The sequence below is a fragment of the Xanthomonas sp. NCPPB 2922 genome (genome assembly GCF_041520885.1).
GTDB lineage: Bacteria > Pseudomonadota > Gammaproteobacteria > Xanthomonadales > Xanthomonadaceae > Xanthomonas > Xanthomonas campestris.
On the sequence record NZ_JBGOFY010000014.1, the window covers coordinates 1 to 115343 of the forward strand.

The 115343-nt window shown below is 65.9% G+C and carries 90 protein-coding genes, 2 other RNA genes and 2 pseudogenes (1 of these 94 running past the window's edge); 23 read left to right on the forward strand and 71 right to left on the reverse strand.

The genetic code is table 11. From position 1 onward, the window contains the following. Positions 1-249, reverse strand: a 249-nt coding sequence (locus ACD584_RS15170; protein ID WP_372357307.1) for a GTP-binding protein, incomplete at its 3' end; no start/stop codon positions are given. A gap of 145 nt (positions 250-394) precedes the next feature. On the opposite strand from ACD584_RS15170, the gene ACD584_RS15175 reads away from it, so the two are divergent. From ACD584_RS15175 to betA, 7 genes are all read left to right on the forward strand, one after another. Further along, a complete protein-coding gene (locus ACD584_RS15175; protein ID WP_012437398.1) occupies positions 395-1192 on the forward strand; it encodes a c-type cytochrome in 798 nt (265 codons plus the stop codon). Positions 1193-1296: 104 nt separating this feature from the next. Next, positions 1297-1947 carry a thiol:disulfide interchange protein DsbA/DsbL gene (locus ACD584_RS15180; protein WP_011038497.1) on the forward strand — a complete coding sequence of 217 codons (651 nt, stop codon included), beginning with the start codon at positions 1297-1299 and terminating at the stop codon, positions 1945-1947. Positions 1948-2040: 93 nt separating this feature from the next. Beyond that, positions 2041-2862, forward strand: coding sequence for a thiol:disulfide interchange protein DsbA/DsbL (locus ACD584_RS15185; protein ID WP_011038498.1), 822 nt, complete (start codon positions 2041-2043; stop codon positions 2860-2862). A gap of 49 nt (positions 2863-2911) precedes the next feature. Next, complete coding sequence (locus ACD584_RS15190) at positions 2912-3649, forward strand: endonuclease/exonuclease/phosphatase family protein (RefSeq protein WP_011038499.1); 738 nt, start codon at positions 2912-2914, stop codon at positions 3647-3649. A 124-nt stretch (positions 3650-3773) separates the two neighbouring features. Next, a complete protein-coding gene (gene betT, locus ACD584_RS15195; RefSeq protein WP_076037178.1) occupies positions 3774-5753 on the forward strand; it encodes a choline BCCT transporter BetT in 1980 nt (659 codons plus the stop codon). Positions 5754-5793: 40 nt separating this feature from the next. Beyond that, the gene (gene betB / locus ACD584_RS15200; protein WP_076037179.1) at positions 5794-7266 is read left to right on the forward strand and encodes a betaine-aldehyde dehydrogenase; all 1473 of its coding nucleotides are present in this window, start codon (positions 5794-5796) and stop codon (positions 7264-7266) included. Between the two features lie 90 nt (positions 7267-7356). Next, positions 7357-9027 (forward strand): choline dehydrogenase, encoded by a 1671-nt coding sequence (gene betA, locus ACD584_RS15205; protein WP_076037180.1) that lies wholly within the window; start codon positions 7357-7359, stop codon positions 9025-9027. 741 nt (positions 9028-9768) lie between these two features. Here the strand turns inward: betA and ACD584_RS15210 are convergent. Further along, entirely contained in the window at positions 9769-12648 is a 2880-nt protein-coding gene (locus ACD584_RS15210) for a TonB-dependent siderophore receptor (RefSeq protein ID WP_076037181.1), read from the reverse strand. A 263-nt stretch (positions 12649-12911) separates the two neighbouring features. Here ACD584_RS15210 and ACD584_RS15215 point away from each other — a divergent pair, with 263 nt between their 5' ends. Both ACD584_RS15215 and ACD584_RS15220 read left to right on the forward strand, forming a co-directional pair. After that, positions 12912-14882 carry a transglycosylase SLT domain-containing protein gene (locus ACD584_RS15215; protein WP_175611682.1) on the forward strand — a complete coding sequence of 657 codons (1971 nt, stop codon included), beginning with the start codon at positions 12912-12914 and terminating at the stop codon, positions 14880-14882. A 70-nt stretch (positions 14883-14952) separates the two neighbouring features. Further along, a complete protein-coding gene (locus ACD584_RS15220; RefSeq protein ID WP_043922211.1) occupies positions 14953-16185 on the forward strand; it encodes a multifunctional CCA addition/repair protein in 1233 nt (410 codons plus the stop codon). A gap of 115 nt (positions 16186-16300) precedes the next feature. Here ACD584_RS15220 and ACD584_RS15225 read toward each other — a convergent pair whose 3' ends face one another. From ACD584_RS15225 to ACD584_RS15325, 21 genes and pseudogenes are all read right to left on the reverse strand, one after another. Further along, a complete protein-coding gene (locus ACD584_RS15225) occupies positions 16301-18997 on the reverse strand; it encodes a TonB-dependent receptor (protein WP_267130798.1) in 2697 nt (898 codons plus the stop codon). A gap of 647 nt (positions 18998-19644) precedes the next feature. After that, positions 19645-20976, reverse strand: a complete 1332-nt coding sequence (locus ACD584_RS15230; RefSeq protein ID WP_116923760.1) for a S41 family peptidase — start codon at positions 20974-20976, stop codon at positions 19645-19647. Between the two features lie 349 nt (positions 20977-21325). After that, positions 21326-22480, reverse strand: coding sequence for an N-acetylglucosamine-6-phosphate deacetylase (gene nagA / locus ACD584_RS15235; RefSeq protein ID WP_076037184.1), 1155 nt, complete (start codon positions 22478-22480; stop codon positions 21326-21328). 2 nt (positions 22481-22482) lie between these two features. Further along, positions 22483-23511, reverse strand: coding sequence for an SIS domain-containing protein (locus ACD584_RS15240; RefSeq protein ID WP_070689693.1), 1029 nt, complete (start codon positions 23509-23511; stop codon positions 22483-22485). Positions 23512-23517: 6 nt separating this feature from the next. Beyond that, on the reverse strand, positions 23518-24585 hold the full coding sequence (locus ACD584_RS15245; protein WP_076037185.1) for a LacI family DNA-binding transcriptional regulator: 1068 nt from the start codon (positions 24583-24585) through the stop codon (positions 23518-23520). Between the two features lie 40 nt (positions 24586-24625). Next, a pseudogene (locus tag ACD584_RS15250) lies at positions 24626-25903 on the reverse strand (sugar MFS transporter). Positions 25904-25948: 45 nt separating this feature from the next. Next, positions 25949-26671, reverse strand: a complete 723-nt coding sequence (locus ACD584_RS15255) for a GntR family transcriptional regulator (protein ID WP_175611869.1) — start codon at positions 26669-26671, stop codon at positions 25949-25951. A gap of 365 nt (positions 26672-27036) precedes the next feature. After that, a complete protein-coding gene (gene gspN / locus ACD584_RS15260) occupies positions 27037-27753 on the reverse strand; it encodes a type II secretion system protein N (protein WP_076037187.1) in 717 nt (238 codons plus the stop codon). After that, positions 27750-28202 carry a type II secretion system protein GspM gene (gspM, locus tag ACD584_RS15265; protein ID WP_076037188.1) on the reverse strand — a complete coding sequence of 151 codons (453 nt, stop codon included), beginning with the start codon at positions 28200-28202 and terminating at the stop codon, positions 27750-27752. Before gspM ends, gspN begins: the two co-directional genes overlap by 4 nt. Continuing rightward, positions 28199-29266 (reverse strand): type II secretion system protein GspL, encoded by a 1068-nt coding sequence (gspL, locus tag ACD584_RS15270; protein WP_076037189.1) that lies wholly within the window; start codon positions 29264-29266, stop codon positions 28199-28201. Before gspL ends, gspM begins: the two co-directional genes overlap by 4 nt. Continuing rightward, complete coding sequence (gene gspK, locus ACD584_RS15275; RefSeq protein ID WP_076037190.1) at positions 29263-30255, reverse strand: type II secretion system minor pseudopilin GspK; 993 nt, start codon at positions 30253-30255, stop codon at positions 29263-29265. The genes gspL and gspK overlap by 4 nt, the downstream gene beginning before the upstream one ends. After that, entirely contained in the window at positions 30252-30851 is a 600-nt protein-coding gene (gene gspJ, locus ACD584_RS15280) for a type II secretion system minor pseudopilin GspJ (RefSeq protein WP_014508972.1), read from the reverse strand. Before gspJ ends, gspK begins: the two co-directional genes overlap by 4 nt. After that, entirely contained in the window at positions 30851-31222 is a 372-nt protein-coding gene (gspI, locus tag ACD584_RS15285; RefSeq protein ID WP_076037191.1) for a type II secretion system minor pseudopilin GspI, read from the reverse strand. The genes gspJ and gspI overlap by 1 nt, the downstream gene beginning before the upstream one ends. Continuing rightward, entirely contained in the window at positions 31206-31679 is a 474-nt protein-coding gene (locus ACD584_RS15290) for a GspH/FimT family pseudopilin (RefSeq protein ID WP_043922212.1), read from the reverse strand. The genes gspI and ACD584_RS15290 overlap by 17 nt, the downstream gene beginning before the upstream one ends. 60 nt (positions 31680-31739) lie before the next feature. After that, positions 31740-32204 carry a type II secretion system major pseudopilin GspG gene (gspG, locus tag ACD584_RS15295; protein WP_011038520.1) on the reverse strand — a complete coding sequence of 155 codons (465 nt, stop codon included), beginning with the start codon at positions 32202-32204 and terminating at the stop codon, positions 31740-31742. Positions 32205-32230: 26 nt separating this feature from the next. After that, positions 32231-33427: a type II secretion system inner membrane protein GspF gene (gene gspF / locus ACD584_RS15300; protein WP_076037192.1), complete on the reverse strand. Its 1197-nt coding sequence runs from the start codon at positions 33425-33427 to the stop codon at positions 32231-32233. After that, positions 33414-34913, reverse strand: a complete 1500-nt coding sequence (gspE, locus tag ACD584_RS15305) for a type II secretion system ATPase GspE (RefSeq protein ID WP_076037904.1) — start codon at positions 34911-34913, stop codon at positions 33414-33416. The genes gspF and gspE overlap by 14 nt, the downstream gene beginning before the upstream one ends. A 4-nt stretch (positions 34914-34917) precedes the next feature. Continuing rightward, complete coding sequence (gene gspD, locus ACD584_RS15310; protein WP_076037193.1) at positions 34918-36990, reverse strand: type II secretion system secretin GspD; 2073 nt, start codon at positions 36988-36990, stop codon at positions 34918-34920. Next, a complete protein-coding gene (locus ACD584_RS15315) occupies positions 36987-37802 on the reverse strand; it encodes a type II secretion system protein N (protein WP_175611683.1) in 816 nt (271 codons plus the stop codon). Before ACD584_RS15315 ends, gspD begins: the two co-directional genes overlap by 4 nt. 158 nt (positions 37803-37960) lie before the next feature. Further along, complete coding sequence (locus tag ACD584_RS15320) at positions 37961-40618, reverse strand: TonB-dependent receptor domain-containing protein (RefSeq protein WP_076037195.1); 2658 nt, start codon at positions 40616-40618, stop codon at positions 37961-37963. 79 nt (positions 40619-40697) lie between these two features. Next, the gene (locus tag ACD584_RS15325; protein ID WP_175611684.1) at positions 40698-42176 is read right to left on the reverse strand and encodes a hypothetical protein; all 1479 of its coding nucleotides are present in this window, start codon (positions 42174-42176) and stop codon (positions 40698-40700) included. Between the two features lie 186 nt (positions 42177-42362). Here ACD584_RS15325 and ACD584_RS15330 point away from each other — a divergent pair, with 186 nt between their 5' ends. Beyond that, on the forward strand, positions 42363-43223 hold the full coding sequence (locus tag ACD584_RS15330) for a 2OG-Fe(II) oxygenase (protein WP_076037197.1): 861 nt from the start codon (positions 42363-42365) through the stop codon (positions 43221-43223). 44 nt (positions 43224-43267) lie between these two features. Here the strand turns inward: ACD584_RS15330 and ACD584_RS15335 are convergent, their stop codons facing one another. Together ACD584_RS15335 and ACD584_RS15340 are read right to left on the reverse strand one after the other, a co-directional pair. Then, complete coding sequence (locus ACD584_RS15335; RefSeq protein ID WP_016944396.1) at positions 43268-43672, reverse strand: membrane protein; 405 nt, start codon at positions 43670-43672, stop codon at positions 43268-43270. After that, positions 43669-44922, reverse strand: coding sequence for a class I SAM-dependent methyltransferase (locus ACD584_RS15340; protein WP_014508984.1), 1254 nt, complete (start codon positions 44920-44922; stop codon positions 43669-43671). Before ACD584_RS15340 ends, ACD584_RS15335 begins: the two co-directional genes overlap by 4 nt. Here ACD584_RS15340 and ACD584_RS15345 point away from each other — a divergent pair. Next, entirely contained in the window at positions 44921-45658 is a 738-nt protein-coding gene (locus ACD584_RS15345) for a pteridine reductase (RefSeq protein WP_014508985.1), read from the forward strand. The genes ACD584_RS15340 and ACD584_RS15345 overlap by 2 nt on opposite strands. 6 nt (positions 45659-45664) lie before the next feature. Here ACD584_RS15345 and folK read toward each other — a convergent pair whose 3' ends face one another. The 5 genes from folK to ACD584_RS15370 form a co-directional block, all read right to left on the reverse strand. Continuing rightward, complete coding sequence (gene folK, locus ACD584_RS15350) at positions 45665-46171, reverse strand: 2-amino-4-hydroxy-6-hydroxymethyldihydropteridine diphosphokinase (protein WP_011038531.1); 507 nt, start codon at positions 46169-46171, stop codon at positions 45665-45667. Between the two features lie 92 nt (positions 46172-46263). Further along, entirely contained in the window at positions 46264-47766 is a 1503-nt protein-coding gene (locus ACD584_RS15355) for a hybrid sensor histidine kinase/response regulator (protein WP_070689663.1), read from the reverse strand. A 3-nt stretch (positions 47767-47769) separates the two neighbouring features. Further along, positions 47770-48210: a response regulator gene (locus ACD584_RS15360; RefSeq protein WP_011038533.1), complete on the reverse strand. Its 441-nt coding sequence runs from the start codon at positions 48208-48210 to the stop codon at positions 47770-47772. After that, on the reverse strand, positions 48207-50018 hold the full coding sequence (locus tag ACD584_RS15365) for a CHASE3 domain-containing protein (RefSeq protein WP_076037198.1): 1812 nt from the start codon (positions 50016-50018) through the stop codon (positions 48207-48209). Before ACD584_RS15365 ends, ACD584_RS15360 begins: the two co-directional genes overlap by 4 nt. 539 nt (positions 50019-50557) lie before the next feature. Beyond that, entirely contained in the window at positions 50558-50929 is a 372-nt protein-coding gene (locus ACD584_RS15370; protein WP_014508988.1) for a BON domain-containing protein, read from the reverse strand. Positions 50930-51078: 149 nt separating this feature from the next. Between ACD584_RS15370 and ACD584_RS15375 the strand changes: the two genes are divergently transcribed. After that, complete coding sequence (locus ACD584_RS15375; protein ID WP_076037199.1) at positions 51079-52137, forward strand: oxidoreductase; 1059 nt, start codon at positions 51079-51081, stop codon at positions 52135-52137. A 121-nt stretch (positions 52138-52258) separates the two neighbouring features. On the opposite strand, the gene gnd is transcribed toward ACD584_RS15375, so the two are convergent. The 8 genes from gnd to ACD584_RS15415 form a co-directional block, all read right to left on the reverse strand. Beyond that, positions 52259-53200: a phosphogluconate dehydrogenase (NAD(+)-dependent, decarboxylating) gene (gnd, locus tag ACD584_RS15380; RefSeq protein ID WP_076037200.1), complete on the reverse strand. Its 942-nt coding sequence runs from the start codon at positions 53198-53200 to the stop codon at positions 52259-52261. Positions 53201-53222: 22 nt separating this feature from the next. Next, positions 53223-54596, reverse strand: coding sequence for a hypothetical protein (locus tag ACD584_RS15385; RefSeq protein ID WP_076037201.1), 1374 nt, complete (start codon positions 54594-54596; stop codon positions 53223-53225). An 83-nt stretch (positions 54597-54679) separates the two neighbouring features. Next, the gene (locus ACD584_RS15390; protein WP_070689656.1) at positions 54680-55057 is read right to left on the reverse strand and encodes a glycine zipper 2TM domain-containing protein; all 378 of its coding nucleotides are present in this window, start codon (positions 55055-55057) and stop codon (positions 54680-54682) included. A 125-nt stretch (positions 55058-55182) separates the two neighbouring features. Further along, positions 55183-55944 (reverse strand): DUF2242 domain-containing protein, encoded by a 762-nt coding sequence (locus tag ACD584_RS15395; RefSeq protein ID WP_175611685.1) that lies wholly within the window; start codon positions 55942-55944, stop codon positions 55183-55185. Positions 55945-56018: 74 nt separating this feature from the next. Further along, positions 56019-57083: a DNA methyltransferase gene (locus tag ACD584_RS15400; RefSeq protein ID WP_076037203.1), complete on the reverse strand. Its 1065-nt coding sequence runs from the start codon at positions 57081-57083 to the stop codon at positions 56019-56021. After that, the gene (locus tag ACD584_RS15405) at positions 57076-58221 is read right to left on the reverse strand and encodes a hypothetical protein (protein ID WP_228437974.1); all 1146 of its coding nucleotides are present in this window, start codon (positions 58219-58221) and stop codon (positions 57076-57078) included. Before ACD584_RS15405 ends, ACD584_RS15400 begins: the two co-directional genes overlap by 8 nt. After that, positions 58199-59605 (reverse strand): nicotinate phosphoribosyltransferase, encoded by a 1407-nt coding sequence (locus tag ACD584_RS15410; protein WP_070689650.1) that lies wholly within the window; start codon positions 59603-59605, stop codon positions 58199-58201. The genes ACD584_RS15405 and ACD584_RS15410 overlap by 23 nt, the downstream gene beginning before the upstream one ends. A 59-nt stretch (positions 59606-59664) precedes the next feature. Next, entirely contained in the window at positions 59665-60720 is a 1056-nt protein-coding gene (locus tag ACD584_RS15415) for a bifunctional nicotinamide-nucleotide adenylyltransferase/Nudix hydroxylase (RefSeq protein ID WP_076037205.1), read from the reverse strand. 181 nt (positions 60721-60901) lie between these two features. Between ACD584_RS15415 and ACD584_RS15420 the strand changes: the two genes are divergently transcribed. Next, the gene (locus ACD584_RS15420; RefSeq protein ID WP_076037206.1) at positions 60902-61768 is read left to right on the forward strand and encodes an endonuclease/exonuclease/phosphatase family protein; all 867 of its coding nucleotides are present in this window, start codon (positions 60902-60904) and stop codon (positions 61766-61768) included. A gap of 78 nt (positions 61769-61846) precedes the next feature. Here the strand turns inward: ACD584_RS15420 and ACD584_RS15425 are convergent, their stop codons facing one another. Then, entirely contained in the window at positions 61847-62752 is a 906-nt protein-coding gene (locus ACD584_RS15425) for a LysR family transcriptional regulator (protein ID WP_076037207.1), read from the reverse strand. A gap of 88 nt (positions 62753-62840) precedes the next feature. On the opposite strand from ACD584_RS15425, the gene ACD584_RS15430 reads away from it, so the two are divergent. Next, complete coding sequence (locus ACD584_RS15430; RefSeq protein WP_076037208.1) at positions 62841-63584, forward strand: sulfite exporter TauE/SafE family protein; 744 nt, start codon at positions 62841-62843, stop codon at positions 63582-63584. 109 nt (positions 63585-63693) lie between these two features. On the opposite strand, the gene ACD584_RS15435 is transcribed toward ACD584_RS15430, so the two are convergent. The 4 genes from ACD584_RS15435 to ACD584_RS15450 all read right to left on the reverse strand — a co-directional run bounded on the left by ACD584_RS15435 (position 63694) and on the right by ACD584_RS15450 (position 68093). Next, positions 63694-65877: a carboxy terminal-processing peptidase gene (locus ACD584_RS15435; protein WP_076037209.1), complete on the reverse strand. Its 2184-nt coding sequence runs from the start codon at positions 65875-65877 to the stop codon at positions 63694-63696. A 223-nt stretch (positions 65878-66100) separates the two neighbouring features. Continuing rightward, positions 66101-67114 carry a lipoyl synthase gene (lipA, locus tag ACD584_RS15440; RefSeq protein WP_076037210.1) on the reverse strand — a complete coding sequence of 338 codons (1014 nt, stop codon included), beginning with the start codon at positions 67112-67114 and terminating at the stop codon, positions 66101-66103. Between the two features lie 14 nt (positions 67115-67128). Then, entirely contained in the window at positions 67129-67827 is a 699-nt protein-coding gene (gene lipB / locus ACD584_RS15445; protein WP_076037211.1) for a lipoyl(octanoyl) transferase LipB, read from the reverse strand. Next, positions 67815-68093, reverse strand: a complete 279-nt coding sequence (locus tag ACD584_RS15450) for a YbeD family protein (protein ID WP_016944387.1) — start codon at positions 68091-68093, stop codon at positions 67815-67817. The genes lipB and ACD584_RS15450 overlap by 13 nt, the downstream gene beginning before the upstream one ends. 243 nt (positions 68094-68336) lie before the next feature. On the opposite strand from ACD584_RS15450, the gene ACD584_RS15455 reads away from it, so the two are divergent. After that, a complete protein-coding gene (locus ACD584_RS15455) occupies positions 68337-69398 on the forward strand; it encodes a lipid A deacylase LpxR family protein (protein ID WP_070689634.1) in 1062 nt (353 codons plus the stop codon). 122 nt (positions 69399-69520) lie between these two features. Here ACD584_RS15455 and ACD584_RS15460 read toward each other — a convergent pair whose 3' ends face one another. The 15 genes from ACD584_RS15460 to ACD584_RS15530 all read right to left on the reverse strand — a co-directional run bounded on the left by ACD584_RS15460 (position 69521) and on the right by ACD584_RS15530 (position 89080). Beyond that, positions 69521-70732, reverse strand: coding sequence for a D-alanyl-D-alanine carboxypeptidase family protein (locus ACD584_RS15460; protein ID WP_076037212.1), 1212 nt, complete (start codon positions 70730-70732; stop codon positions 69521-69523). 128 nt (positions 70733-70860) lie between these two features. Beyond that, positions 70861-72207 (reverse strand): septal ring lytic transglycosylase RlpA family protein, encoded by a 1347-nt coding sequence (locus ACD584_RS15465; protein ID WP_076037213.1) that lies wholly within the window; start codon positions 72205-72207, stop codon positions 70861-70863. Next, the gene (gene mltB, locus ACD584_RS15470) at positions 72204-73343 is read right to left on the reverse strand and encodes a lytic murein transglycosylase B (protein WP_076037214.1); all 1140 of its coding nucleotides are present in this window, start codon (positions 73341-73343) and stop codon (positions 72204-72206) included. Before mltB ends, ACD584_RS15465 begins: the two co-directional genes overlap by 4 nt. Positions 73344-73698: 355 nt before the next feature. Beyond that, complete coding sequence (locus tag ACD584_RS15475; RefSeq protein ID WP_076037215.1) at positions 73699-75099, reverse strand: glycoside hydrolase family 28 protein; 1401 nt, start codon at positions 75097-75099, stop codon at positions 73699-73701. A gap of 357 nt (positions 75100-75456) precedes the next feature. Then, on the reverse strand, positions 75457-79305 hold the full coding sequence (locus tag ACD584_RS15480) for a zeta toxin family protein (RefSeq protein WP_076037216.1): 3849 nt from the start codon (positions 79303-79305) through the stop codon (positions 75457-75459). Next, positions 79302-79946, reverse strand: a complete 645-nt coding sequence (locus ACD584_RS15485; protein ID WP_011269504.1) for a hypothetical protein — start codon at positions 79944-79946, stop codon at positions 79302-79304. The genes ACD584_RS15480 and ACD584_RS15485 overlap by 4 nt, the downstream gene beginning before the upstream one ends. A 122-nt stretch (positions 79947-80068) precedes the next feature. Beyond that, the gene (locus tag ACD584_RS15490; protein WP_076037217.1) at positions 80069-80491 is read right to left on the reverse strand and encodes a hypothetical protein; all 423 of its coding nucleotides are present in this window, start codon (positions 80489-80491) and stop codon (positions 80069-80071) included. A gap of 87 nt (positions 80492-80578) precedes the next feature. After that, positions 80579-82261 (reverse strand): type IV secretory system conjugative DNA transfer family protein, encoded by a 1683-nt coding sequence (locus ACD584_RS15495; RefSeq protein WP_372357308.1) that lies wholly within the window; start codon positions 82259-82261, stop codon positions 80579-80581. Between the two features lie 169 nt (positions 82262-82430). Next, a non-coding RNA gene (locus ACD584_RS15500) (sX9 sRNA) lies at positions 82431-82505 on the reverse strand. Between the two features lie 170 nt (positions 82506-82675). Next, positions 82676-83794, reverse strand: coding sequence for a rod shape-determining protein RodA (gene rodA / locus ACD584_RS15505; RefSeq protein ID WP_011038563.1), 1119 nt, complete (start codon positions 83792-83794; stop codon positions 82676-82678). Continuing rightward, positions 83791-85851 carry a penicillin-binding protein 2 gene (gene mrdA, locus ACD584_RS15510; RefSeq protein ID WP_070689628.1) on the reverse strand — a complete coding sequence of 687 codons (2061 nt, stop codon included), beginning with the start codon at positions 85849-85851 and terminating at the stop codon, positions 83791-83793. The genes rodA and mrdA overlap by 4 nt, the downstream gene beginning before the upstream one ends. Positions 85852-85854: 3 nt before the next feature. After that, positions 85855-86340: a rod shape-determining protein MreD gene (mreD, locus tag ACD584_RS15515; RefSeq protein ID WP_012437354.1), complete on the reverse strand. Its 486-nt coding sequence runs from the start codon at positions 86338-86340 to the stop codon at positions 85855-85857. Further along, on the reverse strand, positions 86337-87728 hold the full coding sequence (gene mreC / locus ACD584_RS15520; protein ID WP_274340403.1) for a rod shape-determining protein MreC: 1392 nt from the start codon (positions 87726-87728) through the stop codon (positions 86337-86339). The genes mreD and mreC overlap by 4 nt, the downstream gene beginning before the upstream one ends. Before the next feature lie 79 nt (positions 87729-87807). Continuing rightward, positions 87808-87883, reverse strand: a non-coding RNA gene (locus tag ACD584_RS15525) — sX9 sRNA. Between the two features lie 150 nt (positions 87884-88033). Next, positions 88034-89080 carry a rod shape-determining protein gene (locus tag ACD584_RS15530; protein WP_003482734.1) on the reverse strand — a complete coding sequence of 349 codons (1047 nt, stop codon included), beginning with the start codon at positions 89078-89080 and terminating at the stop codon, positions 88034-88036. Between the two features lie 276 nt (positions 89081-89356). Here ACD584_RS15530 and ACD584_RS15535 point away from each other — a divergent pair, with 276 nt between their 5' ends. Beyond that, positions 89357-90289, forward strand: a complete 933-nt coding sequence (locus tag ACD584_RS15535) for a carbohydrate kinase family protein (RefSeq protein WP_076037219.1) — start codon at positions 89357-89359, stop codon at positions 90287-90289. Between the two features lie 671 nt (positions 90290-90960). Further along, positions 90961-92934: a sigma-54-dependent Fis family transcriptional regulator gene (locus ACD584_RS15540; RefSeq protein ID WP_175611687.1), complete on the forward strand. Its 1974-nt coding sequence runs from the start codon at positions 90961-90963 to the stop codon at positions 92932-92934. Between the two features lie 558 nt (positions 92935-93492). Here ACD584_RS15540 and ACD584_RS15545 read toward each other — a convergent pair. Genes ACD584_RS15545 through ACD584_RS15570 form a run of 6 tightly spaced genes read right to left on the reverse strand, consistent with a single transcriptional unit; the run spans position 93493 to position 102508 of the window. Then, entirely contained in the window at positions 93493-95877 is a 2385-nt protein-coding gene (locus ACD584_RS15545; RefSeq protein WP_076037221.1) for a TonB-dependent receptor, read from the reverse strand. Between the two features lie 10 nt (positions 95878-95887). Next, the gene (locus ACD584_RS15550; protein WP_076037222.1) at positions 95888-96994 is read right to left on the reverse strand and encodes an S-(hydroxymethyl)glutathione dehydrogenase/class III alcohol dehydrogenase; all 1107 of its coding nucleotides are present in this window, start codon (positions 96992-96994) and stop codon (positions 95888-95890) included. Positions 96995-97028: 34 nt separating this feature from the next. Further along, entirely contained in the window at positions 97029-98075 is a 1047-nt protein-coding gene (locus tag ACD584_RS15555) for a beta-propeller fold lactonase family protein (protein WP_076037223.1), read from the reverse strand. After that, positions 98072-98713: a c-type cytochrome gene (locus ACD584_RS15560; RefSeq protein WP_042597427.1), complete on the reverse strand. Its 642-nt coding sequence runs from the start codon at positions 98711-98713 to the stop codon at positions 98072-98074. The genes ACD584_RS15555 and ACD584_RS15560 overlap by 4 nt, the downstream gene beginning before the upstream one ends. A 25-nt stretch (positions 98714-98738) precedes the next feature. Then, the gene (locus ACD584_RS15565) at positions 98739-100493 is read right to left on the reverse strand and encodes a quinoprotein dehydrogenase-associated putative ABC transporter substrate-binding protein (RefSeq protein WP_076037225.1); all 1755 of its coding nucleotides are present in this window, start codon (positions 100491-100493) and stop codon (positions 98739-98741) included. Then, positions 100490-102508: a methanol/ethanol family PQQ-dependent dehydrogenase gene (locus ACD584_RS15570; protein ID WP_012437345.1), complete on the reverse strand. Its 2019-nt coding sequence runs from the start codon at positions 102506-102508 to the stop codon at positions 100490-100492. The genes ACD584_RS15565 and ACD584_RS15570 overlap by 4 nt, the downstream gene beginning before the upstream one ends. A 443-nt stretch (positions 102509-102951) precedes the next feature. Here ACD584_RS15570 and ACD584_RS15575 point away from each other — a divergent pair. Continuing rightward, positions 102952-103208: pseudogene (locus ACD584_RS15575) on the forward strand (hypothetical protein); the annotation flags it as partial. Between the two features lie 124 nt (positions 103209-103332). Here the strand turns inward: ACD584_RS15575 and ACD584_RS15580 are convergent. From ACD584_RS15580 to ubiE, 5 genes are all read right to left on the reverse strand, one after another. Then, positions 103333-103956 (reverse strand): HAD family hydrolase, encoded by a 624-nt coding sequence (locus ACD584_RS15580; RefSeq protein WP_175611688.1) that lies wholly within the window; start codon positions 103954-103956, stop codon positions 103333-103335. Between the two features lie 3 nt (positions 103957-103959). After that, complete coding sequence (locus tag ACD584_RS15585; RefSeq protein ID WP_076037227.1) at positions 103960-104679, reverse strand: hypothetical protein; 720 nt, start codon at positions 104677-104679, stop codon at positions 103960-103962. Between the two features lie 661 nt (positions 104680-105340). After that, complete coding sequence (locus ACD584_RS15590) at positions 105341-107290, reverse strand: M1 family metallopeptidase (RefSeq protein WP_175611871.1); 1950 nt, start codon at positions 107288-107290, stop codon at positions 105341-105343. 74 nt (positions 107291-107364) lie between these two features. Then, positions 107365-108255, reverse strand: coding sequence for a GGDEF domain-containing protein (locus ACD584_RS15595; RefSeq protein ID WP_161962046.1), 891 nt, complete (start codon positions 108253-108255; stop codon positions 107365-107367). A gap of 190 nt (positions 108256-108445) precedes the next feature. Beyond that, on the reverse strand, positions 108446-109207 hold the full coding sequence (gene ubiE, locus ACD584_RS15600; RefSeq protein WP_076037230.1) for a bifunctional demethylmenaquinone methyltransferase/2-methoxy-6-polyprenyl-1,4-benzoquinol methylase UbiE: 762 nt from the start codon (positions 109205-109207) through the stop codon (positions 108446-108448). A gap of 87 nt (positions 109208-109294) precedes the next feature. Between ubiE and ACD584_RS15605 the strand changes: the two genes are divergently transcribed. The 5 genes from ACD584_RS15605 (at position 109295) to ACD584_RS15625 (ending at position 113528) form a co-directional block, all read left to right on the forward strand. Further along, positions 109295-110944 (forward strand): MFS transporter, encoded by a 1650-nt coding sequence (locus tag ACD584_RS15605; RefSeq protein ID WP_076037907.1) that lies wholly within the window; start codon positions 109295-109297, stop codon positions 110942-110944. Then, positions 110941-112032 carry an HlyD family secretion protein gene (locus ACD584_RS15610; RefSeq protein ID WP_011038583.1) on the forward strand — a complete coding sequence of 364 codons (1092 nt, stop codon included), beginning with the start codon at positions 110941-110943 and terminating at the stop codon, positions 112030-112032. The genes ACD584_RS15605 and ACD584_RS15610 overlap by 4 nt, the downstream gene beginning before the upstream one ends. Before the next feature lie 25 nt (positions 112033-112057). Next, a complete protein-coding gene (locus ACD584_RS15615; RefSeq protein ID WP_076037231.1) occupies positions 112058-112558 on the forward strand; it encodes a GNAT family N-acetyltransferase in 501 nt (166 codons plus the stop codon). Beyond that, the gene (locus ACD584_RS15620; protein ID WP_012437334.1) at positions 112555-113010 is read left to right on the forward strand and encodes a nucleoside deaminase; all 456 of its coding nucleotides are present in this window, start codon (positions 112555-112557) and stop codon (positions 113008-113010) included. Before ACD584_RS15615 ends, ACD584_RS15620 begins: the two co-directional genes overlap by 4 nt. A gap of 218 nt (positions 113011-113228) precedes the next feature. Beyond that, positions 113229-113528, forward strand: a complete 300-nt coding sequence (locus ACD584_RS15625; RefSeq protein ID WP_076037232.1) for a hypothetical protein — start codon at positions 113229-113231, stop codon at positions 113526-113528. Between the two features lie 255 nt (positions 113529-113783). Here the strand turns inward: ACD584_RS15625 and hslU are convergent, their stop codons facing one another. Further along, positions 113784-115148: an ATP-dependent protease ATPase subunit HslU gene (hslU, locus tag ACD584_RS15630; protein WP_014509032.1), complete on the reverse strand. Its 1365-nt coding sequence runs from the start codon at positions 115146-115148 to the stop codon at positions 113784-113786. A 99-nt stretch (positions 115149-115247) separates the two neighbouring features. Beyond that, on the reverse strand, positions 115248-115343 hold the 3' end of the coding sequence (gene hslV, locus ACD584_RS15635; protein ID WP_011038588.1) for an ATP-dependent protease subunit HslV. It continues 456 nt past the right edge of the window; 96 of the gene's 552 nt are visible here — the last part of the coding sequence; its start codon lies beyond the right edge, outside the window; the stop codon is at positions 115248-115250.

Consider the following 115343-nt stretch of genomic DNA (forward strand, 5'->3'; position numbering starts at 1 on the left):
ATAGCCGTAGCCGGGCAGATCCACCAGATAGCGCTCGGGCTGGATCTGGAAGAACACCAGCTGCTGGGTGCGGCCGGGCGTCTTGGACACGCGGGCCAGGGAATTTTGACGGGTCAACGCATTGAGCGCGCTGGATTTTCCGGCGTTGGAGCGGCCGGCGAAGGCGACCTCGTAGCCGCCATCGTCGGGCAATTGCCGGGCGTTATGGGCGGACAGGTGGTAGCGGGCTTGTTCGATAAGGAGCGACATCCCCCTAGGATCGCACGTTCGGCGGCCCAGGCGATTTTGCTGCACTGTTCGTTGACCCTGGCGCGAAGGCGTGTCGATAATCGGGAACGCCTGCCACAGCCAGCACCTCACGCGCGCGGGCCGGGTCCATACGGAGCTTTAGCTGATGCGCCATGCTCGTGTGCTTGTCCTTGCCGCCATTGCCGTGCCGGTCGTTGCCGCGGTGGCGTTTGCCCAGTCGGCGGTCACGCCGATCCCCGATCCGCCGCCCATCCGCGTTGCGCCGCTGGAGGTCGACCTGTCCAAGACCACCTGGGGCGATGCCAAGGCCGGCCAGGCCAAGGCCGCTGCCTGCGCGGCCTGCCATGGGCCAGACGGCAACCCGGCGGTGCCGATGTACCCGCGCATCGCCGGCCAGACCGAGCGCTACGTGGCGCACCAGGTGGCGCTGATTGCCAGCGGCGAGCGCAATACCGGCATGTCGGCGGTGATGGTGCCCTTCGTCAAGGACCTCACCGCGCAGGACATGCGCGATCTGGGCGCCTACTTCGCCACGCAGAAATCCGCCGCCGGCGTCGCCGACGATGCGGTGATCAGCGAGGGCCCCTACCAGGGCATGAAGTTCTACGAGGCCGGCGAGAAGCTCTACCGCGGCGGCGACATCGCCCGCGGCGTGCCGGCCTGCATGGCCTGCCATGGGCCCTCCGGCAGCGGCAACCCGGGGCCGGCCTACCCGCGCCTGGGCGGCCAGCACGCCGAGTACGTGGCGCGCCGCCTCAAGGAATACCAGGCCGGCACCACCCAGGAGCGCAATCCGGCGCTGTTCAATATCATGGCGCAGGTGGCCAAGCCGCTGAGCGAGCAGGAGATCCAGGCGCTGGCCAGCTATCTGCAAGGCCTGCACGACCGCGCCGACGATGCCGCGGCCGCGCAACTGCCCGCCGGGACGCCCGCACGCTCATGAGGTGAGTGCCGCGGCGGCCCATCCGCTTCGCAACGCCGGTCTTCGGGCCGGCGTTGTCGTTTCACCGCGTCGTATCACTGCAATCCATCCCCCTCGGAGCCCGCATGAACCTGTTTTCCCGTCTGTCGCTGCTGTTGTTGATCCTGCTGCCGCTGGCCGCCTGTGCCGCGGACAAGAAGGCCCCGCCGGTGGAAGGCGAGGACTATGTGCTGATCGACGGCGGCCAGCCGTATGCGCCCCTGGCGGGCAAGGTCGAAGTGGCGGAAGTGTTCGGCTACACCTGCCCGCACTGCGCCCACTTCGAGCCGACGCTGGAAGCGTGGACCGCCAAGCAGCCGGCCTATGTGCGGGTCACGCCGGTACCGGCGGCCTTTGGCGGCTTCTGGGATGCGTTCGCGCGTGCCTACTTCGCCGCCGACACGCTGGGCGTGGCCAAGCGCAGCCACCGCGCCATGTTCGACGCCATCCACGAAAAGCACACCGTGCCCACCCAGAACGTGGCCCCGGAAGAGCTGGCGGCCTTCTACGTCGCCTACGGCGTGCCGCAGCAACGTTTCATCGACACGCTCAAGAGCGCGGCGGTGGAAGACAAGGTCAAGGCCGCGCGCGAATTTGCAACGCGCGCCAAGATCCCCGGCACGCCGGCCCTGGTGGTCAACGGGCGCTATCTGATCACCGCGCGTGACTACACCGACATGCTGCGCGTGGCCGATTATCTGATTGCCCGCGAGCACGCCGCGCCGGCCGCGCGCTGAGCCGCATAACCGCCATCACGCACGGCCCGTGGCATCATGCGCCCCGCGGCCGCTGCGGCCTCCCCTTCCGCCCCACGCTGGAGATCCAATCCGATGAAGACCCGCTTCGCCCTGACGCTGATGGCGCTGCTGCCGATCCTGGTCGCCTGCAAGGCCCAGGACGGTTCGTCCGACACCGCCCCGGCGCCTGCCCCGGCTGCCGAGACCGCCACGGCGCCTGCGGCCACCCCGGCCACTGATGCCGCTGCCCCGCCTGCCGTGGGCGAGAGCGCCAACGCGCCGGCCACCGACACCGCCGCTGCGCCGCCAGCGCCGGCACCGCGTGCGCCGAACGGCCCCGAGCCGGTCGCCGGCACCGATTACCTGGATATCGAAGGTGGCCAGCCGTACCAGCAGGCCGCCGGCAAGATCGAAGTGGCGGAAGTGTTCGGCTACGTCTGCCCGGCCTGCAACGCGTTCCAGCCGCTGATCGGGCCGTGGAAAGCCGGCCTGCCGTCGGATGTGCATTTCGTCTACGTGCCGGCGATGTTCGGCGGCCCGTGGGATGACTACGCGCGCGCCTTCTACGCCGCAGAAACGCTGGGCGTGCAGGAAAAGACCCACGACGCGCTGTACAAGGCGATCCACGTCGACCAGAGCCTGAAGGGCGAGCGCGGCAAGGATTCGGTGCAGGACATCGCCGGTTTCTATGCCAAGTACGGTGTGGATTCGAAGACCTTCATCGACACCATGAGCAGCTTCGGCGTGTCGGCCAAGACCAACCGCGCCAAGCAGTTCGCCACCCGCAGCAAGATCACCGGCACCCCGTCGCTGATCGTCAACGGCAAGTACCTGGTCAAGGGCCAGAGCTTCCCGGACATGCTGCGCATCGCCGATCACCTGATCGCGCGCGAACGCGCCACGCTGGCCAAGTGACCCGAGCGATCGCCACGTCGTGAACGCTTCGGACTCGCGCACCCTGCGGGTGCTGACCGCCAATATCCAGGCCGGCTCCAGCACCCGCCGCTACAGTGACTACGTGACCCGCAGCTGGTCGCATGCGCTGCCGCTGGGCAGCAAGCGCACCAGCCTGGACAGCATCGCCAAGCTGGCCGGCGAGCGCGACATCGTGGGTCTGCAGGAAAGCGACCCCGGCAGCCTGCGCTCGGGCTTCACCAATCAGACCCACTACCTGGCCGAGCGCGCCGGCTTCAACTACTGGAGCCACCAGCCCAACCGCCGCATGGGCGGGGTGGCGTCCAGCGCCAACGGCCTGCTCAGCAAGCTGGAACCGCTGGAAGTTCAGGACCATGCCCTGCCCGGCCGCATCGGTGGGCGCGGCATCCTGCTGGCCAAGTTCGGGCAAGGCCGCGAAGGCCTGGCGGTGGCCGTCGCGCATCTGTCGCTGGGCGCCAACTCGCGCATGGCGCAGCTGGCCTTCATCGCCGAATTATTGTCCGACCATCCGAATGTGATGCTGATGGGCGACTTCAATTGCGTTGCCGATCGGCCGGAAATGCAGGCCTTGTATCGGCACACCCGGCTGCAACCGCCAAGCTGCGTGGTGCACACGTTCCCGAGCTGGCGCCCCGACCGTGCGATCGATCACATTCTGGTCAGCGACAGTCTGGTGATCGAACACACCGAAGCGATTCCTGCAGCGTTCTCCGACCACCTTGCAGTGGGCATGGATCTGCGCGTTCCGCTGCAATTGCTGCGTTAAACCCGCAGTAGAACGCCAGCGCCAGGTTGCGCTGGCGACCTCAACCGATGACGTGCTCTAGACACCGCTTGTGGCATAACACAGGCGGTTTTTTCGTTGGAGCACGCCACGTGACGCACCGCGCATGAATGTGTCCGAGCCGCAGCTCGCACCGGTACGCACCCTTCGGCCGGTGTTCGTGTTGGCGGCGACGGTGGTGTGTACGTTCGCGCTGCTGGTGGCGCTGTTCCCCCTCGATGCCGGGCGCATCTTGCTGGATGCGCAGACCTGGGCCTCACGCAATGTGGGCTGGTACTACCTGCTGGCAATGACGCTGTATCTGGTGTTCGTGTTGGGTGTGGCGCTGTCCAGCTACGGCAACATCAAGCTTGGCGCCGATCACGACGAGCCGGAATTCAGCTATCTCTCCTGGGCCGGCATGTTGTTCGCCGCCGGTATCAGCATCACGCTGTTCTTCTTCTGTGTTTCCGAACCGCTCACGCACTATCTGCAGCCACCGCAAGGCGGCACCGGCAACGGCGAGGCGTCCGCACGCCAGGCCATGCAGCTGCTGTTCCTGCACTGGGGTCTGCACGGCTGGGGCGTTTTCGCGTTGGCGGCGATGGCGCTGGCGTATTTCGCATTTCGCCACAATCTGCCGCTGGCCTTGCGCTCGGCGTTGTATCCGTTGATCGGCAAACGCATCAACGGGCCAATCGGCTATACCGTCGATGCGCTGGGCATCGTCGCCACGGTGTTCGGCCTGGGCGCAGACATGGGCTTTGGCGTGCTGCATCTCAACGCCGGCCTGGCCACCTTGTTCAACGTGCCGCACACGCATTGGGTGCAGGTGGCGTTGATCGTCGCCATGATGGGTGCGGCCATCCTGGTGGCGGTGTCCGGCGTCGAAAAAGGCGTGCGCTGGATGTCGGACATCAACATGCTGCTGGCGATCGCGCTGCTGTTGTTCATGCTGTTCGCAGGCCCCACGCACTATCTGCTCACTGCCTTGATGCAGAACCTGGGCGACTACCTGGGCAGCGTGGTCGGCAAGAGTTTCGACGTGTACGCCTATGGCGGCCGGCCTGACTGGCTCGGCAACTGGACGGTGTTCTATTGGGCGTGGTGGATTGGCTGGGCGCCCTTCGTGGGGCTTTTCATTGCACGCATCTCGCGTGGCCGCACCATCCGCGAATTCGTGCTGGGCGTGTTGTTGATCCCGTTGGGATTCACGCTGGCCTGGCTGTCGATCTTCGGCAACAGCGCGCTCGATCAATTGCTGCACCACGGGCAGGCCGCCTGGGCGCAGCAAGCCATCGACGCGCCGCAAACGGTGCTGTATTCGCTGCTGCAGGATTATCCGTGGAGCCGCGTGGTCATCACGATCACGGTGGCGATCAGCTTCGTGTTCTTCGTCACCTCGGCCGACTCGGGCACGGTGGTGTTGTCCACGTTGTCCTCGCATGGTGGCGAGCCGCATGACGACGGCCCACGCTGGCTGCGTGTGTTCTGGGGCGTGCTCACGGCCGTGGTTACCGCGGGCTTGCTGCTGGCCGGCAGCATGGACGCGCTGAAATCCGCAGTGGTGCTGGCGTCGCTGCCCTTCTCGGCCGTGTTGCTGCTGATGGCGTGGGGATTGTCGCGCGCGCTCAGCGAGGAATCGCAGCGCAAGCGTGCGCAGCTCTACAGCCCCAGCCCGCTGATCGGGCAATCGCGCGATCACCGCGGCTGGCGTCAGCGCCTGGGCCAGGCGATGCATTTTGCCGCGCGCGATGAGGTCTATCGCTTCATGCACGAACAGGTTCGCCCGGCGATCGAAGCGGTGGCCGCGCAGCTGCAGGACGAAGGCTGGCAGGTCAGCAGCCGGCTCGACGACGCCGACATGGAGATCAGCGTGGACCATGGCGAACAACAAGGCTTCCGTTACCAGGTGGTGATGCGCGGCTACCTCACCCCGTCGTTCGCCGCGCAGCGCCTGCGCAACCAGCGCTATTACCGCGCCGAGGTGTATCTGTTCGAAGGCAGCCAGGACTACGACCTGGTCGGCTACAGCCGAGAACAAATCATCAACGACATCATCGATCAATACGAGCGTCACCTGCAGTTCCTGCATCTCACCCGCTGAGGTGTCGTCGCTGCGGCGAGCGTCCCACAGGAGGTTTGTCATGCCACGTTTCCCCGACCAGCTGCTGTACATCGGCGGCCGCTATGTTCCCGCCCGCGGCGGCCACACGTTCGAGGTGGTGAACCCGGCCACCGGTGAAGTCCTTGCCAACGTCCACAACGCCGGCGCCGACGATCTGGATGCAGCCGTGGACAGCGCCAAGGCCGGCCAACGGCGCTGGGCCGCACTCACGGTGGTGGAGCGCTCACGCATCCTGCTGCGTGCCGTCGCGCTACTGCGCGAGCGCAACGACGCCCTGGCGGAGCTGGAAACGCTCAACACCGGCAAGCCGCTGAGCGAAACGCGCAGCGTCGACATCGTCACCGGTGCCGACGTGCTGGAGTACTACGCCGGCGTGGCGCAGGCGCTGCAGGGCGTGCAGGTGCCATTGCGCGAAGGCAGTTTCTTCTACACGCGGCACGAACCGCTTGGTGTGGTGGGTGCTATCGGCGCGTGGAATTACCCGATCCAGATCGCGCTCTGGAAAGCCGCACCGGCCCTGGCCGCCGGCAACGCGATGATCTTCAAGCCCAGCGAGGTGACGCCGCTCACCGCGCTCAAGCTGGCTGAAATTTTCACCGAAGCCGGCCTGCCGGATGGCGTGTTCAACGTGCTGCCCGGCGACGGCGCCAGCGTGGGCCATGCACTCACCGAGCATCCGGAGATCGAAAAGATCAGCTTCACCGGAGGCACCGCAACCGGCCGCAAGGTGATGGCCAGCGCCTCCAGCTCGTCGTTGAAGGACGTGACCATGGAACTGGGCGGCAAGTCGCCACTGATTGTCTGCGCAGATGCCGACCTGGACCTGGCGGCCGACATCGCGATGATGGCCAACTTCTACAGCTCCGGACAGGTGTGCACCAACGGCACGCGCGTCTTCGTGCCGCGTGCACTGCGCACTGCATTCGAAGCGCGCCTGCTGGCACGCGTGCAACGCATCCATATCGGCGACCCGCTCGATGAGCGCACCACGTTCGGGCCGATGGTCAGTGCCGCGCACATGCAGCGCGTGCTGGAACACATCGAGCAAGGCAAGGCCGAAGGGGCGCGCCTGCTGTTCGGTGGCGAGCGGCTGCGCGATGGTGCACTGGCGCAGGGCTGCTACGTGGCGCCGACCATCTTCAGCGATTGCACCGACGTGATGACCATCGTGCGCGAAGAGATCTTCGGGCCGGTGCTGAGCCTGCTCACCTACGACGACGAAGACGAGGCAATCACACGCGCCAACGCCACCAGCTATGGGCTGGCGGCGGGTGTGGTGACACCGGATCTGTCACGCGCGCATCGGCTGATCCATCGCCTGGAGGCCGGCATCTGCTGGATCAACACTTGGGGCGAATCGCCGGCGCCGATGCCGGTGGGCGGCTATAAGCAATCGGGTGTGGGCCGCGAGAACGGCCTGGCCACGCTGCAGGCCTACACACGCACCAAGTCTGTCCAGGTCGAACTGGAACGCTACGCGTCGGTGTTCTAGGCGCGGCTCATAGCGCGCGTACTGCTGTTCAGACGAGCGCAGACGCGTGCCGATCCGCACGCCTTACCGACCACGCATCAGGAGATCACCATGCAACGCGAATACGACTACATCATCATTGGCGCAGGCTCGGCCGGCAACGTACTGGCCGCGCGCCTCACCGAAGACCCGGGTGTCAGTGTGCTGCTGCTGGAAGCCGGCGGGCCGGATTACCGGCTGGATTTCCGCACCCAGATGCCCGCCGCATTGGCGTTTCCGTTGCAGGGTCGCCGCTACAACTGGGCCTATGAGACAGAGCCGGAACCGCACATGGACAACCGGCGCATGGAGTGCGGGCGCGGCAAGGGGCTGGGTGGTTCATCGCTGATCAACGGCATGTGCTACATCCGCGGCAACGCACTGGATTTCGATCACTGGGCCAAGCGCCCGGGGCTGGAAGACTGGAGCTACCGCGATGTGTTGCCGTACTTCCGCAAGGCAGAAACGCGCGACATCGGCGCCAACGATTACCACGGCGGCGAAGGCCCGGTGAGCGTGGCCACGCCGAAGAACGACAACAACGTGCTGTTCCAGGCGATGGTCGATGCCGGCGTGCAGGCGGGTTACCCGCGCACCGACGACCTCAACGGCTATCAGCAGGAAGGCTTCGGGCCGATGGACCGCACCGTGACGCCGCAAGGGCGGCGTGCCAGCACCGCACGCGGCTATCTGGACATGGCCAAGCCGCGCGACAGCCTGCACATCGTCACCCATGCCACCACCGACCGCATCCTGTTTGCCGGCAAGCGCGCGGTCGGCGTGCATTACCTGGTGGGCAACAGCAGCGAGGGCATCGATGCGCACGCGCGCCGCGAAGTGCTGGTCTGTGCGGGCGCGATTGCCTCGCCGCAGTTGCTGCAACGCTCAGGCGTGGGTGCGCCGGACCTGTTGCGCGCGCTCGACGTGCAACTGGTGCACGACCTGCCCGGCGTGGGGCAGAACCTGCAGGACCACCTGGAGGTGTACATGCAATATGCATGCACCAAGCCGGTGTCGTTGTACCCGGCACTGCAGTGGTGGAATCAGCCTGCCATTGGCGCCGAGTGGTTGTTTGCGGGCACCGGCACCGGGGCCAGCAACCAGTTCGAGGCCGGCGGTTTCATTCGCACCCGCGAAGAGTTCGACTGGCCCAATATCCAGTACCACTTCCTGCCGGTGGCGATCAATTACAACGGCAGCAACGCGGTAAAAGAGCATGGCTTCCAGGCCCATGTGGGCTCTATGCGTACGCCCAGCCGCGGCCGCGTGCATGCCAAGTCGCGCGACCCGCGCCAGCATCCGTCGATCCTGTTCAACTACCAATCCACCGACCAGGACTGGCAGGAATTTCGCGACGCAATCCGCATCACCCGCGAGATCATCGCCCAGCCCGCACTCGACCCTTACCGTGGGCGCGAGATCAGCCCCAGCGCAGACTGCAAGACCGACGCCGAGCTGGACGCGTTCGTGCGCGCATGCGCCGAAACCGCGTATCACCCCTCGTGCTCGTGTGCGATGGGCACCGACGACATGGCGGTGGTGGATGGGCAAGGCCGCGTCCACGGCATGGAGGGGTTGCGCGTGATCGATGCCTCGATCATGCCGCGCATCATCACCGGCAACCTCAACGCCACCACCATCATGATCGCCGAGAAGATCGCCGACCGGATGCGCGGGCGTGCACCGCTGCCGCGCAGCACCGCCGACTATTACGTGGCGGGTGATGCACCTGTGCGCCGGTGATGTGTGATCGACCGAGTGCATGGTTTGAAACTTCTTTCCAAGCGAGCTGTCGGCCGACTTGCGTTTGATCTAGATAGCCAAGCGCAGCGCCCTCACCGCTCGCGTGACACGCGGGACGTCCTTTCATAAAGGCTTTGTGCGGCATCTGTCCCGCCGCGGTTCGGCAGGCGGCGAAGACATCGCATGTAGCACGTGAGGTGTTTTGAAAATCCACGCAAACCAGCCAACTCGCCTGGTCCTTGCGTGCCCGCCGTCGCGGGACCTTTGGCGGCATGGATGCCGCCAAAGAGCCTACAGGGACGTACTTGCGGCGTGTCCTGCGATGGCGGGCGCGCAAGGGCCCTGCATGCGCTACACGTGCCTGTGGCCTTACTGCACAACGCCGTTGATCGCCGCATTGATCCCTGACAGACAGCGCTGAGCGACCAGCAATTGGATCTCAGGCACCGACTCGCAGTGGGAAAACACCAGCGATGCCAGCCTGACGCGCAACGCCAGCAGCTCGAGCGCGCGATACCCTCACCGCCCCCGGGACACGCCGTGAATCCAAACAGATAAGGACCCTTGGCGGCATCCATGCCGCCAAGGGTCCCGGACGCAGTGAGGGCACCGCGCCATCCGTCCTGGTCGCTGACTGATACAAGTGCAACGCCGATGCGCGGTGCGTCACTGCACATCTGCATTGCAAGCAGAGTGCTGCCCGCCGCATGCATCAAGCGCGGCAGGCAGCCGTCCTGCCAACTAGAACTTCAGGTCCGCGCGCACGTACCAGAAGCGGCCGCCGGGGATGTCATAGGTGGACGCGTCATAGCCGTTGAGTGAGCACGACAGGCAGATCGGTGGATCCTTGTCGAACACGTTGTTCAAGCCGGCGGTCAGTTGCAGGCCCTTCAACCAGTCGAAGCGGTAGCCCACCTGCGCATCGTGATAGGTGATGGCATCCAGTTGATTGGTGCCCTCTGCCGGCGTCGAGCACACTGCAAATTCCACTGCGTCGCCGCACTGTTCGGTGAGCTTGGAAATGTGGCGCGCGGTCCACGATGCGGTCCAGTTGCCCAGCGACCAGTCCAGCACCGCGTTGCTGGTCCACTCGGGAATCGCACTATCCACCACTTCGATGCCCGGCCCCTGCGGCTGCCGCTGCCCGGCGGCGCCCAGCGCCTCGTAACGGCCCACGAAGGTGTTCTGCCAGGACAGCTTGAAGCGGCCCAACGCGGTTTCCGGCAAGGTCCAGAACAGGTCCACGTCCCAGCCATCGGTCTTGATCGAGCCCAGGTTGGTCAGGCGATTGTTGAACGCATTGATGCCGCCGGTGGACGCGCGGCCGATGCCGTCGCAGTACAGCGCGTCCAGCGTATCCACGCACAGATCGAGCTGGGTCTGCGCGTTGATCGCCTGGATCGCGCCATCCACATGGTGACGGTAGAAGGTCACCTCGAGATCAAGCCGGTCGGACCAACTTGCGTTGCTGCCAAAGCCCGGGCTGAACACGAAGCCGGCGCTGAAGCTACGCGAGCGCTCCGGCTCCAGCTGCTCGTTGCCGCCGGTGGTCACCGAAATCTGCTGGTTGGCCTGCTGGTAGTTCAGCGGCACCCCCAGCGTTGCGCAGTTGGCGGCGCTGCCACGCGGCGCGGTCCCGCCCAGGCCGATGGAACACGGGTCGGACAACTGCAGATCCGCACGCGCCGCCGAACCGAACAACTCGCCGATGGTCGGCGCGCGGAAGCCTTCCGCATAACTGGTGCGCAGCACGAACTCGTCGCTCACCTGCCAACGCAGGCCGTACTTGGGCGTGAACTCGCCGCCGAACGTGGAGTAATCCGAATAGCGGCCCGCAATGTTCAGATCGAGTTTGTCGCCCAACGTGGAGTTGGCAAAGATCGGGATGTTGAGTTCGAGATAGGCCTCATTGACGTCGTAGCTGCCGGAAGTGGGCAACGACGGCACGCCGTTGTAGCGGCCGGCCACGGTGAGCGGGTCAGGCTGATACGAGCCTTCGTATTTGCGGTACTCGTAGCCAGTGGCAAAGCTCACCGCACCGCCGGGCAACTGGAACAGCTCGCTGCTCAGGTTGGCGGTGAACAGGCTCAGCTCGTTCTGGCTGCGGTCGCGCACCACGGGCTGGATCCAGCGCAACATCTCCGGCGTGATGCTGCCGGCGCCGCTGAAGATATCCAGTGGCACGCAGCCGGCCACCGCCGCGCAGGCGGCCGGGTCGCCGAGCCCCAGGTTGATGTTGAACAGGTTGTAGCTGCCGTAGTTGGTCTGCTCGGCCTTGTTCTTGCTGTACATGCCGTTGACGTCCCAGAACCAGGTCCGCGACGCGCCTTCGAAGGTGCCGACCAGGCCAGTGCCGAAATACTGCGTGTCCACCTGTTGCTCATACCGCCGCGGGCCGCCTTCCACCGGGCGCCGCCCGATCTGGATCAGGTTGGTGGCCGAGTTCAGATCAAAGCCAAACGGGTTGAACGGGTTGAGCGCGGAAATCACGATGTTGTCGGCCAGCGGATTGCCGGTGCCGGCATCGGGGCCGAGGAAGATCGGCTCGGGCGCGGCCTGGTTGGTGGATTCGCGCCGGTTGCCCAACGCCTTGACGTACCACTGCACGTCGTCGTTGAAGTAATAGCGGAACTGCGCGAACACGCCCTTGCGCTCGGACGGCGTCAGCAGCAGGTTCTGCTCGGCGAAGTTGTAGCGGTCGGCGGTGCCGAAGCAATGGTAATCATCGCTGCGCGTGCAGCCACCACTGCCGTCGTATTGCGGCGTGCCCACGCCCGCGTTGGGGGTGAGGTTCTGACGCACGCCGGTGTTCGGGTCGACGAACTGGAAGCGCCCATCAGGCGTGGCCGAACTGGCAAAGGTCAGCCCGGTGCCGGGAATGGGGAAGCGTGCCTGGGCACGGTCGCGCGCATAGATCGGATCCTGCTTGACGTAGCTGGCGCCCAGAAACAGGCTGAAATCCTCGCCACTGGTGCCCCAGGCCAGGTCCATGCCCTGGTTGGTGCCATCGCCCTTGCCGTATTGCCCGTAATTGAGCGTGACCTGCGCGCCGTCGAACGTGCGCCGCGTAATGATGTTGACCACACCGGCGATCGCATCCGAGCCGTACAGCGACGAGGCGCCGTCTTCGAGCACTTCGATGCGCTCCACGATCGCCAGCGGAATGGTGTTGAGGTCCGTCGACGAGCCCACGCCCGAGGCGGAGGATTCATTGACCCAACGGATGCCATCCACCAGCACCAGCACGCGCTTGGAACCAAGATGGCGTAAATCCACCTGCGCCGAGCCGGCACCCACGCCGCTGCCGTCGGGTGGAAAGCCGAAGTTGCCGGACGAATTGAACTTGGCATTGAGCGCCGAGCCGGAGGCAGTGAGCTCCTGCAACACCTCGCCGATCGAGGTGAGCCCGGTGCGCTCGATATCGGCGCGGTTGAGCGTCTGGATCGGCACCTGGCCCTGCAATTCGGCCGTCTTGATGCGGGTGCCGGTGACTTGCACGCTGTCGAGCGTGCGCGTACTCGGGGCGGGTTCGGGCTGCTGCGCCCAGGCCAGCGAAGGGATCAGACACAACGACAACTGCACGGCCAGGCACGACCGACGGGAGCCACTCAGACGCTTCATCCTTTCTCTCTCCAGAAGGATTTCAGGAAATGTCACCGCACGCCCCCGTGCCCTGCGGTCCATGCCGACTTTTAAACGAAACCTTAACGCACCGCAACCTGGCAACGCAGCACTGCCTCCGTCATCGCATCGGCACGCTTGCTTCGTGCTCCTTAAGAGGCGAGTGCCAGCCCCACCTATACAGCGCGCGACAGGCGCACATGCGCGGCGCCACCGCGCCACATTCACTCAAGTGCTCAGCCACGCTTCGGTATAGTCGCGCGATGACTTATTCCCCACGTTTCGCCGCTGTTTTCGCCGGCCTGCTTTGCCTTGGCAGCACTGCGCTGCATGCCCAATCGCTCGATCCGCAATTGACCGCCATGCGCGATGCCATCGCCGCCGCCGAGCGTGGCCAGGCCGACGCCGGCCAGCTCACCGCCCTGCGCCGGCATCCGCTGTACGGCTGGCTGGAATACGCCGCGCTCAAGCGCAACATTGACAGCGTCTCCACCTCGCAGGCGCAGGGCTTTCTGCAGCGGTATGCGGGCCAGCCGGTGGCTGAGAGCTTCCGCGGCGCCTGGTTGCCGGCCGTGGCGCGGCGTCAGGACTGGACCACGCTGCTGGCCAACTGGAAGCCCACCGACAACCTGGGCCTGCGCTGTGCGCAGCTGAGCGCGCGCCAGGCCACCGGCAAGGCGGATGCGCAGTGGAGCCGCGATGCCTTGACGCTGTGGCGCACCGGCAAGGGCCTGCCCGATGCCTGCGACGCGGTGGTTGCCGGGCTGGAGTCGCGCGGCGAGCTCACCCCGGCCTTGCGCTGGGAGCGCGTGGAAGCCGCTGCCGACGCGCAGCAGCCTGCGGTGATGCGCACAGCCGCACGCGGGCTGCCGGCGGCCGATCTGGCCCTGGCCACCGACTACGCGGCGTTCCTGGACAAGGTGCATCCGCGTGCGGCGAGCTGGCCCAGGACCGAGCGCAGCCGCAACATCGCCGTGGACGGCCTGGCCAAGCTGGCCAAGAGCGACCCGGACGCGGCCGAACAGCAACTGCCTGCACTGGCCGCCGCGCTGGGCTTCAGCGAGGCGCAGCGTGGGCAGGTGCTGTACCAGATTGCGTTGTGGACCGTGGCCTCGTATCTGCCCGATTCGGCGCGCCGGCTCAATGCAGTGCCCGATGCGTCCTATGACGAACGCCTGCACGAATGGCGCGCGCGTGAGGCGATGTCGCGTGGCGATTGGCCGGCGGCGCTGGCCGCCATCCGCAAGATGCCGGCTACCCAGCGCAGTGATTCGCGCTGGCAATATTTTGAAGCGCGGCTGGCCGAAAAGACCGGCGCCGCCGCCGCGGCACAGCCGCTGTATCGCGCGGCCGCGCAGTCGCCCACCTTCCACGGCTTCCTGGCTGCCGATCGCCTGCAGCAGCCCTACCGGCTGTGCCCGTGGGAGCCCAAGGACAGCCCGCAGGCCAAGGCCGCGGTGGCACGCGACCCGGCATTGGTGCGCGCCATCGCGCTGTTCCAGATCGACCGCCCCGGCTGGGCCGTGGCCGAATGGAACGATGCCGCCAGCCGCTTCGACGACACCCAACGCCGCCTCGCGGTGGAGGTCGCCAGCGACAACGGGTGGTTCGACCGCGCGGTGTTCGCACTCGGCAAGCAGCCCGACGAACAGCGCCTGTACGCGCTGCGCTTTCCGCTGCACCACGACGACAGCATCCGCCGAGAAGCAGCCAAGAATGCGATCGATCCGGCATGGGTGGCCGCGGAGATTCGCGCAGAAAGCATCTTCAACCCACGCGCGCGCTCGCCGGCCAATGCAATGGGCCTGATGCAGGTGTTGCCGGGCACCGGCGCGGCGGTGGCCAAGGGTATTGCCCTGCCCAACTACGGCGGCGCCGCCAGCCTGTACGAGCCAGACACCAACATCGCGATCGGCACGGCTTACCTGCGCCAGCTACTCAACAGCTACGGCCTGCCCTACGTCACCATCGCCGCCTACAACGCCGGCCCTGGGCCGACCGGGCGCTGGCAGGCGCAACGGCCCGGCTTTGATCCGGATTTCTGGATCGAGACCATCAGCTACAAGGAAACGCGTGAGTACGTTGCGCGCGTGCTGGCCTTCAGCGTGATCTACGATTGGCGCCTCAACGGCGATGCATTGCCGTTGAGCGACCGGTTGATGGGCCGGCTGGTGGACAAGCGCACGCGCCCGGTGTGTTCGCCGGGCCCGGCGGCCAACGCCGCACAGGACTGACGCAGCCCGCGCAGTGCCGCGCGCGCTTGCCGTGCGTGGCAGTGCGCAGGGCATCGGGCATCATGTGCGCATGAAGATCTATCTTGTGGGCGGCGCAGTCCGCGATGCCTTGCTCGGCCAGCCAGCCGGCGACCGCGACTGGGTGGTGGTCGGCGCCGACCAGGCGCAGATGCAGGCGCTGGGCTACAAGCCGGTGGGCAAGGATTTCCCCGTATTCCTGCACCCGCGCAGTGGCGAGGAATACGCGCTGGCACGCACCGAGCGCAAATCCGGGCGTGGCTACCGTGGTTTTGTGGTGGACGCCGATCCGTCGGTGACGCTGGAGGAAGACCTGCTCCGCCGCGACTTCACCATCAATGCGATTGCACGCGACGAAGCCAGCGGCGAGGTGTTCGACCCGTATGGCGGCGTACGCGATCTGCAGCAACGCGTGTTGCGGCATGTGGGCCCGGCGTTTGTGGAAGACCCGGTGCGCGTGCTGCGTGCGGCGCGCTTCATGGCACGGTTGGCGCCGCTGGGGTTTGGCATTGCGCCGGAAACCGCCGCGCTGATGCGCGAGATGGCCGATAGCGGCGAACTGGACAGCCTGGTGCCCGAACGCGTGTGGCAGGAGCTGCGCCGCGTGCTGGCCAGTGCGCAGCCTTCCGCGTTCCTGCGCACCTTGCACGACACCGGCGCGCTGCGCGCCATCCTGCCCGAGCTCGATGCGTTGTACGGCGTACCGCAGCGTGCCGAGTTCCATCCGGAAGTGGATACCGGCGTGCACCAGGAGATGGTCAGCGACATGGCCGCAAGGCTTGCGCCCGGCGATGCGCTGGTGGGATTTGCAGCGCTCACCCATGACCTGGGCAAGGCGCTGACCCCGCCGGAGCAATGGCCGCGCCATGTGATGCATGAGCAGCGCGGCGTGGCCCCGTTGCAGGCGCTGTGCGAGCGGCTGAAAGTGCCGCAGGACTATCGCCAGCTTGCGGTCACCGCCTGCCGCGAACATCTCAACGTGCATCGCTTGCCCGAACTGCGCGACCGCACCGTGCATGAGCTGCTGGTGCGGTGCGACGGCTTCCGTCGGCCGGAGCGCATCGCCCAACTGGCGCTGGTCTGTGAGGCGGACAAGCGCGGCCGGTTGGGCAGCGAAGAAGCCGCATACCCGCAAGGGCCGGAACTGCAGCGTGTGCACGCCGCGGCGCTGGCGATCAATGCGCGTGATCTTGCGGCAGACGGTTTGCAGGGCCCGCAGATTGGCGAGGCATTGGCCAGTGCGCGCATCGCCGCCATTGCACAGGCGCGCAGCTTGCGTCAGTAAGCGCGGGATCGACGCGCGGTGTGGGCGCCGCGCGGCCACACGGCAGGCCAAGCCCTATCGGTAACACTCACCTGGCGAACGCCCGCATGCAGCCGGCGTTCGCCAGGTGGTACAGCTACAGCTTGAAGTTGAGGCTCAGCATGAAGGAGCGGCCGTTCTTGTACAGGTAGTACGGCTGGTTCTTGTTGCCGATGTAGCTGAAGTAGGTTTCGTCTAGCAGGTTGGTGGCTTCCAACGCCACGCGCAGCCGCTCGGTGGCCTGATAGCCCACCGACGCATCCACCTGGGTAAACGCATCGGTCATCTGCTGCCCGTTGAGCCGCCCGATCTGGGTGAAGTATTCCGAACGCCAGCCCAGGTTGACGCGTGCACTCCACTTGCCCTGCTCGTAGTACGGGCTGATGTTGTACGCATTGCGCGAGTTGTACGGCAGGCTGTAGTCGCCATCGGTGTTGGAATCGGAATAGGTGTAGTTGGCCACCACGCCGAAGCCATTGCCGAAGTTGTGCTGCAGATTGACCGCCACACCGCGCACCTTGGCATCGCCGGCATTGGTCGGTACCGAGGTCTGGTAGGTGCTGGAGCCGCCGGTGGCATTGTTGAAGAACACCCGGTCCTGCACGGTGGTGAGGATGTAGTTGGAGATGTCACGCGAGAAGAATTCGCCGCTGAGCACGCTGCTGTCGGTGAAATACCACTCCAGCGATGCGCCCAGGTTGGTCGACTCGTACGGGCTCAAGCCGGGGTTGCCGGTGGAGGCGGTCAGCGTGGTGTCGTCGGTCGCCACGTACGGGGTCATGTTGGTATAGCGCGGCCGCGCGATGACCTTGGAGGCGGCAAAGCGCATGATCAGATCGTCGCGCAGGTCGTAGGCGATGTTGAACGCCGGCAGCCACTTGCCATAACTGCTCAGGAAATTCACCGGCGTATAGCCGCCGCCCGGTGCGTAGCTATAGCCATCGGTGGAGTCGCGCGTATGCACATAGCGCACGCCGATGTTGCCGCGATAACGCTCACCGGAGAAATTGCCCTGCAGGAACCAGGCGCGGTTCTGTTCTTCGATGCTGTAGTTGCCCGCATAGCTGATCGGCAAGCCTTCATCGCCTTCGAGCCCGCCGATGTACTGGCTGATGGCGCCACTGTTGATCGTTGACCAGCGCTGCATGTCGGCACTGGTCGATAGCCCGTCCAGATAGCCGGAGGGCGTGGTGCCCGGCGAGAACGCGGCCAGCGTGCTGCCATCGTTCGGGTTCCAGGTACGGCTGTACGAGGACTGCCCGGTGGCGTGATTGGTGAGCTTGATGCCGGTAAGAATCTGCGTGAACGGGCCCCACTCCACCGCATGGTCGAAGTCCAGCTGCAGGTAGCGTTCCTTGTCGTACTGCGGGCTATGGCTGGCCGAAGCGTTGTTGAGCTGCATCGCCGCCGCATTGGTGGGGTCGGTGCTGTAGTCCATCGCGGTGCTGCGCCCGTCGATGTTGTAGCTATAGCCGGCCAGGTTGCGAAACTGGATGCCGTAGATGCGCTCGGCGCCGCCTTGCGAGCTGGTGTAGCCCACCTGGCTGGAGGCGTTCCAGCCATCGCCATGCCAGTCGGCGCGCAGATGGATGCTGCCGGTACTGACCTCGCTGTTGCGCAGGTAACCGTCCAGGAACGTGGTGGATTGGTCGCCGAAGGTGCCGGAGGTGGCAATGCCGTTTTCGAACCCCAGCGCTTGCGCATCGCCAGGCGTAGAGCCCCAGTAGCCGTAGCGGCTCTGGTTGTAGTTGTCGAAGCTTTCCTTGACGTACAGGCCGGTCAGGTTGAGCTCGAAGTCTGCATCCGGCTTCCACTGCAGTGCGGCACTGACGCCATCGCGCTTACGCGTCTGCTGAAACAAGGCGGTGTTGATCGAGGTGGGAAACACCCCGGTATTGTTGCCGACCACGGCAGCGGGAAAGCCGGCGCCTGCCACATCGTCGTAACCGAAGATCTCCACACCATCACGGCGCAGCACGCGTTGCGAATGCATCACCGAGGTGAGCACGCCGAGCGTTTCATCCTGGTTTTTCCAGCTATACAACGCGGAGGCATTGGGCTTGCCTTCTTCGGAACGATCGTTGTACCCGTAGCTCACGGTGCCGGTGAGCGTGTTGCGCTCCAGCTCCAGCGGCTTGCGCGTGTGCACGATCACGGTGCCACCGATCGAGCCTTCATCGATGCGCGCTTCCGGCGTCTTGTAGACCTCCATCAGGCCCACCACCTCCGGTGCCAGCGTGCTGTAGTTGAACGAGCGGCTGTCCGGGTCGTTGGGGTCGCCGCCCCAGCTGGTGGAGGCAATGGTTTGGCCATTGAGCAACACGCGGTTGAGCGCCGGGTCGGTACCGAGGATGCTGACTTTTTCGCCTTCGCCGAACTGGCGGTCCACGGTGATGCCGGAGAGCCGCGACAGCGACTCGGCGACGTTGGTGTCGGGGAATTTGCCGATGTCTTCGGCGCTGATCGCGTCGACGATGGCATCGGCATTGCGCTTGACGTTGAGCGCCTTGCCCAGGCTGGCCTGGTACCCGACAACCTTGACTTCGTCCAACGTGGACACCGAGGGATTGGTGGGCGCGGCGTCCTGCGCAACTGCAAGGGATGGCGGCTGTGCCGGCGCTGCTGCGGGCTGTTGCTGCGCAAAAGTCGGAAGCGCCAGCGCGCCACTCACTGTTACGCCACCGATCAACAAAGCGCGGACCGCTGCGCTCAGTGGCACGCGCCGTGGTGGTTGCCGGTGCGCGGCGGTGCAGGTTGATTCGACTGACCATTGGAACGATCGGGGAAACAGCATTGCGTTGACCTCGTGGCTGATACGTCAGGCCGCAACCGATGGGCTGCGCTGAAGCGCGCTGCGCGCGCCGTGCTGCACTCCGTCCCCTGCGCCGGCGTGCAACGGTGATCCGTGCGGTGTGTGCGCAACGGATCGAGATGCCGGGCCAAGGCATGGCCAGCGGCGGTGATGTGCTGGTGCGGAACGAAGCTCCTGTTCGCTGACAACGTTATCAGCGAAGGTGCCTTCCGATAGCGGTACTGTCAACTTTTCGCCAGAACCCCCTTGTTTTATGCGGAATACGCTGTCCTAGGCGTCGATAATGGAACGACAGCGTGACCAGGATCGCATTCCAGCAAACAGCCCATGCAGACCACTGCGCCGGCGACCTCGCCCAGCAAGGCTGCGCAACGAGATGTTGCATTGCAGAGTGTCGTGCTGGGGCCTATTGCATAAGTGGCACCATGCGACGCTGCAATGCGCGTGATCGCAGCTGGTGGCGTTGGCGTGACGCGCGATGCAGGCGACGCGTGCCGTTGGACGATGCGCCTGCCTGTTTCAGGTCTGCCTCATGCCATCGTTCGCCCACAGCGTAATCAGAGCGATGCTTCCGTTGCCGGTAGTCGCGTCGCGTTGACCCAACGCAATCCGCGCACGCCTTGCGTGCATCACTGCGCCAGTGCGCACCGCTGCATTCGCAGCCATTGCGCCGCCGCATCGATGGCATCGGCCTGCGGGTCCAGTACCACGTCAGGTTGCAAGGCGCCATCCAGACGCTGTGCATTGCGGTCCTGCATCGCACTGCTGGCAACCGCAAGCACGCCACCACCGGGCAGATCGACCGTGCGATTGCTGGTGGTCTGCCCCGCACTCGGCTGGCCGAAGCTGCGCGTTGCCGGACGGCCACGGAACGCGATGGCGACCATTTCGCCCGCGCTTGCCGTGTTTGGCCCGATCAGCACGGCCACCGGGCGATCGGTTTGCGCTGCGCGCACGCCGGACATCGGCGGCGCGGCTCTCGCTCGCCACGGCGTCTGCTCGCCATCTGCGTTGACGAAGTAGCCGAGCACGTGATCACCCAGCAACGGCTGCAAGCCGTTGAGCATCGGCCACATGGTGCCCCCGCTGTTCTGCCGCAGATCGATGATCCAGCCGCAGCGTGCCTGCGATGCCATGCCATCCAGCGCGGCGCTCAGCGCGCGTTGATAGTCGCCCCTGACATCACTGGACGAGGTCATCAGGCCGGGCACCGCGACATAGCCCACATCGGGCTGCAGCAGCTGTGCCTGCACTGTGGCGTGCGCGGCACGCGCCTCCATATCGCGCAGGGTGCTAGGCCGTAACAGTGCGCTATGGCCGTCATCGAGCTCGGCAATCAGCGCCTCGATGGCCGCATAGGCGTCGGCTTTGCGCATGCTGGCGGCCTGGGTGCGCAACTGTGGCTCGCGGGTGGCCCAATCGATGCGGCTGCGCTGTAACGCGTGCTCCCTGATCGCAGGAATCGCAACGTCGAGAATCGCCGCTGCAGACGCAGCATCCACGACAGGTTGGGCCATCAGCCTTAGGCCAGTAACTTCGACGGCGCCATCGCCAGCCAGCACGACACCAATTGCCAGTTGATTTGCCTGCTCAGGAATCTGCATCGCGATACCACGGCGTGCCTGAGCGCTGCCACTTACCCGCTCGGCTTGCGAGGTTTCGAATGCCACGACCTTGCCCTGCGCATCGACTGCGCGCATCCACAGGTTTGCACCCGGGACGGCGCTGAAGGTGTGCAGAAGACCATCCAAGGCCAGCGACTGACCACGCAGCGGGACGGCATCGAGTTGCACGGCGGCCGCACCGAACGCGGCCGTGCGCTTGGTGCGTGCGGTCAGACGTAGCCGTGCGCCCTCGGCCGATTGCACATCGCCCTGCGCAGCATCCAACTGGTAATCCGTGCCGCCGGCAACCAGTTGCCAGTTGGCCGCAGCCGCAATTGCATGCGCGCCAAGCAGCAAACACCCCCACCAGCCACCATCGCATCCGTGCGTGTCTCATCGGCACTGCCTTGTCCTGGAGTTGATCGCGACTCTAGCAGCCACGACGTGCCACTGTGGATGGCAGCGCTGCATGCGTGGCGGCGGCGATTCAGCGCTACAGGCAATGGCACAGCAACCGTTCCGGACCGTGCATGGCAGGCATGCCGCGCCGTTGTCGCGACGGCAGATGCCCACTGCTCAACCTTCCGGCGAGCACTGCCCCTTGAACGTCAACACCGTACCGAGGCACGCAACCGGTGACTGCGATCCGCAGGCACGGCACATCGACGGCGCTACACGTCAGCGAGCGCAACCATGCTGCACAACGTCAGTCGCGCTGCCCCGCCACCCAGGTGCCCAGCACGTGCACGTCTGCATCCACCAGCACCAGGTCGGCCTGGTAACCCGGTGCGATGCGGCCCAGGCGCTCGCCCAGGCCGATGCACTGCGCCGGATAGGTGGACGCCATGCGCGCGGCTTCGGCCAGGTCCACGCCCAACCATTGCACGCTGTTGCGCACCGCGGTGGCCATGTCCAGCGCGGAGCCGGCGAGCGCACCGGCGGCGTTGCGTACCACGCCATCGATGGCGGTGATGGTTTCGCCGTACAGGTCGAAGCTGGGGCTGTCGGCACCGACCATCGGCATGGCGTCGGTGACCAGCAGCAGCTTGCCGCGCGGCTTGGCGGCCAGCGCCACGCGCAGGCTGGCCGGATGCACATGCACGCCGTCCACGATGACGCCGCACCACACCGCGGGATCTTCCAGTGCGGCGCCCACGGCGTTGGGCTCGCGCCCGGCCAGTGGCGACATCGCGTTGTACAGATGGGTGAAGCCGCTGACGCCGGCGGCAATGCCGTCGCGCGCCTGTTCGTAGGTCGCGGAGGTATGGCCGGCAAACACAACTGCACCACCGGCGACAAAGGCGCGGATGTCGTCCAGCGGCACGCGCTCGGGCGCGAGCGTGATCAGGGTGACGCCGTTGTCCAGCGAGGTGTCCACCGCGATCTCGTGCGCGTCGGGCACGCGGAACTTCTGTGCGTCGTGGGTGCCTTTGCGCGCCGGGCTCAGGTACGGGCCTTCCAGATGAATCCCGAGCACGCCCGGCACGCCCTGTGCGATCGCCTGGCGCGTGGCGGCGATGGCCTCGGCCATCACCTCGGCGGTGTCGCTGATCAGCGTGGGCAACATGCCGGTGGTGCCGTAGCGGCGATGCGCTGCGGCGATCGTCGCCAGCGCCTGCGGCGTGCAGGCGTTGTTGAACAATACCCCGCCGCCGCCGTTGACCTGGATGTCGATGAAGCCGGGCAGCAGGGTAGCCCCGCCCAGATCCACGCGCGTGCCGGCCTGCGCCACGCGCGCATCGTCGGCCGCGACAACGGCCTGGATCTGCGCGCCGTCCAGCAGCACGGCCAGGCCGTCCTGCAGGCCGTCATCGGTGAGCACGCGTGCATTGCAGAGCGCTTGAATCGGGGAAGCATCCATGTTCAAACCGTTTCCGTGACCTTGTTCAAATGCGGCGGCAGATCGGGGTTATGCCCGCGCTGCAGGGCCAGTGCGTTGATGGCGCGGTAGAAGCTCTGCACGGTGAGCAACGGTGCGCACGCCGGGTGCGCGGCATCGGCCAGCGGCAGGTCGCCATCGGGCGCGGCAAGCCACACCTGCGCGCCACGTGCACGAAATTCTTCCGCCAGGGCGCGCGTGCCTGCACCGGTTTCATCCGGCTGCGCGAACACCAGCACCGGGAAGCCCGGGCCCACCAAGGCCATCGGGCCATGCTTGACCTCGGCCGAGCTGTAGGCCTCGGCGTGCAGGCCGCAGGTTTCCTTGAACTTCAGCGCAGCTTCCTGCGCCGCGCCCAGGCCCAGGCCACGGCCGAGCACAAACAGGTTGTGCGCCGGCTTCAGGCCGCTGGTGAGTGCGGACCAATCGGCCTGCCAGGCGCTGCGCAGCTGCTGCGGCAACTGCTGCACGGCGGCGAGCAGCCCGGGGTCGTTCTTCCACACCGCGCCCAGGTGCAGCACCGCGGCGAGCGAGGCGAGATAGCTCTTGGTCGCGGCCACGCTCTTTTCCGGGCCGGCACCGAGCGGAATCACCACCTCGGCCAGCTGCGCCAGCGGCGAATCTTCCACGTTGACCAGCGCCACCACGCGCGCACCAGCGGCCTTGGCGGCTTCGGCATTGCGCAGCAGGTCCGGGCTCTTGCCCGATTGCGAAATCACGATGTACAGCGCGCCGCGCAACTGCAGCGGCGCCACATAGACCGAGCCCACCGAGGGCGAAGCCGATGCGGTGACGATGCCGAGCTGGGTTTCGAACAGGTACTTGGCGTAGGTGGCGGCGTGATCGGAACTGCCGCGCGCGCAGGTCACCACGAACGGCGGCGGGTTCTCGCGCAGCGACTGCGCCAACGTGGCGATGGTGTCTGCATTACGCGCGAACTGTGCAGCGACCACGTCGGCGGTTTCGGCCGCCTCGCGGAACATCAAGGTGTCAGTTTCCTGGGGGAGATTCATCGGAGCTCAGGCGGATTCGGGGGAGGGGGATTTGACGGCCGGCGGTTGCGCCGGTGCAGTGGAACCGCGCACCACCAACTGCGGCACGAAGCCGCGGTTCTGCAGTTGCGCCGGTTGATCGTCGTAGGCGTCGCTGCGCAACTGGCTGATCAACAGGCGTGCGGCGTGCCGCGCGATGTCTTCGGTGGCCTGCTTGGCGGTGGTCAGCGCCGGCCACGACTGCCGCGAGAACGGGCTGTCTTCGAACCCGGCGATCGACAGCTGGTACGGCACGTTCATGCCGGTGGACTTGGCCGCGGCCAGCACGCCGGCGGCGATCTCGTCATTGCTGCCGAAGATGGCCGTGGGCGGCTCGCGCAGCGACAGTAGCCGGCGCGCACCACGAAACCCATCGTCGAAGGTGTAGTCGCCCGGAATCACCAGGTGCTTGTCCAGGCTGATGCCGTAGTCCTTCAATGCGGCTTCGTAACCGGCGTAGCGCTCGCCGCTGGAGCGGTGCTGCGGACCGCCCCATAGGAAGCCGATGCGCTGGTGCCCAAGCTGGATCAGATGCTCGGTGATTTCATAGGCGGCATCGCGGTCGTCGATGTACACGCACGGCCCATCGCCCGGGTCGGTGGTGGAGGCGATGATGCGCACGCTCTTGATGCCGCGCGCGGCCAGGCCGGCCAACAATTCGGGGCGCTCGGACATCGGCGCGGTCAGCACCACGCCGGCCAGGCGCGAGCGCTGCACCCATTCGGCCAGTTCTTCGGCCAGCAGCGGCGAAGTGGAATCGCAGGGATGGATCTGCAACCCGAACCCGGTTTCGCGGCAGGCGGCCAACACGCCGTTCTGGATGCCGATGATGTGGTACGGGTTGGGGTTGTCGTAGACCAGGCCGATCACGAACGGCGTGCCGCTGCGCAGGTTGCGCGCGGACGGATCGGGTTCGTAATCGAGATCGGCGATGGCACGCAGCACGCGCGCACGCGTGGCCTGCATCACTGACGGTTCGTTGTTGATCACGCGCGACACGGTCTTCAAGGAGACCTTGGCGCGCTCGGCGACATCTTTGATGGTGGGCCTGCGCATACTCGTGCCTTGTTCGTCTGAACGCATCATGCCGCGTCACTCATTTCGGTTGAGCCGGCAGCCCCACACGGTGGCCGCGCAGCGAATAGAACAGGATGTACAGGTAGCACGGCACCATCAGTGCGGCGAACACCACCTAGAAGTCGTAATGCTGTTTGAGAATGGCGAACAGCTGCGGAATGATCGCGCCGCCGGCAATGCCCATCACCAGCAACGCCGAACCGATCTCGGTGAACCGGCCCAGACCGCGGATGGCCAGCGGAAAGATCGCCGGCCACATCATGGCGTTGGCAAAACCGAGCGCGGCCACGAACCCCACCGACACATAGCCGTGGGTCAGCAGCGCCCCCAGCGAAAACAGTACGCCCAGCAGCGCAGACACGCTCAGGTAGCGCGCCTGCGAAATCACCCGCGGAATCAGCACCAGGCCGGCGATATAGCCCAGCAACATTGCGCCCAGCGTGTAGGAGGTGAACAGCTTGGTGCTGTCCAGCGGCAGATTGAAGCCGTGGCCGTAGGTGCCGATGGCATCGCCGGCCATCACTTCCACACCGACGTACACAAACAGACACAACACGCCCAGCCACAGATGCGGGAACTGGAAGATGCTGGACTTCTGCGCCGCGCCACCGCTGCCCGGCGTGGCATTGGCTTCGGAGGCCTTGAGTTCGGGCAGCGGCGAGAACAACACGCCCACCGCCAGCACCAGCAACACGCCGGACATCACCAGATACGGTGCATGGATCTTGGCGGCGAACGCATTGAGCAGTTGCTGCTTGGTCGCCGCATCGGCCGCGGCCACCTGCGTGGAGAGATCGCCGATGCCATGCAGCACCAGCGAGCCGATCAGGATCGGCGCCAGGATGCCGGCAATCTTGTTACAGATGCCCATCAGCGCGATGCGCCGCGCCGCACTTTCGATTGGCCCGAGAATACTGATGTATGGGTTGATCGCGGTCTGCAACAACGCCAGGCCGCTACCGATCACGAACATGCCGGCCAGTGCGCCCGGATACCAGCGTTGCGTAGCGAATTGCCCGAATGCTGCGGCGCCCAGCGCCATCACCACCAGACTCAGCGCCAGGCCTTTTTTCATGCCGGTGCGCTTGAGGATCCATGACGAGGGCAGCGCCAGGAAGAAGTACGACAGGTAGAACACCATCAGCACCAGGAACGCATTGACCTCGTTGAGGTCGAACGCCAGCCGCACGAAGGTGATCAGCGGCCCGTTGATCCAGGTGAAAAAGCCGATGATGAAAAACAGCACGCCGACGATGGCGATCGAGACAACGGGATTTGCGGGCCTGGCGGTAGTCATGGATCGGCTGGCTCTAGGTTGTCGTGCGGGGGAATGCCGTCGGCGTCAGCGGCGCAGTTCGGCGACGAAGTCGTAGAAGTCGTTGTGGCAATAGGTGTCGGTGAGTTCGATCGCGCTGCCGTCGCGGGTGTAGCCCACGCGTACCACATGCAGGATCGCCTCGCCGGTCTTCATGCGCAGGTGTTCGGCCAGCCGTGCCGGCAGATTGATCGCGCGGAAGTACTGCAGCGCACGCACCACCGGGGTGCCTTGCGCATCGAGAAAACTGTAGAGCGAATCGCCCACCTGCTCCGGGTCGGCGACCACGCGCTGCGGCAACACGGCGTGTTCGTAGGCCATGACGCGGTCATCGGCGCTGCGCAGGCGGGTGAGCGAGGCGACCGCCGCATCCGGCGACAGCCCCAGGCGCAGGATTTCCTCGCCATGCGCGGGCCGCAGGCGCCGTTCCAGCCACCTGGTGCCGGGCTCGTAGCCTTTGATGCGCAGCGTCTCACTGAAACTGGTCAAGCCGCTGAGCTGGTGCTGGATATGCGAGGTGACAAAGGTGCCGGCGCCCTGGCGACGCGAGACCAGGCCTTGCTCGACCAGCGCATCCACCGCCTGGCGCAAGGTGACCCGCGAAATCTGCAGCCGCTCGCACAGCTGGCGCTCGGCGGGCAGCGCTTCGCCGGCCTTCCAGTGGCCACCGCGGATCGCCTCGCCGAGCTTGGCGGCCAGCTGCAGGTACAGCGGTGTGGGTGCGGAGGCGTCCAGACGCAGGTCGTCCAGTCGCTTGTCCCCCTCCGCGTTGGCCTTGGCCATGGGTGTTCTCACCTGGCAGGATTCGTTAGGTCCAATATAGTACCAATCGGCGTCGGCATACCAGCCCTGTGCCCGGACGCGACGGGTAGGCCTGTCATCTGTCATGGCGCCGCGCCCAAAGAAAGGGATGGGTAGCTACGGAAGGTCAGTGAGGAGACGGGACGGTTAGCCCTTCGAGCTATGGCGTTGGCTGGCGTATCGCGGCCACTCAAGGTGAGTGGAAGCAGACCAATTCAGCCGCTGCACAGACCAGCGCGCTGTCTGGCAGGGGTGCGTCCGTCCTCCATCCCATCGGTAGAAAACGTGCAGCCGGCTACGTGGATGGCGCGCCGTTACAGCGTGCCCTGATCAACACGAAGCAGGCGGCGCTCCTGCGTTGGCACAAACCCCAGCAATTGCAGACCGAGGTGCAGGGCGGTGTCGCTGCCGGGGTCGACCTGGGTGCGCCATTGCCAGCGGCCATCGCGCTGCAGGCGCAACTCGGCGCTGAGCTGCATGCCGTCGGGCATGCCGCCATCGGGCTGCAGTGCAAGTTTCACCGCAGCGTCATTGCAGCGCGGGCTGCCGCGCAGGCGCAGCGGCAGCAGGCCGGCCGCTTCACCGGCGCTGGTTGGCACGATCTGCACGGTCACCTCCCCTGCGGCCTGTACGCAGCGGGTGGCGTCGAACACGGCCTGCACCTGCCGCAGGTCCACTGCCAGATCCAGCAAGGTGATGCCACCGGGTTGGCGCAGCAGCACGCGCCCATTGCCTTGGTCGATGCCGTGGCGCGCACCGCGCAGGGCGATGAGCGCTGCCGTGGACGTGGCGAGCCGCACGCGCTGCTCGCCGCGCACCAGCGGCCACGGCTGCAGGGCCACCTGCACATCGCCGATGGGCTGCGCCTTCCAGGTGACGCCGCGCAAGCTGCCGTTCCAGATCGAGCCTTGCGCCTCCAGCACCGCGATCGGCAGCGACTGTGCAGGCAGCACCCACCGCAACGGCAAGGTGGCAATGACAATGGCGATCAGCACACCGAGCACCAGCAACGACCAGCGCAGCAGCCTCATGGCGTGATGCCCTCGAAGCGACAGCGCACCTGCAACTGCTGCGCGTGGCGGGTGATCTGCAGTTGCGTGGGGGCTAAGCCATGCGCAGTGCGCAGGCGTTCCAGCCAAGCGAATAACGCCGGGCTGTTGACGGCATCGATCTGCAGTTCGACTGCGCCGGAGACCGCACGCGGCGCAGGGCCAATGGCAACACCAGCATCGCGTGCGGCCTGCAGGATGTCCGCCAAGGTCACCACCGCGCTGCGTTGCCGGCCCTGTGCGTCGAGCAGGGCTTGCGCGGCGGTGTCATAGCGCCCCTGCGCTGTGCTGCGCCACTGCCGCAGCGGCACGAGGATGGCGTACCACGCGATGAAGGCGGCGATTGCCGCGCCCATCACGGCCAGCATCACGCGCTCGCGCGGTGCGCGCTGTTGCCACCAACGATGGCTGCGGTGTCGCAAGGCGGTCATCGGGGTGGCTCCAATTCCAAGGGGGTCTGCAGCCTGGTCTCGACCGCCTGGCTGCTGGCCGGGCGCACCTGCCAGCCGGCGCTGCGCAAGCGTGCCAGCAATTGCTGCAATTGCGCGTCATCGTCATGCACCAGCGTTGCGCGCACTGGCTGCGCTTGCTGATACGCAAGGGTGTCGAGCTCGGCGCCGGGCACGCTATCGACCGCGGCGATCACCGCGGCGAGCTGCGCTGCGAACGCATCGGCCGACACCGGCGTTGCGCCGGTGGCTTGCACGCCCTGCACCGCCACAGCGCGGCGCTGCAACAGCTGCGCGCCGATCTCATAACGCAGTGCCTGCGCACCCAGCAACAGCAGCGGCGAGATCAGCAGCAACACGCCAAGCCATGCGAGCCTGCGCGGCGTCAGCCCGCGCCGCTGCGGCGTGGCGCGTGCGAAGGCATGCTGCCGCAATTCGATCGGTGCCTGCGCCACATGGCGGGCGAAGACGGCAATGACCTGCGCTGGATCATCCAGAGGCGGAAGCGGCGACGGATGGCCCTGTGCGTCGAGCACCAGCTGCGCGGTCTCCGGCTCCAGGCTGCAGGCCAGGCGTGCGCCACGCACCAGCCAACGCCCGTCCCACTGCACAACCGTCGGTGGCGCATCGGCGTCCACCATGGGCAGCAGCAGACATTCCGGCACCACGCTATCGGGCACGATGCTGTGCTGCGCGGCACGTTCCAGCCACTGTTGCAGGGTTGCCTGCTCCACTGCGGCCACCAGGCGCGTGCCATCGGCCTGCGCGTTGGCGGCAATCACCACATGCAGCGTGCTGACATCGCTGGCCAGATGCTCGGCCAGTTGCAGGCGCGCGGCCGCCAACGATTGTGCCGGGCTGCGCCCGGGCAGGGCCAGCCAGCGCAAGTGCACCTGCGTGCCCGGCACCACCAGCACCGTGCGCGCCGCGGGTATGAGCGGCGCAGCGCCGGCGGCATGGATGCGCACATGCCCCTGCGCATCCACATGCACGGCGGTGGCGGCTGTGCCTGCATCGGCCGGCAGCAACAGCAAGGTGGTACTCATTGATCGGAACTCCATTGGCGCGCCACCAGGCGGATCCGCCCGGCTGGCGCTTGTTGCAGCAACGCTTCCAGCATGACCTCGGCACCCGCGTAATCGACCTGGCTGTACAGCGAAAAATATTCGGTGCGCAGCACGATCTGTTCGTACATTGCATCGGGCACGGTGACCTGCAGCAATGCCGGCTGGCGGAAGAACGCCTGCACGTCGCGCCAGCCGCCGGCCGGGCGCGCGGCAATGAGGCGGCGCGCCGCGTCCAGGTCCAGCGTGCCTTCGGCGATGGCCACCAGCACGGCCGCATCGGTGGCGCGCAGCGTGTTGATGTTCACCTGCGACAGGCGACCGCTCGGCAGCGCACACACATGCGGCTGCAGGCGCGTCAGCAACGCAGGGGTGTAGCCGGCGATGGCGCGTAGTTCGCTCACGCCCGCCAGCAAGGTGTCGCCGGTGCGCAGCGGCAGCGCAGACTGCAGATATGCGGCGTCCTCTGCGCCCTGTGCGCCGGGTTGCTGGTCACTGTCGATCCAGTCCACCAAGGCGTCGGCCAGCGCATCGGCCTGCGCGGGCGCGATGCCCAGCGTGCGCAACAGGGCCACGTACTGGCGCACGCCTTCTTCGCTGCGTTGCCATTGCTCGGCCGCGCCGAACACCACGCTGTTGAGGTTGAAGCAGCTGCCGCGGTCGCGCAGGCGCAGTTGCACGCTGCCGCCCTCCAGCGGAAAGCTGAGCGGCTGGTCATCCCACCCGCCGTCCAGCGTGGTGCGCAGCGGGTCGCGCCTGGACAGGGTCTGCAGTCGCTGGCGCGCAAACGCTTCGCTGCCCAGCGCGTACCACTGCGCCTGCGTCATGGCCTCGCCGTTCCCGCTGCGGCGCAAGCCAAAGCGCAAGTCATCCAGCACCGCGACCATCAGCACGGTCATCACCGCCACCAACAGCAACACGGTGAGCAAGGCCACGCCGCGCTGCCGGCGAGCCCCCCCACGCCTGCTCATTCGCGCCCCTCCGGCACCAGGAACAATTGCCGCACGCGGCCCCAGTCCTGCATTTCCAGCTCCAGTGCCACCGCATCCGGTAGCGCCGCTACACCACCGCTCCAGCCATCGCTCCATTGCGCGCGGTAATGAAACCCCACGGTGGCCGCACGCACGCCACGCAGCAGCACCTGTGGTGCGCCGGTCACTGCACCGTCCAGCGCTGGACGTGCGCTGCGCTCGAGCCGGTCCTCCACCAGCCGGTATTCCACGTACTGCAGCGACGCACGCGGCGCCTGGTCCGGATTGCTCCAGCCGCGCCGCACGAATGCCAGCAAGGGGCCTTGTGCACCGGGTGGTGTGGCCACAAAGGCAGTCCGCGCAGGCACGCCATCACTGCCACGGGTGCGCCGCACCGCAGCCTGTTGCAGATCACTGCGTAGCAGGCCGTGCGCAATCTGGAAATCGCGCAGCTGCTGCAGCCGCGCCTGCACCGCAGCGCGCTGCTCGATGCTTTGCCGCAACACCCCCACCGCCGCTGCAGCCACCAACGCAAACACCGCCAACGCCACCAGCAGTTCGATCAAGGTGAAACCAGCGGCGCGGCGCAGGCGCATCACTCGGTACTCCGCACAACCTGCAGGCTGGCCAATTCCTGCGCCTGCCCGGCCGCGCGCACGCTGACGGCGATGCGCAGCATGCCCTGCCCGGCCGGTGTTGCCGTGCGCTTCCAGTCCCAGCCGCGCGCACCGGCTGATTCCTGCCCTGCGGCAGGTGCCGCGGCAACGGCCGCCGGTGCAAGCAGTGCTTCAATCGCCTGATTTTCCGCCACCACGGCCGCGAGCGCGCGCTCTTCCAGAATCACCGCGGTGCGCGTGCTTTCGCCGGACAGATTCAATAGCCCTACCACCGCCATGCCGAAGATCGCCAACGCGACCAGCAGTTCCAGCAGCGAGAACCCTGCCTGGGTGTCAGCGCGCCGCTGCATCGACCCGCACCGTGCCCACTGCATCCACTACCACCTGCACGCGTTGCTGGCCCTGCCCCAACGCCAGGCGCTGCGGCGTGGCGGCGCCTGTCGGGTCGAAACGCACGCTCACCTGCGTCGCACCCTCCGGCAGCTGCGTGCGCACCCCTTCCGGCCACTGCACGGGCGTAAACGGCACCTGGTCCAGCGCCACCCAGCGCTCGCGTGCCTGGCGGCGGAAGGCATAACCCCCGGCGCTGAGCACCACCTCGGTCATGCGCAGGCTCAGGATGGCCTCATCGCGCGCGTGCGACAGCGCGGTGGCCAGCGCATCGGCCTGATCGGGCAGCGTGCGCTGCGTGTCGGGCAGGGTCAGCAGCACAACGGTGCTGGCCAGCGCGGTGATCACCAGCACGGCCAGCACTTCGAGCAAGGTGAAGCCCCGTGCATTGCACGCGCACGGGAGCGCGGCGCGCATGCGTGTTTGCGGCGCACGGGAGCCACTCGATGCCAGCGCGCGCGCGGCCATCCCTGCGACTCAGCGCCAGTTGCCGATATCGGCGTTGTCGGCATCGCCGCCTTCGGCACCATCGGCGCCGAACGAATACACATCGAAGCCGCCGCTACGCCCGGGACGACGGTACTGGTAGGCGTGACCCCACGGGTCTTCCGGCAACCGGCGGATGTAACCGCCCTGGCGGTAGCGTTCCGGCCGGCTCAGGCCGCCGGGCGCGCTCAACAAGGCCTGCAGGCCCTGCTCGGTGCTGGGATAGGTGAGGTTGTCCAGGCGATAGGTTTCCAGCGCCTGCTCCAACACGGCGACGTCGGCGCGCGCCTTTTCCACCATGGCGCGGTCCTGGCTGGGCATCACGTTGATCATCACCACCGTGGCCAGCAAGCCGATGATGACGATGACCACCATCAACTCGACCAGGGTGAACCCGCGCGCCGCACGGCGCGAGGCGGTGCACGGGGAAACGCGGCGAAACGACATACGCGACATGAGACTCTCCGAATACGCGGCTGCCATCAGCCGAGTGCCAAGGTGTTGAATTGCAAAATGGGCAACAGGATGGACAACACGATCACTGCCACCACGCCGCCCAGCAGCACGATGATCAGCGGCTCCAGCAGGCTCATCGCCGCAGTGGTGAACGACTCGAATTCGCGCTCCAGATAGTCGGCGGCACGTTCCAGCATCGGCGCCAGGCGCCCGCTGTTTTCGCCGCTGGAGGCCATGTACAACAAGGTAGGTGGAAACACGCCCGCGCGCTTCATCGCCGCACCCAGGCTGCCGCCTTCACGGATGGCGGTGACCATGCTGTCGGTGGCCAGGCGCAGCGCATGGTTGTCCACGGTGCGTGCGGCGATCATCAGCCCTTCCATCAACGGCAAGCCGCTGTTGACCATGATCGCCAGGGTGCGCGCCATGCGCGCGGCATGCAGGTCGCGCAGCAAGCGCCCCAGCAGCGGGGCGCGCAGGATCGCCCGGTCGATCGCCAGCCGTACCGGCGGGCGCTTGCGCAACTGCATACCCACCACCGCCGCGATCACGCCAGCCACCAGCAGTGGAATGCCGGCATGCAGCAGAAACTGCGAGAGCGCGATGACCGCGCGCGTGAGCCACGGCAGTGCGCGGCCCATCGAATCGAACTGGTCCACAACCTTGGGCACCACAAAGGTCATCAGCACGATGACCACCACGCCGGCGGTCATTGCCAACGCTGCCGGGTACACCAGTGCGGATTGCAGCTTGCTGCGCACCTGCGCCTGGCGCTCGAGCAGGTCGGCCAGGCGCTCGAGCACCTGCGGCAAGGCCCCGGCGCTTTCGCCGGCCGCCACCATCGCGCGGTACAGCGGCGGGAAGGCAGTGCCCTGGCGCGCCATCGCATCGGACAGGCGGAAACCTTCGACAACCAATGCATGCGTCTGCCCGGTGACTGCGCGCACGCCGCGGCGCTCGGACTGGGTGCCGATGGTGCGCAGCGCTTCTTCCAGCGGTGCGGTGTCCGCCAGCGTGGCGAGCTGGCGGGTGAACAACACCAGATCCTTGCCGCTGAAGCGCGCTGCGCGCACCGTCGCGGTGGCCGCTGCCGGCTCCACCCGCAACGGCACCCATTGGCGCTGCTCCAGCAAGCTGCGCGCACTGCGCGCGCTGTCGGCGCTGATCACGCCGTGGCGATTGCGGCCGTGCAGATCCAGCACGGTGTAATCAAACTTCGCCATGCGCCTCGTCCTCCTGACGGGTGACGCGCAAGGCTTCTTCCAGCGTGGTCGCGCCTTGCAGCACGGCCGCGCGCGCGGCGTCGCTCAGCCGTGGCGCACGTACGAAGGCCGCGGCGGCCAATGCGTCTTCGTCGGCGTTGTCGCCGATCAGCCGGCGCAGCGTGTCGTCGACAGTGATGGCTTCGTAGATCCCCACGCGCCCGGCGTAGCCACTGTGGTGACAGGCCGCACAGCCGGCGGCGCTGTAGATCACCGCATCGGTCGACGTGCCCAGCATCTGCGTGGTGGCCGCATCCAGCGGCCGTGGCGTGCGGCAGTGCGTGCACAGCCGGCGCACCAGCCGCTGCGCCAGGATCAGGCGCAGGCTGGAGGCCAGCAGGAATGGTTCGATGCCCATGTCGCGCAGGCGCGTGACCGCACCCACCGCATCGTTGGTGTGCACGGTGGACAGCACCAGGTGGCCGGTGAGGCTGGCCTGCACGGCGATCTGCGCGGTTTCGGTATCGCGGATCTCGCCGATCATCACCACGTCCGGGTCCTGGCGCAGGATTGCGCGCAGGCCGGCGGCAAAGGTCATGCCCACGCGCGCATTGACCTGGGTCTGGCCAACGCCGTCGATGGCGTATTCCACCGGGTCTTCGACGGTGAGGATGTTGCGCGAACCGTCGTTGAGCAGGCTCAGCCCGGCATACAGCGTGGTGGTCTTGCCCGAGCCGGTGGGCCCGGTCACCAGCACGATGCCGTTGGGCACCTGCAGCGCACGTTGCACTGCGCCCATCACACCCGCGGGCATGCCCAACTGGGTCAGCGACAAGGTGCCCTGCTCCTTGTCCAGGATACGCAGCACCACGCGTTCGCTGCCGCGGGTGGGCAGGGTAGAGACGCGCACATCCAGCGCCTTGGCACCCATGGCCAACGACACCCGGCCATCTTGCGGGATGCGTTTTTCGGCGATATCCAGGCGCGCCATTACCTTGACGCGCGAGACCAGCAACGGCGCGATCCGCCCCGGCAAGGTGGCCGCTTCGCGCATCACCCCGTCCACGCGCAAGCGCACGCGCAGGCGCGACTCGTACGATTCCAGATGCACGTCGGACGCACCCAGGCGTGCGGCCTCGGCGATGATGCCGTTGATCAGGCGGATGATCGGCGCATCGTCCTGGCTGTCGAGCAGATCGGCGGTAGGGATGTCTTCGATCAGCGAATCCAGGCTGCCGTGCAGGTCCAGCGCTTCCACAGGCATGCCCTGCTCCAGCCCGGCATCGGCATAGATTTCCGACACGTGCCGGTCGAACACCGCCGGTTCCAACGTGCGTACCTGCAACGGCACGCCAAGCACGCGGCGCACTTCGATCAAGGCCTGCACATCACCGCCGGCGCGCAGGCCGACCTGTGCGTGCGCGGCGCTCTCGCCGCCGAGCAGCACCACGCCGTGGCGCTTGGCAAACGCGTACGACAGCGTGGCCGTGGGGGTGGTGGTCGACATGGTGTCAGCGCGTGCGCGGCGCGGCGGTGGGTGCCGGCGCCTGCGGCGCAGGCGCGATGGGCGCGGACGCCGGCAGCTGTGGCGGCTGTGCACGCAGGTAGTCGCGCACCAACGCATCCAGGGCCGCTTCCGGGTCGCCATCGGCCAGCTGCCGGTCGCGCAGGTAGTTGTAGCGTGGCGCGGTCATGCGCTGCGCATCGGCCGCGTCGCGGATGATGGTGGGGCGGATGAACACCATCAGGTTGGTCTTGTCGCGGTTGCGCGACTTGTGCCGGAACAACGCACCCAGCCCGGGCACGTCGCCCAGCAGCGGCACCTTCTCCACGGTCTGCCGGTCGTTCTGATCCAGCAAGCCGCCCAGCGCGACGATGGCACCGTTTTCCACCACCACGCGGGTTTCGATCTGGCGCTTGTTGAACACCAGCTCGGAGGACTGCGTGCTCACCGGCCCGGCAATGGCCGAGACTTCCTGTTTGATCGCCAATGTGATGCCACCGGCGGTATTGATCTGCGGGCGCACTTCCAGCTCCACGCCCACATCCTGGCGCTGGATGGTGCGGAACGGATTGTCGTTGGCCGCGCCCAGCACTTCGCCAGTGGTGATCGGCACTTCCTGGCCCACCAGGATGCGTGCCTGCTCGTTGTCCAGGGTCATGATCGACGGCGTGGACAACAGGTTGGAGCCGGTGTCGCTCTTGACCGCATCGATGATCATGCCGAACACCGCATCGTTGCTTTGCCCGGCCAGGCCGATCAGCCCGCCGCTCAATCCGAGCAGCGATTGCGCGGCCACGTTGCGCGCCTGCTCCAGTACCGAATCGTCTTCCCCGTTATTGCTGCGCGTGCCGGCGGCCGCAGCTGCCAGGGGCACGATGCCCGGCGCCGCGCCGCTGTACTGCGTGGCCAGCAACGGCACGGTGCCATTGCGCCCGGCCAGCAGCAGCTGCACGCCCAGACGCTTGGCAGCGGTGTCGGAAATCTCCACCACGATCGCTTCCACCAGCACCTGCTCGCGGTGCACATCGAGCTGGCGGATCACGTCCATCAAGGCGCGCTGGGTTTCCGGGTCGGCATTGATGATCAGGGCATTGGAACCGGGGTAGCGCACGATCACCGGGCGCTTGCCGGCGGCCGGTGCAATCACTTGCGCCTGCGCAGCGCCAGCACTCGCGGCCACATCCACGGCGGTGGGGCGCGTCTCTTGCCCGGGCTGCGCCTCGTTACCCGGGGTTTGCCCAACCAGTTGCTGCAGCACCGGCAGCAGTTGTTCGGCGCTGGCGTGCTGCAGGCGCACCACGCTGACATCGCCACGGCGCTCGGCCCGCCCATCCAGATCCAGTGCGGTGCGTACCACGCGCTGCACCAATGCCGGGTCGCCCCGCACGATCAACGAATTGCTGCTCTCCACCGGCAACACCGACAACACCGCGCTGCGCTCCCCGGCCTGGCCAAACAGCGTGGTGAGCGTGCGTGCCAGTTCCTGCGCCGAGCTGTTGCGCAGCGTCACCGTGTCGATGGCGGCGCGGTCGGTGTCGATCTGCGCCACCAGGCCACGGATGCGGCGCAGGTTGTCGGCGTAGTCGGCGATCAACAGGCTATTGCCCTGCGGCATCGCCATGATCACCCCGCCGCGTCCCACCAGCGGCTTGAGGATTTCCGCCGCGCTGCGCGCATCCACGCGCTGCAGCGTGAACACCTGGGTGGCGAAGCCGAGATTGCCGCTGGCCGCGCTGCCGGGCTGCTGCGCGGCGGTGTCGTCGGGGATGATGCGGTAGGTCGATGGCCCGCTGGAGACCGCAATCAAGCCATTCGCACGCAGTACCGCCAGCAGCATGCCCAGCAGGTCGGCTTCGGACATGGCCTGCGCACGCGCTACGTTGACCGAGCCCTGCACGCGCGTGTCGACGATGAAGGTGATGCCGGTGGCGCGCGAGACATCCTGGATGAAGGCGCGCAGGTCCACGTCCTGCATGCGCACCGCCGGTGCATCGGCGGCGTGCAGCGGCAGCATCGTCAACGGCGGCAGCGCAAGCAACAAGGTGGCGGACAACAGCCAGGGGCGACGGACGACGATCATTGCGGGCGCTTCAAGGTCATGGTGTGGGTCTGGCCGTCGCGGCGGTAGGTCAGCGTGGCGGTCTGGCCATCGCGCAGTTCGTCCTGCAGCTCGCGCAGGTGTTCGGCGTCGAGCGTGCGGCCATTGAGTTGGGTAAGCACATCGCCGGGCGCCAGGCCGGCCTGGCGCAACAGCGCATCATCGCCGCGCGGCATCACCGTGAAGCCGCCGCCATCGGCGTTGGCACGCAAGCCGGTGGTGCGCAGCAGCTGCTGCGGGTCGACCGCCGTGGTGCCGGCCGCTGCCGTACGCGCGCCGACATTGGACGCCACCGCCGCGGCTGCTGCGGGAGCGCCACTCGCCGGCAATGGTGCCGTTATTGCCGCGCTCGCCGCAGCGTGTTCGATCAACGGCAGCCGGCGCAGTGCACTGCCTGCACGCACCATCACGTGGTCGGCTGCGATCGCCTGCAGCGTCAGCCCCGGGCCCACTGCATCGCCAATGCGATACGCGCCCTGCCGGCCATCGCCGGTACTCAGGTACGCCGCTGAGTCCGCACCGCCCACACGCACGCCATGCAGCACCAGGCCGAGGTCGCCGCTGTCGGCGGGCGCGCGAAAAAACACGTCGCGCTGCAATGCAGGCAAGGGTGCAGCGGTGGTTGCGCTGCCTTGTGCGGTGCCCAGCGGGCCCAGCGGCGTCACCAGCAGCCACACCAGGCGCACGCCCTGCACGGCAAGCAGCACGAGCAACACACAGACAGCGGCAGTGCGCACGGCGCGCGCCGACATCAGGTCATTCAACGAGGGCGAAACGCGCTGCAAAGCGGACATCCGTCTCAGGATTGCGGTCGGATGACAGAATGCGGCGGAATTGTGTCAGTTCGAAGAAAGTGATGACACGCATTGCCACACACGGCCAACCCGCCAATGCAAAACGCCCGCCGTGCGAGGCAGGGCGGGCGTTTGCGTTCATCGGCACTTGGCGCAGATCAGAAGCGCGCTGTCACACTGATGTCATAGGTGATGCCCGGCTGATACTCGTACAGGTCCACGCGGTTGCCGCCGCGCGATTGATATTCCTGGTACTTGGTCTTGAGCAGATTGCGCGCGGCAAAGTTCAGCGAGAGCTTGTTGCCCGACCACACCAGCCCCTTCTTGATCACCAGATCCAGCTGCGTGCCCGGCTTGTCGATGTAGTCCGGCTGGCCCGGGCGGCCACGTGCGGAAATCCGCTCGCCCACGTAGTTGGCAATCAACGTGGCCTGGCTGTTGGTGCTTTCGCTTTCCACACCGATCTGCAGGTTGGCGATGTCGTCGGACTGCCCCTGCAGCGTGCTGCCATCGCGCACGAACAAGGTCGCCTGCACCGGTGCGGCAAACCCGAACGGCTGCACCGTGTCGCCGTCGCTGGCGCTGACCTCGGACTTGGTACGCGTGTAGTTGCCCGAGATGAACATGCGGTTGTCGCCCCACCAGTTGGCGGCGATCGGCAGGTCCAGATACTTCTTGGCTTCCAGCTCGATGCCGTACAAGGTGGCTTCCGGTGCATTGATGAAGCTCTGCACGATGCCGCCGCCGGGCGCGTCATTGACGATGGCTTCGATCGGCTTGTCGATCTGCTTGTAGAACAGGCCAGCGGTGACGTACTCGCCCGGTTCGAAGAACCACTCGTAGCGCGCATCCAGATTGACCAGTTTGCTGTCGACCAGGAACGGGTTACCGAAGAACTGGCGGTCGATGTCCGGGTCCAGATACTGCTGCGGCGCCATCTCGCGGAACTGCGGCCGCGCGATGGTCTTGGACGCACCGAAGCGCAGCTGCTGGTTCTCGGCGAAGTTCCAGGTCACCGTGGCCGAGGGCAGCGCGTAGCTGTTCTCCAACGGTGCCACGCTGTCCTGGCGTGCGCCGCTGAAGATGTCGTACGGATGCACCGCCTGGGTGGCGTCTTCATAGCGCACGCCCACCGTGGCACGCAGGGTCGGCACGATCTCGCCTTCCATCTGCAGGTAGGCGGCCTTGACCTTGAGCGTGGCGTCGTAGGCGGCCGCACCGAAGCTGCCGGTGGTCTCGCGCAGGCGCAGGAAATCGTTGCTGAGGTTGTAGTCGGAGATCAGGTAGTCCACGCGCTGGTACTGGTTGTAGAACGGCAACGGGCCGTCCAGCGCCAGGAAGCGGAACTCGCGATTCCATGCGGTGCGGTCGTTGTCCAGATACGCAAGGCCACCCTTGACGGTGAGGTCGTGCTCGATCGGCAGGCGCCAGGTCACGTCCACGCCGCCGCTGGCCACTTTATCGTCGACCTTGCTGAAACGCGTGTAGTTCTGCACGCGCGAGGCATCGTGCGCCCAGTAGCCGTCCAGCAGTTCGTAACGGATGCCGGTCTCGTACGGCACATCGCGGCTGGCGTTGGCCAGCGCAGCACGCCATTCGATCTTCAGATCGTCGTACTCGCCAAACGCATGCGTGCCGCGCAGCTGGTTGTTGATCAGCTGGCGCGCGTACCACTCGGTGTTGTCGTCGCGCACATCGAAGCCGGCCAGTTCATCGCGGCCGTCACGGCTGCGCGCCACCTTCAAGGTGTCGTGCACGTACAAGGTGGTCCAGCCGATGGTGTGGCGGCCGTATTCCCAGCCCAGGCCCAGCATGCCGTTGCTGCGCACGTTGTTGCGGGTGGTGGCGAAGTCGTAGTTGGAATTGAACTCCACCGTGTCGCCGGTGAAGATGCCGTCCTGCTGTTTGCCGGTGCGCGTGCGCCATTCGTTGTCGTAACTGGCCACGGCCAGGATGCCCAGCTTGGCCTCGCCAATGTCCATGCTGTAGCCGGCGCTGGCGCCGACATTGACGTCCGGATCGATGCTGTCCTTCTCCTGCAGCACATACAGGTTGGCGTTGTTCATGCTGCGGCCAATGCGGCGGATGTCCTCGCGCGAGAAGCTGCCCAGGTCCACGCGCCGGCCGGTGGCGATGGCATCACGCAGTGCGCCCGGTTGCTTGCGCGCGCCATCGTCGAAGCCCCACTCGTCATCGCCGGAGCCGTAGTAGGTCAGGCCCTTCTCGCCAGTACTGACACTGTTGGCGCCGCCACCGACGGTGAGCGAAAAGAACGGTTTTTCCGGCACGGCCATCGATTGCAGATCGATCACGCCACCGCCGAATTCGCCGGGATAATCGGCCGAATAGGTCTTCTGCACGGTCACGCTTTGCAGCACGTCGCTGGGGAACAGATCCAGCGGCACCACGCGCTGCATCGGCTCGGGGCTGGGCAATGGCGAACCGTTGAACAGCGCCGAGGAATAGCGCTCGCCCAGGCCGCGCACATAGACATATTTACCGCGCGACAGGCTCAGGCCGGTGACACGCGTCAGCGCGACCGCGGCACTGCTGTCGCCGGTGCGCTCCATGTCCTCGCGGGTGACGAACGACGCCACTTCGGAGGTCTGCAGCATCGGTTCGGGAATGTATTCACCGCGCACCACGACCTGGTCGAGTTGCTTGGGCGCAATGGCGGCAGCACTGGAGCTGCTGGTGCCGCCGCCGGCATCGGTGGTGGTGGTGGACTGCGCCATTGCTGCACCGGAGGCGAGCAAAGCGGAAATGGAAAGAGACAAGCCCGTCCGCGAAAGACGGGCAACAGCGAAGGTTCGCATCGTGGGAGCCCTGGCAACAGAAGAATGAAGGCGTGGATGCAGCGCGGAGCGGCCGGATGCCGCTCCGCGCTGCCCGGCCTCAGCAGGGGCGGTCGGCGGTCAGGCCGCAGGTCCAGCCCTGCCACCAGGTGTCGTTGGCATCACGCACGCCACCGATGTAATTGATCTGCTGGAAGAAGCTGCTCACCCCGGTCAGGCCCTGGAACGCCGGCACTGCAGACTCGTTGGCGCCGTTGATGAAGGTGTTCTGCAAGGTGGACACACCGTTGGCCACGTTGTTGGTGCCGGCCGCGAACGAGGTCGCTGCACGCGCATCGCTGCCGAAGGCGGTCGGGCAGGCGAAGAACACCGACTGGAACACGCCGGCGGTATCGGCATCGGCCATGTTCAAGCACACCAGACCATCGCCGGTGCCGCCGGCAGGACGGGTAAACACCGAGTTGTAGAACGCCGCCTGGGTGCCCTGGTTGAGCATGATCGCCGCACCGGCACGCGCATTGCCCACGTAGGTGAAGTTGGCCACCTTCGGGCGCGAATACGGCTGCCGACGCAGGCTGCTCCACTCGTTCATGCGGTCGCCGCCGCCGGCGCGCTGCACCACGATGCCGAACTGCAATGCACCGCTCCAGCCGGCATCGGTATCCAGCGCATCGTCGTCGGCGCCGGTGATGACCACGTGGCTACCGTTGACCGTGCCACCGAACCACTCGATGCCGTCGTCGGAGCTGTTGTGGATCTGCACGTAATCCATCCGCGTGCCGCTGCCCACGCCGGCCATGGTGATGCCCTGCAGCTCGTTGTTCGGCGAGATTTCAAAGCCCGAATACATCACGCGCAGATAGCGCAACGTGCCGCTGTTGTCGGTGGCGTTATTGCCGCCGTAGAACGCGTTGGTGCCTTCCACCTGCGCCTGGCATTCCGGCGTACCGGACACCGTGGCGGCCGGGCAGTTGTTGATCGCTGCGCGACCCAGCACCACGATGCCGCCCCACAGACCGATGGTGTTGGCACTGACCTGGCCTTCCAGCGCCTGGCGTGCGGTGAACACGATCGGTGCGGTGGCGCTGCCTTCGGCAAAGATCTGCGAGCCGCGGTTGACCACGATGTAGTCGCTGCCCGACGAACCGTACAAGGTCACGCCCGGCTCGATGGTCAGCACGCCCTGCACGCTGCCGGCGGCCGGCGCGGTGGCGTTACCGCCACGGTCGGTACCGACATTGACGCGGCCGCTGATCGAATACGCCGTGCCGGCGCGCGCAGGCACCACCAGGTTGCCGCTGACGGTTTCCGGCAACTGGCAGGCGCGCAGCGTGTTGTTGGCGATGGTGCCGACGTTGGAAAAACCGGTGGGGCAATCTGCAGCCGGGCCGGTCGGCGCCGGGGTTGGTGTCGGAGCCGGCGTTGGTGCGGGCGTGGGCGCCGGGGTCGGGGTCGGTGCGGGCGGAAACGCGCCTTCGCCCGGCGAAGCAACACGGTCGGCACCGCCACCGCAGGCGGACAACGCCAGCGCGGTGCCGAAGGTCATGAGAAGGGTTTTACTGCTATTGCGAACGGACATGCGGCTGATCTCCAGGTCAAAGGGTCCGGTATGAAGAGGAGTCGTCAAGAATGGTTGCGTTCCGCTCACTGCAGTGGAGAGCACGTTCAAGATCCCCGTCACTTTTATAGAGGGCGTGTGTTGCATTTGTCTTACGCGACACACGCTGACACACAGCTGCCACATGTCGGCATGCACTGTAGCGGGATGACAAACACCTCCATTCCCGCCGATTTGGGCGACTGGATCATTGCCCAGGCCATCGCCGGACACCCGCCCGAGCACACGCTGCAACCGCTGCTGGAAGCGGGCTGGAGCGAGCAGGACGCCATCGATGCGGTGGAAGCGCTGGTACGCGCGCATGTGCAGGCACACGCGCAGACGCACGGCCTGCCGGTGCCGGTGCGCGTGCCCGCACCGCTGCAGGCCGACGCGTCGTCGCTGCTGGATCTGGGCGATCGCCAGGTGCAGGTACTGGTCAGCCTGATGCTGCCGCGCGTGGTGGTGCTGGGCGGCCTGCTCGCCGATGACGAATGCGATGCATTGATCGCACTGGCACGCCCACAGCTGGCGCGCTCGCGCACCGTGGACAACCGCGACGGCAGCGAGATCGTGCATGCTGCGCGCACCAGCCACAGCATGGCCCTGCAACCGGGTCAGGATGCGTTATGTCAACGCATCGAAGCGCGCATTGCGCGGCTGCTGGAATGGCCGGTGGAGCACGGCGAAGGGCTGCAGGTACTGCGCTATGCCACCGGTGCGCAGTACGCGCCGCATTACGATTACTTCGAACCAGATGCCCCCGGCACGCCAGTGCTGTTGCAGCACGGCGGGCAACGCGTCGCCTCGCTGGTGATGTACCTCAACACGCCCGAACGCGGCGGCGCCACGCGCTTTCCCGATGTGCATCTGGACGTGGCCGCGGTGAAAGGCAACGCGGTGTTTTTCAGCTACGACCGCCCACATCCGATGACACGCACCCTGCACGCCGGCGCACCGGTGCTGGCCGGCGAAAAATGGGTGGCCACCAAATGGCTGCGCGAACGCCCGCTGCACGCACCGAACTGATCGGTGCTGCAGCGTGCCGGCATGCGTGGGCTTTCGTGGCGGTGTTAGCGGCTGCCGAACACGCGTTGGTCGATGCGCAGCATCACCAGGCGCAGCGGCGTCCACGCCAGGCACAGGCCGGCCAGGATGCCCAGGGTGTCGGCCAACGCGTCGTACGGATCGGCGCTGCGATTGGTGGTGAGCGCGCCCTGGGCAATCTCGATCCCGATGCCGAGCAACACCAGGCCTAATGCCGCGAACACCAGCGCACGCCGTGTGGCGAACAACTGCACTGCGCCCCAGCACAGCAACGCGAAGGTCAAAAAATGCTCGGCCTTGTCGCTATTGGACGGCAGCTCCGGGAACTCCGGCGGCGGTCCCAGGCACACGCCGATCACCACCAGGATTGCCAGAACCCACAGCCCCACCCACAGCGCTGGCCGCCGAAACGGCCGCAACGCCTGCGTCATAGCCGCCACGTCAGGTCGCCCGCCAGAAACGCCGGCGCAAAATCCACGTCGCGTGCAAAGCCCATCACCTGGAAACGTTCGCCCATCTCGCTGGGCAAGGTGAGCTGTTTGACCTGCTGACGCAGGCGCATGCGGCCGACCTCGTCAGTGCGCGCATCGGCTTGGGTCAGCAACGCATCCAGCCCGTTGCCAAGCAGGAAGTTGGCCTGCGTGCAGTAGCCCGCCAATTCGAAACCGGCGCCGGTGCCGGCTTCGGCCAGCGCGGTGAAATCCACCGATGCGGTGAGGTCCTGCAGGCCCGGCCAGCGGTACAGATCGGTGTGCATGCGATGGCGATAGAACGCGCGCAAGGTGCCGTCTTCGCGCTGCGCACGGTAGAACTCGCCACGCGGGTAGCCGTAGTCGACAAACAGCATCGCGCCGCGCTTCAAGCCACCGGCCACCGCCTGAATCCAGTACGGCAACTGCGGCAGCAACTCCGAGCGGTAACCATCGGCAAACGGTTGCTCCAGGTAACGCTCTAGATGCCGCACCGCCGCGCCCAGCAGCGCATCGGCCGGCTGCTCGCCACGCGCGAAGTGCTGCTGCGCATCCAGCACCACGGTTTCTTCATACACCTCGCCATCGCGCAGGGTGAAACGCGGCGTGGGCAATGCGTCGATGACTTCGTTGGCGAACAGCACGCCGTCCCAATCGTCCGGGAACGGGCCATCCAGCCACTCCACCAGGTCGAACACCGGCGGGATCAGGCTGCGTCCCAATCGTTCGCGCTGGCGCTCGCGTAGATCGGCGCTGGGCTCCAGGATGGCGTAGCGCTCGGGCAAGGCATCCAGTTCGAGCAGGCGCTTGAGCGTGACCTCGGCAAACGCGCCGCTGCCGCCACCGACCTCCAGCACACGTGCCTGCGGCCCGAGTTGCTGCAGCACCGGCGCCAGCGCACCGGACACGGTGGCGGCAAACAACGGGCCCAACTCCGGCGCGGTGACGAAGTCGCCGCTCTCACCGAACTTGCTCGCGCCGGCGCTGTAGTAGCCCAGGCCCGGCGCGTACAACGCCAGCTCCATGAAACGCGAGAACGGAATCGCGCCACCGGCGGCGGTGATTTCGGCGCGCAAATGCGCGGCCAGTTGATCGCTGTGGGCCAGTGCGTCCTGATCGGGAACGGGAAGGTCGGCGTGCATGCGGGCACCGGTTGCGGAGACAATGCACAGGATAGCCGAGCCTTTCGCAACGCCGAGCGAGTACGCCATGACAGACAGTTCCAAGGTGGTCCTGATCACCGGTGCCGCCCGCCGCATCGGCGCGCAGATCGCCACCACCCTGCACGGCGCCGGCTACCGCGTGGCCCTGCATGCGCACCGCTCCGGCGATGCATTGGCCGCGCGCGTGGCGGCGCTATGCGCCCAGCGCGCGGGCAGCGCCTGTGCACTGCAGGCCGACCTGCGCACGCCCGAGGCACCGGCCCAGCTGGTGGACGCCTGTGTGGCTGCATTCGGCCGCCTGGACGCGGTGGTCAACAATGCCAGTGCGTTTTATCCCACCGTGCTGGGCGAGGCCACGCCGGCGCAATGGGACGAGTTGTTCGCGGTGAACGCACGCGCGCCGTTCTTCATTGCACAGGCCGCTGCGGCGCAGTTGCGCGCGCACCACGGCGCCATCGTCAACCTCACCGATCTGCATGCCGAACAACCCATGCGCCAGCACCCGCTGTATGGCGCCTCCAAGAGCGCGCTGGAAATGCTGACCCGTTCGCTGGCGCTGGAGCTGGCGCCGCAGGTCCGCGTCAATGCCGTCGCACCGGGCGCAATCCTGTGGCCGGAAGACGGCAAGGCCGACGCCGCCAAGCAGGCACTGCTCGCGCGCACGCCGCTGGCGCGCACCGGCACGCCCGAAGAAGTGGCCGAGGCCGTGCGCTGGTTGCTGGACGATGCCAGCTTCATCACCGGCCATACCTTGCGCGTGGACGGCGGCCGCCGGCTCAGCTGAGCGCGGTTACTGCGGCAATGCCACCGCGTTGTCCAGTTCCACCGTGGTGAACGCGCTGCCGTATTGCGGATGCGCCTGCCACAACGCCGCCAGGGTCTTGCCGCTCAGCGGGTCGACGAATGCCGGCGCAATGTCAGCCAACGGCTTGAGCACGAACGCATGCTTGAGCTCGGGCCGTGGCACGCGCAGGTGGCCCGGCCCTTCCACGATGCGGTCGCCGAAAAACACCACGTCCACATCCAGCGTGCGGTCGCTGAAACGCGGCCCGCTGCGATCACGGCCGTGGCGGTCTTCCAGCGCATGCAACCAGTCGTCCAGCGCCTGCAGCTCCCAATCGGTCTGCAGCTGCACGCCGTTGTTGACGAAGTCCGGGCCATCGAAACCAACCGCCGCGGTGCGATACGCCGGCGAGACGTCGATCGGGCCAAAACGCGCGCGCAAGGCCTCGACGGCCAGACGCAGGTAATGGGTTGGCTGGACGTTACTGCCCAGGCTGAGGAGCACGGTGGTCATGCGATATTCGCGCATGCGGGCGGCGTCAGCGTCAACCGTCTTGCGCGCATGCCAGCTATTCGCTGCGCGCACGCCGCCGTGCGCAACGCGGCTCAGGCCACTTCGAGTGCGTGCGCCACGGCGCGGAACACGCGGCGCATCTCGAGCGGTTTGCGCAGCACGTGCACCGGGATATCGTGGGGAAGATGCGCACGCTGCAGCGGCGCGCCGACATCTTCCAGCACGATCGCCGGGCCCTGGTAGCCCAGTTCCTGCATGCTCAACAGCACGCTCACCGCCGATAGCAGGATGATGTCGCTGTCGATGATCACCAGATCCGGCATGGCGTGCTGCTGCACCAGTTGCAACGCCGCAGCGCCATCGGTGGCCAGCTGCGGCTGGTAACCCTGGCTGGAGAGCGCATTGCCCAGCAGCGACAGCCGCGTGGCTTCGCCGTCCACCAGCAGGATGCGCTGGCCGTGCCCAAGCGCCAGCGGCGGCTCGCTCTCGGTGGTGGGCGTCACCGCCGCGCGCATCGGCACGATCATGTCAAAGCGCGTACCCTCGCCCAGGCGGCTGTCGACCAGGATCGTGCCGCCGTAGCTTTCGATGATGCGCTTGCACGAAATCAGCCCCAGCCCGGTGCCATCGGTCTTGGTGGTGAAAAACGGGCTGAACAAGCGCGCGCGGGTGTCATCGCTCATGCCCACGCCGGTATCGGCCACGCTCATGCGCAGGCGGGTGCCGTCGTGCTGCTCGGCCGACAAGGTGAGCGTACCGCCACCGGGCATCGCCTGGATCGCGTTCAAGCCCAGGTTGAGCAGGCACTGCTGCAGCTCGGTGTAGTTGGCTTCGATGGTGAGGTCGGAGACCACCATGTCCATCTTCAGGCGCACGCCATCGGGCAGGCTGCTCTTGAGCAGCATCTGCACGGCCTGGAACAGGTTGGCCACCGACACCTGCTCGCGCGGCTTGTTGGAGCCGCGCACGAACGACAGCATCGACTCGGCCATCTCATGGCCACGGCGGCCGCATTCGGCCACCACGTTGGCCAGCTGGCGCAGTTGGGGGTCGTCGGTGCGCCCGGCCAACAGGTCGGGCACGATCAGCAGCGGCTGCAGGATATTGCGCAGGTCGTGACTCAGACCGGCCGCCAGCATCGCCAGGCTTTCCAGGCGCTGCGCACGCATCAATTCGCTTTCCACACGCTGGCGCTCGATCTCCGCGCGTGCCTCGCGGATGGCGCGCAATACCGCGCTTGGCAAGCGGGTGGGGTTGTGCTTGATGATGTAGTCGTTGGCACCGTCCTGCAGCGCCTTGACCGCGGTCTCCTCACCCATGGTGCCGGAGACGAAGATGAAGGGCGTGGCGCCACTCTGGCGCACCAGGCGCAAGGCCTGGTGACCGGAGAACCCGGGCATGCTCAGGTCAGACAGCACGATATCCGGCTGAAACCGCTCCATCGCCGCGCGCAGCGACGGCTCGCTGTCCACGCGCTCGAACGCGGCATCGATGCCCGCGTCCAGCAGCTGATCGGACAACAGCTCGGCGTCTTCCGGTGAATCTTCCACCAGAAGAATCTTCAACTGTTCGTGCTGGCCACCCTCATGCGGCATTGGTCAGTCCAGCTCCGGTGCCTGATTGATCACTGCCCAGAAGGTACCCAGCGTCTTGACCGCGTTGAAGAACTGGTCAACGTCCACCGGCTTGACCACATAGGCATTCACGCCCAGGTCCCAGCTGCGCGCCAGGTCGCTCTCTTCGCGCGATGAAGACAGGATCACCACCGGCAGGCGCTTGAGCGATTCTTCGTTGCGAATCTGCTTGAGCACTTCCAGCCCATCCAGGCGCGGCATCTTGATGTCCAGCAGCAACACGGCCGGCAGGCCTTCCTCGCGGTTGGCGAAGGCGCCGCGCCGCAACAGGTAATCCATGGTTTCCACACCGTCTTCCACATGCACGATGGGATTGGCCAGACGGGCATCGCGCAGCGCGTCGACGGCCATCTCCGCGTCGGCCGGGCTGTCTTCTGCCAGAAGAATGGTACGGATGGCGGTCATACGGTGGACTCTTGGTTGGGCGCTTCAAGCGCAGGGGGAAGGACAAAATGGAAGGTGGCGCCCTCGTCCACGACGCCTTCGGCCCAGACGCGGCCGCCATGGCGCGCGAGGACGCGGCGCACGCTGGCCAGGCCAATGCCGGTGCCGGGGTATTCGCTGACCTTGTGCAGCCGCTGGAACACGCCGAACAGCTTGCCGCTGTAGTCCATGTCGAAGCCGGCGCCGTTGTCGCGCACGGTGAAATAGTGGCCACCGTCGGGCATGGGCTCGTAGCCGATCTGGATCTTGGCCACCTCGCGCTTGGTGCTGTACTTGACGGCATTGCCCATCAGGTTCATCCACAGCTGGCGCATCATGTTTTCGTCGGCAATCAGCACCGGCAGCGGCGCGATGTGCCAGTCCACGCGGTGGCCGGTGTTTTCGCTCTGCACGTTGGCATCCAGGATCGCGCGCGTCTCGGCCACCAGCGATTGCATGTCCACTGCCTGCAGACGCAAGGCGCTGCGGCCCAGGCGCGAATACACCAGCAGGTCGTCGATCAGCGAGGCCATCCGCCGCGCCGAGCTGCTGATCACTTCCATGTAGTGGCGCGATTTCTCGTCGGCTGCATCGCCCAGATGACGGGCCAGCTTGTCGGAGAAGCCGGCCACGTGCCGCAGCGGCGCGCGCAGATCGTGCGAGACCGAATAACTGAAGGCCTCCAGCTCGCGGTTGACCTCCGAGACCTGCTCCACCTTGCCTTCCAGCTGTCGATTGAGCTCCTGGATGCGCTGCTGCGAGACCTTCTGCAGGCTGATGTCGCTGACCGTCATCAGCACCACTTCTTCCTCGCCATCCTCGGGCAGCGGCATGCGGCGCGCGTTGATCAGCATCGTGCGCAGCACGCCGTCGGCGCCACGCTGCTCATGCTCGAAATCCCACAGCTCGCGGTCGCGCAGCAACACGTCGGCCAGGCGCTGGTGGATCTGCGGATCGCGCCAGGCGCCATCACCCACATCGTCCAGCAGCATCAACTCATTGCCGCGCTCTTCCAGGCCATATAGCTCGGCAAACGCCGGGTTGTGCAGCACGATGCGCTGGCGTGCGTCGAGCAACACGATCGGCTCGCGCACGGTCTGCAGTACCGAGCCGGCACGGCCGCTGGCGCGCAGGTATTCCTGTTCGGCCGCCAGGCGGCGCCGGATCTGCCGCTGCAGCAACCAGATCACCGTGCCCAGCAACAACAACTGCACCGCCAGCGTGGCCCAGCTCAGCACCTTGTAATGCAGGCGCTCGCGTTCGGCGCGCGCATTGCGCACGCTCAGCAACCGGCCTTCGGCGGTCTGCAGATCGCCGATCAATTCGCGGATCGGGTTGCTGACCGTCATCTCCTCGATCAGTGCACGGATCTGCTCCGGCGCGCGTGTCACCGCGATACGCTCGGCCAGCAACAGGCGGCGCTCGATGGTGCTCTGGATACGCCCCATGCGCACCTGCTGGCCAGGGTTGTCCTTGGTCAGCGCGATCAGATGCGTGATGGCCTTCATGGCCTCGGTGCGGCCCTGGCGCATGCGCTCAACCAGCACCGGGCGATCCACCCCGTGCGAGCGCATCATCACCGCCGACTCGGTATCGCGCATCGACGCTTCCAACCGCTGCGCGGTCTCCTGCACGTCCTGGCTATGCGACACCCACTCCGCCGCCTGATTGGCGTTGGCGGCCATCTGCTGCAACAGCAGCGACGGCACCACCACGATCAAAAACACGGCAACCGCCAGTAACGGCAGGCGCCAGCGATCCCAAACGTCTTCTCGGACCGGTGTTTGCATTACGGGGTCTGTGTCCGCTCGCGGCAGTGGGCTAGGCAGGGCGTATTGTCCCCGATCAGACCCGCATTGGAATGAATGCTTCAGGCTCAGCTGCGCCGGTCCATGACATAGCTGAATGGGCATATCATAAGTGCAGCGCGCGTGAAAACGGCGCGAGAACTAGCCCAGCCGACCGGCGGTATTAGAGGTGCTCTACGCCCTGCTACCAACCGCCTCAGACCTGCCGTGGCGGGCGATCAGGCGCCAGCACAAATGGCGCTGCTCGGTGGCAGCGCGTGCAGATTGCCGCCCGGGTACAGGTGTGCGTGGCGGGTCCCGGCGCACTGCCCTCCGCACAGGCTGCCATGGCGCGCGGCAACATCACATTCGGCAGCGCGGAGACCCTCACGCAACGCCGATGCATGCGCAGCATGTCAGCAGGCATGGCCCGCCCTCCGCCTTCGACATCCCACGCACAAAAAAAGGCGCACTCCCGTAAGAGTGCGCCTCGTGTCGGGCAGCCGCCTCGCCTCGGCCGGCCCGGCATGCGTGCCTGCTGCTTACATCTTTGCAGCAGTGACCTTCAGGCCGGTCGACTTGACGCTCTTGACGCCCTCGATGCCCTTGGCAACGGCCACGGCCTTGTCATGCTCGGCCTTGGTGGCAACGCTACCGGTCAGGGTCACGATGCCGTTCTTGGTCTCGACCTTGACGTCGGTGCCGGACACATTGTCGGTGGCCAGCAGATCGGCCTTCACCTTGGTGGTGATCCAGGTGTCGGTGACCGGCTTCTTGGACTCGTTCATGCCGGCGGCATGATCCTTGTGGTCTGCGTGTTCCTGCGGTGCGGCAAATGCCTGCGACGCGCCAAGCGTCAGACCGAGCGACAGCGACAGAGCCAACAACTTGCGTGCATGCGTCATGGTGTTCATCCGATTACCCTCCGTTGGGTGTGGGGCGAGTCTGCGGGCCCAGCCGTCGCGCGGATGTGACCGCTGGATGCAGAGTTCGTGAACCCGGCGCACACGGGTGGGTGCAATACCATGCAGGTCTTCCCCAGCGTTGCGGTGAATCGTTTTCAATGCCTAAACCATTCAATCTGGCCGTCGTCGGCTATGGCTATGTTGGCCGCACCTTCCACGCACCGCTGATCGCCAGCACGCCCGGCCTGCAGTTGCACAGCGTGGTGTCGTCCAAGCCGCAGCAACCGCAGGCCGACTTCCCCGAGGTGCGCGTGCTGCCCGACCTGGAGGCCGCACTGGCCGACCCGGCGCTGGATGCGGTGGTCATCGCCACGCCCAACCAGACCCATGCGCCGATGGCGCTGCAGGCGCTGGCGGCCGGCAAGCACGTGCTGGTGGATAAACCCTTCGCCCTGGATGCCGCGCAGGCCCGCACCGTGGTGGACGCCGCCGCAGAGGCCGGCAAGATCGTCAGCGTGTTCCAGAACCGCCGTTGGGATGCGGACTTCCTCACCGTGCGGCGCTTGATCGAAGACGGCCAACTGGGCGAGGTGGTGGAGTTCCATTCGCACTTCGACCGGTATCGCCCGCAGGTGCGCGACCGCTGGCGCGAAAGCGATATCCCCGGTGCCGGGCTGTGGTACGACCTGGGGCCGCATCTGCTGGACCAGGCGTTGCAGTTGTTCGGCATGCCGCAGGCAATCAGCGCAGACCTGCAGCGTCAACGCACCCAGGCGCGCAGCGACGATTACTTCAACGTGGTGCTGCGCTATCCCCGCTTGCGGGTGATCCTGCACGCCGGCTCGCTGGTGGCCGACGGCAGCCTGCGCTTCGCCGTGCACGGCACCCGTGGCAGCTATCTCAAGCATGGCGCCGATACGCAGGAAGACCAGTTGCGTGCCGGCCGCCGCCCCGGCACCGCCGGCTGGGGCATGGACCCATTGCCCGGCACGCTCACCCGCGTGGACGACGAAGGCCGTGTGCACACGCATCAGCCCGATGGCGTACCCGGCGACTACCGCCATTGCTATGCGGCCTTCCGCGACGCAATGGCCGGCACCGCACCGCCGCCGGTCAGTGCTGCCGACGCGATGCGGCTGATGGAGCTGCTGGAGCTGGCGCAACGCAGTGCCGCGCTGGGCCAGGTGCTCTGGCTGGAAGGCAACAGCAGCGACTGAGCGCCAAGGCCCGGCAGAGGCGGTGCGGCGCTCACCGCGCGCGGCTGCTGCCACGCGCACACGCTGTTGTTGAGCAGACATGCATGCCACGCCAAGCGTGGCGCACACGTTCGTGGCCTGATCAGGCGTCCTTGCTGCCGATCGGCGGCGGGGTTGGCGTAGTGGTCAGCACCGCATGCCCACCGAACTGATTACGCATCGCCGCCAGCAGTTTGTCGGTAAACGAATCCTTGTCGCGCGACCGCAACCGCTCCATCAGCGACAAGGTGATCACCGGCGCGGAGACTTCCAGGTCGATGGCCTCTGCCACCGTCCAACGGCCTTCGCCAGAATCGGCCACATACGGCGCAATGCCGCCCATGGTCGGGTTGTGCGCCAGCGCATCGGCGGTGAGGTCCAGCAGCCACGAACGCACCACGCTGCCATCGCGCCAGATCTCGGCAACCTGGTGCAGGTCCAGCGCGAAATCGGTCTTGTGCTGCAGCAGCGCGAAGCCTTCGGCATAGGCCTGCATCATTCCGTACTCGATGCCGTTGTGGACCATCTTGGTGAAGTGGCCGGCACCGCTCGGGCCCACCCGTCCCCAGCCCTTGTCCGGCGCCGGTGCCAACGTGGCCAGCACCGGATGCAACGTGGTCACGGCCGCTTCGTCGCCGCCCACCATCAGGCTGTAGCCTTCCTGCAGGCCCCACACGCCACCGCTAGTGCCGCAATCGACAAACGCAATGCCGATGGACTGCAGCTGCGCGGCGCGGCGCTGCGAATCCTTGTAATACGAATTTCCGCCATCGATGACGATGTCGCCGGCCTGCAGCAACGGCAGCAGCTGCGCCAGCGTGTCGTCGACGATCTTGCCGGCCGGCACCATCAGCCACACCACACGCGGACTCGGCAGTGCGGTGACCAGCGTGGCCAGCGCGTCGGTTGTCTGGATGCCCTTGGATTGCGCACTGGTGCGTGCGGCAGCGCCCAGATCGAACCCATGCACGCGATGCCCGCCGCGCACCAGCCGCTCGGCCATGTTGGCGCCCATGCGGCCCAGTCCCACCATACCCAGTTCCATAGTCACTCCTCGTGTCATCTGATCAGTGCAGGGTGCCACGCGGCACGTAGAACGGCGTGGCGGAATTCTCAATGGATTGTTCCAGCGTGTGACCAGCCGCGCATTGCTGCAGCTGCCAATCGATCCAGCGCCAGTACAGGGTGCTGCGCAGGTTGTGCAGGGTCAGGTCGATGGCATACGGCGTGCGCGGGTTACGGTCGAGCAGGCGCGCCACGTGGTAGCCGATCGGCTTGACGCCCTTGGGGTGCACGTACACCTGAAACCCCTGGTAGAACGGGTCGTCCAGCAGCGCAAGCAGTTCCTGCAGACGGGCCTGCTGATGCGCATCCAGGCTGGCGCGCAGCGCGGCGTCGCGTTCGTACAGCAGCCGCTCGAAACGCCGCCGGCCGGGCCCGCGCAACTCTTTGGCCAACTCCCAGATCTGACGGTTACGCGCGTCGTAGTACGCAAAGCCACCGCGGCGTGCCAGCGCCTGCGCGGCTGCATCGCTGACATCCACCACCACGAAGTTTTCGGCCTGATTGTGGATGTCGTCCAGATACGCCTTGTCGAACACATGCGCGATGAAGCCAGGCGCCCCCACGAAGGCTTGGCGCCCCAGCTGCGCAGTCTTGACCGCCTTGCCATCGGCGAAAAACTCGCCGGCGTGCGCACCCAGCAAAATGCTGTCGGTGTCGTGCAAGGTCAAAAATGTGCCGATCGACAGCTCGCCCGCGCTAAAGACCGTATCGAAGCCTGCATCGCCGTAGAGTTCGCGCTGCGTGGCCAGTTGCGCCACCTGCCGGCCCACCCCGCATTCGGAGCGCACCTGGCCGCGATAGAACGCATCCAGCGCCTGCGCGTTGCTCCCGCTTGGCTGATAGCCGCGACCGAAGCTCTTGAATCCACTCCACCCTTGCGCGGCAGCGCCACGCCAGCCAAAGCCGATCCAGCCCAGTTGCACTGCCGAAAAGCGATAACGCGGGTTGTCCTGCAGTTTGCTCACTGCACGTTGTGTGGCCGCGCCCAGCTCGAACGCGTACGCGCACCGCGTGGCGGGATCTTCCAGCAGCGCCCGCAAGGCATCGCCGCGTTGCTGCGCGTTCCACTGCGCCGGCAGCACGGCGTGCAAATCGCCTGCCTGCTGCGCCTGCGCCAAGGTGGCGCGCGTACACGGCAGGCCACGTGCGATCACCGGTGCCGTGGTGGATGCCTGCTCGATCCGCCAGCCCATCCGCCGCAACAACGCCTCCACGCAATCGGCATCGGCCGCGGTTGACGTTGCACCGGGTGCCGCCAACACGCTTTGCAGCAGCTGCGCACCCAACAAGACCGCCGCACAGACAACGCGCGCGCTGCGCCGTGCGTGCAGGCGTCGCTCAACGGGTGTGGGAGACAAAGTCATGCGAGGCGGCATTGATCAAGCGTAGATCCGCTCTGCGGCGCGGGCAAAAGAAAGCCCCGGCAGGGCCGGGGCTCGTGGTGTTCAGTCGCTCAGCCTCAAAGACGCTCGCAGACGCGTTCGACCCGGCGATCGCCATTATTTTGCTGGCTGTTGCCCTGGATCGTGCGGCCTGCCGCACCGCCTGCCACCGCACCCAGCACGGTTGCGGCCTTCTTGCCGTTACCGCCGCCCACCTGGTTGCCGAGCAGACCGCCGACGATGGCGCCAGTCGCGGTGCCGGCGATGCGGTTCGGGTCACGGGAATTCTTCTGCACTTCCACGTTCTTGCAGCGCACGCGGGTACCGTCATTGAACCTGCGGCCCTCGTCTGCCGTCGTGTACCGGTGCTGCGAGTAGTTTTGCGCCTGCGCGAAGGTGCTCGTCGCCATCAGAGCGATCAGGGACATACCCATCAGGGAAGTGTGCATTTTCATCGTACGTCTCCATCGTTCTCGCCCATTCGGCGAGCCATGGCTGCACTCTGGTCGCTACGTCGAGAACAGTACGTGAAGCGAACACCCCGCTATTCAGGCTTCAGCGCGGAGCGTGAAATGCACCGTCACGGCTGCGTTGCGGGCTCGCTCCGCGGCACCGGGGCTGGTGCGGGCGGCGGGTCCTGCGCTTCAACCGGCAGCGGCGCGACAGGCGGCTGCGCAACGGTGGTCGGCATTGCTGCCGGCGGCGGCGCAGTGGTTGCCGGCGCTGCCGTGGTGGGCACTGGCTGCGTTGCTGGCACTGGCGCCGGAGCTGCATGCGCCGGTGCCGGTGCCACAGCGGCCGGCGTGGATTCGGCCACCTTCGGCAGGTACGAATTCAACCGCTCGAAGAAGCGCTTGTAGAAGGCCGCGTCCTGCACGGTGGTGCTGGACACACGCACCAGCGAATCGCCGCTACTGCCGACCGGCACCGACAACGAGCCCAGCACGCCCACGCCCACGCTGGCGGAGGTGGAGCTCTTCTTCAGTGCATAGCGGTCCTGCAGCGCGCTGACAAACACCTGCGCGGTGCCACCGTCCTGCCCGGCGCAGGAAATGCGCAGATTGAGCTGCTCGCTCTGGTCGGCTTCCTTGAGCTGGAAGTTCTTGCTGCCCTCCACGGCGGCGGCATCGGCGCGCGTGACCGCATAGCCCTGGCTCAACAGCACCCGCCGCGCCGCCTCGCACGCCTGCGGCGAGGTCGCGCTGACGTTGCGCGAATAGGTGTCGTCGGAATTGAACGACTCGCGCATCAGCATGGTGTCGCCTTTGCTGCCACCGCAGCCGGCGAGAGCCGCCAGTGCGCCAAGCAACGCGCCGCGCGCAATCAGGGAAGAACAAGACATGGGTAAATTCCGGCATCCAAAACCGGCACAGAGCATAGCCGCAACCCATGTGCGCGCGGTGTCGCGTCCGCCGCTCAGGGCTGCGCCGGTTCATCCATCGGCAGTTGCAGGTCCACCTGCAGGCGGCGGCCATCGGCGTCCAGGCGTTCGGCGCGTAGATAGTGGTGCGCCGCGACCATCACCAACGGCACGGCGGGCAGACATGGCGCGCCCCACAGGCTCAGCGCGAAGCCCTGCGCGTGCAGCCAGTGGGTCAGCCGGTCCCAGACCGCCTGCTCGCCGTGCACGATCAGGTCCAGATCGGCCGGGCCATCGGGCACCTGTTCGGGCGCCTGCAGCCAACGGGCGTAGCTGCCATGCGGGGTGACGGGCAGGCCCTGCTCGCGCAGCGCCCGCAGTAGCTGCGATGCGGCCTGCAGATCCAGGCGGCTGCGGCAGTGCTGGAAGATCAGCGCATATTCGTGGCTGCGGTTGCTGGCGGTGTCGCGCTGCGCCAACACCCCCCCGGCGCGTGGATAGAACAGCACCCGCTCCTCGCGCAGCGTAAACAGGCTGGACAGGATGCGCCCCAGGTCCCAGGCCTGCGGCACCAGCTGCCCGTCCAGCACCACGTTCTCCACCATCGCCACGCCGAAGCCGCCTGGCCGCAGCTGGCGACGCAGCGCATGGAACACCGCACGCAAGCCGGCCAGATAACTGGCGTAATCGGTGCTGGCATACAGCTGGCCCGGCGCCACCGGCCCGGACCAGTGGCAGCCGAAATACGGCACGTTGGTCAGGCACAGGTCCACCGGCGCGGCGGGCGGCACCTGCGCCAGCCCGCCCACCACGACCGGCGCCTGCACCGCGTGCCGCCGCAAGCGCTCGCGTGCCACTACGGCACGTGCCGGGTCGACCTCCATGCCATGCGCCTGGCGGCCTTCCAACGCGGCCGCGAGCAAGGTGCTGCCGAACCCGCAGAACGGGTCGAACACCTGCTGCCCCGGCGCACTGAAATGGCGCACGAACGGGCGCATCTGATTGACCCAGCCGCAGTCGCGCCCATGCAAGGGATCGGCGGCGCGCAGGTCGTCCGGCAGCGCCCAGGCCGGATCGTCCGGCGCGGGCGTCCACCAGCTGCGCTGATCGAATTCATCCATGGCCTGGCTCCCACAGGATGTCCGCATCCGGGTCCCAGCCTGCGCACAGCCGGCCATTGGCGAAAAACACCAGCTTGTACAGATCGCCGCTGGCGTGGCGGGCATGCATGGCGGCGTAGTCCGCGCTTTCGAACACCACGTGCATGCCGTGCGCATCGCGCAGCCGCACGTTCCAGAAGTAGTAGCCCTGGGTCATGCCGTCGAGCGTCCAGCCCGGCCACCACGGCTGTTGCATGCACTCGGCCAGCAAGGTCTCCACGCCGATGCGCCGTTGCTCGATGTAACGCACGGTACCGTTGGTGCGGTAGCCGGCATCCAGCCGCGACAGCTCACGGAAGATCACCTGACTGGCGCCGCAGCGTCGCGCGAACTCCAGATAGCGGGCGATTTCCTGCGCGGTATCCACGCCGCCTTGCTGCACGATGCACACCAGGCGCACCGGCACGCGCAGTGCCAACCGATTGGCGGTGTGGACGAACGTTTCCACCTGTGCGATCGGCTCGTCCGGGCGGAAGCGCATGATCGCGTCGTTGCCGGCCTGCAACGGATGATGGCGCGACAACTCGATCCACGACAGATCGAAGTCCACCAACGCATCGATCAACGCCTGCCCGTGGCTGCGCGCCAACCCGGCGCCATTGCTGTAGAGCACCCGCTGCGCGACCTGCGGCCCGTTGCGCGTGTTCGCCAGCGTCTGCAGCAGGGTCTGCAGCCACGCCGCATCGTCGGTCATTTCCAGACCCGACAACGAATACGACAACGGCACCCCAGCCAGCAGCTGCAGCACACGCCGCAAGTGGTCGAAGTACGCCGGCCCTGGCCGCAGCTGCGCGGCCGCCACACCGCCGGACTGCGAGCGCAGATTCTCCGAGCAGAAGCCGCAGCGCGCCGAACACGGCCGCACCGAGGCGTAGGGCGTCAACGTGATCGGCAGCGCCGCGCGATACCGGCGCCCGCCGATCTCCAGTGCATGCCAACGGTCGACATCGTGGGCAGCCGGCACCCGCTGCTCGATCGCCGGCGCGGCAGCCCGCAAGGTGGCCAGCACCGACGCCGCCGTCACCTGCGTGCTGGGCTGCTCCGGTGTCAGCGCCGCGCTGGCCTGCGCACCTGCCTCACAACCGGGCAGCATCTGCATGTGCACGCACCTGCTCCAGCGTCCATTCCTGCAGCATCTGCCCGTTCTCCCACACCGTGACCAAGGCATCGTCGCTGTCGCCCGCGTGCGTGGCGACCTCGTCGAGCAAGGCGCTGCGGTACTGGCCCGTTGCACGGTCGCGCAGCAGCGTCAGCCGGCCGCGCTTGCTCTGCTTGCCCTGATCGGTGATCGGGTCCTTGTAGACATCGATCCATGCGCCATCCACGCGCACCGCCGAGCACTTCAGTGCGAACTTCTGCGTGTCGCGGTCCACCTTCTGCAGCAGCGCACCGCCCATGCCGAAGGCGACATTGTCGGCCGCATATCCGGCAGCGGTGATGCGTTCGAGAATGGCGCGCAGCGACTGCGGATTGATGCCATCGCCCTGGATCACCCGCACGTGGTTGAGCACCTTGTAGCCCTTGCCGTTAACCTGATGGCCGAACGCCTCGTCCAGCAACAACAGACACTGCTCGACCACGTCCACCGGGTCGCCCGAATCCGGGCGGATCACCACGGTCGCACCGGAGGCGATGATCTCCTCGCGCAGCGTGGTGCCCCAATGCTCGCGAATGGCGCGGTAAATGTCGTAGCTGTCCGACACCACCGCCACGATCGCGCCCGGCCGCGCAAACTGCGTGAGCATGTTGCGGTATGCATCGACTTCGCGCTCGCGCCCCCAGCTGGTGATGGTGCTGTGCTCGGCTGCGGGGATCGAATAACCGGCCACCGGCGTGTGGTAATGCGCGCGTGCCAGCAGCAACGCCGACAAGGTATCGGTGCCGAGGAAGTTCACCAGGTGCGCCGCACCACCCAGCGCGGCCGAGCCCAGGCTGGACACGCCACGCGCACCGAAGTCATGCAGCTTGAACGGCAACTGGCCTTCGGGATCGTCGCTGGTGCGTTGCAGGAAATCGCGCACGATCTGCTTCACCTGCCAGCTCACCGTGGCCACGGTCACCGGATACCACACGCGCAGCAGCAGGGTCTCCAGATACGACGGCACCCAGAACGCCTTGGCGTCGGTGGATTCGATCGTCATCAGCACGTTGTGCGTGGGCACCACGCAGCCTTCGGGCACCGCACGGATGCGGATCGGCAACTGCCCACCCAAACGGTCGACGATGTCGCGCCAGCCGGCCTCGTTGAACGGTTCTCCATGCGCCGCCAGCAATGCCTTGGCATCGTCGATGTCGGCGTGCGTCACCGGGCGGTTGATCGCTTCTTTCAGGATCGACTGCAGGCCGAAAAACACGGTCTGGTCGTACACGCCGCCGCGCGATTCCACGTAGAAAAACGAGGCATCGGTGCCAGGCGGATATTGCAGCCAGTGGCTGGCCTTGTAGCTGTCGGTGTTGAGCAGCAGGTTGTCGAGATAATGCATGACGGAAGCTCCTTCGCGTCGGGAGGCCGGCGGTCTGTCCGCCAGCGGGAGGTCATGGCTCAGCCATGGCCCAGAAAGAATTCAAGGATATGCAGATGGTCTTCGTAGAGCCGCGGCCCCATCGCCATCACCTCGGCGATCGGAATCCAGCGCGCCTTGTCGGCATCGTCGCCGCCACGCACCGCCGGCAATTCGCCCGCGGCAAATTCGAAGTGGAACGCATGGGTAATGGTGCGCCCGCGCAGGCTGCGCTCAGGGTGATCGAACACCTGCCGTGCACGCAACGAACCCTTGATGACCGGTAGCGGCACCTTGAGCCGGGTTTCCTCGCGCAACTCGCGCAGGCAGCTGTCCAGCAGGCCTTCGTCCTGCCCCACAAATCCACCCGGCAGCGCCCACAAGCCCTTGCCCGGCTCGGCGCGACGACGCACCAGCAACACGTGGCCAGCCTGCACCACCACCGCATCAATGGTGACGAAGGTGGGCGCATACGGCGCGTCCTTCCAGGCAGCGCGGTACTGTTCGATGAAGCGGAATTCGGCCACCAGCTGCGCGTAGCTCGGTGAGCTGCGACGGAAGGCTTCGAGCATGTCGTACACCGGCGCCGGCACATTGCCGCGCAACATCAATAACCCACCATGGAAGCCGATATCGCCGGCTTCGAACAGATAGCGGCGCAGTTCATTAGCAGACAACGTGGCGGTGTGCTGCACATCCTCCAGCGGCCATTGCGGAAACTCACGCAGGTAATAGCTGCTGGCGTCCTTGTCCATGCCGATCAGGCCCACACGTGCATCGGCACTGCCGCCATCGACCTGCACGGCTTCGGCCACCTGCCGTTGCACTTCGGCAATCCACAGGCTTTCGTTGTACAGATGGTCGCGCAGCGGGCGCAGGATCAGGCGTTCGGCATCGTCGGGCAATGCCGCCTGGATCATGACCGCACGTTCGGCGACGGTCCAAGGATTGCGAATGGTGCGGGGGGTATCGGCAGAACCGATCAGCACGATCAGCTTGCGGGCCTTGCCCAGCGCGTGGCGGGCGACGGCGGCGTGGCCGTTATGAAAGGGCTCGAAACGCCCGATAAAGACGAGATAGTCGTACGGTGTTGCCATGAGAATCCCTCACGGTTGCGTGGTCAGCCAGCGGTCTGTCCGCTGGCTTGCAGCAAATGCTACGCGGATGCGCAGCGACGTCAAGCGCGCGATCGCATCGGCAAACACCGGCGTTGCCATGACACAGCGGTCATCATTGCTGACTAGACTTGGCGGCTCTGTTCTTCAGGAATTCGCCTGCATGCCACGCCTGACCACGCGCGCGCTGACGCGCTGCTTGCTTGCCACCCTTGCACTGCTGTGCATCGCCTTGCCGGCACTTGCCGCAGCGCCAATCACGCCGCTGCGCGTGATGTCATTCAATGTGCGCGTGCCCGTCGATACCGACGGCGACAAACGCTGGCAAGCGCGTCGCGGTGCGATGGTCAGCGTGATCAAGCAGACGCATCCGGATGTGTTCGGCACCCAGGAACTGGTCAGCGAGCAAGCCGGCTATCTCACCGCGCAGTTGCCTAACTACCGCTGGTTCGGCCAGGGACGGCGCGGCGATGACAGCGACGAACACATGGGCGTGTTCTACGACGCGCGCGCGCTCAACGTGGTGGAATCGGGCAATTTCTGGCTATCCGATACGCCCGAGGTGGCCGGCAGCATCACCTGGGGCAACGTGTTGCCGCGCATGGTGACCTGGGCGTTGTTCGAGCGCCGCAGCGACAAGCGCCGCTTCTACCTGTTCAACACGCATTTCCCGTACCGCGACGAAGACGAACCCGCGCGCGAACGCAGCGCGCGGCTGATCCTATCGCGCATCGCGCAATTGCCGGCCGATATTCCGGTGGTGCTGACCGGCGACTTCAACAGCGACCCGGACAAGATCACCTATCCCACGCTCACCGCCGTGCTGGGCGACGCGCGCGCGAAGGCGCCCAAGCGCAGCGGGCCGGAGAATACCTTCCAGGATTTCAGCACCCACCCCACCCGGCGGATCGACTGGATCCTGTTCCGCGGATTGACCCCAACGCAGTTCACCACGCTGGATGACCGGCCGGGCGGCGTGCTGCCGTCGGATCATTATCCGGTGCTCGCCGAGTTTGCCTGGCCGCGCTGAAAGCACGCACTTCAATCACGGCTTCGCAGGCATCGGCGCACGGAGTGAGCGCGCCGATGCCTGCGAAGCAGCCGGCAATCACGGCGGCTGGATGCCCGCCTGCGCCGCGCTTGCCTGCAGCCATTCCAGCAACGCCTGCAAGGCAGCCGATGGCGTATCGCGCCAGACGATGGACAACTCACGCCGTGCCCAGGGTTCGTCCAGCGGCACGGCCACCAGTTGCTGGCGGACGCTGGAACACGCCAGCGCCGCGAGCGGCACGATCGCCACGCCGACGCCGCGCGCCAACATGCGGCACAGCGTTTCAATCCCTGGCACGCGCGCGCGAATGCGCAGGTGCACGCCGGCCCGCGCCAGGTGCGTGCGCAGATGACGCTGCAAGGCGTTGTCGGCCGATAACGCCAACAACTGCATGTCCTGGATATCGGCCAGGCGCAGCGTGCCCGTGCCGGCAAGCGGATGGCGGGCTGCCACCGCAACCACCAATTGATCGTGGCGGAACGGGCACCGCTGCAAGCCAGTGAAATCCGCATGCCCGGCGACCACCGCCAAATCGGCGCGCTCCTCGCGCACCGCATCGGCGGCCTCCTCACTGCCCCACTCGGCCAGGGTCAGGTCCACGCGGGGATGCGCCAACAGAAAGTCGGCCACGCACTCGGGCAGCCATTCCGACAGCGCGGCCGTGTTGGCAGCCAGCCGCAGGGTGACCTGCCCACCCGCACCGTAGTCGCCCAGCTCAGCGCGCATCGCCTGCTCCTGTCGGGCCAGCACCCGCGCGTGTCGCAGCAGCACCTGCCCGGCGGCGGTGAGGCTCACGCCGCGCCGGCCACGCTCGAACAGCGCAGCGCCCACCTGCAGCTCCAGCGCGCGAATGCGGGCACTGACGGCGGCCAGCGACAGCGCCACGCGCTCGGCACCGGCGGTGATGCTGCCGGTGTCGGCCACTGCCACGAAGATCCGCAAATCGACGAACTCCACTTGCATCGCGCACCCACAGCCTTCGGTGTGGACGAAGTCTGCCTCAAACAAAGACAGCTTGCCGCCTCGCCCCGGCGGCAGGATCCTGCCCGGCATGAATGACGATGCATTGCACTGGCTCTTGATCGCGGGCGTGTTCCTGCTGGCTGGCGGGGTCAAGGGTGTGGCCGGCATGGGCCTGCCGACCGTGGCCATGGGCCTGCTCGGGCTGTGGCTGCCACCCAGCCAGGCAGCCGCGTTGTTGGTGCTGCCTTCGCTGGTGACGAATCTGCAGCAGGCCTGGGGGCCGGCACCGGGTGCACTGTTGCGGCGACTATGGCCCCTGCTGGCACTGATGAGCGTGGGCACCTGGCTGACTGCCGGGGTGATCATCGGTGGCGACCCGCGCACCCTGCGCGCCGCGCTCGGCGTGTTGTTGGTGGCTTATGCGTTGCTGGGGCTTGCCCGCTGGCAGTGGACGTTGCCACCACGCCATGAACGCTGGGCCAGCCCATTGACCGGCCTGATCAGCGGCCTGCTCAACGGCGCCACTGGCGTGGTAGTGCTGCCGATAGCGCCGTACTTCGCCGCGCTGGGGTTGCCACGCGAGCTGCTGATCCGCGCACTGGCCACCTGTTTTGGTACCGCAACGCTTGCCCTGGCCATCGCGCTGGTCTGGCAGGGCGGCGTGCCGCTAACGGCGGGCGTGCCGTCGCTACTGGCGCTGCTGCCAACAGCGCTGGGCGTGTGGGCCGGCACCCGGGTGCGGCGACGCATCTCCGCCGAGATGTTCCGGCGCGTGTTCTTCGGCACCTTGCTGCTGCTCGGCCTGCAGGCCTGCTGGCAGGCGCTGGCCTGATCTGCTGAGGGCAGTCGGGTGCGCACAGGTGTCGCCCACCGATGCGCCGCCCAAAAACAAACGCCACCGACAGGCGGTGGCGTTGCTCACCCATCAATGACGCAAGCAGTCAGTCAGCCCAGCGCCCCGGTGCCGTCGATTGCGGCAGGACTTGCGCCGAGAGCGGCTGGTCCTTGGACAACAGCCCCAGCGCATCGGCCAGGATGGCCGCCGATTCGTGCAGCAGCGGATCCGGACGCTTTTCAGCAGCCTTCTCGCGTGCGGTGTCCTTGACGATGTCACGCTCGTTGCCGGTCAGGCCGTCGTCGCTGTCGTCGGCCAGCGGGTCCAGCGGCAGACCCAGCTGCTTGCGCACCTGCTGGCGGTCCTTGCGCTGCTGATCCTGCTTCTGCCGTTCGGCCACGCGCTCGGCTTCGTTCAACGAAATGTACTTCTTGGCCTTCTCGTCACGGAACTGCTTGACGTCCTCTTCCCACCACTGGAATTCCTTGTCGCTGGCGATGCGCGTGGCGTGCAAGGTCTGCAGCTTCGGCAGCAGCGGGGCAAAGTTGCCGTACTGGGTGTGCGGCACGGCGGCAATGCGCGTCCACGGCAGCGCGTTGTCGTAGGTGCTTTCGCCGAACTCGGTGGCATCCACGCTGGCCGGGAATGCGATGTCCGGCACCACACCCTTGTGCTGGGTGCTGGAGCCGCTGACGCGGAAGAACTGCGCGATGGTCAGCTTGACCTGCCCATAGCGCTGCCCTTCGGCGGCCGGCCAGCGGTCCAGGTCAACAATGTTCTGCACCGTGCCCTTGCCGAAGGTGGTTTCACCAATGACCAGGCCGCGGCCGTAGTCCTGGATGGCACCAGCAAAAATTTCCGACGCCGAGGCCGAGCCGCGGTTAATCAGCACGCCCAGCGGACCATCCCAGGCCACCTTCGGGTTGCTGTCGCCATTGACGGTGACCCGGCCACCGGATTCGCGCACCTGCACCACCGGGCCCTGCTCGATAAACAGACCGGTGAGCTCGATCGCTTCGTCCAGCGAACCGCCACCGTTGTTGCGCAGATCCAGCACCACGCCGTCGACCTTGTCGGACTTGAAGCCCGCCAGCAGCTTGGCGACATCGCGGGTGGCCGAGGCATAGTCGGCCGCGTTACGACGACGGCCTTCGAAATCCTGGTAGAAGCCCGGCAGTTTAATGATGCCGATCCGGCGCTGCGGCACGTCGCCACTGGCCGGCAGCGTGATGGTCTCGCCCTTGGCGGCCTGTTCGGCCAGGCGCACCTTCTGCCGCGTCAGGGTCACGGTGCGGTGCGTGCCGTCGATGCCCAGCTCGGCCGGGATGTACTCCAGGCGCACCTGGGTGTCCTTGCTGCCGCGGATCTTCGCCACCACGTCATCGATGCGCCAGCCGATCACATCTTCGATGGCGCCGCTCTTGGCCTGGCCAACGCCAACGATGCGGTCGCCCGGCTTGAGCGTGCCGTCCACCGCGGCCGGACCACCCGGGATCACCTCGCGGATCACCACCATGTCGTCCTGCTTCTGCAGCTGCGCGCCGATACCTTCCAGCGACAGCGACATCTGCTGGTTGAAGTTCTCGGCGGTGCGCGGCGTGAAGTAATCGGTGTGCGGGTCAACTGCATTGGTATAAGCGTTGAGGAAGAACTGGAACGCGTCCTCGGCCTTCAGTTCGTTGACCGAATCGGCCAACGTGGCATAGCGCTTGTCCAGCGTCTTGCGGATGTCGTCTGACTTCTTGCCGGCTAGCTTCAGGCGCAGCCAGTCGTTCATCACCGACTGCCGCCACAGCACGTCCAGCTGCTTGTCGTCGGCCGCCCACGGCACGTCCTTGCGGTCGTACTCGAACTTCTCGCTGCCGGTGAAATCGAAATCCTGCTTGAGCAGTTCGCGCGCGTGTTTGACGCGCTGATCGACACGCTTCTTGTAGACCGAAAACACCTGGAACGCCGGCTCCAGATTGCCGCCGCGCAGCGCATCACCCACCCCCGCCTGCAGCGGCGCGAACGCGTCCACATCGGCCTGGGTGAAGAATTGCTTGCCGCCGTCCAGCGTCTCCAGATACCGCTTGAAGACGTCCTTGGACATCGCCTCGTCGAGGGTACGCGGGCGATACGCATACCGGCTGTCCGAAAGCAGCCCGTAGACCAGTTTGGTCGCCGTCGCCTGTTCGGGCGTGGCCGCGGCAGGCAGCGCCGTGTCCGCACGCGCCAGCAATGCCATCGGAGTGGTGAGCACCAGTGCCAGCAGGCCGGCCTTCAGGGACGCAGAAACGTTGTAGGTCATCGAATGGCTCTCGGCACGGGGCCGATGAAAGAAAGGCGGTGATCGGATGTGACAGCATGACAGTGCCGAAAGTTGCTGGCGTTGTCATCCGCTGGCTGAATCAGCCTAGCTCCGGGCATGTAGCAGATTGTGAACGCGCCCGTACCCTTGGCACGCTGGCCCGGATACGACACGGCCCCGCGCACTGCGCAGGGCCGTGATGCACACACCGATGCGGTTGGGCTCAGGCGGCGACGCCGGCACCGGCAGCCTGGCGGTCGGCGTGGTACGAAGAACGTACCATCGGGCCGGACGCCACATGGCTGAAGCCCAGCGCATTGCCGTAGTCCTCCAGCGCCTTGTATTCCTCCGGCGTCCAGTAGCGCATCACCGGGTGGTGGTGCGGCGTGGGCTGCAGGTACTGGCCGATCGTGATCATGTCCACATCGTGCGCACGCAGATCGCGCAAGGTGGCCTGCACCTGCTCCATCGTTTCGCCCAGGCCGAGCATGATGCCGGACTTGGTGGCGATGGTCGGGTGCTGCGCCTTGAAGCGCTGCAGCAGCGTCAGCGACCACTGGTAATCGGCACCGGGGCGCACGTTCGGATACAGGTCCGGCACGGTTTCGATGTTGTGGTTGAACACATCCGGCGGGCTGGTGGCCAGGATCTCCAGCGCGCGGTCCATGCGGCCCTTGCCACGGAAGTCCGGGGTCAGGATCTCGATCCGGGTCTTGGGCGCGCTGGCGCGGATCGCCGAGATGCAGTCGACGAAGTGCTGGGCACCGCCGTCGCGCAGGTCGTCGCGGTCCACGCTGGTCACCACCACGTACTTCAGGCCCATGTCGGCCACGGTGGTGGCCAGGCTGGCCGGCTCGCTCGCGTCCGGCGGCTCGGGCCGGCCATGCGCCACGTCGCAGAACGAGCAGCGCCGCGTGCACACCTCACCCAGGATCATGAAAGTGGCGGTGCCGTGGCTGAAGCACTCGTGGATGTTCGGGCAGCTGGCTTCTTCGCAGACCGTGACCAGGCGGTTTTCGCGCAACTTGGCCTTGAGGTTCTGCACCGCATTGCCGGACGGAATCCGCACCCGGATCCACGACGGCTTGCGCAATACCGGCGCGTCGACGAACTGCACCGGCGAGCGGTTGATCTTGTCGCCACCGATCTGCTTGACGCCGGTCTGCAGCGACGCAGGTGCGGCGGTGTCGCCGGAGACGACCTGCAAGGGAATGGAACGGGCGATAGGCTGGGTCATGAAGGTACGGGCGCTCAGGCCGGAAGCGAAAGGTCGGGCAATGCGGAGGTGGGCTGCAACACGAGGCCGAACTGGCGCGCCAGCTGGTCGAGCAGCACCGCCTTGACGGCGTCCATCCCGGAGGGGCCGCCCAAGTCTAGCACCGAGGTCACCTGCAGACCCTGGTAGCCACACGGGTTGATGCGGTGGAACGGTTCCAGGTCCATCGCCACGTTGAACGACAGCCCATGGAAGGTGCAGCCGCGGCGTACGCGGATGCCAAGCGCGGCGATCTTCGCCCCGCCCACATACACGCCAGGCGCGCCATCGCGGCGCTCGGCGATGATGTTCCACTCGCCCAGCGTATCGATCAGCGCCTGCTCGATCTTGCACACATAGTCGCGTACACCGATCCTGAGCCGGCGCAGATCCAGCAGCGGGTAGACCACTAATTGCCCCGGGCCGTGATAGGTCACCTGCCCGCCGCGATCGACCTGCAGCACCGGAATCTCGCCCGGAGCCAGGACATGCTCGGGCTTGCCGGCCTGCCCCAGGGTAAACACCGGCGCATGCTCGACCACCCACAGCTCATCACCGGTGTGCTCGTCACGTGTATCGGTGAAACGCTGCATTGCACGCCAGACCGGGACATAGTCCTGCATGCCCAGGTCGCGGACCTGCGCCGGCAAGGGCAACACAGGGGCCACGACAGGGTCGGCCGCTACAGCGTCCACTTCACTTCCGGATGCTCGCGCAGCGCTTGATGCGCGGCGTCGAACTGCTCGCGGGTGTCGGCCCGAAAGCCGATCCGGACCGAGACGTATTTGCCACTGGAGGAGTGCTTCCAGCTGATGCTTTCTTCCAGCAGTTCAACGCCGGTGGCGGCAAGCAGGCGCGGGAGTTCGGTTTCCAGCCCGCGCTCGGCCGTGCCCATGGCGCTGAGCTCGAAGGTGCCGGGAAACTGGAAGCCGTGATCGGGGTTGTCGGAGCTGATTTCCATCCGCCCATTATCGGGCCGCCTGGCGGCAAACCCAACCCCGCCGGCCCCGCTGAGCGAGTTTCGCAATCCCGCTTGCACGCCATTGCGGAGATTGGTCTGCCAGAGCGAACACATCTATCCAGTCTTCGTACTTGCGGCCCCGATATCCACCTTCACCTTTGCATCGTTAGCCCATGTTCACGCGGCGCAGCAGTGGCCGCAGGCACCTTTGCCACATCCTGTCCCTCTTGCTCCGGGTCCTCCATGCTCCGACCGCGCGCGCTGTCCGCTGCCTTGTTGCTTTCCCTCACCGGCCTGGCGCTGCCCGCGCTGGCGGCCGACCAGTGCGATTCCAGCCGGCTGGGTCGTACGCCGCCGGCAGTGAATTTCCGGGTCGACAACGACCTGTTCGGTGGCGAAGACCAGGACCAGGGCTATTCCAACGGCGCGTTGCTGACGCTGGTCTCGCCGAATCTGGTCGACTACACCGACGACCCGTGCCTGCCGCGCACTGCGCGTTGGGTCAACAGCTATCTGGAGCGCCTGCACCCGGGCGAGTTCGACCAGCAGAACATGGTGTTCTCGATCGGCCAGGCGATTTTTACGCCGACCGACTACACCCGCCGCGACGTGATTCCGGACGACCGCCCGTACGCGGGCATCCTGCTCGCCAGCTTCGGCTACAACGCGCGTAACGACGCGCACCTGCGTACCACGCAGCTGCAGATCGGCGTGGTTGGCCCGTGGGCCTTCGCGCAGGAAGCGCAGGACGCCATCCACGACGCGCTGGGCGACGAGAAATTCCAGGGCTGGGACAACCAGCTGCACAACGAGCCGCTGATCAACATCGTGCACGAACGCATGCGCCGCTGGCCGGGCGACGCCACGGTCAACGCCGATGGTTGGGGATGGGACGCGATTTCGCACTGGGGCGGATCGCTCGGCAACATGTCGACCCATCTCAATGCCGGCGGCGAAGTGCGCTTCGGCTGGAAGCTGCCGGATGACTTCGGCAGCACGCCGACCCGCCCGGCCGGCGAGAACACCGCACCCAGCCGCCTGGGCCGCGCGAGTGGCTGGTCCGGACATCTGTTCCTGACCACCGATGCGCGCTGGGTGATCCGCGACATCACCCTGGACGGCAACACCTTCCGCAACAGCCACAGCGTGGACAAGCGCCCGTTCGTCGGCGATGTCGGCTACGGCCTGGCGGTGATGTACGGCCGCTGGAAGTTCGCCATCGCCCGCTACCACCGCACCCGCGAGTTCGAGACCCAGCGCGAGACCCCGGTGTATGGCAGTTTCACGATCAGCCGGATGCTTTGAAAGCTGGGAATAGAGAATCGGGAATTGGGAATGGGAACAGCAGGAGCGGCGCGCCGCTTTTACGATTCCCGATTCTCCACTCCCGATTCAACAAAAAAAGCCGGCTTTCGCCGGCCTTTTTGTTATTCGGATTCCCACCACATCCAGAAGGCGTCCCAGAGGCGCTTGAAGAACCCGCCCTCTTCCACCGCGTTGATCGCCACCAGCGGTGCCTGCGCGATGACCTTGCCTTCCAGGCTGACCTTGACGGTGCCGACCTGCTGGCCCTTCTTGATCGGCGCCTGCAGGTTCTTGGCCACTTCCATGCTGGGCTTGAGGTCGTTGTAGCGGCCACGCTGCAGACTGACCAGCAGCGGCTGCGCCACGCCCAGTTGTACTTCGTCCTGCTCGCCCTTCCAGACCTTCTGCTTGGTCACGACCTTGCCGGGTGCATACAGGCTGTGGGTCTCGAAGAAGCGGAAGCCCCAGTTGAGCAGCGCCAGGCTGTCATCGGCGCGCTGGCGCTCGGAGGTGTCGCCCATGACCACGGCCACCAGCCGCTGGTCGCCACGCTTGGCCGAGCTGAGCAGGCAGTAGCCGGCTTCGGAGGTGTGGCCGGTCTTGATGCCGTCCACGGCAGGGTCGCGCCACAACAGCAGATTGCGGTTGTTCTGCTTGATGGTGCCGACCTGGAACTCCTTGATCTTGTTGTAGGCGTAGGTCTCGGGGTAATCGCGCACCATCGCACGGCCGAGCATGGCCAGGTCGTAGGCGCTGGAGTGATGGCCCTCGGCGCTCAACCCATGCGCGTTGACGAAGTAGGAGTTCTTCATGCCGATCTTGGCGGCGTAGCTGTTCATCAGCGAGGCGAAGGCTTCCTCGCTGCCGGCAACATGCTCGGCCAGCGCAATCGCGGCATCGTTGCCGGACTGGATCGCCATGCCCTTTTCCATGTCTTCCAGACGCGCAGTCTGGTTGACCGGGAAGCCGCTGTAGCTGCCGTCGGTGCCGGCACCGCCCTCGCGCCAGGCGCGCTCGCTCATCATGACCTGGTCGTCGCGGCTGATCTTGCCGTTCTTGATCTCGGCCGCCACCACGTAAGAGGTCATCACCTTGGTGATGCTGGCCGGTGCCAGTTCCTGGTGGATGTTCTCACCGGCGAGCACCTGCCCGGTGGCGTAGTCCATCAGGATCCAGGACTTGGACACGGCCGGAGCCGGTGCCGGCGGAACTGGCAATGCCGCCGGAGCGGTCGGCGCGGCAGCGGCGGGGGTCGGCTGCGGCGCAGGGGGCTGTGCGCAGACCAGGCCGAACGCGAACGTGGCCACGGCAGCGGCGGCGAAGCGGAATTTCATTGAAGAACGACTCCTGACGGGCCCGAAGGCTGGGTAATGCGAAATTGTAAGGGGCCACAGCGATCAGGGCGATGCGCACCGGCGCCGCGCCTGACCGAAGTTCAGCCCCGATCAGGCGCGCAGCGCGCTCAGTTGGCCACGATCTGCGGGCGGCCGAAGCCCAGCCCGGCAATGCGCTGCGCGATTTCCGAGGCATTGGCGTGGTCGCGTGCATTCACGCGCAGGCGCCACAGGGTGCGCCCGCCGCTGACGATGTCGCTGACGCTGGCACCGGCAATGCCGGCCGAGGCCAGTTGCGACAGCGCGCGGTTGGCGTTTTCGCGGCTGGCGAAGCTGGCGACCTGCAACAGGATGTCGCCCAGCGCGGCTTCGGCGGCGGTCGGCGGCTTGGCAACGATGACCGGAGCGGCGGGACGCGGCGCTGGCGGAGCATCCGGCGTCCTGGCCACCGCCACCGTGGTTGCCACGGCGGCGGCAGCGGCCGGGCGCGGCGTGGCCGCTGTCGGTTTGCCCGTAGCCACGCGCACGCCCTGCGACTTCATCCACGCATCGAAATTGTCGGCATTGCCCGGCTGCCGCGAATCGGCCACCCGGTAACGCCAGCGCTCGCCCATCGGCACTGGCGCTGCGGCCGTGCCGGTGGCTGGCGGGCGGGCAGTGGTGCCGCGGGCGGGCAGCTGTTGCACCAGGCTGTCGATCTGGCTGCTGGCAGCCGGTTTGGCCGCGGCCACGGTGGCGACCGGCGCGATGCCGCTGCGGCGCTTGGCCAGCAGATTGGCGTTGTCGGCTTCGGTCAGGCCGCGCACCTCGACATTACCGGTGCCCTTGCCGGTGATGCCCAGCTTCACCGCGGCGGCGTAGCTCAGGTCGATGACCCGACCGTCGTGGAACGGGCCGCGGTCATTGACGCGCACCACCACCGATTGCCCGTTGTCGGTATTGGTCACCAGCGCGAAGCTGGGCAGCGGCAAGGTCTTGTGCGCGGCGGTGAAGGCGTACATGTCGTACACCTCCTTGTTGGAGGTCAGCCGGCCGTGGAACTTGCTGCCGTAGTACGAGGCGGTGCCGCGTTCGACATAGTCGCCGGGGTTGTCCATCACCACGTAGCGCTTGCCCAGCACTTCATACGGCGAGCGATTGCCCACCGCCGAGCGCGGCTCGTTGCTGACCAGCGGCTCGGGAATGCAGGCCACGTTGGGCACATGGTCCGGGGTGGTGTCCTTGACGCCGGGCTTGTACAGGCCGCCGGCGGTGTAGTCGCCCCGCGTGGAGGGGTCTTCCTTGGCGGCGGCATACGGCGAGGTGGACGGGCAGCCGGTGGCGACATGCGCCGGCCCCTTGCCCTCTACCTTGACGCCCTTGATCGCGCCATTGCCGGCGCTGCCGGCGGTTTTCTTCGGTGCACTGCTACAGGCCGCCAGCCCGAGCATCAATGCCATCGGGATCAGCCACTTGGGACCTGTGCTGCTGTTCATGCCGGGGGTAACTCCTTGCCGGCGATGGCCTCGGACAGCTGGAACACGGCCATCGCGTACATCTTGGAAATGTTGTATCGGGTGATCGCGTAGAAATTCTGGAAGCCCAACCAGTACTGCTTGCCGTTGGCATCATCCAGCGTGATCGGCGTGGCGGTGCTGCCGGCAACCACCGGCGCGTTGGGCTGGTAGCCGCGCGCGGATAGATCGGCCAGCGTGTATACCGGCGACCAGTCGGTGGGGTTGAACTCCTCGCGCCCCGCAGCCAGCGTGGCTGGCACGGCGACCTGACCATCGCGCACCCAGCCGCCCTTCTTGACGAAGTAATTGGCGATCGAGGCGAAGACGTCGTTGTGATCGGTGAACAGATTGCGCTTGCCGTCGGCATCGCCGTCGACCGCGAACTGGCGGTAGCTGGACGGCATGAACTGGCCCATGCCCATGGCGCCGGCATAGCTGCCGATCAGGCTGGTGACGTCGAGTTGCTCTTCCTTGCCCAGTGCGAACAGCTGGCCGAGTTCATAGCGGAAGAACAGCTCGCGGCGCACTTCACGTTCGAGCTTGGCCGGGTCGCCGCTGCGCGGGTAGCGGAAGGCCAGCGTGTACAGCGCGTCCAGCACACGGTATTTGCCGGCGTTGCTGCCGTAGCTGGTTTCCACCCCGATGATGGCCACGATCACCTGCGCCGGAACACCGGTGGCGGCTTCCACCTTGCTCAGCTCGGCGCGGTGCTCGGCCAGGAACTTGCGACCACCGTCGATGCGCGCCTGGGTGATGAACATCGGCCGGTATTCGTTCCACGGCTTGACCCGCTCGGCCGGGCGCGACATCGCGGTGACGATCGCATCCTTGAACTGGGCTTGTGCCAGCACCGCTTCGATCTGCGCCGCGTCGATGCCGTACTTGGCCGCGGTGTCACGCACGAAGTTGGCGCGTGCGATCTCGAACGGCACCGGGGTCAGGTCCACCGGCGGCAAGGCCGGCGCTTCGGCCGCCGCACTGGCGGGCGCAGCGGGAGCAAGCGGCGGCTTGGCCGGCGGCGCACTGGCGGCCGGAGGCGCAGGTGGAGGGCTGGGCTGGGTCGCGCAAGCGACTAGGCCGAGGGTAAGCAGGCAGGTCAGTGTGCGTCGAATCATCGGCCGAGGGTAACAGAGACCAGATGAACTTCTGGCAATAAGGCCATGAAACGCAAGAACTTTAGGTCTTGTCAAGGCAGGGCGCAGCACGGGCACACCCTCGCTGCGACTGCCGGCGAGCGGGCATGGGCATGGAAGAACTGCGAGAGCGAACAGATGGGCCTGGTTGCCGCGACTGCCGGTCGCGGCTGTCGCGTGCCGCCTCTGGCATCACCTTCCGTGACACCTCACCAGGTGCGACCGGCTTCCGGCCGCACCTGGCTGGGCTACGTCGTCTGAAAGCAGGACGTCCAGGCAGGTCGGCGTGCTGCCGGCCGGTTGCACAATCTGCGTGACCCGGCCGCAGCTTGTCCGATTACAACGCAGGAAAGTGCGGTGCGCTCGAGCAGGTCGGGATGCTGCCGGCAAGCTGCACGGCGCTGGTGGTGACATTGGTGCCGGTCGGCACGAGCTCGCTGTTGCTCAGCCCGATCCGCGCATTGCTGGCGGTGACGGCCTTGTTGCCTGTCGCGACATTGGCAAGCACCAGGTCCAGCGGTATCTGCGCGTTATAGCCTTCCAGGATCCAGCCCTTGCCCTTGAGACCCGCATCGCCGGTGGTCCGCAAGCCATTGACGACGATCTGGCTGAAGGTGGGCGCGGTGCCGCTGCCGCCGCTGGAATAGAACGGGTTGATCACCAGTGGGCTGGTGACGCCGTACAGGCAGGTATTGCGATAGGTAATCAGACTGACCGGGCCGCCCTTGGCGATGCTGGTCTTGATGCGCAGACCGTTGTTGTCGGTGCTGCGGTTGCCGGCATCGTCGCTGGCGGTGATGGCAGTGGAATCGACCAACACATTGCTGACGCCGGACATCACCTCGCTGCCAATCGAGATGCCGTGCGTGCCGTAGCAACGATTGTTGCGCAAGGTGATGTTGCCGGACTTGGAGGCGATGGTCTTGATCGCCACGCAATCGTCGCCGCCCATCACATCGTTATCGAACACGGTGGCGTTGACCACGCTATCCAGGTCCAGGCCATCAGTGTTGGGGCTGGTCGCTGGCGACTTCACCCGCGTGCCCCAGATGGTCAGGCCATCGACGATGTGCGCGAAGAAATGGAAGTACGCCGCATTGATCAGATTGACGTTGTAGAGCGTAAACGCACTGGAATTCTGCACCTTGATCAGGTCCGGGCTGTTCTGCACCTGGTTGGCCTTCTTGGCGTTCTCCCCGAACTCCCACCAGGTGGTGCTCTTGCCGAGCATGGTCAGGTCACCACGGCCATCGATGGTGCCCTGACGCCCGCCGATGCGCACACCCATCACACCAGACCTGGCGCCCTTGACGCTGATCAACGGCAGGCATCCGCCACTCTTGGAACCGGCCGTGCCGCAGCCACTGCCGTAATCGGCGGGGTTCCGCGAGCCGTACACGGTGACGCCCTGATCGACCACCAACGTCACGCCAGTAGGAATCGACAGCGGCCCGGTCAGGAAGGCGTTGCCCGCGCCCGCCGTCAGCAGCACGCTGCCGTTCTTTCCCGCACACGCGGTCAGTGCGGCCTGGATATTTTTGGTATCGGGCGGCGCACTTTCCAATGCCGCCACGAACTGGCGCGCGCTAGCCGTGTGCTCAGCCTTTACCGCCTGGCAGGTCGCCGGAATACCAGGCTCGGAGACTGCACGACCATCGCCGGTTGCCTGGGTGATGGCGCTCGCCTGTGAGGCAAGCGAAAGACAAAGACCGCCGATGGCGGCAGCAAGCAGTTTCATGACGTAGTCACCCGGAGAAAGAAGAGACGCGTGCCGTTCGGGGGCGACGCAGCGCCCAGGGAACCAACACGGTTAATGGTGCACTCTACGGCGCGTCGACCAGGGGCGATGACAGCGCGCGAACCGGCTGCCGTGCAAACGAAGCAGCATGCCACCGCGTTTCCTTGTTGCTACCAAGCGCGCAGATCCGCGTGGTCAGCAAGTTAGTGCGTGGCGTTACTTGGCAATGAAACGATCCATTGCGGCTAGTTGCGGCGCATGCCCGGCTGAGCGGAACTTCCGCAAGGCATGCCGTCGACATCACCCTGCCTCGCAGAGGGCCATCCAACACAGGCGGCGCGTCGCTTCAAAGTAAGGTCAACCACCGCCATCACTGGCAGGCGCTTCTGACATCGCCTGCTGCTGAGAGCGCGCAGCAAGCGTCATCACCGGGCCCGTAGGCTCCTTGTCGATCTCCTCGCGCTCGCGCTTGAACTGCACCATCTCCTGCGCCCGTTGCTGATCCAATGCTTCTGTCTTCTGCAAGGTTTCATTGATGCCAGGCGATGGCGTATTGAGCGAGGTTTCCGAGTGAAACCCAGGCGTTTTGCCAAAGACAAAAGCCACATCATCTTGGATGGTCAGTTTCCGGAGTTCATCCGCGCGCTCAATCCCCGATTCTTTGACGGCTTGAAGCACTTCGGCCGTTTTCTCATCAGATGTGCCCCTGGGGAGCTGTGCCTGGATGGCGGAGAACAATGCGTAATCCCGATGATCAGAGGGAAACGCCTGCTGAGCGACATCTTGGGATGGCCTGATTTGCTCGACCCGATCCTCATCGTTCACGCCTGCGTTTGAACGCCCGCCAGTCCCACCAAAGCTAGGCGATGACGTATAGGACGACGACGTGTGCTCAGGCAAGAGGATCTGTGCCGGCACTTCGCTCCGAGTTGACGTTGACGTTGACGTTGACGTTGACGTTGACGTTGGCGTTGGCGTTGGCGTTGGCGTTGGCGGCAATGTTGCCTGCATCGCCTCTTGCTGCTCTGCCTGCAATGGAACAGCCGATGGCGCATCGTTCTGTGGCGTGCCTACTCGGGCTTGCTGCTCGCTGCCCTGCTCCACCGGCCCATTTGCCGACGCCGGCGCTGTGGGTTTCAAAGCTTCTCGGCGCGCGTGTTGTGCCTGGGACAACGCTTCATCCAGGTCTGGGCCGGCAACGCCCGTTGCCGGCAGACCTTGGTCTTGCTGGAACTGTCTCACGGCATGTTCTGTCTCCGGACCGTAGTGCCCGTCTTGCGGCACGGCCTGCCCGTTTGGACCACGCGCATCTACTTGCTGCAAGCGATATTGCAAGAACTCGACTTCTTGTCCCCGGTCGCCCAGGCGCAACCCTTCCACTTCATGGGATGCCGGCGACACTGGCGCAGCGGCCTGAGGAGACTTTTGATCGAGCGGGGTCGCAGCGGATGATGCCGATCCTATGCTTTGCGCGGACGCGATCGCCGTCGTTGGAACGAATGCCTCCGCCTTGGGCTGGACCGGGACGGCTGTCGAGGGTGCGGCGACCTCAGATGCTTGGTCTTCTTGTGGTTCGCGCTGTGGGGCAGGTTCGGGCTTCGGTTCGGCGGGCTTGACAACCTGGGACGGCTCTTCCCGCGTTTGCGCATTGACCGGGCCAGGCATCATGACCGGAGCAGGCGTCGTCGCCTCCGCAATTGCTGGCTGCTCAGCAGCGCGCGCAACGCCTTGATCACGCGCATCAATGGCTGCCTGAGGCGTCTGGGTTTCATCCACACGCGGAGCGGTAACGGTTGTTGCTGCGAAGCTTGCGACTTGCTGCGCTTCTTGCGTAGACACACCTTGCCGGTTGGCTTCGCGCAATGCTTGATCGTAGGCATCGCGTTCTTGGGGCGACTGCGCGTCAATGCGCAGCTCGGGTGCACCGGCTGAAGGTGGTTGCTCCTGTCGAAGTGATTGCACCTGCCCAAGTGCCTGATGGATCTCATCAGTGCTGGTGGTTGCCGCAACGCGCACCACACCATCGGCGTCCCGGCTCAAATGCTGGATTGGGCTGTCTACCGAGTATTGGCCGGTTGCATCACGCTCCAATGCCAAAGAGCTGGTCGCGGCATCAATCCCGTTTGCCTCACGTGTCTTTTGCACCGCAAGCTGGATCGCGCCTGCAGTCTGGGCATTGGGCGCAACCCCATAGGCGGCATAGGTCGCCTCGGTGTTGGCCTGATCTTGTTGCTGTGGCGTTGGCGTTTGCCTTGCCGGCATCTGTGCCAACGCCTGCGCGTGCTGCTCCAAGGCCGGTTGCAAGCGTTCGCGCGTGGCATTGAGTTCTAACGGGACATTGCCTTCGGCCGCAACGCCGTCATGCCGCCACTGGCCTTGCGTATCGCGCTGATACTGCTTGCCGTCCGATGCTTGCAGTGAGTCTGGGTTTAAGGCGGCTTGCACGGCCGCTGGCACAGGGCCGAAGTCCTCCCAGCCATTGCGCTGATAAGCGGCTTGATAAGTCGCTGCAATCGCGGCCGGACCTCGGGCGATGTTGGCGTCCACTACCTGAGCTGCTTGTTGGTCCAACGCGGCATTGCGCTCAGGGCTTGCTGGATCCACCGTCCAGATGGGCCGATCGTTCCGGTCGACGTCGTCGGCGATCATCCGTGACCACTGGCCACTCGCCGGATCGTGTCGCCAATCACGTGCGTAAAGATGCGCAGCATCTGCCTCACTGGATGGCTGCACATAGGGGTTACCGGGTTGCACTTTGCCAAGCGCCTGCTCGGTCGCTTCGCTACTGGCGTGATAGTTCAGCTCGCGCGCTTTCTCGGGCAGTGCGAACATGGCCTGCTTCTGCGGTGCATCGACGCCATCGTTGGGCAGATCGGCCTTTTCTTGGCGCAGCCACTGGCTGTCGTTGAAGTCCCAGCTCACGCCCTGCTTGTCAGTTTGTGTATAGATCTGGCGGTTGTCCCAGAGCGTCACGGCCTTGTCGGCGGCAGCACTGAACAGATAACCATCGGCCACCACCAGCGCGACGGGCCCGGCGCCGGTTGTGCCAACCACGGCAGCGGCGGCGGTGCCTCCCGCCCAGCCGCCTATGCCTCGGGCACTAAAGTGCAGCGCTTCTGACCGCGCAGCGGTAAGGTTGTCTTGTGCCAACAGCGTGCCAACACGCTCTCCGGTTTGCGACGCGTCGTAGGCGGTAGCGGCAACGCCCAAACCCGCGAGCCCTGCCGTCATCCCGGCGCGACGCAAGCCTGGGATCTCCGGCTCAGGCACAGGCACGCGTGCAGGCGGAGCCCCTGGCCGCACGAGTTCATCAATGGTGGCAATGCCTTCCAGCCGGCTGTTCACGCCGTCACTGACGTGTAGCTCGGCGTGCTCAGCAAGCACTTGCTCCTGAACGGCGGGGGCGGCGTTGGGGATGTCTTGCACATGCGCCGGTAGATCGCGGTGCCAATCGACCTGTTGTTGCCAGCTTTCGCGCAGTACTTGGGTGACCGCTGGATCCTTGAACCACGCATTGCGCGCCGCTTCCAGTGCCTGCCCGGGCGGACGTGCATCGGTGCGGCTATCGTAAACCTCAGCACCCTGGCGGTTGAAGATGCGTACGGGCGCCGTGGCCTGGGCATGCACCGTGTCCAGGCTGATCGGCAGCCTGGTGTAGACGACCTCGCGATGGCTTTCGGGCACGTAGCGGCCGTAGCCTTCCCGATCGAGCTGCTGAGAAAACCTGGAATCGACGCCATGCTCGCTTTCCAGCTTGTGCGCGGCCATTGCACGCACCTCGACGTCATAGCCGCGCGATTGCAGATCCTTGATCAGTTCCGCGCTCCACTGGCCATTGCTGAGCGTGGTGTCGAAGATCAGGTTCTTCTTGCCTTCGATAGTGACTTGCAGCAGTTCATCGGCCCATTGGCTGGCATCGGAGTGGGTGTAGCCAGACCAGGTGTAGGGGTGGGCATTGCGCAGGGCGGACACTTCGGGGTGAGCGTTACGCAATTCATCCGGATCGATCAGGACGACATCCCTGCCTAGCTCGACGTCTGCAGCTCTTGCGAGACTTCCTTTTCCCGAGCCAGGTTGCCCAGCGAGGATGATCGCCTTGGGGTGTTCGAAGGACGTTTTTGTCTCCAGTGCGGCATCATCAAGAATCTTCTGCTCAAATAATCTGCGATGCTCGACATTATCGAGACGGGATTCCTTTTCGTTCATATCAAAGACTCCTTGTGCGTCTCGATGTAATTCCACAGCTGATCTAGATCCGACATTCCGCGATTTCTCGATCTTGCATGGCGGGTCAAACGTTCTTTTTCTTCAGCCATTTTTACGGCGTTAGCATCACCGCTAGCGTGCGCAAGATCGAGTTCCTCGCGGGCTTCGGAGATGAAAGACTCAAGCCTTCCTTCCAACGCCCAGATGGCTCCATCGAACGGAATCAACGGATTTGGCTTCCTGATGTAATCATCGAGAACATCCTGCAAGCGCTGAATCAACTCGGGATAGTCTCTCAGTAGCTCACGCAATTTCTGCGGCACAGGAGGCGCAGGCAAGCCGTTTTCAATGGAGGGAGGCATGGGCTTCGACATGGCAGGATCTTTCCTCTTAGGCATGGGCACGCGCGGCGCAGTGTGCGCATTGTCATCCAGTGCAGGGACCGGCTGCACCGGCTGCACCCACGGTGCCGGCTTGGGTTTGCGCTTGACATGCTCCAGCAAGCCGCCATGCGGCAGCGGGCCTAGCTCGCGCTGCGTGCGTTCATTGATCAGTTGCAAATCGCGCAGCAGCTGTGCGGCACGCGTCTCGGCTAAGCGCTGCGCCAATGCGATGTAATGGGAGCCTGATGTATCGCTCATATGGGCTTCCTTCTGCAGATGCCGCTGGAGAATAACCGGCTTCAGTAAAATGGTGTCGCATGGCTAACATTGCGATATCCATTTTTTAATATTCTATTGTAAATACGATCCATCAATGCCGATCATTTTCCTCGTGAGACGAGGTATTTAACGACAGGAGAAAGATCGGAAAAATAGCCGCGGTATACTGGAAATGCTGAAAAATCCCTGAACTTTTTTTCAGCTAATTCGCAAGAAAAATCGATTTTTATCTGGTCAACTGCTGATTTAGAAAGCCTAACGTCTTTAGCTACAGCATCAAGTTCTTGCGATGCTTCAATGTGAAATTTATTTAATTCAGCACAAACCATATCCATCAACCTTCTGTAAGCCGGGCCGTATTTCTCCCTCGAGAATTCGCCACCTGGCAATTTTTCCGCGAATTGATCAAAAGCATCTTGCAACCTCGATAAATATGTAGGATAACTTCTTAATATTTTGTATAACTCCAGTGGGATTGGGCAGCGTAAATCACGATCCAGAGGTTCGTTTTCATCGACTAGCATCTCAACACTCCTTCCACGTTTGCGTACCAGGCGCAGGAACTAACCGTCTCTCCATATCCCATAGCACTTTTTTATAAAAATTAATTGTTACCATGCCGCCGTAGACATTAAGGCCTTAACTTCTGCTTTAGGTAACAGCCGCTTCGTGAAGTAAGCATCTTCGTAATACTTGATCTTCTCGCAGAGCACCGGGCTTGGGATGCCTTCATAGAGGAAGACTTCCTTATCAAAACCCATCGCCTTCAACTCCTGCGGCAGCATCAAGGCGCGGCGCTGCTCGGTTTCTGAATAAGACACGCTGCTTTGCTTGCCACTGGTTTGCGACTTGTTCTTCTTGCGCACCGTGGTGTAGCCGAGCATGTCCGAGTAGTCGTTGGCGTCTTGCTGCTCCCGTGGGGCGTAGACGATTTGCAAGGCATGGTTGGTGATGATGGTGCGCGAGACATCCTTGCCATAGGTCGCGTCCAGCTGGGCCATGCTCTGGATGATCGGTAGCAAGCGAATGTTGTAGCCTGCCATGTAGCTCACCGCGCTTGCGATGATGTCGACCCGGCCGATGGACGTGAACTCATCCATCAACAGCAAGCACTGGTGTTTGAGCACCGGGTTGTTCTGCGGCAGCTCTTTGGTGTTGAGGTTGATGAGCTGACTAAACAGCAGATTGATCAACAAGCGGCTTTCGGCCAGCTTGTTCGGCTGGATGCCGATGTAGATGCTCATCTTCTTCTTGCGCACATCGGTCAGCAAAAAATCGTTATCGCTGGTCGATGCATCCAGGATCGGGTTGATGAACTGGTTGAGCGGTTCCTTGAACGTGCCCATGATCGAGGCGAAGGTCTCTTCGGCTTGCGAGAGCAAATTGTCAAAGGCTGTCTTTGCGTCACGACCCAGGAAGTCGCGCTGCGAGAGCTTTTTGAGGTAGCCCTTCAAGTCGCTCCCATCCCCAGACGACACGCGATAGAGCATTCCAAGGGTTGGGAACATCCAGGTCTCTTTCGGGTGCTTGCGCTTGATCTGATCATCGAGGCTATCGAACAGATACAGCGTAAACGCCATGAACGCGTTGCGGGCCTGGCTCACCCAGAACTTCTGGGCGTCGGAGCCATCCGGGTAACGCATCGCCGCAACACTCATCAGATCCGACACGCGAAACGCCGGATCCGGTGAGATATAGCTGAGCGGGTTCCAACGGTGGGTGCGCCCGTCTTCCGCGAACGGGTTAAACAAAAAGACTTCCTGGCCTTGGCTCTTGCGCCAACCCGAGGTCAGGTCAAAATTCTCCTGCTTGATGTCCAGAACCACCACCGATCCTTGGTAGTCGAGCAAATTGGGAATGACGATGCCCACCCCCTTGCCCGAACGCGTGGGCGCGGCCAGGATCACAAACTGCTGACCAGGCAAGCGCACCAACTTGCCGCCGTGCTTGCCAACCACAATGCCGGTTGGCGACGGTTTGAGCATGTCCTTCTTGGCCAGATCACTGCCGGAGGCAAAGCGCGCGTCGCCATGCAATGCGGCCGCCTTTGGCTTGAACAGTGGGATCAGCAGCGCGATCCAGGCCAGCAGCGGCACGCCGAAGCCTATGGCACCAGCCAGCTTGATCTTGCTGGCATAGGGAGCGAACTGCGGGAGGTCGAGCGCTTTGACGTAAGACCAGTAGGTGTCGACGCTGAGCGGCGCAGCCACCTTCAACAGCATCAAGATCAACTGACCGGAGAAGAAAATTCCCGCGATTGCTGCGATCAGCAACAGGCCGAATGCAGCGACTATTCTGAGATTACTGCTCACCGTGCGATTCCTTTCATCGGTCCTTGACTCGTCTACCAGCGTAAGCCGTCTTCCAGATTACAGGGTCAGCACCCGCTGACTGTCAGGAAGCTCTACCAGCCATGCAAGATTTTCTGCCAGGTCTGCCTTGCAAGGCATGAGGATTAAGAGCGGCTAACAAAACGTAGCGAGCAGTCGTCAGGTGGGTGCGGACGGCGCGGAGGAACCGGAGTGTACGTGGGTACATGAGGATTCCGAGCACCGGCCGCGCCCGCCTGACGGCTGCGCAGTAGTTTTGATAGCTGCTCTAAGGTGCCAGTTACTGCACTGATCAGCCTCTCTTGACGAGTCCACAGCGCTCATTTGCAAAGGCCGGCATTGCGAAAATTGGCTATTCGGGCACAGCGGCCGACAGCCTCAGTACCCGTGCACCGGTCGATGCGATTTCACCGCCATCACCAGGCCCAGCCCTGCCAGCAGCGAGACCGCCGAGGTGCCGCCGTAGCTCATCAGCGGCATCGGCACACCGACCACCGGCAGCAGGCCGGAGATCATGCCGCCGTTGACCAGCACGTAGACGAAGAACGCCAGGCCAGTGGCGCCGGCGATCAGGCGCGAATAGGTGTCGCGTGCCTGCGAGGCGATCCACAGGCAGCGGCCGATCACCACCAGGTAGAGCGTCAGCACCGTGGCCACGCCGATCCAGCCGAATTCCTCGCTGAGCACCGAAAACGCAAAGTCGGTGGTCTGTTCGGGGATGAAGTTCAGATGCGACTGCGAGCCCAGCCCCCAGCCCTTGCCGTTCAATCCGCCAGAGCCAATGGCGATCTTGGACTGGATGATGTTCCAGCCGGCGCCGAGCGCATCGTTTTCCGGGTTGAGGAACATCATGATGCGGTCCTTCTGGTATGGCCGCAGCAGCCAGAACCAGGCCACCGGCGCCGCGGCCGAGACGCCGCCGACGCCCACCGCCACCCACCACCACGGCAGGCCGGCCAGCAGCAGCACGAACACGCCGCTGGCGGCGATCAGCACGCCGGTGCCGAAGTCCGGCTGCAACATGATCAAGGCAGTGGGCACGCCGATGATCACGCAGGTGACCAGCACGGTGGAAATGCGCGGCGGCAATGGCATGCGGTGCAGATACCAGGCCGCCATCATCGGCAGGCTGATCTTGAGCAGCTCGGCCGGCTGCAGGTAGAACAGCTTGAGATCCAGCCACTGGCGGCCGTATTTGCCGGTGCCCAGCGCGAACACCGCCAGCAGCGGCAGCATCGACAAGCCGTACACCCACGGCGTCCACGCGCGCAGGCGCAGCACCGACATGCGCGAGATGCCCCACATTGCCGCCGCGCCGATGGCAAAGCGCACGCCTTGCGCCATCACCAGGTGATCGCCGTTGGCGGTGCCGCCGGCGCTCTTGAGCACCGACAGGCCGATCACCATCAGCGCGGCCAGCGCCAGGCACAGCACCCAGTCCAGGCTGCGGGCGAAGCGTGCGGCCAGATCCACCAGCCAGCGCAGGATGTCGCTCACCGGTCGGTCTCCGAGACAGTGTCCGGCACGTCCGGAATCACCGGTTGCGCGGGGCGGTTGGGATCCAGGGCCACGGCCACCTGGCCGATCACCACCGGCAATTCGTCCAGCGCCGCAGCGGCGGCATCGCCTTGCTGGCGCGCATCGGTGGCGCCGGCCTCGAACTGGTTCACGCCGACCGCGGTCATGCCCAGCTCGCTATCCAGCGGCTCCAGGCCTTCGGGCAACTTGCCGAGCAGCCAGGCATCGAAGATCTTGCGCGCGATCGGCGCGGCCGAACTGGTGCCGAAACCGCCACCTTCCACCGCCACCGCGACGGCGATGACTGGGTTGTCGGCAGGGGCAAAACCCACGAACAGGCCGCGGTGGCGCAGATGCAAGGGCAGGCTGCGCGGGTCCACGGCAGCCACGCCGCGGCGGCTGACCACCTGCGCGGTGCCGGTCTTGCCGGCCATTTGGTACGGCGCGCCAGGGGTGATCGCATAGCCGGTGCCGCCCGGGCGCATGGTGTCCATCATGCCCTCGCGCACCACCTGCAGATGGGCGGCGTTGGCGCTGATCGGCTTGCCCGGCGGCTGAATCATCGGCTGCCAGGGGTGGTCGAACCCGGTACGTTCTTCCAGCACCAGGTGCGGGCGCAGCAACAGGCCGCCGGCAATGGCCGAGACCCCACGCACGAGCTGCAGCGGCGTCACTTTCCAGTCGCCCTGGCCGATGGCGATGTTGACCGTGTCGCCCGGGTACCAGCGCTCCTTGCGGGTCTTGTACTTGTAGGCCGGCGACGGCAGGATGCCGCCGATTTCGCCCAGCAGGTCTACCCCGGTGGGCTGGCCGAAGCCGTATTCGCCCATGTAGTGGTCGAAGCGGTCGATGCCCATGTCCACCGCCAGGCGGTAGTAATAGGTATTGACCGACTGGGCGATCGACTTGCGCAGATCGGTCCAGCCATGCCCGCCACGGTGCGAATCGCCCCAGCCACGGCTGACGCCCGGCAGATAGAACATGCCGGTGGAGAGCACGCGGTCTTCCGGGCGGCGCAGCCCGCTGTCCAGGCCGGCCAGGGCGATCAACGGCTTGAGCGTGGAGCCCGGCGCCACGCCACCGAGCACCAGCCGGTTGAACTGCGGCCGCGAGGGGTTGTCGTTGAGGGCCTTGAAGTCGGTATGCGAGATGCCGTTGACGAACAGGTTCGGGTCGTAGCTGGGCAGGCTGACCATGCCCAGGATCTCGCCGGTGCGCGGGTCCATCGCGATCGCCGCACCTTCGTGTTCGCCGAACGCGGCCACCATCGCGCGCTGCAGGTCGGCATCGACCGACAGGCGCAGGTCCGCGCCCGATTGCGGCGCCACCCTGCCCACCGTGCGGATCGCCCGGCCCTGCACGTTGGTTTCCACCTGCTCGTAGCCCACCTGGCCGCGCAGGTCCTGTTCGTAATAGCGCTCCAGCCCGGACTTGCCCATGTGGGTGAGCGCGGCATTGCCCTCGCCCAGCACCGCCAGGTCTTTTTCGTCGATACGCCCGACGTAGCCGATGATGTGCGCAAACAGCGGCCCGTACGGGTAGCGCCGGGTCAGGTACGGCTCCAGCTCCACGCCGGGGAAGCGCCAGCGCTCCACCGCGAAGCGCGCCATCTCCTCATCGCTCATGCGCAGCTTCAGGGTCACGGGCAAGAAGCTGCGGCGGGCCTTGCGCTCGCGGTTGAAGCGCTCCAGGTCTTCGGGCGCGATGGGGATCACCTTGCCGAGCGCGGCCAGCATGGTCTCCATGTCCTCGACCTTGTCCGGGGTCACGTCCAGGCGGAACGCCGGCACGTTCTCGGCCAGCAGCCGGCCGCTGCGGTCGTAGATCATGCCGCGCCCGGGGACCACTGGACGCGGCTTGATGCGGTTGGCCTCCGACCGGGTGGCATAGACCTCGTGGTCGAGCACCTGCAGCTTGAAGTACCAGCCGCCCAGCCCGACCAGGCACAGCACCACCATCACAAAGCCCAGCACCGCGCGGCGGCGGAACTGCTCGGCCTCGGCGTGCGGATTCTTGGGGTGGCGACGCCCGTGCATGGGTTACTTCTTGCTCCGCTTGCCCAGCCGCACTGCATCCAGCAAGACGAACACCGGCGGCCACAGCGCCATGCCGAGCAGCGGCGCCCACCAGTAGCTCCATGGCAGGGTGGGCTCACCCACCGCCAGATGCACCGCCGAGGAGACGATACGGTCGTTGAGCAATAGCCCGCCGATCGCCAGCGCCTGCTGCGAGATCGGGAAGAAGCGCATCCGCGCGCGGAAGCGCTGCAGGATGAAGGTCATGATCACCAGCCGCAGCGCCTGTTCGCCAAGCAGCCCGCCGTACAGCAGGTCGGCCAGCACCCCGGCCACGAACGCCGCGCCAAGCCCGACCCGGTCCGGCTCCTCGATCACCCAGTAGGCCAGCACCAGCGCCAGCCAGTACGGGCGCAGCGGCTGCACCACCGCCGGCAGCGGCAGCAGCCCCAGCACCAGCGCGATCACGATGCTGACCGGCAGGATCCAGCTGTTGCGCATGCGGCTCATTGGTCCGTCTCCGTGGGAGACGGACGGGAATCGGGAGTCGGGAGTCGAGAATCGGTAGGAGCAGTGCTCTGCGGCGGTGAGGCGCTGCGGTTGCCCGTTCCCGATGCTGCATTCCCTGATGCCCGTGAGCCCTGCGGTGACGCCGGGCGGGAATCGGGATTCTGGATGCTGGATTCGTTCGATGCAGGAGGACGGGCAGGCAGACTTGTCGGGCGGCTGGGCGTCGGCGCGCTGGCCGGCTGTGCGCCAGGCGTGGCTGGTGTCGGCGCGGACTGGGCGCGCCGCGCGGCGCCGGTATTGGTGGCGGTGGCGGTTGTGGCACCAGATGCCGCGCCCGCCGTCGGGCGTGCCGGATCGGTCGCCGCATCGGAAGCGCCGCCCGCCGGCGTGCGCGGGGTTGTAGTCACCGGCATGTTCGCTGGCACAGTGGTGATTGGCGCGGCATTGCCACTGCCGTTGCCGTTGCCGTTGCCGTTGCCGTTGCCGTTGCCGTTGCCGTTGCCATTCCCAATTCCCGACTCCCCATTCCCAGCCCCCACCGCCACCCGCAGCGGCTTGCCGGCACGCAGCAACAGCACATCCCGGCCGCGGTCGAGCTTGGCGGCGGGGGTGAGTTCGCCGACCAGGAAGGCGTGGGTGTCGTCCGGATGCAGCTCAGACACCTTGCCGACCGGGAAGCCGGCCGGGAACCGCCCGCCCAGGCCGGAGGTGACGATCTCATCGCCCACCTGCACGCCGGCGCTGAGCGGGATGTCGCGCAGTTCGAGGCGGTCGCCGCGGCCGTAGACGATCAGGCGCACGCCGTTGCGCGCCACGCTGACCGGCACCGCATGGTCCGGGTCGGTGAGCAACAGCACGGTGGAATGCAGCGGCGTCACTTTGATCACCTGCCCCATCAGCCCGCCGGCGTCGATCACCGCCTGGCCCATCAGCACGCCGTCGCGGCTGCCGGCATCCAGCAGCAGCCGTTGCCGGGTGGGGTCCAGGTCGATATCCAGGATGGGCGCCAGCTGCACGTCCAGGCCGCGGCGCTCGGCCACGTTGAGCAGTTCACGCAGCTGGGCGTTGTCCAGCGCAGCGGTCTGCAGGCGGGTGAGGCGCGCATTGGCCACCAGCAGCTGGTTGCGCAGCGCGCGGGTCTCTTCCACCAGTTGGGCGTGGGTCGCGGCGTTGTCGCGCACCTGCGAGCCGATCCGGCCCGGCAGCCCCGCCACCGCCCATACCGGCTGGATCAGCAGGTTGGCCTGCAGGCGCAGCTGGCTCAGCCAGCCACCGCGGCTGTCGAGCGCAATCAGCACGACCGCCAGCACCAGATAGACCAGCAGCCGCAGCGTGGAGGTGACTTCGCCCGGGCGGGAGGCGACAGGAGGACCGGCGTAGGAGGGCACTTTAAGGCCGGGATTGGGGAATTGGGAATGGGGAATCAAAGAGCGCTGCGCTGCCCTCGGTGCGGCTGAGGCTAAGCGCGACTAACAGACCGTAGCAAGCAATCGTCAGGCGGGTGCGGACAGCGCAGAGGAGCCAAAGCGCAGGGGGACTCCATGAGGGTTTCGAGCAGCGGTCGCGCCTGCCTGGCTGCGCAGCGGCGTTGATCGCTGCTTTACACCTCACATCGGCGGGACCGCATCGCGACCGCGCAGGGCCGCAGGCAGGGAATGTTTTGACGATTCCCCACTCCCGATTCCCGTCCCCATCACTCCGGCGCGAAGAACTCGTTGCCATGCATGTCCACCAGCTCCAGCGCGCGGCCACCGCCGCGGGCCACGCAGGTGAGCGGGTCGTCGGCCACCTGCACGTGCAGGCCGGTTTCTTCGGAGATCAGGCGGTCCAGGTCGCGCAGCAGCGCACCGCCACCGGTGAGCACGATGCCGCGCTCGGCGACGTCGGCGCACAGTTCCGGCGGGGTCTGCTCCAGCGCCAGCTTCACCGCAGACACGATGCCCGACAGCGGCTCGTGCAGCGCTTCGAGCACTTCGTTGGAGTTGATCTTGATCATCTTCGGCACGCCCTCGGCGAGGTTGCGGCCGGAGATTTCCATCTCCTGCACCTCGTCCTGCGGGTAAGCGCAGCCGATCTGCAGCTTGATGCGCTCGGCGGTGGCTTCACCGATCAGCATGCCGTGGTTGCGGCGCACGTAGTTGGTGATCGACTCGTCGAAGCGGTCGCCGCCCACGCGCACCGACTGCGAGTAGACGATGCCGTTGAGCGAGATCACCGCCACTTCGGTGGTGCCGCCGCCGATGTCGATGACCATCGAGCCACGCGCTTCGGTCACCGGCATGCCGGCGCCGATCGCCGCGGCCATCGGTTCCTCGATCAGGTAGACATCGCGCGCACCGGCCTCTTCTGCCGATTCCTTGATCGCGCGGCGCTCCACCTGGGTGGAACCGGCCGGCACGCACACCAGCACGCGCGGGCTGGGGCGCAGGAAGCGCGACTTGTGCACCTTCTTGATGAAGTGCTTCAGCATTGCCTCGGTGTAGGTGAAGTCGGCGATGACGCCGTCCTTCATCGGGCGGATCGTAGTGATGTGGCCGGGGGTGCGGCCCAGCATCTGCTTGGCCTCCGCACCGACGGCAGCCACCGAACGCGTTCCGCCGATGGCACGGTCCTGACGCACCGCCACCACCGAGGGTTCGTTCAGTACGATGCCTTGTCCGCGCACGTAGATCAGCGTATTGGCCGTGCCCAGGTCGATGGACAGGTCGTTGGAGAACATGCCGCGGAGTTTCTTGAACATCGAGGGAGTCGTTCCTGAAGGAGTCGCGTGCCCGGCGGCCGATTGGCGCAAAAATGGGCAGAAAACGAAGTCAACTAGCCTAGCAATCCGCCTAGGTGCGAGCAAGGAAAAATGCGCCGTCACGCGCGCATTTTCATGCGGCGGTCACCCTGAACATGGCAAGCGCGTCTGGCCCTGGCCGGCCGCAGCCGTTAACCTTTGCGCCGCGGCGCCCGCGCCGTCCCGCTGCCATGCCCGGCAATTGGCGGCTATTTCCCTACGCAAAGGCCTGACTCGATGTCCGCACTGATCTGTGGTTCCCTCGCCTACGACACCATCATGGTGTTCCCGGACCAGTTCAAGAACCACATCCTGCCGGACAAGGTGCACATCCTGAATGTGTCGTTCCTGGTGCCGCGCATGCGCCGCGAGTTCGGCGGTTGCGCCGGCAACATCGCCTACAACCTGCATCTGCTGGGCGGCGCGCCGATCCCGATGGGCACGGTGGGCCAGGATTTCGGCCCGTACCGCGAGCATTTCGAGACGCTGGGCATCGACCTGTCGCGCGTGAAGATCATCGATGACCTGTTCACCCCGCAGGCGTTCATCACCACCGACCACGACAACAACCAGATCACCGCCTTCCATCCGGGCGCGATGATGCGCAGCTACGAGAACCACGTGCGCGACGTGCCGGGCGTGACTCTGGGCCTGGTGGGCCCGGACGGGCGCGAAGGCATGATCCAGAACGCGGAAGAGTTCGCTGCCGCCGGCATCCCCTTCATCTTCGATCCCGGCCAGGCCATGCCGTTGTTCAACGGCCCGGAGCTGCGCGAGTTCATCGAGCAGGCCGACTACGTGGTGGTCAACGACTACGAGTCCAACCTGCTGCAGGAGCGCACCGGCTGGAACGAGCGGGACATCGTGTCGCGCGTGCAGGCCTACATCACCACGCAGGGCCCGAAGGGCGCGCTGGTGCACACGCCGGAAAAGACCTACGACATCCCACCGGCGCACGAGCGCCGCGTGGTGGACCCCACCGGCTGCGGCGACGCCTTCCGCGCCGGGCTGATCTACGGCATCCAGCACAACTACGACTGGCTGACCATCGGCCGCATGGGCAACCTGATGGGCGCGCTGAAGGTGGAGCACCCGGGCACGCAGAACCAGCGCTTCGACTTCGCCGAGTTCAACGACCAGTTCAAGCAGCAGTTCGGCTACGCGCTGTAAGCACGGCAGCAGTGCCGCAGGGTGCTGATGCTGTAAGCGCATGACCTGGTGCCGCGCGCCGTGGCGGCGGCGCCGGCGGTGCGTGTGATGGTTACTGCCAGGCGCACTGGTAGCTCATGCACCGATGTCCCGGTCAAATACGTTTGGCCGTGGCGATAGTGGGTTCGCCCGTGGCTATGGAGCGGGTGTGCATCTCCCCCGCTCGCCTCGCCCACTTCTTCCCCATCCGAAGCGATCTGGACAGTTGATTGAGTGGCACAACTCAGCACGGTGGCGAACCGCTGCCTGCGGCTGCCGATCTGCTACTGCGGGCAGTGGCAATGGCACAGCGCCGGCATCAAGTCATGCGCACCAGGTGTCCAAGGCCGCGAAACAGCAGTTCGGCTAAAACGCCGCCGTCCTGCGTAAAGCCCGCGCAAGCTTGCAGTGCATTGCAGCGAACTCAGCAATAGCAGCGTGCCGACTTCGCCGAGTGATAACCGCCTGCCGTGGTCGCCCTATCTGCGCAAACCGCCGCTGCGTGCGTCATCACACCGCGTCAGCGTGGTCCGGCCCGCCATACCGCAGCAGGCATTGCGTCACCCCCGTCGCGCTTTGCTGCGATGCGGTTTGAGCATGGGTCCGGTTTGTGTCTCTACTGGCGCCTCGCGCCCTTCGAGGAACGCTGGCCCATGTCCGAGCCGAGCGTTGTGGCCAGCACCTCCATCGTCCTGCCGGAGATCGAGCCGGAACTGCTCCAGCAGATCCGCCGGCTGCGCGATATCGCGCCGCTGGCGGCTCCGCTGTCACGTTCCTGGCGTCGCTGCCTGGAGGACTACGCCTTGTCGCCGGAGGCGCTGCCGGACCCGATGGTGCATGATGCCCTGCATGTGCGTGAGCGCCAGCAACGGCTGGGCGATGTCCTGCGGATCGCCCGGGTGGAGATGGAAAACCTCTACGAGCAGATCGCCGGCAGTGGCTATGCGGTGATCTTTGCCGACGCCGATGCCACCGTGCTGCACAGCGTGCACGACCCCACCTTGCTGCGCGAATTCCGTCAGGTAGGCCTGTTTGCCGGCGCCAGCTGGGCCGAGCGCCATCAGGGCACCAACGGGCTGGGCACCTGCGCGGCCGAGCGCACCGCGGTGAGCGTGCACCGCGGCGAGCATTACCTGACCCGGCACCTGCCGCTGTCGTGCTGCAGCGCGCCGATCCTGGACGCGCACGGCGGGCTGCTGGCGGTGCTGGATGCCTCCACCCCCAATGCCCAGGACGGCAAGCAGATCCAGCGCCATACCGTGGCGCTGGTGAGCATGTCGGCGGCGCAGATCTCGCGCTCGCACTTCCTCAACCAGTTCGGTCACGCCTTCATCCTGCGCTTCCACAGCCGCCCGGAGTTCGCCGGCCTGCTGCATGAAGCACTGATCGCCATCGGTGCCGATGGCCGCGTGCTGGCCGTGAACGAGGCGGTGCTTGAGCAGCTGGGCAAGCTGGACCGCAGCCAGCTGGTAGGCCGCGACATCTCGCAGGTGATGCAGCTGGACTTCGACACCATCGAGCACCGCGCCGGCAGCGATGCCGGCACCTTGTGGTCGATCCGCTGCGCCTGCCACGGCCGCCGCTTCTATGCGCTGGTGCGACCGCCGCGTGCGCGCCCGGCGCTGCCGGCGGTGGGCGGGCCGGCACAGCCGGCCCCGGAAACCGAATTGAATCCTGGCGAGCATGTCGGCTCGGACCCGCGCATGCGCCACAACCTGGCCAATGCGCTGAAGCTGGCGGCGCACCGTGTCTCCATCCTGCTGCGCGGCGACACCGGTACCGGCAAGGAGGAGTTCGCCAAGGCAGTGCACCGCGGTTCGCCCTGGGCAAGCGGCGCGTTTGTGGCGATCAACTGCGCGGCCATTCCCGAGGCGCTGATCGAAAGCGAATTGTTCGGCTATGCGCGCGGCGCATTCACCGACGCCGCGCGCGAAGGCCGCCACGGCAAGTTGCTGCAGGCCAGTGGCGGCACCTTGTTTCTGGATGAAATCGGCGACATGCCGCTGCCGTTACAGAGCCGCCTGCTGCGCGTACTGGAAGAACAATGCGTCACCCCGCTCGGCAGCGAGCGCGCGGTGCCGCTGGAGTTGCACGTGATCAGCGCCAGCCACCGTGACCTGGCCCAGCGCGTCTCCGCGGGCGAGTTCCGCGAAGACCTGTATTACCGGCTCAACGGCGTGGTGCTGCATCTGCCGCCCTTGCGCGAGCGCAGCGACAAGGCCGAGTTGATCCGCACCCTGCTGCGCGAAGAGAATAACGAGCGCGGGGTGCGCATCAGCGAAGAGGCCATGCACAAACTGCTCAGCTACGCGTGGCCCGGCAATCTGCGCCAGCTGCGCAACGTGCTGCGCACCGCCGCGGTGCTCTGCAGCGACGCGGTGATCCGCCTGCCCAACCTGCCGCAGGAAATCGTCGATGCCGGCAGTGCGCCGTGTCTGGTCGATGGCCGTGCCGTGGCCGCCGACGACATGCCCGGGCGCGTGGCGCTGGACCAGGCCGAGCGCCGGGTCCTGCAGCAACAACTCGAACGCCACCGCTGGAATGTCAGCCGCACCGCTGACGCGCTGGGCATCAGCCGCAATACGCTGTACCGCAAGCTGCGCAAGCATGGGCTGGAAACGGGGTGACTGAGCGGCGGGGATTGGGGATTGGGGATTGGGGATTCGTCAAAGCCAAGGCAGTGGCTTTGCGCTGACATTTAGAGCGATCAACACAATTATTTCTTGGCCATCAGACGGTGGTGCTGTGGCCGTGTGCGGCGTTTGTCATGCGCGCATGTCGCGATTGCGGAGCGGGTGCTCTGGGCTTGGCTGCAGGGCCCTTGCCCGCCCACCATCGCGGGACACGCTGCAAGTACGTCCTTGTAAGCGCCTACGCGGCATCCTTGCTGCGTAAGGTCCCGCGACGGTGAGCGGGCAAGGACCAGTCGACATGGTCGGTGTGCATGGTTTTAAGAAGCTACCGATCAACCCTATGGTGCGGTGTCCTCGCGGCTTGCGGGACCGTGTGGCGGCACGGATGCCGCCACCGAGCCCCCAGGGACGGGTTCACGGCGTGTCCCGCGAGCGGTGAGGGCACCGCACCCGCGACCAGCGCGACGCGCGGCCCTCCAGATACCGCCGGGCGCAGCTGATGCTGACGCCTGATGAATCTCTAATCTCCAATCCCGAATCCCCGCCCCAAACTCATAACGCCCAACGCACCCCGATCAGATACTGCCGCGGCACACCGGGTGCGAGAAAACGGGCCGGCCCGGTTTCTACTGGCGCGTCCTGCGGGCGCGCCAGTTCGCCATCTGGGAACACGTCTTCAGCCACTGCGGCATACGTGGCGTACTGGCGGTCGAACACATTGTCGATCCGCGCGAACAGCGAGAGCCGTTCGCTGAGTTGCCAGCGCGCCTGCAGATCCACCAAGGCATAACCGGCGGTGCCGATGTCGATACGTTCGGGTGCGGGCTCGCCGTCTTCGGCGTTATCGACCTGGCCGTCTTCGTTACCGCTGGCCACGCGCCCGGACACCGCGCGTAACCCCGCACCCAGCGTCAGTGCATCGCCCTGCCATTCAACCCCGAGCTTGAGGTTATGCCGCGGCAGTGCGGCAATGCGCAGCCCCGGGCGCAAGGTAATCACGCGTTCGCCGGAGAGCAGCTCCCCGTCGCTGCGGTAGGTCGCATCCAGATAGCTGTAGCCGGCCGACCACTGCCAGGCGCCCGCCTGATACCGCATTGCCGCATCGGCGCCCTGGTAGCGGGTGCGCCCCACGTTGTCGAAATAACCCAGTTGGGTGTCTGGTGCGCGCAGAAACAGGATGTCGTCGCGGTTGTCGGCACGGTACACCGACAAGGTGACATTGCTGTCTTGCGAAGGCGCCCAGCGCGCACCCAGCTCGTAGGTACGCGAGATGATCTGCTCCAGCCGCGGGTCGGCCTGCAGCCCAGTCGGCAGCCGGCACGGTTGGGTGGGGTCGGCGCAACCCAGCTCGATGGCGGTGGGTGCGCGGCTGTTCTGCGCGACCGAGCCATACACGGTGAGCCCCTCATGCAAGCGATGGGTGAGGCCCAGCGATGGATTGGCCTTGGCATACACGAAGCGCTCGCGCGGGCGGTCGCCGTCCTCGGCGGTGGAGAGAATGTTGTCCACGGTGACGTGATTCCAGCGCACCGCGGCAGTGAGATGGGTGGCCGCATCCAGCGCCCAGGTGTCGGCGACGAACACGCCCAGTGTCTTGGTGCTGCCGCGCACGCCGGAGAAAAATGCGCGTTCGGCATCCGGATCGGCGGCAACCGAGCGGTCTGGCTGCACCCAGCCCTCGCGTGCGAATTGCTGGTAACGCACATGCCCGCGATCGAAGGTGGCGCCGGTGCTGAGCGCATGGGCGCCCCATTGCTTGCTCACATTCACCGCCACGCCCTGCGCTTCCTGGCGCATCTGGGTGGTGTTGAGCGCGCCGGTGGGCAAGGCATCGGCATCGGCGCGAGCGACGTCGCAATCGGCATCCAGCGCAGTGCCATCTGCGGCATAGCCGGAGGCGCACTCTTCGACGAACTCCTCGTAGTCTTCGCCGATGTCGCCATTGACGGTGTCACGCCGGCCCACCCGCGAGTAGGCCAGTGCATGCAGCGCGGTGTCCGCATCGAAGCGGTGATCCAGCTGCGCGGTGAACAAGGTATTGCGGTTGCGGGTGAGGTCGGGCGAGGTGTAGACCGCGCGGCGGTCGGCACGGTACAGGCCCGGCCTGCTGCCGTCGTCGGTGTAGCTTGTGTCCGGCAGCAAGCCGTTGCCGATCAGGCGGCTGCGCCCCTGCAGCACCGACAGGCTCCAGTCGGTCTGCTCGCCCTGCTTGCCGACCTTGGCGAACACCGTTCCCAGCCGGCCTTCGGACGCATCGCGCCAGCCGTTTTCATCGAAGCCGGTGACCGCAACAAACCCATGCCAGCCGTCGTTGCCGGCACTGCCGTAGCTGGCATCCAGGCGCTTGCGCGCGCCGCTGCCGATGCTGAGCTCGCCTTGCGCGCCGGGCGCGGTAAGCCCCGAGGCGGTGGTGAGCACCACCGCACCACCGAGCGTGTTGGGGCCAAACAACGGATTGGAACCGGGCATCAGCGTGACCGCAGTGATCGCCGCTTCGGGCAGCATGTCCCAGCTGACGATGTCGGCGAAGGGCTCATTGAAGCGCACGCCATCCAGATACACCGACACGCCCTGCGAGGCACCCGGCAACGCGGAAGCGCGGAAGCCGTGGAAGGTGAGATCGTTCTGGAACGCGCTGCCCTGCACGTCATTGCCATCCACGCCGACGAAACGCCGCTGCAGCAGATCGCCCAGGTTGTTGCTGCGCCCGCGCGAAAGCTCGGCGCGGTTGGCCGATTGCACCATGTAGGGCAGCTGCGCGGCATCGATGGTGGTGCCGGGGATCGGTGTGGCGGTTACTTCGATGCGATCCAGCCAGGTCACCTGCGGCGCCTCGGCCGCGCTGCCCATCGCCGGCCCCGCCAGGAGCGCCATCGCGCATGCACCCGCCAACGTCTTCCGCTGCATTTCCGTTGCCCTGCACTTGCCTGCTGCCATGCTGGTCTCCTCAATAAAGCACGATCGATTTGATGCCGCGCGCCGCACGCAGATCCGCCAGCGCCTGATTGATGTCGTCCAATGCCAGCATGCGCGTGATCAGCGGCGCAAGCTGCAGATCGCCGCGCAAATACCGCTCCACATAACCGGGCAGTTCGCTGCGGCCCTTGACCCCGCCAAAGGCGCTGCCGCGCCACACCCGCCCGGTGACCAGCTGGAACGGCCGCGTGCTGATTTCCTGCGCGCCATCGGCGACGCCGAGGATGACGCTCTCGCCCCAGCCCTTGTGGCAGCACTCCAGCGCTGCGCGCATTGCACCGACATCCCCAATGCATTCGAAACTGTGGTCCGCGCCGCCGTCGGTAAGGTCCACGATCACCTGCTGGATCGGCGCGCCGTAGTCGCGTGGGTCCAGGCAGTCGGTAGCGCCCAGCGCGCGTGCCAAGGCGAATTTGCCTGGGTCGATATCCACCACGATGATGCGCCCGGCCTGCGCCAGCACTGCGCCCTGGATCACCGACAAACCGATGCCGCCCAGGCCGAATACCGCCACGCAATCGCCAGGGCGCACGTGGATGCTGTTGAGCACCGCGCCCACGCCGGTGGTGACCGTGCAGCCGAGCAGGCAGACCTGATCCAGCGGCGCATCCGGATGGATCCGCGCCACCGCAATCTCCGGCAGCACCGTGTATTCGGAAAACGTGCTGGTGCCCATGTGATGCAGGATCGGCCGGCCATCCAGCGAGAAGCGGCTGCTGCCATCGGGCATCAGCCCACGTTCCTGGCTGCTGCGAATCGCCTGGCACAGATTGGTGCGGCCGGAGCGGCAGAACTTGCAGACGCCGCATTCGGGCATGTACAGCGGAATCACGTGGTCGCCCACGCGCACGCTGGTCACGCCGATACCCACTTCCTCGACAACCCCGCTGCCTTCCTGGCCCAGGATCGCCGGAAAACTACTGGCCGGCGCATGCGCCAACGCATGCGCATCGCCGTGGCAGATGCCGGTGGCCACCAGGCGCACCAGCACCTCGCCCGGACGTGGCGGCTGCAGGTCCACTTCTTCGATGCTCAGCGGCTGGTGCGGGCCCCAGGCCACCGCGGCGCGTGTCTTCATCCAGCCTCCCGGGCGCGCATCGGCATGCTGCCGCTCAGCGCGCGATCACCACGCCCCACGGCAATTCGCCGACAGGGATCTGTTTGATCTCACGCAACGTGGCGGTGTCGATCACGCTCACCGAGTTGGAGCGCCCGTTGGCCACGTACAGCTTGTCACCGGCCGGGGTCAGCGCCGGATTCCACGGACGCAGGCCGACCGGGATTTCGGCGATGCCGGCACCGGTGCGGGTGTCGAGCACACTCACGCTGCCAGCGCCGCCATTGGAGGTATACAGGCGCGTGCCATCGGCCGACAAGGTCACCCCGGCGGTGCGCACGCCGGCCGGAATACTGGCCCGGCGCGTGCGTGTCTGCAGGTCGATCACATCCACCACGTTGGCGGTTTCCTGCGCGATGTACACGCTGTGGCCATCGGGCGCGAAGGCCATGCCACGGGGGTGGCCACTGGTGGCGACCACGCCGCGCGAACTGTGCGTGGCGAGGTCGATCATGTCCATGTCGTTGGAGCCCTCATTGCTGGTGAGCACCCACTTCCCGTCCGGCGTGTAGGCGCAGTGCTCCGGTGCCTGGCCGCGCGTGGCGATCACCTGCTGCACCTTGAACTGGCCAACATCGATCAGCATCACCTGGTTCTGGCCTTCCACGCAGATGGCGAATTGCGTGCCGTCCGGCGACAGCGCGATGCCCTCGGCGTTCTCGCCGATTTCCACGCTGCGCAGCACGCGGTCCTGCGTGGTGTCCAATTCGATCAGGCGGTGGTGCTCGGCGTCGATCAGATACAGCTGCCCTTGCGGGCCGGGCAATACCTGCTGCAGCCGTTTGCCGAGCGCGCCTTGCGCACTGAGCGTGCGCACCACCGTATCGCTGGCGGTGTCGATCACCGACACCGTGCCGCTGCGTTGGTTGGGCACGAAGGCCAGCACCGGCGCAGTCGCCTTGGGCGGCGCGCTGGTACTGGCGGCAGCGGAGGGCGTGGCCGCCGGCGCTGCGCTGTCGCGTTGGCAACCCGCCAACGCCAGCAGCGCACACAACACGCCTGCGGTGATTCCCCAACGGTGCCGCGCGGCCGCTGCCGTCATTGCGCCTTGCCCGCGGTCTTGTTGATGGAGTGGATGAAGGCCAGCAGTTTTTCGGTATCACCCGGCTTGAGCACCGGTGCGAACGGCGGCATCTGCCCCACCACCTTTTCATGGCCGATGCGGGTCTTGCCGTGGGTGATCATCGCCGCGGTGCCCTCGCTGATCAGTGCACGCAAGGTGTCGTCATCGCTGCCGTACACCCAGATGTCGTTGGTCAGCGGCGGGCACATGCCACCGCCGCCGGTGCCGCCATGGCAGGCATTGCAGCCGGCGGAGAAATAGATCTTCTTGCCTTCGGCGATGAGCTCGGGCGTGACCTTGACCTCGGGCCCCTTCGGGATCGGCACTACCGCGGCAGGCGGCGCGGGCGGCGTAGCCGGGTCCGGCGCAGGCCCGGCAGCTGGTGCAGCGGCCGGCGTGCCCGGTGCGGGCGCTGCGGCATCGGCAGCCGGCGCGGATGTGCCGGCCGCAGGCGGTGCGTCGGCGGCAGGTGCTGGCGGTGCGTCCTTGCCGCAGGCAGCCAGCAGCACACTGACCAACAACGCGCACAGCGGTGCGCGCAGGGAACGATCGAAACGACGGGCAGTAACCTTGCGCATGAACGAACCTTTCTGACAATCGGAGGGAACACCGCGCACCCCTTGCACGCGGTGGATGACGCACTTATTGGGTGGTGCTGCGCTTGCCAGGTGCCAGGAGCGCGGCCAATGCCGCATCGCCGCGCTCCTGCGCCAAGGTCGCAGCGGTCTTACCGTCGCGATTGCGCGCGGCCGGGTCGGCGCCGGCGGCCAGCAAGCGCTTGGCCGTCGCTTCGCGTCCGGAGGCAGCCGCCAGCATCAAGGCGGTGACGCCGGCCTGGTTGGCGCCACGTGCATCGGCGCCGTGCTTCAGCAATGCATCCAGAATGGCCGGGTCCTCGCGCGGTACTGCAAACATCACTGGCGTAAACCCGGTGCGGTTGGCGCCACGTGCCTTGGCGCCGGCGTTCAGCAACGCCTCCACCACATCGACGTCGGCGTACGACACCGCCAGCTCCAGCGCGTTCCAGCCATCGCTGGACACGGTGTCCAGTGGCGCGCGGCGGGCGAGCAGCCGTTGCACGCTGTCCGCATCGTTGCCCCAGGCGGCCTTCATCAAGGCCGTCCAGCCGTTGCCATCACGCGCGTCAAGGCGTGCGCCGGCGTCGATCAGCAGGCCAACCAGGTCCGGTTCCTGATTGCGGATGGCCTGGTGCAACGGTGGCTCGCCCAGCAGGTTGGGCTGGTTGGCATCGGCGCCATGGCGCAGCAACCACGCTGCACGCAGCGCATCACCGGCATCCAGCGCGTGGGCCAGTTCCTGGTTCGGATCTGCGCCATCGGCGATGCGCAGCTGCAGTTGGGCCAGCTCCTGCGAGGACGTCGCGGCACTGGTGCTTTTCGGAGCGGACGCGGGTGTGACATACGGCCCATGCGATGCCAGATCACCGGCCACGATGCAGTCCGCACACCGCACCAGCGGCACGTGATAGCTGCGCAGAATTTCATCGATCTTGCCGGCGCTCTGCTGCAGGGCGGTGTTCAGCGCATCGCGCAGTGCCGCGTTCTTGCGCGCCACGGCCCAGGCCATCGAATACTCCAGCACCGCATCGTCGATGGTGTTGAGCGGCACCACGCCGAGATTGTTGCGTGCGGCGTAGTACCCAGCCACCGGTCCCCAGGATTCGGCCGCATCCAGCTCACCGGCGGCAACGCGCTCGACCAGCTTGCCGGGATGTTCTTCCGGCGCGGTGGCCGAGTCGTAGAACAGGTATTGCACCTCGCCCGACACGCCATGTTCGTACAAGGCCTGACGTGCGGGCGAACTCTGGAACACGCCCAGCCGCAGTTTTTTCAGGGCCGGGTCGTCGAGCGAGGTAGGCACCAGGTCCAGACCCTTACGCGTGACCAACACATAGGGCGAGCGATACAGCGGCCGTGTGGTCAGGCCCATTTCGAAATCGCTGTTGAGGTCCATCAACACATCGCAGCGGCCGGCATTGATGGTGCTGCGTGCCAGACCGCGCTGGTAATAGGTACGCCACTCGTATTCCAGCCGGCGGCCCATGGCCTCGGCCACGACCTGCGCAATCTTGTTCTGGAAGCCTTCGCCAGCCTTGTTGGACAACGGCATGTTGCCCGGATCCGCGCATACGCGCAGCACCGACGGATCGGGGGCGGGCGGCGGCGTGGACGCTGGCGCCGGCGACGCAGTGGGCGTGGCCGGCGCAGCATCGGAATGAGAAGCGCGAGCCGTCGGTGAGGACGGCTCGCGTGTGCAACCTGCGGCGACGAGTCCGAGGCTGCACCCCACCAGCACCATGCACAGGTGCCGGGTGAGGCCACGCACGCCGGCAGTGACCTGCCGGTGTGCGTGCCGAACGCCTTGCAGATGCATCATCGTGCGGTCTTCGCTGCTGCGTTGGCGGTGCCGCCACCTGCGGCCGCCGTGGCGGTCGCACTGGCGGTCACGGTCTTGCCTGCACCATCAATGCGGAAGGTATGCACCATGCCGCCAAGCGGGATCTTGTCGAAGCCGGCGCCAAACGCCAGCCCGGCAGCACCCAGCGCGCCGTACGGATCAGCCGGATCCAGACCTGCCGCCACCGGCAAACCAATCCAGCCGCCGATGCCGGAGAACACCGCCACGTACTGGTGGCCATTGGCCTTGTAGGCGATCGGGTTGCCGATGATGCCGGAGGGCAACTTCATCTCCCACAGCTTCTTGCCGGTGTCCTTGTCCACTGCGCGGAACCAGCCATCCAGCGTGCCGTAGAACACCAGCCCGCCATCGGTGACCAGGGTGCCGCTCCACACCGGGAACTTCTCCTTGATCTCCCACTTGGACTTGCCTTCCACCACGTCGAACGCCTTGACGATGCCCAGTGCGCCGGGCTCGTTGGGCTTCATCATCACGTTGGCGAACACATACGGCAGGCCCATCATGGTGTTGCCGCGTTCCTGCGGCTCAAGCTCCATGTGCCAGTTGTTGGTGCCGCAGAAGAACACCGCCGAATTGGCCGGATCCACCGAGCACGGCTGCTGGTCCTTGCCGCCCATTGCCGACGGGAACGCCTGCACTTTCTTGCCGCGTTCCAGTGGCGAATGCGCAGCCACCTTCACCGGGCGGCCGGTCTTCATGTCGATGCGTTCGGCCCAGTTGGCCGGCACGAACTTGTGCGCGCGCAGCAGCGTGCCGTCGCGGCGATCGAGCACATACGCAAAGCCGTTGCGATCGAACTGCACCACCGAGGGAACTTCCTTGCCGTCGATGGTCAGGTCGACCAGGATCGGCTCGTTGATACCGTCGTAATCCCACTGGTCGAACGGGGTTTTCTGGTAGCCCCACACCGCTTCGCCGGTGTCGATCTTGCGTGCGAACAAGGTCATCGACCACTTGTTGTCATGCTCGCCGTTGTTGCATTCCTCGTGCGAGGTCTTGCCGCAGCGGTACGACGGGCTCCACAGCCCCGGGTTGCCGGTGCCGTAGTAGAGCAACTTCAGCTTCGGGTCGTAGCTGTACCAGCCCCAGGCCGCACCGCCGCCGCGCTTCCATTCGTCGTTGGGAAAGGTCTTGACGCCCAGATCGCCGAGCTGCCCATGTTGCGGGTTGGCCTTGTTGAAATCGGCGCCCAGGCAGATGGATTTGTCGGTGCCGGCCGCATCGCAGGACCACGCCTGCTTACCATCGGCCAGGTTGTAGGCGGCCACGCGCCCAAGCACGCCGAACTCGTTGCCGCTGATGCCGGCGATCACTTTGCCGTCGGCAATGATCGGCGCCATGGTGATGGTTTCACCCTTGTCGGGGTGGCCGAGCTTCTGCTTCCACACTTCCTTGCCGGTCTTGGCATCGAGCGCGATCACATCGCCACTCAGGCTGCCGAACACCAGCTTGCCATCGGCATACGATGCGCCGCGGTTGACCGTGTCGCAGCACGCCACTGCCACCGAGCGTTCGTCCTGCTGCGGGGTGTATTTCCACAACACCTTGCCGCCGTCGTCCTGCGATGCCAGGTCGATCGCGTACACGTTGTTCGGATACGCGCTGACCATGTACATGATGCTGCCGATCACCAGCGGTTGACCTTCGTGGCCGCGCGTGGCGTCGGTCTTCATTTCCCACGACATCTTGAGGTTCTTGACGTTGTCGCGATTGATCTCCGCCAACGGGCTGTGGCGGGTCAAGGCGAAGTCGCGACCGACGCCGCCCCAGTTATCCGGGTTGCTGGCGTTGGTGGTGAATTCACCATCGGTATCGACCACTGCGGCCGCCGGCGCCGCTGCGGCAGGTGCCGCCGTTTGCGCAGGAGCGGCAGGTTCGGCCGGCGTGTCTTTCTTGCAGCCGGCCAGCACAGCGCTCAGTGCAAGCATGAGCAACACGCCGCCACGCGCGCTGCGACAGGAAGATTGGTGCATTGCGTCTACCCCTCTCGATTGAACAACCCGTTGGTTGAAGCATCCCGAGGCGCCGGCGTGACAGCGGCCGATCGCATCGCAGACGTCGGAAACGTCGAGGGAGATAGAGCAAAGCCCATGCCAGTGCACTGGTGCGCTGCACCACGTCGCGCTGACGCGGCTTTCACGTTGGTAACGCGGGCTGGTCCATGGCAGGTGTCACGGATATGGCACAGTTTGCGCCGTGCGTGCTGTGACACGGATGGAGCAGTTCGTTATAGGAGGCTTGCTGATGGCTGTTATGGCTGGGCGTGGTGCCGGCCATTTCTGCCATCTTCTGCGCTCACTGAGCTCGCCCTTAGCAGGATTGAGAGCACTACATGGTGTGGGCTTGCCATTCGGGCGCGGGATCACATCCAGGCGCGTCGCCGACGTCCAGCAGCCAATCGCCCAAACGTCGGCTAGGTGCGCCTCCCCGCCGGACAGCTGCATTGCTGCCAGCGGTGCGGCGACGAGGCGGGCTTCGCCCTAGGTGCATCACGGACAGCCTGGCCGGGCAACGCCAGCCGCTGGCGACGTGGGTGGCCGGTGCGTTGCCGACCGACGCCAGCGCATTGCCGGCCAGTGTGTCGATCGACGACCTTCGCCGCCTGTTCGCCGACCCGGCCGGCAGTTCCTACGCCATCGCCTGGGCATGCGGCTGCCGGACCCGGCCGGCGAAGCCACTGCAAAGATCTATCTTTAACGAGCTCTTTGCCGAAAGTCGCCCTAGGAATTAGTCAGCGAAGCCGGGACGTCCAGGCGTCGAATCAGCATCAGCTGCCGCCAGCCAGCGAGACAGGAGGCTAACCCTGCCACTGCGCCAGCAGCTGCGCGCAGTCGCGCAGGCGCCAATCGGCCAGGCCCTGCCACGGGTCGCCCGGCGTGTTGACCAGGACGGTGCAGGCACCCACCGCGCGGCCGCAGGCCAGGTCATTGCAGTGGTCGCCCACCATCACCAGCGCGCTGCCTTCCACCGCCCAGCGGCGTGCGAAGTACTGCAATCCGTCCGGTGCGGGCTTGGGTGCGGCCTCGTCGCGGCCGACGATGTCGTCCCAGGCAAAGGCATCGCCCAGCCCGATCGCTTGCAAGGTCACCTGCGCCAGCGTGCGGGCATTGCGCGTCAGCAGGCCCAGCCGGCAGCCGCTTGCCTGCAGCGCACGCACCAGCGCCACCGCGCCCGGCGCAGCACGCGCGCCTTCGGCCAGCGCGCGCTCGTGCTCCAGCAGCCAGGCGTGCTTGGCCTGCGACTGCGCCGCAGGCAAGGCGGCCAGGTGATGCAGGATGTCCGCCTCGGGCGGGATCTGCAGTTCTTTGCGGATCAGCGCGAAGTCGTGCACGGCCTCGGTCAGCGTGCCGTCCATGTCGAATACCCAATGCCGGCAGCTGCGCAAGGCCGGTGCAGCCCCTGCCGGAACGGTGCCATCCATGCGCTATTTCCAGCCCGGCAGTTGGGTGGTATCCAGCCCGCCCACCTCGAACTCGGCGGTGCGCGTGCCGCCGGCCTTGACCGGGAACGCGATGCTGATGCGCTTGGCGCCGCGCACCAGTTTCCACAGCGCCTTGTCGTCGTCGATAAACATGGCGATCGCCTCGTCGGTGTCAGGGCGATGTGCGGCCATCGGGCGCGCCGCGCCACCGTCCACCGACACCTGCACCTTGCAACTGCGGTAGCAATTGAAATCGCCCGCCTTGAGCACGAGATAGCTGTGGCGCTTCCATTGCGGATGGTCGCGGAACACCAGGCTCACCGGCTTGGGGCCGCTGCCATCCACGTCCACGCGCTGCTTGGCATCGATCATCGCCGAGCGCTGCGTGCCGCCCTTGGCCGGCACCTGCGAGTACTGCCACAGCGCCTGCATGCGGCGCATCTCGCGCGCCTGTTCACCCTTGGCCTTGATCTCGGCATAGCCGGCTTCCACGCGGGTGGCGGCCGGCGTGCCGGCGTAGCCTTCCAGCAGGGCCGCGCCATGCGCGCGCGCCATGTCCCAGTTCTGTACCTGCACCGCTGCGTCGTACTGCTTGGCCAATGCATCGGCCTCGTGTGCCTTGGCCTGCGCCTGCGCGGCATCCTGCGCCTGGCGTTGCGCCTCGCGATCGGTGCAGCCACTCAGCGCCGCGACGCACAGGGCCGCACTCAACAGATATTTCATCGTCGACTCCAGGGCAAATTCAATGGCAACGATACCAGCCTGCCCCGATGGAATTGATCAAGGGCATGGGCGTATCGCGGTGACCGCAGCGCCCGCGATCAGACGGGGCGACCAAGCACCATAGGAGCGCACTTGTGCGCGATCGGGCTTTACCGGGAACGCCTCATCGCGCGCAAGCGCGCTCCTACGGGGCGTGGAGCGTTTGAGGGTGCGGCATTGCCTGCGCAGAGGGCCCACGCTCTCGTAGGAGCGCACTTGTGCGCGATGGGCTTTACCGGGAACGCTTCATCGCGCGCGAGCGCGCTCCTACGGAGCGTGCAGCGTTTGAGGGTGCGGCATTGCCTGCGCAGAGGGGCCAACGCTCTCGTAGGAGCGCACTTGTGCGCGATGGGCTTTACCGGGAACGCTTCATCGCGCGCGAGCGCGCTCCTACGGAGCGTGCAGCATTTGAGGATGCGGCATTGCGTGCGCAGAGGGCCCACGCTCTCGTAGGAGCGCACTTGTGCGTGATGGGCTTTACCGGGAACGCCTCATCGCGCGCTAGCGCGCTCCTACAAGGGCGATTGCGCACACGCGAGACCGATGAAACAACGGGAGGGCGTAGGCAACGCCCTCCCCGGCCATTACGGCTGAACTGGTCGCGCGGCCTTGGACTTGACCATTACGGCTGCGCTGGCGGCGCAGCCTTGGCCTTGGCGATCATCTCGGCCACCGAGGCGGTGGTGATCGGGTGATAGCTCGGCTTGGCCTTTTCGAAGGCCTGCTCGGCAAAAGCGATACCGTCCGGGGTCTTCAGCAATTCGGTGTAGATCGGCAGCACCAGCTTGCGACGGCCCACGCGTTCGATGAACTCGCCCGCGGCCGGGCGTGCATCGGTGTAGCCGCTGCGGATCGCCAGCGGATACCAGCGCATTGCGATCTCGCCGTTGGGCGTGCCGGTGAAGTGATAGGCATCGTCCAGCTGCTTGAGCTGTTCCGGCTTCAAGGCAGCGCCCATGCCGCTGAGGAAATGCACCCATTCCTGCGTGCCCCACTCGCCGGTGACCTGCTTGCTCGGCAAGGTGCCGCTGCCGCTCCAGGCGATGCGCGCGGTGTCCACGATCGAGAAACTGCGCGAGCGCGCCTTGGCCGCAAATGCCGGGATGCCCGGCTGCTTCAACCAGGCGTCCACTTCGGCGGCGCTCACCGTGTTGGGATGCTTGGCCAGCAGGTTCTTGTTGAGATAGTCGACGAACTGGTCGGTGGTTGCACTCTGGAACGCATGATCGTCGAACCAGCCACGCAGGAACGGGTCGAACACCTCGCGCCCGAAGCGCTGTTCCAGGAACTGCAGGAACCAGGCGCCCTTGACGTAGGCCACCTGGCTCAGCGCTTCATCCGGGTCGCGCTCGGCCAGCGGCGGCAGCGCCAGGGCCTGGTCGGCAGGCGCCATGCCCTTCACTTCGGCCAGCAGGTCGCCCTGGTCGATCTCGCGCTCCATCTCGGCCATCTCGTTGCCGTACAGCGCTTCGGTGATGCGGCCCTGCACGTAGGTGGTGAACCCTTCGTTGAGCCAGATGTCCTTCCAGCTCGCATTGGTCACCAGATTGCCCGACCAGCTATGCGCCAGCTCGTGCGCCACCAGCGACACCAGCGACTTGTCGCCCACGATCACCGTCGGCGTGGCGAAGGTCAGGCGCGGGTTCTCCATGCCACCGAACGGGAACGACGGCGGCAGCACCAGCATGTCGTAACGGCCCCAACGATACGGGCCGTAGAGTTTTTCGGCGGCACCGATCATCTTCTCGGTGTCTTCGAATTCCTTCGCAGCCTTGTCGGCCATGCTCGGCTCGGCCCACACGCCCGAGCGCGTGGAGATCGGCTTGAACACCACATCACCGGCAGCGATCGCCAACAGATACGAGGGAATCGGCTCGGGCATCTTGAAGCTGTAGTCGCCGTCGCGCGCGGCCTTGGGGTCGTTGTCGGCGCTCATCAGCACCATCACGTCCGGGCGCGAGGTCACATGCGCGCTATAGGTGAAGCGCACGCTCGGGGTGTCCTGCAGCGGCACCCAGCTGCGCGCATGGATTGCCTGCGACTGGCTGAACATGAAAGGCAGTTGCTTGCCTTCGGTCATCGCCGGCTCCAGCCACTGCAGGCCCGAGGCGGTGGGCGCGGTGTGGTAGGTGATGACGACCTTGGCCGGCTGGTTGGGGGTTTCGATGGTGAGCTTGCTGCCGAAGGTCTTGTCGGCCGGCGCCAGCACGAACTGCAGTGGCGACAGCGTGCCCTTGCCGTCGTCGGCCTGCACCTGGGCGATGCTCAGCTCGCGCGTATCCAGCACCAGTTGCTTGGCGGCCTTGTCCTTCCACTCAAGCGTGTAGGTGGCGGTGCCGCCGATCTGCTTGGCGTCGAAATCCAGCTTCATGTCCAGCGCCAGGTCCTTGATGACCACCAGCTGCGGCTGGGCGTAGGAGCTTTCGTCGTGGTTGCGGGCGTCTGCTTTCACGGGAGCCTTGGCGGTGGCGGCCGGGGCGGCGGCAGTGGATGCCGGCGGCGTGGATTCGTTGGAACAGCCGGCCAATGCAATGGACACGGCCAGGGACAGCGACAGGAACGGGAAGCGCATCGACGGCACCGCAGCAAAGGAATTGGTCATTTTAGCGCCCTCGCCCGGCCGCTGCCCGTGCCGCGGTGGGCCGATCACGCCACCGGGTGGCTGCGCGGGGTGTCGTGGCCATCCCGCACCAGCCGCCGGCCACCGGAGAACTTGGCGCGGTACATCGCCGCATCCGCACGCCGATACAGCTCGGTGGCGTCGATCCCTACCTCGCACACCGCGCTGCCGGCGCTCACGTGCAGCGGCGCTTCTTCGGCATCTTCGCGCTCCAGCATCGACAGCCACTGATTGAGCTTGAGTGTGGCCTCGTCTTCGGAGGCATGCACGCCGATCAGGAATTCGTCGCCACCCCAGCGGCCGATCCAGTCCTGCGCGCCCAGCCAGCCGTAGGCCGATTCGACCAAGCGCACCAGCACGCGGTCGCCGGCCAGGTGGCCGAAGCGGTCGTTGATCGGCTTGAGGTTGTCCATGTCCAGCACGAACAGCACGAACGGCCAGCCTTCGCGTTGCGCGGCGGTGACCGAGTCGCGCATTGCCTGCTCGCAGCCGCGGCGGTTCAAGGCTTCGGTGAGCGGGTCGAACAGCGCGTGCCGTTTGAGATCGCGCATGCCCGCGTCGATGCCGCGCAGGCTGCGGTTGATGCCGCGCAACAGGCGGCCCAGTTCGTCATCGCCGTGCTCGGGCAGCGTGGGCAAGCGTTGATCGGCGTAGTACGCATCCAGCGCATCGGCGGCGATGCGCAGCGGCGCCAGCAAGCGATACAGCGCCGAGAGCGTCAATGCAGTGCCAGCCAGCGTGGCCAGCAAGGCCACGATCACCACCGACCACAGCGGCCGCCCGTCCAGCTCGCTTTGCGCGGCCAGCCAAGCGATCAGCAACAACAGAGGCAGATGGATGCCGACGAACGTCACCGCCAACAGCTTGGCGCTGAAGGAGCGGGGAAACAGGCGCGACAGCCCGGCGTACAAGCGCATCCATGTCTCCGGCAAAAAGAACGCCTAGTGTCGCCGACGGTTTGTGGAGCCAACGCGACGGGTGTCTCAAAATTCCGTCGGTGAGCGCGCGCAACTGCGTCGATTCACGCGCGCAAGCGAACCCAAGCGTGCATGCAGCGAGGAGTGCAGTGGAGCGACACCGGCGCGCTGGCACGCGCCGGTCGGTGCATCAGATCTTGTAGCCGGAGTGGATGGCCACGATGCCACCGGTGAGATTCTTGTAGTGGCACCGCGCGAAGCCGGCTTCGCCCATCATGCCCTTGAGCGAATCCTGCGGCGGGTGCTTGCGGATGCTCTCGGCCAGGTACTGGTAACTGTCAGCATCGCGCGCGAACAGCTGGCCCAGCTTGGGCAGGATCTTGAACGAATGGAAGTCGTAGATCGGCTTGAACCAGTCGGCGGTGACTTCGGAAAATTCGAGCACGCGTGCCTGCCCACCCACCTTCAACACGCGGTACATCTCGCGCAGCGCGGCGTCCTTGTCGGTGACGTTGCGCAGGCCGAAGGAAATCGTCACCAGGTCGAAGCTCTGATCCGGGAACGGCAGCGCTTCGGCATTGCATTGCACGTAGTCGAAGCCGGCCACCAGGCCGCGGTTGGTCAGGCGGTCGCGGCCCACCGAGAGCATGCCGGCGTTGATGTCGCCCAGCACCACCGCGCCTTCGTTGCCCACGCGCTCCTTGAGCAGCACGGCGATGTCGCCGGTGCCGCCGGCCAGGTCCAGCACGCGGTCGCCCGGCTTCACCTGCGCGGTGGCCACGAAGTAGCGCTTCCACGCACGGTGGATGCCCAGGCTCATCAGATCGTTCATCAGGTCGTAGTTGCGCGCGACCGAGGTGAACACTTCGCCGACCAGCTTCTGCTTGTCCTTTGCTGCGACGTTGCGGAAGCCGAAATGGGTGGTGCCGGAGGTATAGGGAGATTCGCTCATGGGCGGATTATCGCACTGCTGACGCCACCATGACCGCAACGGGACCACAATCACGACTCTTCCTGCGACGGCCCCAGCGAGCACTTGGTGCGCGACAAGTACGTTCAGCGCGACTGGCAGCCCCATGAGAAGCCCACCCTGCCTGGGTCGGCCTCCACGCCGCTGCACCCGACCCGGCGCCGCATCCAGTACGGCCTGGTCGGCGTGGTGGTGGCGCTGACCGGTGGGCTGAGCAATGCGCTGGTCACCGCCAACCTGCCCTATCTGCAAGGCACGCTGGGGGCGTACGCCACCGAAATGGCCTGGCTGCCGGCCGCCTACGTGATGACCAACATGTCGGCCAACCTGCTGCTGGTGAAGTTCCGCCAGCAGTTCGGGCTGCGGCGGTTCACCGAGATCTTCCTGGCGCTGTATGCAGTGATCGCCTTCGCGCACCTGTTCGTGCACAGCCTGAGTTCGGCCATCACCGTGCGGGCCGCCCACGGGCTGGTGGGTGCGGCGCTCAGCTCGCTGGGGCTGTACTACGTGATCCAGGCGTTCCCGGCCAAATACCGGCTCAAGGCGGTGGTGACCGGGCTGGGGCTCACCCAGCTGGCACTGCCACTGGCGCGGGTGTTTTCCACCGACCTGCTGGAATTTGGCGAATGGCAGGGGCTGTACCTGTTCGAATTCGGCCTGGCGGTGTTTGCGCTGGCCTGCGTGTTGGCGCTCAAGCTGCCGCCGAGCGACCGGTACCGCGTATTCGAGCCGCTGGACTTCCTCACCTTCAGCCTGTTCGCTGCCGGCGCGGCGGGATTGGCCGCGGTGCTCTCGCTGGGCCGGCTGCTGTGGTGGACCAGCACGCCGTGGCTGGGCGTGGTGCTGGCGGCCTCCATCGTGCTGCTGTGCGCGGCCGCATGGATCGAACACAACCGCCGCAATCCGATGATCAACACGCGCTGGCTGGCCAGTGCCGACATGCTGCGCCTGGGCCTGGCAATCCTGTTGATCCGCCTGGTGCTGTCCGAACAGAGCACCGGCGCGATCGGCTTCTTCCAGACGCTGGGGTTGGCGAACACGCAATTGCAGACGTTGTTCGCGCTGATGTTGCTGGGCGCGGTGGTGGGCGTGGTGGCCAGTGCCTTGCTGATCAATCCGGCGCGCATTGCAGAGCACCTGATCATCGCGGTGGCGGCGATCTGCATCGGCTGCTTCATGGATGCGCGCGCCACCAGCCTGACCCGGCCGGAACAGATGTATGTCAGCCAGTTTCTGCTGGCGTTCGGCAGCACCTTCTTCGTGGGCCCGGCGATGGTGGCCGGCATCGGCCGCGTAGTCACCCAGCCGCGCAACCTGATCAGTTTCATCGTGTTGTTCGGCATGGCGCAGAACATGGGCGGCCTGCTCGGCAGCGTGCTGCTGGGCACGCTGCAGGTGGTGCGCGAGAAATATCACTCCAGCCAATTGGTCGAGCACCTGGTGCTCACCGACCCACAGGTGGCCGCGCGCGTGCAGGCCTATGCCAGCGTGTACGGGCGCGCGATCGGCGACCCGGCCCTGCGCCAGGCGAAAGGCGTGCGTGCACTGGGCACGGTGGCCACCCGCGAAGCCAACGTACTGGCCTATAACGATGTGTTCCTGTTGATCGGCTGCATTGCCATTGCCACCGGGTTGTGGATTCTCTCCGTGCTGGTGTGGCGCCGTTATCTGCGGCCTCTGGTTGCCCCCTCTCCTTCTGTTCCGACTGCGCGCCCATGAATACACCTGCCGACACCGCTCCAACCGCCGCACAGAGACGGCGTCGCCGTCGCCGCCGTCTGTATGGCGTGCTCGGGTTCGGCGGGCTTGCGCTGATCGGCGTGGCGTTGGTGCTGTATGCGTGGCGGCTGCCGCCATTCACCAGCGCGGTGGAGCGCACCGAAAACGCGATGGTGCATGGCCAGGTCACGGTAATCGCGCCGCAGGTCAGTGGCTATGTCACGCAGGTGCCGGTGCAGGATTTTGCGCATGTGCGCCGCGGCCAGCTGTTGGCAAAGATCGACGACCGCATCTATGCGCAGCATTTGGAACAGGCCAAGGCGCAACTGCAGACCACGCAGGCCAACCTGGCCAACTGGGAACAGCAGCGCCACAGCGCCGAGGCCACCATCGCCGAGCAACGCGCCACCCTGAGCAGCAACCAGGCCCAGCGCGATCGCACGCGCTCGGCGTATGCACGCGCGCAGCAACTGGCCAACCAGAAGCTGGTGTCCGAGCAGGACCGCGACACCGCATTTGCCGCGCGCGCGCAGGCCGACGCCGGCGTGGCACAGGCGCGCGCCGCAGTGCAGGCCGCCGAAGAGAACGCGCGCAGTGTCACCGTCAATCGTGCAGCGCTGGAAGCGGCGGTAGCCAATGCGCAGGCAGCCGTGCAGCTGGCACAAATCAACCTGGACAACACGCGCATCCTCGCGCCGCGCGACGGCCAGCTGGGTCAGCTCGGCGTGCGCCAGGGCGCCTATGTCACCAACGGCACGCAGTTGATGGCCTTGGTGCCGGACACCTTGTGGGTGGTGGCCAACTTCAAGGAAACCCAAATGGCCAATGTGCGTGTGGGCCAGCGCGCCAGCTTCACCGTGGACGCGCTCGCCAATGCGCGGCTGCAGGGCCGCGTGCAGGAGATCTCGCCAGCGGCCGGCTCCGAGTTCAGCGTGTTACGCGCGGACAACGCCACCGGCAACTTCGTCAAGATTGCCCAGCGCATTCCGCTGCGCATCAGCGTCGATCCCGGCCAGCCGCAGGCCGCACGGCTGCGCCCGGGCATGTCGGTGGTAGTGGCCATCGACACCGCCCAGCGCGCCGAGTAAGCAACGCAGCCGCTATGATGCGGCGATGACTGTTTTGGCCCCCTTTCCTGTGCACTGGCGCGCACTGCGCTTTGCCGAGCTGGACACGCTCCAGCTCTACGCAATGCTGCGGCTACGCACCGATGTGTTCGTGGTCGAGCAGCACTGCGCGTACCCGGAGCTGGACGGCAAGGACACCCACGCCGAAGTGCTGCACCTGCTCGGCACCACGGCCGATGGCGCGCTGGCCGCGTACCTGCGCGTGCTGCCGCCCGGGCTGAGCTATCCCGAACCCAGCATCGGCCGCGTCGTCATCGCTGCCGCACACCGCGGCCATGGGCTGGCCCACGTCTTGTTGCGCGAAGGCCTGCGCCTGGTGCAGGCCCAGTGGCCCGGCCGTGCCGTGCAACTGGGTGCGCAAACGCGCCTGCAACACCTCTACGCCGCGCATGGTTTTGCGCCCACCTCTGCGCCGTATCTCGAAGACGGCATTCCGCATATCGACATGCTGCGTCGCGCCGACGCAGCCCCTCAGGAGCTTGCATGATCACCACACCCGACTACCGCGCGCTGCTCGACACCGCCATCGCCGAAGCACGCCAGGGCCTGGCCGAAGGCGGCATCCCGATCGGGGCCGCGCTTTACCACAGCGACGGACGTTTGCTTGGCTGCGGCCATAACCGCCGCGTGCAGGAGAACGACCCTTCCGTGCACGGCGAGACTGATGCGTTCCGCAAGGCTGGTCGCCAACGCCGCTACCAGGACACCATCATGGTCACCACGCTGGCGCCATGCTGGTACTGCAGCGGGCTGGTGCGGCAGTTCAATATCGGCACTGTGGTGGTGGGCGAATCGGTCACCTTCCAGGGCGGCATCGACTGGCTGCGCGAGCATGGTGTCACCGTCATCGACATGCAAAGCCAGGAGTGCATGGACCTGCTCGGTGGTTATATCGCCGCCAACCCGGATGTGTGGAACGAGGATATCGGCGAAGACTGAGGACGTGCTGCGGTGGCGCTGGCGGTTGTCGTTGCAGCGCCATGGTGCGTTTGTGCCGTAACTGGATGCGCCAGGCGGCCAGCACTCCCTGTGTAAAAACGTCTGGCCGGTCAGGATCTTCGCAGCAGGTGAAGCTCGCCAATGCCCTGCCCCGGCCTGTCAACGCGCGTTGACATGCCCAGCGCTACGCTCGCGCTTCACACAGGGGGAAGGCGTCGATGGCAGCAGTGGATGTGGTGGTGGCGAATGGCGCTGCGGCGCAGCCGTTTGCGTTGGAGCGGGCGCCGGCAATGCGGCATCTGGCCGCAGTGGACGGCGGGCGGGCGCTTGATGTGTTGCTGGCGAACGACGCCTTGCCGGCATTGGAAGCAACTGACCTGACAGAGAGCGACACGGCCGCGCAGACCGCGCGCGAGGGTGAGAACACCCTGCCGCCCGCGGCTGCCGATCGCGCACTGCACGCGCATGTGCAGCTGGGCGCATTGCTGATCCGGCGCTACAGAGACAGCCTGCGCTGATTGTTTCGCCGCGAAAGCCGACTGACGGCAGCGAACGGCGCTGCTGGAGCCAGCCGTGAGCAGATCAATGTGCGAGCGCGGTGAGCCGCAGTGAAATGCGCGAGCGATGCCGCTGACACAGCGATCGCGCCTGGGCGATTTCTGCAGCTTTGCGTGGCGTTTTAAAGACGTGATCTCCGCAAAAAAGACCCGCCATCGGCGGGTCTTCTTACAACTGCCGGTCTGCATGCGTTACCGCAAGCAGGCCGCACAGGGTTACAGGATGTAACGGCTCAGATCCGGATCCTGGACCAGCTCGCCCAACTGCGCATCCACGTAGGCCGCGTCCACGGTGACGCTCTGGCCATCGCGGTCGGGCGCCTCGTAGCTCAGCACATCGAGCAAACGCTCCAGCACCGTATGCAGCCGCCGCGCACCGATGTTTTCCTGCCGCTCGTTCACCTGCGCGGCAATCTCGGCCAGGCGGTCCACCGCATCGGCGCCGAAGGTCAAGGCCACACCTTCGGTCTGCAGCAAGGCTTCGTACTGTTTGATCAACGCCGCCTTGGGCTCGGTGAGAATGCGCACGAAATCGGCCTTGGTCAGCGCGGTGAGTTCCACGCGGATCGGGAAGCGGCCCTGCAATTCCGGAATCAGATCGCTGGGCTTGGCCAGATGGAACGCGCCCGAAGCAATGAACAGGATGTGGTCGGTCTTGACCGTGCCGTACTTGGTGGACACGTTGGAACCTTCCACCAGCGGCAGCAGATCGCGCTGCACGCCCTCGCGGCTGACATCGCCACCGGACGAACCGGCTTCACCACGCTTGGCCACCTTGTCGATCTCGTCAATGAACACGATACCGTGCTGCTCGCAGGCCTCGATCGCAGCGGTGCGGATGTCGTCTTCATTGACCAGCTTGCCGGCTTCTTCCTCGATCAACAGCGGGCGCGCCGCCTTGATGGTGAGCTTGCGCTTCTGCGACTTGCCGCCACCCAGGTTGGAGAACATCTGCCGCAGCTGCTGGCCCATTTCCTCCATGCCCGGCGGGGTCATGATGTCCATGCTGGCGTTGACCGCCACTTCCAGTTCGATCTCGCGCTCGTCCAGCTCGCCGTTGCGCAACATGCGGCGGAACTTGATGCGGGTTTCGTTGTCCTGCGCCGACGGCTCATGACGCGCCGCCTCCGGGTCGAAGCCGATGCCGGCCGAGCGTCGCGGTAACAATGCATCCAGGATGCGATCTTCGGCGCGCTCTTCGGCCTGGTTGCGCACGCGCACCTTGGCCTGCTCGCGGTACAACTTGACCGAGGTATCGGCCAGGTCGCGAATGATCTGCTCCACATCCTTGCCGACGTAGCCCACTTCGGTGAAACGCGTGGCTTCCACCTTGACGAACGGCGCATTGGCCAGCGTGGCCAGACGCCGCGCGATCTCGGTCTTGCCCACGCCGGTGGGGCCGATCATCAGGATGTTCTTGGGCATCACTTCGTTGCGCAATTCTTCCGGCAACTGCATGCGCCGCCAGCGATTGCGCAGCGCAATGGCCACCGCACGCTTGGCATCGTGCTGGCCGACGATATGGCGGTCGAGCTCCTGCACGATTTCGCGCGGAGTCATGGTGCTATGGGTATCGGTCATGGTCGGGAATCGGGAATGGGAAAAGGGGAAACGCAAAAGCCGGCACCGGTGAAATAGGGAAGGAACCGCTGTTGCGATTCACGATTCCCCACTCCCGATTCACAGCTCTTCAACCACCACATTGCGATTGGTATAAATGCAGATATCGCCGGCGATGTTGATCGCCTCGGTAGCAATGGTCTTGGCGTCCAGTTC

Coding starts and splice junctions, on each gene's coding strand:
- ACD584_RS15175 (WP_012437398.1), top strand. CDS start 395: ATGCGCCATGCTCGTGTGCTTGTCCTTGCCGCCATTGCCGTGCCGGTC.
- ACD584_RS15180 (WP_011038497.1), top strand. CDS start 1,297: ATGAACCTGTTTTCCCGTCTGTCGCTGCTGTTGTTGATCCTGCTGCCG.
- ACD584_RS15185 (WP_011038498.1), top strand. CDS start 2,041: ATGAAGACCCGCTTCGCCCTGACGCTGATGGCGCTGCTGCCGATCCTG.
- betT (WP_076037178.1), top strand. CDS start 3,774: ATGAATGTGTCCGAGCCGCAGCTCGCACCGGTACGCACCCTTCGGCCG.
- betB (WP_076037179.1), top strand. CDS start 5,794: ATGCCACGTTTCCCCGACCAGCTGCTGTACATCGGCGGCCGCTATGTT.
- betA (WP_076037180.1), top strand. CDS start 7,357: ATGCAACGCGAATACGACTACATCATCATTGGCGCAGGCTCGGCCGGC.
- ACD584_RS15210 (WP_076037181.1), bottom strand. CDS start 12,648: ATGAAGCGTCTGAGTGGCTCCCGTCGGTCGTGCCTGGCCGTGCAGTTG.
- ACD584_RS15215 (WP_175611682.1), top strand. CDS start 12,912: ATGACTTATTCCCCACGTTTCGCCGCTGTTTTCGCCGGCCTGCTTTGC.
- ACD584_RS15220 (WP_043922211.1), top strand. CDS start 14,953: ATGAAGATCTATCTTGTGGGCGGCGCAGTCCGCGATGCCTTGCTCGGC.
- ACD584_RS15225 (WP_267130798.1), bottom strand. CDS start 18,997: ATGCTGTTTCCCCGATCGTTCCAATGGTCAGTCGAATCAACCTGCACC.
- nagA (WP_076037184.1), bottom strand. CDS start 22,480: ATGGATGCTTCCCCGATTCAAGCGCTCTGCAATGCACGCGTGCTCACC.
- ACD584_RS15240 (WP_070689693.1), bottom strand. CDS start 23,511: ATGAATCTCCCCCAGGAAACTGACACCTTGATGTTCCGCGAGGCGGCC.
- ACD584_RS15245 (WP_076037185.1), bottom strand. CDS start 24,585: ATGCGCAGGCCCACCATCAAAGATGTCGCCGAGCGCGCCAAGGTCTCC.
- gspN (WP_076037187.1), bottom strand. CDS start 27,753: ATGAGGCTGCTGCGCTGGTCGTTGCTGGTGCTCGGTGTGCTGATCGCC.
- gspM (WP_076037188.1), bottom strand. CDS start 28,202: ATGACCGCCTTGCGACACCGCAGCCATCGTTGGTGGCAACAGCGCGCA.
- gspL (WP_076037189.1), bottom strand. CDS start 29,266: ATGAGTACCACCTTGCTGTTGCTGCCGGCCGATGCAGGCACAGCCGCC.
- gspK (WP_076037190.1), bottom strand. CDS start 30,255: ATGAGCAGGCGTGGGGGGGCTCGCCGGCAGCGCGGCGTGGCCTTGCTC.
- gspJ (WP_014508972.1), bottom strand. CDS start 30,851: ATGCGCCTGCGCCGCGCCGCTGGTTTCACCTTGATCGAACTGCTGGTG.
- gspI (WP_076037191.1), bottom strand. CDS start 31,222: ATGCAGCGGCGCGCTGACACCCAGGCAGGGTTCTCGCTGCTGGAACTG.
- ACD584_RS15290 (WP_043922212.1), bottom strand. CDS start 31,679: ATGCGCGCCGCGCTCCCGTGCGCGTGCAATGCACGGGGCTTCACCTTG.
- gspG (WP_011038520.1), bottom strand. CDS start 32,204: ATGTCGCGTATGTCGTTTCGCCGCGTTTCCCCGTGCACCGCCTCGCGC.
- gspF (WP_076037192.1), bottom strand. CDS start 33,427: ATGGCGAAGTTTGATTACACCGTGCTGGATCTGCACGGCCGCAATCGC.
- gspE (WP_076037904.1), bottom strand. CDS start 34,913: ATGTCGACCACCACCCCCACGGCCACGCTGTCGTACGCGTTTGCCAAG.
- gspD (WP_076037193.1), bottom strand. CDS start 36,990: ATGATCGTCGTCCGTCGCCCCTGGCTGTTGTCCGCCACCTTGTTGCTT.
- ACD584_RS15315 (WP_175611683.1), bottom strand. CDS start 37,802: ATGTCCGCTTTGCAGCGCGTTTCGCCCTCGTTGAATGACCTGATGTCG.
- ACD584_RS15320 (WP_076037195.1), bottom strand. CDS start 40,618: ATGCGAACCTTCGCTGTTGCCCGTCTTTCGCGGACGGGCTTGTCTCTT.
- ACD584_RS15325 (WP_175611684.1), bottom strand. CDS start 42,176: ATGTCCGTTCGCAATAGCAGTAAAACCCTTCTCATGACCTTCGGCACC.
- ACD584_RS15330 (WP_076037197.1), top strand. CDS start 42,363: ATGACAAACACCTCCATTCCCGCCGATTTGGGCGACTGGATCATTGCC.
- ACD584_RS15335 (WP_016944396.1), bottom strand. CDS start 43,672: ATGACGCAGGCGTTGCGGCCGTTTCGGCGGCCAGCGCTGTGGGTGGGG.
- ACD584_RS15345 (WP_014508985.1), top strand. CDS start 44,921: ATGACAGACAGTTCCAAGGTGGTCCTGATCACCGGTGCCGCCCGCCGC.
- ACD584_RS15340 (WP_014508984.1), bottom strand. CDS start 44,922: ATGGCGTACTCGCTCGGCGTTGCGAAAGGCTCGGCTATCCTGTGCATT.
- folK (WP_011038531.1), bottom strand. CDS start 46,171: ATGACCACCGTGCTCCTCAGCCTGGGCAGTAACGTCCAGCCAACCCAT.
- ACD584_RS15355 (WP_070689663.1), bottom strand. CDS start 47,766: ATGCCGCATGAGGGTGGCCAGCACGAACAGTTGAAGATTCTTCTGGTG.
- ACD584_RS15360 (WP_011038533.1), bottom strand. CDS start 48,210: ATGACCGCCATCCGTACCATTCTTCTGGCAGAAGACAGCCCGGCCGAC.
- ACD584_RS15365 (WP_076037198.1), bottom strand. CDS start 50,018: ATGCAAACACCGGTCCGAGAAGACGTTTGGGATCGCTGGCGCCTGCCG.
- ACD584_RS15370 (WP_014508988.1), bottom strand. CDS start 50,929: ATGAACACCATGACGCATGCACGCAAGTTGTTGGCTCTGTCGCTGTCG.
- ACD584_RS15375 (WP_076037199.1), top strand. CDS start 51,079: ATGCCTAAACCATTCAATCTGGCCGTCGTCGGCTATGGCTATGTTGGC.
- gnd (WP_076037200.1), bottom strand. CDS start 53,200: ATGGAACTGGGTATGGTGGGACTGGGCCGCATGGGCGCCAACATGGCC.
- ACD584_RS15385 (WP_076037201.1), bottom strand. CDS start 54,596: ATGCCGCCTCGCATGACTTTGTCTCCCACACCCGTTGAGCGACGCCTG.
- ACD584_RS15390 (WP_070689656.1), bottom strand. CDS start 55,057: ATGAAAATGCACACTTCCCTGATGGGTATGTCCCTGATCGCTCTGATG.
- ACD584_RS15395 (WP_175611685.1), bottom strand. CDS start 55,944: ATGTCTTGTTCTTCCCTGATTGCGCGCGGCGCGTTGCTTGGCGCACTG.
- ACD584_RS15400 (WP_076037203.1), bottom strand. CDS start 57,083: ATGGATGAATTCGATCAGCGCAGCTGGTGGACGCCCGCGCCGGACGAT.
- ACD584_RS15405 (WP_228437974.1), bottom strand. CDS start 58,221: ATGCAGATGCTGCCCGGTTGTGAGGCAGGTGCGCAGGCCAGCGCGGCG.
- ACD584_RS15410 (WP_070689650.1), bottom strand. CDS start 59,605: ATGCATTATCTCGACAACCTGCTGCTCAACACCGACAGCTACAAGGCC.
- ACD584_RS15415 (WP_076037205.1), bottom strand. CDS start 60,720: ATGGCAACACCGTACGACTATCTCGTCTTTATCGGGCGTTTCGAGCCC.
- ACD584_RS15420 (WP_076037206.1), top strand. CDS start 60,902: ATGCCACGCCTGACCACGCGCGCGCTGACGCGCTGCTTGCTTGCCACC.
- ACD584_RS15425 (WP_076037207.1), bottom strand. CDS start 62,752: ATGCAAGTGGAGTTCGTCGATTTGCGGATCTTCGTGGCAGTGGCCGAC.
- ACD584_RS15430 (WP_076037208.1), top strand. CDS start 62,841: ATGAATGACGATGCATTGCACTGGCTCTTGATCGCGGGCGTGTTCCTG.
- ACD584_RS15435 (WP_076037209.1), bottom strand. CDS start 65,877: ATGACCTACAACGTTTCTGCGTCCCTGAAGGCCGGCCTGCTGGCACTG.
- lipA (WP_076037210.1), bottom strand. CDS start 67,114: ATGACCCAGCCTATCGCCCGTTCCATTCCCTTGCAGGTCGTCTCCGGC.
- ACD584_RS15450 (WP_016944387.1), bottom strand. CDS start 68,093: ATGGAAATCAGCTCCGACAACCCCGATCACGGCTTCCAGTTTCCCGGC.
- ACD584_RS15455 (WP_070689634.1), top strand. CDS start 68,337: ATGCTCCGACCGCGCGCGCTGTCCGCTGCCTTGTTGCTTTCCCTCACC.
- ACD584_RS15460 (WP_076037212.1), bottom strand. CDS start 70,732: ATGAAATTCCGCTTCGCCGCCGCTGCCGTGGCCACGTTCGCGTTCGGC.
- ACD584_RS15465 (WP_076037213.1), bottom strand. CDS start 72,207: ATGAACAGCAGCACAGGTCCCAAGTGGCTGATCCCGATGGCATTGATG.
- mltB (WP_076037214.1), bottom strand. CDS start 73,343: ATGATTCGACGCACACTGACCTGCCTGCTTACCCTCGGCCTAGTCGCT.
- ACD584_RS15475 (WP_076037215.1), bottom strand. CDS start 75,099: ATGAAACTGCTTGCTGCCGCCATCGGCGGTCTTTGTCTTTCGCTTGCC.
- ACD584_RS15480 (WP_076037216.1), bottom strand. CDS start 79,305: ATGAACGAAAAGGAATCCCGTCTCGATAATGTCGAGCATCGCAGATTA.
- ACD584_RS15485 (WP_011269504.1), bottom strand. CDS start 79,946: ATGAGCGATACATCAGGCTCCCATTACATCGCATTGGCGCAGCGCTTA.
- ACD584_RS15490 (WP_076037217.1), bottom strand. CDS start 80,491: ATGCTAGTCGATGAAAACGAACCTCTGGATCGTGATTTACGCTGCCCA.
- mrdA (WP_070689628.1), bottom strand. CDS start 85,851: ATGCACGGGCGTCGCCACCCCAAGAATCCGCACGCCGAGGCCGAGCAG.
- mreD (WP_012437354.1), bottom strand. CDS start 86,340: ATGAGCCGCATGCGCAACAGCTGGATCCTGCCGGTCAGCATCGTGATC.
- ACD584_RS15530 (WP_003482734.1), bottom strand. CDS start 89,080: ATGTTCAAGAAACTCCGCGGCATGTTCTCCAACGACCTGTCCATCGAC.
- ACD584_RS15535 (WP_076037219.1), top strand. CDS start 89,357: ATGTCCGCACTGATCTGTGGTTCCCTCGCCTACGACACCATCATGGTG.
- ACD584_RS15540 (WP_175611687.1), top strand. CDS start 90,961: ATGTCCGAGCCGAGCGTTGTGGCCAGCACCTCCATCGTCCTGCCGGAG.
- ACD584_RS15545 (WP_076037221.1), bottom strand. CDS start 95,877: ATGGCAGCAGGCAAGTGCAGGGCAACGGAAATGCAGCGGAAGACGTTG.
- ACD584_RS15550 (WP_076037222.1), bottom strand. CDS start 96,994: ATGAAGACACGCGCCGCGGTGGCCTGGGGCCCGCACCAGCCGCTGAGC.
- ACD584_RS15555 (WP_076037223.1), bottom strand. CDS start 98,075: ATGACGGCAGCGGCCGCGCGGCACCGTTGGGGAATCACCGCAGGCGTG.
- ACD584_RS15565 (WP_076037225.1), bottom strand. CDS start 100,493: ATGATGCATCTGCAAGGCGTTCGGCACGCACACCGGCAGGTCACTGCC.
- ACD584_RS15570 (WP_012437345.1), bottom strand. CDS start 102,508: ATGCACCAATCTTCCTGTCGCAGCGCGCGTGGCGGCGTGTTGCTCATG.
- ACD584_RS15580 (WP_175611688.1), bottom strand. CDS start 103,956: ATGGATGGCACCGTTCCGGCAGGGGCTGCACCGGCCTTGCGCAGCTGC.
- ACD584_RS15585 (WP_076037227.1), bottom strand. CDS start 104,679: ATGAAATATCTGTTGAGTGCGGCCCTGTGCGTCGCGGCGCTGAGTGGC.
- ACD584_RS15590 (WP_175611871.1), bottom strand. CDS start 107,290: ATGCGCTTCCCGTTCCTGTCGCTGTCCCTGGCCGTGTCCATTGCATTG.
- ACD584_RS15595 (WP_161962046.1), bottom strand. CDS start 108,255: ATGCGCTTGTACGCCGGGCTGTCGCGCCTGTTTCCCCGCTCCTTCAGC.
- ubiE (WP_076037230.1), bottom strand. CDS start 109,207: ATGAGCGAATCTCCCTATACCTCCGGCACCACCCATTTCGGCTTCCGC.
- ACD584_RS15610 (WP_011038583.1), top strand. CDS start 110,941: ATGAATACACCTGCCGACACCGCTCCAACCGCCGCACAGAGACGGCGT.
- ACD584_RS15615 (WP_076037231.1), top strand. CDS start 112,058: ATGACTGTTTTGGCCCCCTTTCCTGTGCACTGGCGCGCACTGCGCTTT.
- ACD584_RS15620 (WP_012437334.1), top strand. CDS start 112,555: ATGATCACCACACCCGACTACCGCGCGCTGCTCGACACCGCCATCGCC.
- ACD584_RS15625 (WP_076037232.1), top strand. CDS start 113,229: ATGGCAGCAGTGGATGTGGTGGTGGCGAATGGCGCTGCGGCGCAGCCG.
- hslU (WP_014509032.1), bottom strand. CDS start 115,148: ATGACCGATACCCATAGCACCATGACTCCGCGCGAAATCGTGCAGGAG.